96 protein-coding genes and 10 pseudogenes are annotated in these 115,343 nt (G+C 57.9%); 68 read left to right on the top strand and 38 right to left on the bottom strand.

All coding sequences use genetic code 11. The features are described 5' to 3' along the window. Positions 1-285: 285 nt before the first annotated feature. The 5 genes from GA0061101_RS24910 to GA0061101_RS24890 all read right to left on the bottom strand — a co-directional run bounded on the left by GA0061101_RS24910 (position 286) and on the right by GA0061101_RS24890 (position 3,219). Positions 286-1,677, bottom strand: coding sequence for an FAD-binding oxidoreductase (locus tag GA0061101_RS24910; protein WP_037191029.1), 1,392 nt, complete (start codon positions 1,675-1,677; stop codon positions 286-288). 57 nt (positions 1,678-1,734) lie between these two features. Continuing rightward, positions 1,735-1,914 carry a hypothetical protein gene (locus GA0061101_RS24905; protein ID WP_092575355.1) on the bottom strand — a complete coding sequence of 60 codons (180 nt, stop codon included), beginning with the start codon at positions 1,912-1,914 and terminating at the stop codon, positions 1,735-1,737. Positions 1,915-2,239: 325 nt separating this feature from the next. Further along, positions 2,240-2,620 (bottom strand): DUF6481 family protein, encoded by a 381-nt coding sequence (locus tag GA0061101_RS24900; RefSeq protein WP_037191034.1) that lies wholly within the window; start codon positions 2,618-2,620, stop codon positions 2,240-2,242. A 31-nt stretch (positions 2,621-2,651) separates the two neighbouring features. Further along, positions 2,652-2,876 (bottom strand): hypothetical protein, encoded by a 225-nt coding sequence (locus GA0061101_RS24895; protein WP_047555713.1) that lies wholly within the window; start codon positions 2,874-2,876, stop codon positions 2,652-2,654. 133 nt (positions 2,877-3,009) lie between these two features. Then, positions 3,010-3,219, bottom strand: a complete 210-nt coding sequence (locus GA0061101_RS24890; protein WP_037191038.1) for a cold-shock protein — start codon at positions 3,217-3,219, stop codon at positions 3,010-3,012. A gap of 561 nt (positions 3,220-3,780) precedes the next feature. Between GA0061101_RS24890 and serA the strand changes: the two genes are divergently transcribed. The 3 genes and pseudogenes from serA to GA0061101_RS40305 all read left to right on the top strand — a co-directional run. Continuing rightward, a complete protein-coding gene (serA, locus tag GA0061101_RS24885) occupies positions 3,781-5,019 on the top strand; it encodes a phosphoglycerate dehydrogenase (protein ID WP_047555709.1) in 1,239 nt (412 codons plus the stop codon). 406 nt (positions 5,020-5,425) lie between these two features. After that, complete coding sequence (locus GA0061101_RS24880; protein WP_376774294.1) at positions 5,426-5,935, top strand: L,D-transpeptidase; 510 nt, start codon at positions 5,426-5,428, stop codon at positions 5,933-5,935. Positions 5,936-6,130: 195 nt separating this feature from the next. Next, positions 6,131-6,408, top strand: a pseudogene (locus GA0061101_RS40305) (site-specific integrase); the annotation flags it as partial. 1 nt (position 6,409) lies between these two features. Here GA0061101_RS40305 and GA0061101_RS24870 read toward each other — a convergent pair. The 5 genes from GA0061101_RS24870 to GA0061101_RS24850 form a co-directional block, all read right to left on the bottom strand. Further along, the gene (locus GA0061101_RS24870) at positions 6,410-7,096 is read right to left on the bottom strand and encodes a winged helix-turn-helix transcriptional regulator (protein ID WP_047555707.1); all 687 of its coding nucleotides are present in this window, start codon (positions 7,094-7,096) and stop codon (positions 6,410-6,412) included. 20 nt (positions 7,097-7,116) lie between these two features. Then, positions 7,117-7,893 carry a 3-oxoacyl-ACP reductase FabG gene (gene fabG / locus GA0061101_RS24865; protein WP_047555705.1) on the bottom strand — a complete coding sequence of 259 codons (777 nt, stop codon included), beginning with the start codon at positions 7,891-7,893 and terminating at the stop codon, positions 7,117-7,119. Further along, entirely contained in the window at positions 7,890-9,605 is a 1,716-nt protein-coding gene (locus GA0061101_RS24860; RefSeq protein WP_092575352.1) for an acetolactate synthase catalytic subunit, read from the bottom strand. The genes fabG and GA0061101_RS24860 overlap by 4 nt, the downstream gene beginning before the upstream one ends. Beyond that, positions 9,605-10,960 carry an aspartate aminotransferase family protein gene (locus GA0061101_RS24855; protein ID WP_092575350.1) on the bottom strand — a complete coding sequence of 452 codons (1,356 nt, stop codon included), beginning with the start codon at positions 10,958-10,960 and terminating at the stop codon, positions 9,605-9,607. The genes GA0061101_RS24860 and GA0061101_RS24855 overlap by 1 nt, the downstream gene beginning before the upstream one ends. Positions 10,961-11,068: 108 nt before the next feature. Next, positions 11,069-11,758, bottom strand: coding sequence for a GntR family transcriptional regulator (locus tag GA0061101_RS24850; RefSeq protein ID WP_092575347.1), 690 nt, complete (start codon positions 11,756-11,758; stop codon positions 11,069-11,071). Positions 11,759-12,010: 252 nt separating this feature from the next. On the opposite strand from GA0061101_RS24850, the gene GA0061101_RS24845 reads away from it, so the two are divergent. Genes GA0061101_RS24845 through GA0061101_RS24830 form a run of 4 tightly spaced genes read left to right on the top strand, consistent with a single transcriptional unit; the run spans position 12,011 to position 16,017 of the window. Then, positions 12,011-13,129, top strand: a complete 1,119-nt coding sequence (locus GA0061101_RS24845; RefSeq protein ID WP_092575343.1) for an ABC transporter ATP-binding protein — start codon at positions 12,011-12,013, stop codon at positions 13,127-13,129. Next, positions 13,126-14,031, top strand: coding sequence for an ABC transporter permease (locus GA0061101_RS24840; RefSeq protein WP_092575341.1), 906 nt, complete (start codon positions 13,126-13,128; stop codon positions 14,029-14,031). The genes GA0061101_RS24845 and GA0061101_RS24840 overlap by 4 nt, the downstream gene beginning before the upstream one ends. Before the next feature lie 58 nt (positions 14,032-14,089). Beyond that, a complete protein-coding gene (locus GA0061101_RS24835; protein WP_047555902.1) occupies positions 14,090-14,887 on the top strand; it encodes an ABC transporter permease in 798 nt (265 codons plus the stop codon). 44 nt (positions 14,888-14,931) lie between these two features. Then, a complete protein-coding gene (locus GA0061101_RS24830) occupies positions 14,932-16,017 on the top strand; it encodes an extracellular solute-binding protein (protein WP_092575339.1) in 1,086 nt (361 codons plus the stop codon). 32 nt (positions 16,018-16,049) lie between these two features. Here GA0061101_RS24830 and GA0061101_RS24825 read toward each other — a convergent pair whose 3' ends face one another. Both GA0061101_RS24825 and traA read right to left on the bottom strand, forming a co-directional pair. After that, positions 16,050-16,664, bottom strand: a complete 615-nt coding sequence (locus tag GA0061101_RS24825) for a beta-barrel domain-containing protein (RefSeq protein WP_092575335.1) — start codon at positions 16,662-16,664, stop codon at positions 16,050-16,052. A gap of 229 nt (positions 16,665-16,893) precedes the next feature. After that, the gene (gene traA, locus GA0061101_RS24820) at positions 16,894-20,859 is read right to left on the bottom strand and encodes a Ti-type conjugative transfer relaxase TraA (RefSeq protein WP_092575332.1); all 3,966 of its coding nucleotides are present in this window, start codon (positions 20,857-20,859) and stop codon (positions 16,894-16,896) included. A 177-nt stretch (positions 20,860-21,036) separates the two neighbouring features. On the opposite strand from traA, the gene GA0061101_RS24815 reads away from it, so the two are divergent. Together GA0061101_RS24815 and GA0061101_RS24810 are read left to right on the top strand one after the other, a co-directional pair. Continuing rightward, positions 21,037-21,321 carry a TraC family protein gene (locus GA0061101_RS24815; protein ID WP_047555898.1) on the top strand — a complete coding sequence of 95 codons (285 nt, stop codon included), beginning with the start codon at positions 21,037-21,039 and terminating at the stop codon, positions 21,319-21,321. Then, positions 21,311-21,529 (top strand): conjugal transfer protein TraD, encoded by a 219-nt coding sequence (locus GA0061101_RS24810; protein WP_037191065.1) that lies wholly within the window; start codon positions 21,311-21,313, stop codon positions 21,527-21,529. The genes GA0061101_RS24815 and GA0061101_RS24810 overlap by 11 nt, the downstream gene beginning before the upstream one ends. 444 nt (positions 21,530-21,973) lie before the next feature. Here the strand turns inward: GA0061101_RS24810 and GA0061101_RS24800 are convergent. Beyond that, positions 21,974-22,192 (bottom strand): annotated as a pseudogene (locus GA0061101_RS24800) (DDE-type integrase/transposase/recombinase); the annotation flags it as partial. A 348-nt stretch (positions 22,193-22,540) separates the two neighbouring features. Here GA0061101_RS24800 and GA0061101_RS24795 point away from each other — a divergent pair. The 20 genes from GA0061101_RS24795 (at position 22,541) to cysG (ending at position 47,468) form a co-directional block, all read left to right on the top strand. After that, on the top strand, positions 22,541-24,187 hold the full coding sequence (locus tag GA0061101_RS24795) for an ABC transporter ATP-binding protein (RefSeq protein WP_092575329.1): 1,647 nt from the start codon (positions 22,541-22,543) through the stop codon (positions 24,185-24,187). Between the two features lie 277 nt (positions 24,188-24,464). Next, the gene (locus GA0061101_RS24790) at positions 24,465-24,950 is read left to right on the top strand and encodes a MarR family winged helix-turn-helix transcriptional regulator (protein WP_092575326.1); all 486 of its coding nucleotides are present in this window, start codon (positions 24,465-24,467) and stop codon (positions 24,948-24,950) included. Next, positions 24,947-25,672: an SDR family NAD(P)-dependent oxidoreductase gene (locus tag GA0061101_RS24785; protein ID WP_186453528.1), complete on the top strand. Its 726-nt coding sequence runs from the start codon at positions 24,947-24,949 to the stop codon at positions 25,670-25,672. Before GA0061101_RS24790 ends, GA0061101_RS24785 begins: the two co-directional genes overlap by 4 nt. 2 nt (positions 25,673-25,674) lie before the next feature. Next, on the top strand, positions 25,675-27,006 hold the full coding sequence (locus GA0061101_RS24780; RefSeq protein ID WP_092575320.1) for an NAD(P)/FAD-dependent oxidoreductase: 1,332 nt from the start codon (positions 25,675-25,677) through the stop codon (positions 27,004-27,006). Between the two features lie 76 nt (positions 27,007-27,082). Continuing rightward, positions 27,083-28,756, top strand: coding sequence for a peptide ABC transporter substrate-binding protein (locus GA0061101_RS24775; protein ID WP_047555686.1), 1,674 nt, complete (start codon positions 27,083-27,085; stop codon positions 28,754-28,756). A gap of 81 nt (positions 28,757-28,837) precedes the next feature. Then, complete coding sequence (locus GA0061101_RS24770; protein WP_047555684.1) at positions 28,838-29,788, top strand: ABC transporter permease; 951 nt, start codon at positions 28,838-28,840, stop codon at positions 29,786-29,788. A gap of 10 nt (positions 29,789-29,798) precedes the next feature. Continuing rightward, entirely contained in the window at positions 29,799-30,698 is a 900-nt protein-coding gene (locus GA0061101_RS24765; protein WP_047640572.1) for an ABC transporter permease, read from the top strand. Positions 30,699-30,709: 11 nt separating this feature from the next. Further along, positions 30,710-32,032: an NAD(P)/FAD-dependent oxidoreductase gene (locus tag GA0061101_RS24760; RefSeq protein ID WP_092575317.1), complete on the top strand. Its 1,323-nt coding sequence runs from the start codon at positions 30,710-30,712 to the stop codon at positions 32,030-32,032. A gap of 483 nt (positions 32,033-32,515) precedes the next feature. Further along, the gene (locus GA0061101_RS24750) at positions 32,516-33,358 is read left to right on the top strand and encodes a transporter substrate-binding protein (protein ID WP_092575311.1); all 843 of its coding nucleotides are present in this window, start codon (positions 32,516-32,518) and stop codon (positions 33,356-33,358) included. Positions 33,359-33,415: 57 nt separating this feature from the next. After that, a complete protein-coding gene (locus tag GA0061101_RS24745; protein ID WP_092575308.1) occupies positions 33,416-34,078 on the top strand; it encodes an amino acid ABC transporter permease in 663 nt (220 codons plus the stop codon). Positions 34,079-34,084: 6 nt separating this feature from the next. Beyond that, entirely contained in the window at positions 34,085-34,744 is a 660-nt protein-coding gene (locus GA0061101_RS24740) for an amino acid ABC transporter permease (RefSeq protein ID WP_037191089.1), read from the top strand. A 13-nt stretch (positions 34,745-34,757) separates the two neighbouring features. Then, the gene (locus tag GA0061101_RS24735; protein ID WP_047555673.1) at positions 34,758-35,528 is read left to right on the top strand and encodes an amino acid ABC transporter ATP-binding protein; all 771 of its coding nucleotides are present in this window, start codon (positions 34,758-34,760) and stop codon (positions 35,526-35,528) included. 170 nt (positions 35,529-35,698) lie between these two features. After that, on the top strand, positions 35,699-36,508 hold the full coding sequence (locus tag GA0061101_RS24730; RefSeq protein ID WP_037191093.1) for an IclR family transcriptional regulator: 810 nt from the start codon (positions 35,699-35,701) through the stop codon (positions 36,506-36,508). A 400-nt stretch (positions 36,509-36,908) separates the two neighbouring features. Beyond that, positions 36,909-37,511 carry an ANTAR domain-containing response regulator gene (locus GA0061101_RS24725; protein ID WP_047555896.1) on the top strand — a complete coding sequence of 201 codons (603 nt, stop codon included), beginning with the start codon at positions 36,909-36,911 and terminating at the stop codon, positions 37,509-37,511. After that, complete coding sequence (locus GA0061101_RS24720; protein WP_092575305.1) at positions 37,508-38,743, top strand: CmpA/NrtA family ABC transporter substrate-binding protein; 1,236 nt, start codon at positions 37,508-37,510, stop codon at positions 38,741-38,743. Before GA0061101_RS24725 ends, GA0061101_RS24720 begins: the two co-directional genes overlap by 4 nt. Positions 38,744-39,041: 298 nt before the next feature. After that, positions 39,042-40,307 carry an MFS transporter gene (locus GA0061101_RS24715; RefSeq protein ID WP_047555669.1) on the top strand — a complete coding sequence of 422 codons (1,266 nt, stop codon included), beginning with the start codon at positions 39,042-39,044 and terminating at the stop codon, positions 40,305-40,307. A gap of 18 nt (positions 40,308-40,325) precedes the next feature. Continuing rightward, the gene (gene nirB, locus GA0061101_RS24710; RefSeq protein WP_047555667.1) at positions 40,326-42,776 is read left to right on the top strand and encodes a nitrite reductase large subunit NirB; all 2,451 of its coding nucleotides are present in this window, start codon (positions 40,326-40,328) and stop codon (positions 42,774-42,776) included. A gap of 10 nt (positions 42,777-42,786) precedes the next feature. Next, complete coding sequence (gene nirD, locus GA0061101_RS24705) at positions 42,787-43,131, top strand: nitrite reductase small subunit NirD (protein ID WP_376774291.1); 345 nt, start codon at positions 42,787-42,789, stop codon at positions 43,129-43,131. A gap of 232 nt (positions 43,132-43,363) precedes the next feature. After that, on the top strand, positions 43,364-46,018 hold the full coding sequence (locus tag GA0061101_RS24695; RefSeq protein ID WP_092575301.1) for a nitrate reductase: 2,655 nt from the start codon (positions 43,364-43,366) through the stop codon (positions 46,016-46,018). Then, the gene (gene cysG / locus GA0061101_RS24690) at positions 45,990-47,468 is read left to right on the top strand and encodes a siroheme synthase CysG (protein ID WP_092575298.1); all 1,479 of its coding nucleotides are present in this window, start codon (positions 45,990-45,992) and stop codon (positions 47,466-47,468) included. The genes GA0061101_RS24695 and cysG overlap by 29 nt, the downstream gene beginning before the upstream one ends. Positions 47,469-47,756: 288 nt before the next feature. Here the strand turns inward: cysG and GA0061101_RS24685 are convergent, their stop codons facing one another. Continuing rightward, positions 47,757-49,676: a methyl-accepting chemotaxis protein gene (locus GA0061101_RS24685; protein WP_037191109.1), complete on the bottom strand. Its 1,920-nt coding sequence runs from the start codon at positions 49,674-49,676 to the stop codon at positions 47,757-47,759. A gap of 491 nt (positions 49,677-50,167) precedes the next feature. Beyond that, positions 50,168-50,548, bottom strand: a pseudogene (locus GA0061101_RS24680) (IS5 family transposase); the annotation flags it as partial. A gap of 212 nt (positions 50,549-50,760) precedes the next feature. Here GA0061101_RS24680 and GA0061101_RS24675 point away from each other — a divergent pair. After that, positions 50,761-51,477 (top strand): alpha/beta hydrolase, encoded by a 717-nt coding sequence (locus GA0061101_RS24675; RefSeq protein ID WP_037191111.1) that lies wholly within the window; start codon positions 50,761-50,763, stop codon positions 51,475-51,477. Between the two features lie 56 nt (positions 51,478-51,533). Here GA0061101_RS24675 and GA0061101_RS24670 read toward each other — a convergent pair whose 3' ends face one another. The 3 genes and pseudogenes from GA0061101_RS24670 to GA0061101_RS24660 all read right to left on the bottom strand — a co-directional run bounded on the left by GA0061101_RS24670 (position 51,534) and on the right by GA0061101_RS24660 (position 54,928). Further along, positions 51,534-52,862: an efflux transporter outer membrane subunit gene (locus GA0061101_RS24670; protein WP_162693736.1), complete on the bottom strand. Its 1,329-nt coding sequence runs from the start codon at positions 52,860-52,862 to the stop codon at positions 51,534-51,536. Between the two features lie 125 nt (positions 52,863-52,987). Beyond that, positions 52,988-54,253: a HAMP domain-containing sensor histidine kinase gene (locus tag GA0061101_RS24665; RefSeq protein WP_037191115.1), complete on the bottom strand. Its 1,266-nt coding sequence runs from the start codon at positions 54,251-54,253 to the stop codon at positions 52,988-52,990. Continuing rightward, positions 54,253-54,928, bottom strand: a pseudogene (locus GA0061101_RS24660) (response regulator). Before GA0061101_RS24660 ends, GA0061101_RS24665 begins: the two are co-directional and overlap by 1 nt. A gap of 292 nt (positions 54,929-55,220) precedes the next feature. On the opposite strand from GA0061101_RS24660, the gene GA0061101_RS24655 reads away from it, so the two are divergent. From GA0061101_RS24655 to GA0061101_RS24640, 4 genes are all read left to right on the top strand, one after another. Next, positions 55,221-56,684, top strand: a complete 1,464-nt coding sequence (locus GA0061101_RS24655) for an efflux transporter outer membrane subunit (RefSeq protein WP_047555663.1) — start codon at positions 55,221-55,223, stop codon at positions 56,682-56,684. A 95-nt stretch (positions 56,685-56,779) separates the two neighbouring features. After that, entirely contained in the window at positions 56,780-57,817 is a 1,038-nt protein-coding gene (locus tag GA0061101_RS24650; protein WP_092575409.1) for an efflux RND transporter periplasmic adaptor subunit, read from the top strand. After that, entirely contained in the window at positions 57,814-60,951 is a 3,138-nt protein-coding gene (locus GA0061101_RS24645) for an efflux RND transporter permease subunit (RefSeq protein ID WP_092575292.1), read from the top strand. The genes GA0061101_RS24650 and GA0061101_RS24645 overlap by 4 nt, the downstream gene beginning before the upstream one ends. Before the next feature lie 260 nt (positions 60,952-61,211). After that, the gene (locus tag GA0061101_RS24640) at positions 61,212-61,850 is read left to right on the top strand and encodes a glutathione S-transferase family protein (RefSeq protein ID WP_092575290.1); all 639 of its coding nucleotides are present in this window, start codon (positions 61,212-61,214) and stop codon (positions 61,848-61,850) included. A 305-nt stretch (positions 61,851-62,155) separates the two neighbouring features. On the opposite strand, the gene GA0061101_RS24635 is transcribed toward GA0061101_RS24640, so the two are convergent. Further along, a complete protein-coding gene (locus GA0061101_RS24635; protein ID WP_092575407.1) occupies positions 62,156-63,103 on the bottom strand; it encodes an AraC family transcriptional regulator in 948 nt (315 codons plus the stop codon). Between the two features lie 102 nt (positions 63,104-63,205). On the opposite strand from GA0061101_RS24635, the gene GA0061101_RS24630 reads away from it, so the two are divergent. The 6 genes from GA0061101_RS24630 to GA0061101_RS24605 all read left to right on the top strand — a co-directional run bounded on the left by GA0061101_RS24630 (position 63,206) and on the right by GA0061101_RS24605 (position 68,465). After that, entirely contained in the window at positions 63,206-64,201 is a 996-nt protein-coding gene (locus GA0061101_RS24630; RefSeq protein ID WP_092575287.1) for an aldo/keto reductase, read from the top strand. Between the two features lie 28 nt (positions 64,202-64,229). After that, on the top strand, positions 64,230-65,264 hold the full coding sequence (locus tag GA0061101_RS24625) for an SDR family oxidoreductase (protein ID WP_092575285.1): 1,035 nt from the start codon (positions 64,230-64,232) through the stop codon (positions 65,262-65,264). 560 nt (positions 65,265-65,824) lie between these two features. Then, positions 65,825-66,706 (top strand): NmrA family NAD(P)-binding protein, encoded by an 882-nt coding sequence (locus GA0061101_RS24620; RefSeq protein ID WP_092575282.1) that lies wholly within the window; start codon positions 65,825-65,827, stop codon positions 66,704-66,706. Positions 66,707-66,733: 27 nt separating this feature from the next. Further along, positions 66,734-67,108: a hypothetical protein gene (locus tag GA0061101_RS24615; RefSeq protein WP_037191132.1), complete on the top strand. Its 375-nt coding sequence runs from the start codon at positions 66,734-66,736 to the stop codon at positions 67,106-67,108. Between the two features lie 68 nt (positions 67,109-67,176). After that, entirely contained in the window at positions 67,177-67,893 is a 717-nt protein-coding gene (locus tag GA0061101_RS24610; protein ID WP_092575280.1) for an SDR family oxidoreductase, read from the top strand. 110 nt (positions 67,894-68,003) lie between these two features. Then, positions 68,004-68,465, top strand: a complete 462-nt coding sequence (locus GA0061101_RS24605; RefSeq protein ID WP_092575277.1) for a MarR family winged helix-turn-helix transcriptional regulator — start codon at positions 68,004-68,006, stop codon at positions 68,463-68,465. Between the two features lie 143 nt (positions 68,466-68,608). Here the strand turns inward: GA0061101_RS24605 and GA0061101_RS40300 are convergent. After that, a pseudogene (locus GA0061101_RS40300) lies at positions 68,609-68,771 on the bottom strand (histidine/lysine/arginine/ornithine ABC transporter ATP-binding protein); the annotation flags it as partial. 304 nt (positions 68,772-69,075) lie between these two features. Here GA0061101_RS40300 and GA0061101_RS39530 point away from each other — a divergent pair. After that, a complete protein-coding gene (locus GA0061101_RS39530) occupies positions 69,076-69,234 on the top strand; it encodes a hypothetical protein (protein ID WP_162734440.1) in 159 nt (52 codons plus the stop codon). 216 nt (positions 69,235-69,450) lie between these two features. Here GA0061101_RS39530 and GA0061101_RS24590 read toward each other — a convergent pair. The 5 genes and pseudogenes from GA0061101_RS24590 to GA0061101_RS24570 all read right to left on the bottom strand — a co-directional run. After that, a pseudogene (locus tag GA0061101_RS24590) lies at positions 69,451-69,897 on the bottom strand (transposase); the annotation flags it as partial. Between the two features lie 161 nt (positions 69,898-70,058). Beyond that, positions 70,059-71,258, bottom strand: a complete 1,200-nt coding sequence (locus tag GA0061101_RS24585) for a mandelate racemase/muconate lactonizing enzyme family protein (RefSeq protein ID WP_037191140.1) — start codon at positions 71,256-71,258, stop codon at positions 70,059-70,061. A 17-nt stretch (positions 71,259-71,275) separates the two neighbouring features. After that, the gene (locus tag GA0061101_RS24580; protein WP_037191143.1) at positions 71,276-72,637 is read right to left on the bottom strand and encodes a mandelate racemase/muconate lactonizing enzyme family protein; all 1,362 of its coding nucleotides are present in this window, start codon (positions 72,635-72,637) and stop codon (positions 71,276-71,278) included. Between the two features lie 67 nt (positions 72,638-72,704). Then, entirely contained in the window at positions 72,705-73,871 is a 1,167-nt protein-coding gene (locus GA0061101_RS24575; RefSeq protein WP_092575270.1) for a mandelate racemase/muconate lactonizing enzyme family protein, read from the bottom strand. Positions 73,872-73,923: 52 nt separating this feature from the next. Next, entirely contained in the window at positions 73,924-74,634 is a 711-nt protein-coding gene (locus tag GA0061101_RS24570; RefSeq protein WP_037191147.1) for a GntR family transcriptional regulator, read from the bottom strand. 208 nt (positions 74,635-74,842) lie between these two features. Between GA0061101_RS24570 and GA0061101_RS24565 the strand changes: the two genes are divergently transcribed. From GA0061101_RS24565 to GA0061101_RS24535, 7 genes are all read left to right on the top strand, one after another. After that, positions 74,843-76,321 (top strand): ABC transporter substrate-binding protein, encoded by a 1,479-nt coding sequence (locus GA0061101_RS24565; RefSeq protein ID WP_037191149.1) that lies wholly within the window; start codon positions 74,843-74,845, stop codon positions 76,319-76,321. A 74-nt stretch (positions 76,322-76,395) separates the two neighbouring features. Continuing rightward, the gene (locus GA0061101_RS24560) at positions 76,396-77,355 is read left to right on the top strand and encodes a carbohydrate ABC transporter permease (protein ID WP_092575267.1); all 960 of its coding nucleotides are present in this window, start codon (positions 76,396-76,398) and stop codon (positions 77,353-77,355) included. Further along, positions 77,352-78,242 carry a carbohydrate ABC transporter permease gene (locus GA0061101_RS24555; RefSeq protein ID WP_047555648.1) on the top strand — a complete coding sequence of 297 codons (891 nt, stop codon included), beginning with the start codon at positions 77,352-77,354 and terminating at the stop codon, positions 78,240-78,242. Before GA0061101_RS24560 ends, GA0061101_RS24555 begins: the two co-directional genes overlap by 4 nt. An 11-nt stretch (positions 78,243-78,253) precedes the next feature. Next, entirely contained in the window at positions 78,254-79,351 is a 1,098-nt protein-coding gene (locus GA0061101_RS24550) for an ABC transporter ATP-binding protein (protein WP_037191157.1), read from the top strand. 33 nt (positions 79,352-79,384) lie between these two features. Beyond that, positions 79,385-80,548 carry a mandelate racemase/muconate lactonizing enzyme family protein gene (locus GA0061101_RS24545; protein ID WP_037191160.1) on the top strand — a complete coding sequence of 388 codons (1,164 nt, stop codon included), beginning with the start codon at positions 79,385-79,387 and terminating at the stop codon, positions 80,546-80,548. 21 nt (positions 80,549-80,569) lie between these two features. After that, entirely contained in the window at positions 80,570-81,319 is a 750-nt protein-coding gene (locus GA0061101_RS24540) for a ribonuclease activity regulator RraA (protein ID WP_047555642.1), read from the top strand. A 222-nt stretch (positions 81,320-81,541) separates the two neighbouring features. Next, positions 81,542-82,276, top strand: coding sequence for an NYN domain-containing protein (locus GA0061101_RS24535; protein ID WP_037191166.1), 735 nt, complete (start codon positions 81,542-81,544; stop codon positions 82,274-82,276). 334 nt (positions 82,277-82,610) lie between these two features. On the opposite strand, the gene GA0061101_RS24530 is transcribed toward GA0061101_RS24535, so the two are convergent. After that, on the bottom strand, positions 82,611-83,621 hold the full coding sequence (locus GA0061101_RS24530) for a LacI family DNA-binding transcriptional regulator (protein WP_092575264.1): 1,011 nt from the start codon (positions 83,619-83,621) through the stop codon (positions 82,611-82,613). 11 nt (positions 83,622-83,632) lie between these two features. On the opposite strand from GA0061101_RS24530, the gene GA0061101_RS24525 reads away from it, so the two are divergent. The 4 genes from GA0061101_RS24525 to GA0061101_RS24510 all read left to right on the top strand — a co-directional run bounded on the left by GA0061101_RS24525 (position 83,633) and on the right by GA0061101_RS24510 (position 87,640). Next, on the top strand, positions 83,633-83,848 hold the full coding sequence (locus GA0061101_RS24525; protein ID WP_037191172.1) for a hypothetical protein: 216 nt from the start codon (positions 83,633-83,635) through the stop codon (positions 83,846-83,848). A 107-nt stretch (positions 83,849-83,955) separates the two neighbouring features. After that, positions 83,956-84,942 (top strand): sugar ABC transporter substrate-binding protein, encoded by a 987-nt coding sequence (locus tag GA0061101_RS24520; protein WP_037191174.1) that lies wholly within the window; start codon positions 83,956-83,958, stop codon positions 84,940-84,942. Between the two features lie 156 nt (positions 84,943-85,098). Then, entirely contained in the window at positions 85,099-86,634 is a 1,536-nt protein-coding gene (locus GA0061101_RS24515; RefSeq protein ID WP_037191175.1) for a sugar ABC transporter ATP-binding protein, read from the top strand. Continuing rightward, positions 86,618-87,640: an ABC transporter permease gene (locus tag GA0061101_RS24510; RefSeq protein ID WP_037191178.1), complete on the top strand. Its 1,023-nt coding sequence runs from the start codon at positions 86,618-86,620 to the stop codon at positions 87,638-87,640. The genes GA0061101_RS24515 and GA0061101_RS24510 overlap by 17 nt, the downstream gene beginning before the upstream one ends. Positions 87,641-87,810: 170 nt before the next feature. On the opposite strand, the pseudogene GA0061101_RS24505 reads toward GA0061101_RS24510, so the two are convergent. After that, a pseudogene (locus GA0061101_RS24505) lies at positions 87,811-88,076 on the bottom strand (DDE-type integrase/transposase/recombinase); the annotation flags it as partial. Between the two features lie 268 nt (positions 88,077-88,344). Between GA0061101_RS24505 and GA0061101_RS24500 the strand changes: the two are divergent. The 5 genes and pseudogenes from GA0061101_RS24500 to GA0061101_RS24480 all read left to right on the top strand — a co-directional run bounded on the left by GA0061101_RS24500 (position 88,345) and on the right by GA0061101_RS24480 (position 92,506). Next, positions 88,345-89,299: pseudogene (locus GA0061101_RS24500) on the top strand (helix-turn-helix transcriptional regulator). A gap of 105 nt (positions 89,300-89,404) precedes the next feature. Then, positions 89,405-89,845 (top strand): VOC family protein, encoded by a 441-nt coding sequence (locus GA0061101_RS24495; RefSeq protein WP_037191186.1) that lies wholly within the window; start codon positions 89,405-89,407, stop codon positions 89,843-89,845. A 49-nt stretch (positions 89,846-89,894) separates the two neighbouring features. After that, the gene (locus GA0061101_RS24490; protein WP_092575261.1) at positions 89,895-90,941 is read left to right on the top strand and encodes an ABC transporter substrate-binding protein; all 1,047 of its coding nucleotides are present in this window, start codon (positions 89,895-89,897) and stop codon (positions 90,939-90,941) included. A 7-nt stretch (positions 90,942-90,948) separates the two neighbouring features. Beyond that, positions 90,949-91,731 (top strand): ABC transporter ATP-binding protein, encoded by a 783-nt coding sequence (locus GA0061101_RS24485; protein ID WP_037191191.1) that lies wholly within the window; start codon positions 90,949-90,951, stop codon positions 91,729-91,731. A 4-nt stretch (positions 91,732-91,735) separates the two neighbouring features. Further along, the gene (locus GA0061101_RS24480) at positions 91,736-92,506 is read left to right on the top strand and encodes an ABC transporter permease (RefSeq protein ID WP_037191980.1); all 771 of its coding nucleotides are present in this window, start codon (positions 91,736-91,738) and stop codon (positions 92,504-92,506) included. Positions 92,507-92,644: 138 nt separating this feature from the next. Here GA0061101_RS24480 and GA0061101_RS24475 read toward each other — a convergent pair. The 7 genes and pseudogenes from GA0061101_RS24475 to GA0061101_RS24445 all read right to left on the bottom strand — a co-directional run. After that, positions 92,645-93,120, bottom strand: a pseudogene (locus GA0061101_RS24475) (GSU2403 family nucleotidyltransferase fold protein); the annotation flags it as partial. A gap of 120 nt (positions 93,121-93,240) precedes the next feature. Beyond that, positions 93,241-95,163 (bottom strand): bifunctional sugar phosphate isomerase/epimerase/4-hydroxyphenylpyruvate dioxygenase family protein, encoded by a 1,923-nt coding sequence (locus tag GA0061101_RS24470; RefSeq protein ID WP_037191194.1) that lies wholly within the window; start codon positions 95,161-95,163, stop codon positions 93,241-93,243. After that, positions 95,160-95,612, bottom strand: coding sequence for a type II 3-dehydroquinate dehydratase (aroQ, locus tag GA0061101_RS24465; RefSeq protein WP_037191196.1), 453 nt, complete (start codon positions 95,610-95,612; stop codon positions 95,160-95,162). The genes GA0061101_RS24470 and aroQ overlap by 4 nt, the downstream gene beginning before the upstream one ends. Positions 95,613-95,662: 50 nt before the next feature. Beyond that, complete coding sequence (locus GA0061101_RS24460; protein WP_037191198.1) at positions 95,663-96,895, bottom strand: aspartate aminotransferase family protein; 1,233 nt, start codon at positions 96,893-96,895, stop codon at positions 95,663-95,665. 2 nt (positions 96,896-96,897) lie between these two features. Next, positions 96,898-98,184 carry a TRAP transporter large permease gene (locus GA0061101_RS24455; protein WP_037191200.1) on the bottom strand — a complete coding sequence of 429 codons (1,287 nt, stop codon included), beginning with the start codon at positions 98,182-98,184 and terminating at the stop codon, positions 96,898-96,900. Then, positions 98,181-98,690 carry a TRAP transporter small permease gene (locus GA0061101_RS24450; RefSeq protein WP_052224312.1) on the bottom strand — a complete coding sequence of 170 codons (510 nt, stop codon included), beginning with the start codon at positions 98,688-98,690 and terminating at the stop codon, positions 98,181-98,183. The genes GA0061101_RS24455 and GA0061101_RS24450 overlap by 4 nt, the downstream gene beginning before the upstream one ends. A gap of 11 nt (positions 98,691-98,701) precedes the next feature. Continuing rightward, positions 98,702-99,664, bottom strand: coding sequence for a TRAP transporter substrate-binding protein (locus tag GA0061101_RS24445; RefSeq protein ID WP_037191984.1), 963 nt, complete (start codon positions 99,662-99,664; stop codon positions 98,702-98,704). 189 nt (positions 99,665-99,853) lie between these two features. Between GA0061101_RS24445 and GA0061101_RS24440 the strand changes: the two genes are divergently transcribed. From GA0061101_RS24440 to GA0061101_RS24405, 7 genes and pseudogenes are all read left to right on the top strand, one after another. Further along, positions 99,854-100,726: a LysR family transcriptional regulator gene (locus GA0061101_RS24440; protein ID WP_047555620.1), complete on the top strand. Its 873-nt coding sequence runs from the start codon at positions 99,854-99,856 to the stop codon at positions 100,724-100,726. A gap of 1,510 nt (positions 100,727-102,236) precedes the next feature. After that, a pseudogene (locus tag GA0061101_RS24430) lies at positions 102,237-102,394 on the top strand (IS6 family transposase); the annotation flags it as partial. A gap of 191 nt (positions 102,395-102,585) precedes the next feature. Further along, positions 102,586-102,945 (top strand): hypothetical protein, encoded by a 360-nt coding sequence (locus GA0061101_RS24425; RefSeq protein ID WP_037191205.1) that lies wholly within the window; start codon positions 102,586-102,588, stop codon positions 102,943-102,945. A 277-nt stretch (positions 102,946-103,222) separates the two neighbouring features. Beyond that, positions 103,223-103,654, top strand: a complete 432-nt coding sequence (locus GA0061101_RS24420; RefSeq protein ID WP_141694117.1) for a hypothetical protein — start codon at positions 103,223-103,225, stop codon at positions 103,652-103,654. Between the two features lie 188 nt (positions 103,655-103,842). Next, the gene (phbB, locus tag GA0061101_RS24415; protein WP_037191213.1) at positions 103,843-104,565 is read left to right on the top strand and encodes an acetoacetyl-CoA reductase; all 723 of its coding nucleotides are present in this window, start codon (positions 103,843-103,845) and stop codon (positions 104,563-104,565) included. Between the two features lie 216 nt (positions 104,566-104,781). After that, a complete protein-coding gene (locus GA0061101_RS24410; RefSeq protein ID WP_245297566.1) occupies positions 104,782-106,521 on the top strand; it encodes a PHA/PHB synthase family protein in 1,740 nt (579 codons plus the stop codon). A 521-nt stretch (positions 106,522-107,042) separates the two neighbouring features. Further along, entirely contained in the window at positions 107,043-107,834 is a 792-nt protein-coding gene (locus tag GA0061101_RS24405; protein ID WP_037191218.1) for an SDR family NAD(P)-dependent oxidoreductase, read from the top strand. Positions 107,835-108,263: 429 nt separating this feature from the next. Here the strand turns inward: GA0061101_RS24405 and GA0061101_RS24400 are convergent, their stop codons facing one another. Continuing rightward, the gene (locus GA0061101_RS24400; protein WP_047639784.1) at positions 108,264-108,884 is read right to left on the bottom strand and encodes a GAF domain-containing protein; all 621 of its coding nucleotides are present in this window, start codon (positions 108,882-108,884) and stop codon (positions 108,264-108,266) included. A gap of 507 nt (positions 108,885-109,391) precedes the next feature. Here GA0061101_RS24400 and GA0061101_RS24395 point away from each other — a divergent pair. The 4 genes from GA0061101_RS24395 to GA0061101_RS24380 all read left to right on the top strand — a co-directional run bounded on the left by GA0061101_RS24395 (position 109,392) and on the right by GA0061101_RS24380 (position 113,727). After that, positions 109,392-110,648 carry an efflux RND transporter periplasmic adaptor subunit gene (locus GA0061101_RS24395; RefSeq protein WP_245297564.1) on the top strand — a complete coding sequence of 419 codons (1,257 nt, stop codon included), beginning with the start codon at positions 109,392-109,394 and terminating at the stop codon, positions 110,646-110,648. Between the two features lie 13 nt (positions 110,649-110,661). Next, the gene (locus tag GA0061101_RS24390; RefSeq protein WP_092575253.1) at positions 110,662-112,755 is read left to right on the top strand and encodes an ABC transporter permease; all 2,094 of its coding nucleotides are present in this window, start codon (positions 110,662-110,664) and stop codon (positions 112,753-112,755) included. A 171-nt stretch (positions 112,756-112,926) separates the two neighbouring features. Further along, a complete protein-coding gene (locus GA0061101_RS24385; protein ID WP_081999604.1) occupies positions 112,927-113,286 on the top strand; it encodes an SPW repeat protein in 360 nt (119 codons plus the stop codon). A 6-nt stretch (positions 113,287-113,292) separates the two neighbouring features. Then, positions 113,293-113,727, top strand: coding sequence for an MFS transporter (locus tag GA0061101_RS24380; RefSeq protein ID WP_280951441.1), 435 nt, complete (start codon positions 113,293-113,295; stop codon positions 113,725-113,727). A gap of 25 nt (positions 113,728-113,752) precedes the next feature. Here GA0061101_RS24380 and GA0061101_RS24375 read toward each other — a convergent pair whose 3' ends face one another. The 3 genes from GA0061101_RS24375 to GA0061101_RS24365 form a co-directional block, all read right to left on the bottom strand. Further along, a complete protein-coding gene (locus tag GA0061101_RS24375) occupies positions 113,753-114,412 on the bottom strand; it encodes a 4'-phosphopantetheinyl transferase family protein (protein ID WP_092575248.1) in 660 nt (219 codons plus the stop codon). Further along, on the bottom strand, positions 114,409-114,846 hold the full coding sequence (locus GA0061101_RS24370) for a GNAT family N-acetyltransferase (protein WP_092575246.1): 438 nt from the start codon (positions 114,844-114,846) through the stop codon (positions 114,409-114,411). The genes GA0061101_RS24375 and GA0061101_RS24370 overlap by 4 nt, the downstream gene beginning before the upstream one ends. 296 nt (positions 114,847-115,142) lie before the next feature. Beyond that, on the bottom strand, positions 115,143-115,343 hold a 201-nt coding region (locus GA0061101_RS24365), incomplete at its 5' end, for a transposase (protein WP_141694116.1).

Raw genomic sequence — 115,343 nt, 5'->3', positions numbered from 1 at the left:
AAAGCCCACCGCGGAGATTTCAGTATCGAGCGATACAGAGTAAAAAACAAGTTTAAACTTAAAACATATCGCGCCCGATTGGTTCCTCTATGCCTCGCGCACTCGCCATGACAGATTGCCTCTTACGACTTTTCTCCGCCGCCTTCCTGTCGCCCTTGAGGTGATTCATGTAATCTCCAAGGACGCTATCGATGAAAACATGGGGGCCTCGTCCGGTTCGAGCTCAGGAACTCGAAGCTTGCTTCGCCGGTATGTCCACCGAGTTAGCTTCAGAGACGGATCGGCTCAAATCGTCAGCACCTTACCGGTGTTGAGAATATTGTTCGGATCGATAGCGCGCTTGATGCGCTCCATCAGCGCCAACTCTTCCGGCGTGCGGGAGAGCTTGAGATAGGGCTTCTTCAGCAGGCCTATCCCGTGTTCGGCGGAAATCGTGCCGCCCGCCCGGCCGACAGCCGTAAACACAAGCTCGGTGATTTCCTTATGCGGCTGCGACTTGCCAAGCGAGGGGATGTTGCAGACGAAATGCAGGTTGCTATCACCGATATGGCCGTAGCTGAGCGCAATTGCGTCGGGCCAGCGGTTTTTCATCGCCGCTTCAATCTCGCTCACCACGCTGCCGGCAACGCTGGTGGGGAGCCCGACATCGAACGCAGTCTGAGGTCCCATGAGCCGCCCATATTCCGAAACGCTATCGCGAACCGCCCAGAGTTCGCGGGCTTCACGCTCCGAGGACGACAGGACCGCGTCGGACACCCAACCCTCTTCAAGGGCATCAGACAGGATATGTTCGAGCATCGTCCGGTTTTCGTCCGCGTCGCGCCCACCTGCTTCGATCAGCACATAGATACCGTGCGGTTCGGACAATGCCCGGCGCAGCTCGGGTAGATTGCCAGTCATGAAATCATAGAAGCTCGGCCACATGACCTCGAAAGCGATCAGCGCCGAACCCATGCGCAACCGGGCGCTCTTTAGTAACTCCAGCATGGCCGGAAAACCGGAACAGCCGCACAAGGCGCTGGCGAGCGCCGCGGGCTTCGCCTGTAGGCGCAGTACGGCGCGGGTGATGATACCCAGCGTCCCCTCGGAGCCGATGAAAAGCTGCTTTAGGTCATAGCCGGCGTTGTTCTTCAGCATCTTGTTGAGCGAGCGCACGATCGTACCATCGGGCAAGACCACCTCAAGGCCAAGCACGTGTTCGCGCGCCATGCCGAAGCGAATGACGCGATTGCCGCCGGCATTGGTGGAAAGATTTCCGCCGATGACGCAGGAATCGCGCGCGCCAAGATCAAGCCCAAAGAAAAGCCCCGCTTCCTCCGCGGCCCTCTGGATGACACCGAGCGGCGTACCGGCCTGGACTGTCATCGTCGCCATGACAGGGTCGATTTCGTCAATGCCGTTCATGCGGTCGAGCGATAGCGCAACGCCGCCTTCGATCGGGCGGGCGCCGCCAGCAAGACCCGTCAATCCGCCCTGGGGGACGACCGAAATCTTGAAACGATCACAAAGCCTGAGCGTTGCTGATATTTGTTCGGTCGTGCGCGGACGCACCAGGGCCAATGGCGTGACAGGTTCAAGCCCTGCCCAGTCATTGCGGAAACGTGCTGGAATGTCTGCGCCAAAGAGAACGTCGGCGCCAAGCTCCTCGTTGAGCGATTGAATGAAGTCTTCTCTCATCAAACCATGGTCTCGAATTGCCTGAAGTTGAAGTAGTCCCCTTGGGGTGGGCAAGGATCAGGTTGCTGATCTGCTAGACGTGCTAATGCTCGAACTGTTGGTGACCCAAGAAGCAGAACGCTGAATGGAGCCGACGTTTGTGTAGACCTCTTCGACGAAGTAGGGAAGATCTTCGTTGACATCGTCATTGGCTTCGAACGCCAGCGGATACACCGCTTCAACCCCCAGCGTCTTCACGAAGTTTTCCGCCTTGGCGTTGTCATAAAGTTGCCTCGGGCGCCATCGAGCGGATGACCATCCGCAGGATTTCCTGAATAGCGATCTGCCCGGCCGTGTTGATTGCCTGAAGCTCGCCCGTATTTTCTACGATGGAAGCTCCCGTAGGCGACAGACTTTCAGTAGCGATTCATTCGGCGCTGGGTTTGAAGTCGCGACGATGCCGTAGGCGACCGTCATTCAACGCAGCGACATACCTTGCGCAGGATTGGGCCCGATGGGTCGTGCAGCAAGGCCGATTAACAACCGAGGTGGGTCGATTATCGGCCTTAGAGAGACGTCGCCACTAAGCTTGTCGGGCCTTGCGGTTGGCGTACCGCCGATCGCGGTCAGCCTTTCGAGTGGCTTCATCTTCGATCAGGCGAGCCACACGGCCTTTTTCGGCTGTCTCACGCGCTTCGGTTTCGGCGCGGGCCGCAGCAACTACGGCTTCCTGCCGCTCGGTCGCCTCGGCCACCAGCCGCTCTTGCTCCTCAAGCTTTACCCGCTCGCGTTCAAGACGCCGCTCCTCCCGGGCCGCGGCCACGGCCACGCGTTCCGCCTCCCGCGCCAACCTGGTCGGCTGGGCCGCCGTCTGCGCCGTGCGATAGGCAGTCAGGAGAGCCGTCTTTGCTTGCGCGGCTGCCGCGCGGCGATCGGAAAGCTCGGTGTTTCTGGAGTTCTTCAAATGTCTATCCTGGGATTCGGGTTAAAATAGATCAGGGCTTCCTGGCGCGTTTAGCCAGGAGGGAAGCGGTCGCCGCGGTGCGATCCTGCAGTTCCTTAGCAAGACGCGCTTCACGAAGGCGCAGGGTCTTTTCCTCGCGGGAACGGGCAAGGAAGTCGAGTTCATCGACGGCGTTGTTGCGGGCAAAGAATTGCGATTGGACATTGCCGAAAGCGATCTCCGCCTTCTGGCGAGATTTGCTGTAAGTCTGTGTCATGATGTTTCCTTGATTCAGGCCGGGTCAATGCGGCAATAAAAAAGGCCAGGCAATCTGCCTGACCTTGGTTTGGTATCATGCTCTCAACAGTGCCAGTACATCCGTGGTCAAGGGAAAGCCGATACCGGGTGCCTTAGGCAGCCTGGAGATTGCAGGCCGACATTTTGCCCGACTTGACGTCGCGCTCCAGTTCGAAGCCGATCTTCTGGCCTTCGACGAGCTCGCGCATACCAGCGCGTTCGACAGCGGAGATATGGACGAATGCATCGGTGCCGCCATTGTCAGGCTGGATGAAGCCGAAGCCCTTGGTGGAATTAAACCATTTAACTGTGCCAGTGGTCATGATGAACCCTTTCATAGCAATAAAGAAACCACAACACGAAAGCGTTGCGGATGGTGGTAGCGATTTTTGAAAGGAAGGTTCGTTCAGGGCGCGGTGCCAAACGCGCGGTAACCAAAGCTCAGCAAGCAAATATCGACGATCACCGTATAGGCCACCAGTATCGGATTGTCAACTTTTAGTTTTCAGGTAACCGTCTCTCGACATAAGGTTGCACGCTACAATCCTACATCCGGCCACTGATATCGTTGGCTGGCACCAGCCGGAAGCCCGTACGTCCGACATCCGCCGCGTTGCGAGCCTGGCTGTCTTCGTCAATTCAATCGGTCCTGATCAAGTATCGATAGTGATGGCTTTGAGCCTCCAAAGCGACAGCGTCAATGTCGTCTCCTAGCGGATCTTTCGGAGCGATTGGACAGACTGACACCTCCCTATCTGCCGTCGGAGTGGAGTTTGTTGTTGCGTTTTCCGTTGGATGGTCGCTAAAGATTTTGCCATATCTGCGAGCTTTACGGCCGACAAGCAACCCCGGCTTCGTCGAATTCGAAAATCGAAAGCAATTCAATGACCCGACAACTTTCTCTCCCGCGCGAGCGGATTTCCGTCCTTCTGCTTGAGGGCATCAGCCAGAGCGCCGTGGACTATTTTACGTCATCCGGCTACGTCAATGTGACGCATTTGCCGAAGGCCTTGGATGACAAGGATCTCAAGAGCCATATAGCCGAGGCGCACATTATCGGCATTCGTTCGCGCACCCAGCTGACGGAGGAGATTTTCAGCTCCGCAAAAAAACTTATTGCCGTCGGTTGTTTTTCCGTGGGGACAAATCAAGTCGACCTGGATGCGGCCCGCCGACGCGGCATCCCAGTTTTCAACGCTCCCTATTCGAACACCCGCTCGGTTGCCGAGCTTGTGATCGGTGAGATCATAATGCTGACGCGGCGGATTTTCCCGCGTTCTGCTTCTGCGCATGAGGGCGGATGGGACAAATCTGCTGTCGGCAGTCGTGAGGTGCGTGGAAAAACGCTTGGTATCGTGGGCTATGGCAACATCGGTTCGCAGCTTAGCGTTCTTGCGGAAAGCATGGGCATGAACGTGCGCTATTTCGATCCTTCAGACAAGCTTCGCCACGGCAATTCAGAATCGATGGCCACCCTCGGCGAGCTTCTCGAAATCTCGGATTTCGTGACGATGCATGTTCCCGAAACCAGTTCGACGCAAAACATGATAACAGAGACCGAACTGCGCAGAATGAAAAAGGGAGCACTTTTCATCAATAACTCCCGCGGGACCGTAGTGGATCTCGAAGCGCTTGCGAAGGTTTTGAAAGAAGGACATCTCGCGGGGGCAGCCGTGGACGTATTCCCTAAGGAGCCGGCATCAAACAACGAGCGTTTCGAAACGCCGCTCCAGGGTTTGGACAATGTCATACTGACGCCGCATATTGGCGGCTCGACCGAAGAAGCCCAGGAGCGCATCGGAGGAGAGGTCTCCAGGAAGCTTGTGGAATATTCCGACGTCGGCTCGACGCTGGGCGCCGTCAATTTTCCCCAGGTTCAATTGCCGCCACGTCCAAACGGCACGCGTTTCATCCATGTTCATGAAAATCGCCCTGGCATGCTAAACAGTCTGAATGCGATTTTTTCGTCCCGCGCACTTAATATCGTCGGTGAGTTCCTGCAGACGCACGGCGACACCGGCTACGTGGTCATCGAAGCCGAGGGCGTCGGCCAGACAGCCGATGACATACTTGATGCGCTTCGCCAGATCCCGGGAACGATACGAACTCGATTGCTCTACTGACGCCGTCCGCAAATCTTCGTTTTCGATCGCCGCTGCCACAATTATGCCTGTCGCTTCCGAAATTGTCGGCGGCACGCATACCCCGCCGACGCGGGGCGCAGTCCCGTGCGTTGTTCGGTAAGTTGGTTGTGACATGAAGACTTCAAGATTGATCCTTTTGCCCGCTCTGGCTGTGCTGATGACAAGCGTCTCCGTGCATGCCCAGGAATGGCGGTATTTGCCGGATTATGGCGATGACCTGGATGGCGGCTATGCTACTCCGCACTATGGGCGGGAGGCGCCGCCGCGCTATCGCGATGATCGTCGTTTCGACGATGACTATTACTATCGGGGTGACCCCTATGGCTATTATGACGACGAAAACGGCGATTTCCCGTCGCAACCCCGTCCACAACGGCGGGCTTCGATCGATCGGGGCGCGATCTCTCCCCAACTCAATTCTGGCGTCAAAGATGACAGGCGGGCGAGCCTGGCGCGGTCACCCATCCCGCGCACGGTTGTCCCCTTTTCCGGCTACGATCCTGGCACGATCGTGATCTCCACAAAGGAAAAGCGCCTCTATCTCGTGCTCAACGACGGAACTGCCCTCAAATACGGCATCGGTGTCGGCAAGCAGGGCTTCGCCTGGAAGGGCACGGAGACGATCAGCCGCAAAGCAGAGTGGCCGACCTGGACGCCGCCCAAGGAAATGATCGCTCGCCGGCCGGAATTGCCTGACTACATGGATGGCGGTCTCAATAATCCCCTTGGAGCGAGAGCGCTCTATCTTGGTTCCACCCTCTACCGCATCCATGGCACCAACGAGCCCAACTCGATCGGCAAGGCGGTATCCTCTGGCTGCATCCGCATGGCAAATCCGGATGTGATGGATCTCTATGGCCGGGTCGCCGTGGGCACAAAGGTCGTCGTGCTTTGATTGCACCCCAGCACTGGTGGGGTCTGCCGAGATCTGGCCATATGCCGTTTTCTCCTTGAATGGGCCAGATCAAGCGCTGTTCCAAGCCGGCTTAAATCACAGCGCATGTCAGTACCCCCAGGGAACACGACCTTTATGGCGCTCCGGTCATAAATTCCGCTGATATGCTACCGCACTTGCGCTAGGTCGTTGCCCGGCCCAGTTTTCCGCCGTATCGATCAATGGGGGCAAAAGGATCAATCTTGAAGGCACGTTGTAAGCGAGCGGGTCTGGATCCGGAGGTTTTTTTCCACGGGTTTCGATCCAGCGATCTGATCGAGGCGGCGCATCGTGGCGTTCCCCTGCAGGAGCCATGCAACAATCCCTGTATAAATCTGTGACCCAGGGCGGCAAGCTACTACAACAATGGCGAGCAGAAGAACAGGCGCGGGGCGCCTCGTTACTTTGGAGTGGAGCGTTCAGCCGCAGGCTGAACTAGTTGGTCAGCGCATAGCCACGCGTACGAACAGTACGAATGAGATCCGGCCCCAACGTTCGAAGTGCCTTGCGAATGAGACCTATATGAATATCCACCGTCCGTGGCTCAACATCAGCATCCGCTGGCCACGCTGCATCAATCAGCGTCTCACGGCTTTGAACAGCTTCAGGATTTTGCAAGAGATGGCGTAGCAGGCGGAACTGCAAGGCGGTCAATGGGACATCGTGACCACTTCTATGCACCTTGGCGGTAGCTGAATTCATTTCGAGGTCGGCGTAGCGAAGCACATTGGCCTCTGCCGCGACGCCGCTTTTTTCGATCAGAGCATCTGACCTGAGGCAGCGAAGAAATGCGATGAGACGAACCGGATCAAAGGGGCGCGTTAAAACAAGATCGGCACCATCCTTTTCGAACAATGGATCCCTTAATTTGTCGAATTCATTGCAAAGGAGAGCAATTGCGATTTCAGGCCGTGCGACCTTGAGAGATCGCAAGCCCCCAGGGCCCATTTCAGAGGACGCGCCATACATGATGACGACTCGCACGCTATCGTCACGCAGTGCGCGCACCGTTTCGTCCAAAGTGCGCACAAGTGCGACAGGAAACCCGTCAATGGCGAGAAGATGTTGCAGAAGCAGAAACATTTGCACATCGTGCGAATGGACAAGAATTCGAAAATCCATATCTCCTCCTCCGGCTTGTATTATAGCGGAGCAAACTCACCGCCATTCACATCCAGCACGGCACCATTGATGAACCCCGCCTCTTCCGAGACGAGAAAGCAGATGGCGGCCGCAACATCCTCCGGTGTCCCGATCCGTCCGAGTGGAATGCGAGCAAGCGCAGCCCTGTTGGTCTCACCGTCTGGTGCCCCTGCCATTTGCGTCGCAATCCTGCCGGGAGCGACAAGATTGATGGTAATGCGGTGACCGGCAGAGGCAGCCACTAGCGAGCGAGCCAACCCGGCAAGCGCTGACTTCGACGCGGCGTAAGCTGCACCCGATATCTGTGGAATCGTGCGGCCAGCAATCGAACTGATGAACACGATGCGCCCGAAATCACGGTCGATCATGTGCGGTAGGACGGCCTGGCAACACCGCATTGCGCCAGTCAGGTTGACCGCGAGAACCGAGTGCCACTCGTTGGTGGTGATCTGTAGGAATGGTGTTGCACCGTTTTCGCCCTTTGGGGATATACCCGCGTTGCTTATGAGGATATCCGCCGTGGTCCACTCGCGCTCCAGCGCATGGAAGAACCGTTGTATCTGTATCGGCTTGGCCAAGTTCACCGTCCGAGCAAAGACATTCTCAGCGCCGAACCGCGCCGAAAGCATTTGCTCTGCGGCTGCGACATGGTCCCGGCGCTGCCCGAAAATAGCCACTTTGTAGCCATGCGCGAGCAGGCTTGCAGCGGTTGCCAAGCCGATTCCCGAGCTGCCGCCGGTCACGACAGCAAGCTTTTGCCGAGAAGCCGAGGTCATGCTGCACGATCCATCTCAGCGAACAGTGACAGGGGTGGATGTGCCTCTGGATCCGTCATCACTTCGATGAGCAGCGGTTCGTTTCCTTCGATGCCACGTTTCAGAGCTGCTGCGATTGCTGCGGGATCGTTAATGCGGATCGAAGGGCATCCGCAGGCTTTCGCAAGCGCGGCGTGATCGACTTCGGCGAAATGGCACGCGGAGGTATATTGGCCGAACTTCACAGTCTCGGCATCGCGCTGAAAACCCAGAATGCCATTGTTGAGCACGATGATGGTCACCGGCAAACGCATCCGCATCATCGTTTCGAGCTCGGCCCAGCTATGGGCAAAACCGCCGTCGCCGACGACCGCGACCACTGGACGCTGCGGCTCGGCAGCCTTAGCGCCGAGCGCAAGCGGAAAACCCCATCCAAGTCCGGCTAGGCCTCGCGGTGTGATGAAACGCATGCCCGCCCGTGGCGCCCTCAGCTGCCCAAGAATCCACATGGAGGAATAGCTGGCGTCCGCGACGATTGCGATATCGCGCTGCAGCCAGGGCTGCAACTCAGCCATGACCCGCTCCGGACGAATGGGAGAATCGACCGAGGCATACTGGGTATGGCGCGCTTCATCGAAATGTCGCCAGAATGAAGCAATCCGCTCTTCGAGAGGCGCGCGCAAGTTTCGTCTGAGCGCGAGGTCGCAGCTTTCAAGCGACCGGCGCAACGCCGCCAATGTTTCCCTCGCGTCGCCGACAAGTCGGAGAGCCTCATAATTTCGGCCCACCTCCGTTGGATCTATATCGATATGGATCACACTTGCCTTGGCCGGTATCTGTCGCCAATTGTCAGTGCCGTTCTGATTGGTGCGCGTCCCGACAAGGACGACCAGATCCGCTTCTGACATAAGCTCATGGCTGTAGAAGCCAAGGGATCGCGGGCCGACCAGAGAGCCCAGGACACCGGCAGACAGTGGATGGAATTCGCTGACAGCGCCCTTCCCCATATTGGTCGTGAAGACAGGCAGGCCTGCCTCATCCTGCAAACGTGCCAGTTCTTCAGCTGCCCCAGCACAGTGGATACCGCCGCCGGCAAGAACGACGGGCGATCGGGCATTGGCGATCCGTTCGGCGGCTGTTTGCAGATCGTGATCCGATGGTCGGGTTCGATCAAGCGGCCATCGTCCGAGATTGCTGATGCGGGGTGCTCCGGCGACGGGCGTGGGCGAACGTAAGAGGTCAGCCGGCAACAGCAATGCTACTGGGCCGGGGCGACCGGAGGTGGCGGCAGTGAATGCCGCATCGACGTAGTCGTCGACCCGTTCAGCAACTGTGACGCGCCGGACCCATTTGGTGCAGGATTGGAACAGGGCTATCTGATCAAAATCCTGGAAAGCGTTCCTGTCCGTCTGGTCACGCTCAACATCCTGGACCATTGCTACAACCGGAATGCTCGCCTTCAGGCACTCGGCAAATGGCGGCACAAGCAGGGTCGCGGCCGGGCCATTCTGGGCGGCAACAACCCCGACTTTTCCGGAGCTACGGGCATAGCCATCCGCCATGGCTCCCCCCATGTTTTCCTGCCGATAGGCAATCTGGCGAATGCCGCGCGCCTCGGCGGCAAGGATGAGCGCGGACGGCAGGCTCTGGGCGAAAATCATTTCAACACCATGACGTCCGAGCGCTTCTGCGATCCGATCGGCGACCGTACCCATCATTGAGGTTTCTTTCATTACCGTCCCTCCCAATCCGTTCTGCTGTTCTTTTCCAGAAAGTCATCAAATGCTGCGACAATGCTTTCGACATCGGCGTCAGACATCGGTGTCGACAGGCATGCCGCGGCGCCGAAGGGCAGCAAAATCCCGCATGCCAGGAAATGTCGCGAGAGCGCCCGCATGACGTCATTCTCCTCCGATGTCATGGTCGCCATATGGAAACTCGTCGGCGCGATCCTCCTCGGATGGATGCGAAACAAAGACGCCGCTCCGGAAACTGAAAACGGGGCGCTCCGTTTCAGGACTACATCCGCCAACCCCTTGCGCAAACCATCCCCCAATCGCTCTAGACGGTCGAAGGCTTCGAGCGTCATGGCCTCCATTGCAGCCTTTCCGGCAACCATGGACACGGTATTCGCCGAAAACGTACCGCCTTGTGAAAGGAGCGGCGCCTCATCGTCACTACCGAACACAGCCATGACGTCCGTGCGGCCACCAATGGCGCCCACTGGAAAGCCGCCCCCGATGATCTTGCCGACTGTGATCAGATCCGGTTCAAGACCATAGCGGGCCGAAGCACCGGCAAAACCCTGCCTTAGATTGAGAACTTCATCGGCAATGACAAGAATGCCGTATTTGCGGGCGACGGCGGATACTGTAGCGATGAAGTCGGGCGCCGGATGCAGCAGGCCTGCCCTGCTCGGCATCGGATCGATGAGAATGGCAGCGACGTCGTTTGCTCTCGGCGCGATTGAATGCTCTATACCGGCAACATCGTTAAAATTCAGAACAAGGACATTGTCGGCGATCGATTGCGGCGCGCCGGGATAACCGAGCTTAGGCAAATTTCTCCCGGAAGCGTCGTCTACGATCACGCCACCCTGACCGGCCTCGGCCCAGTCATAGGCGCCATGATAGGAACCCGCAAAGCGGACAATTGCTGATCGTCGGGTGAAGGCCCGCGCAGCCTTGATGGCAAACATGACGGCTTCGGTACCACTATTGACGAAACGCACCTGTTCCATCGCCGGTAGGCGCGAGACCAGTAGTTCGCCTAGCGCGATCTCATATTCCGTGGGATTGGCGAAACATGTGCCCATTTTCAAGACTTTTTCGACGGCCTCCATGACGGGCGCGAAACCGTGGCCATGGATCAATGTCGTAAAGTTGTTGTTGAGGTCGAGCAGACGGTTGCCGTCCGCATCCCAGACATAGGCTCCCTCGCCTTTGGCGACGTAGATCGGGATGGGATCCCTCTCGATCGTGGAGCGTGTAACACCAGCCGGAAAAACGCCTTTTCCCCGGCGAAAGAGATGAGCTGATCGGGCTCGAATAGCCGACCAGCCTCGTCCCTGAGCTTTGTCCGTAAACATGATAGGAGGCTTTCTGTTGCAAGTTCAGACGCGTGTCTTTGCACCGCCTTTATATTTTTGTTGCAACAAAATTACTCGCCGTCAAGTCAATGCATCAAAATTTTGGCATCAGGAGCGCAAATTTCTCCTCGCCGCGCGCCGCAGGCTGCGATAGCCATCGCGGATATCGCTCTCAAAGGCGGCCCTCAAAGCAGCGCCATCACGCTCAGCGAGTGCCTCCATTGCCATCTCATGATTGCGCACGCCGTACTTCTCTTCAGCAAACTCCGGATAGAGGTTGTAGAGCGACGGACCGATGCGCAGCCAGAGCCCTTCGATCATTGAGACTAGATAAGGAAGGTCTGCCATGCGATAGACCGAGAAATGAAATTCCTTGTTGTGCCGAAGCGCTGCCGTGTAGTCACCCACCTCCAGAGCCGAATTGATTTCATCCTGAATTTGTCGTAATTTATCAATATCTTGACTATTCCCATGCAAAGCTGCCCGCTCGGCCGCAAGACCCTCCAGAGCAAGTCTGATCGAGGTTATCTCCTTTAAATCCGACTCCCTAAGAACAGGAACAATCACCGTCTTGGGACCGGCGTAAACCAGTGCGCCGTCACCGATCAGGCGATTGATGGCATCGCGAGCAGGCGTCGAACTGATCCCCAGCTCCTCAGCAACGGCGCGTACCGTCATCTTGTAGCCGGGCTCATAGACACCTCGGATCAAGCGCTCCTTCATTTCCCGATATGCGGTATCCCCCAACCCGCTAGCCTGCCTATCCAAACCCGCACCTTCTCCCAGTTCTAATATCATTTTCCGTTCCCGCTGTTGACAGGCCAATATTTTGATGCAACAAAAAGATTATGTGAAGTTTTCGCAAAGCGATTGTCACATCAAAATAGCTTTAGCAGCCCGCTTTGTGACTGTCACCGGGTTGCTGGTTCAATGAATTCTGCATCCAAGCGATCTGCAGGGCTGCCAAAAAGAGGCTAGCACCGTTCGCGGATGGCTAAGGCAGCGCGAAAAAAATGGGGAATTCTCACTCAACAGAAGGAGGGTAATGATTTGATTGGCCGAAGATTGATCCTTTCGGAACTCCAAAAACGCTATGCAGACATCTGGGCTGTCAGATGCACAAATCTGGAGATCGAACCGGGCGAGTTCGTCTCGATCGTCGGTCCGTCTGGATCCGGCAAGACATCGCTGCTGACAATGATTGCCGGCTTCGAGATGCCGACCGCGGGGACGATCCGCATTGGCGACAAAGACGTCACGCCTCTGCCACCCAACCGTCGTGATATCGGCATGGTCTTTCAGAAATATGCGTTGTTTCCGCATCTGACGGTAGGACAGAACATTGCGTTTCCGCTGAAGATGCGCCGCGCGCTTTCGGGAGCGCCGCTTAAATCGCGACTGGAGGAGATACTTCAACTCGTTCAACTGTCCGAATACCGGGATCGCTATCCGAACCAACTATCAGGCGGGCAACAGCAGCGGGTTGCAGTTGCCCGAGCGCTGGTCTTCGATCCGCCGGTCATTCTCATGGACGAGCCGCTTGGCGCACTCGACAAGAAGCTGCGCGAGGCGATGCAATTCGAGCTCAAACGCATACAGCAGCGACTCGGCGCGACCGTTGTCTATGTCACACACGATCAGGATGAAGCTCTGGCGATGTCCGATCGAGTTGCGGTCATGCGGCAAGGCGAATTGCAGCAGATAGGAACGCCTACCGAGCTTTACGGCAAACCCGCCAACGCCTTCGTCGCTGACTTCATAGGCGTGATGAACTTCGTGCCCGGTACTTATGTCGGGACCGAGAGCGGCAAACATGTATTTCAGGTAGCGGAAGACGTCCTGTTGAGGGCTCCAACCGTTTCGGATGGCAGTGCCATCCATTTGGTAAAGGGTTCGCCGCTTCATCTTGCCATCAGGCCCGAACATATAAGTCTGGCACCATCAGGTCAAAATCGCGACAGTACGGGTGCCGGAATCGTAGAGGCATCTGTCTTCTTCGGCTCGACCAACATCCTGCTTGTCCGCCTCACAAGATTGCCCAGCGTTGTCCTGCGGGTGGAGTTGCCCGCCGGACAAGCGACGGCCTTCGAACAAGGAAGCAGTGTCAATCTCCTGATCGATGAAGCGAGGGTGCAAACCTTCCCGATCAAGGAAGGATTTGCCGCATGACCTTGCCAGCTTCCCCTTCGACCGCGACAAACCAGTTACGGCCGGCCACGTGGATGCGGCCCGGTTCTGCACGACACTATGCAGCCATCTCTTCCTGGCTACTTGTCTTGCCGCTTCTGGCGATCTATGCGATCGGCTTCCTTTATCCTTTGACCAAGTTAATCACCCTCAGCTTTATCGGAGGCCTATTCGCCAATTACGGGCGCCTTCTGGATGATCCTCTCTACGCGGCCGTTCTTGCGAATACCGTGGGAATCGCCACTGCTGTCACCGTTAGTTGCGTTTTCATAGGCTACCCCGTCGCCCTTGCCATGGCCCGCCTCAAAGGGAGGCTGGCCTTGGTCATTGCGGCATGCGTCTTCATTCCGTTATGGACCTCGGTTCTCATCCGCTCATATGCCTGGATCGTGCTGCTTCAGCGTCACGGCATCGTCAATTCATTACTCGTCGCGACAAACCTGACGGATGGACCGCTCAAGCTTCTCTACACGCAAGGTGCCGTCGTGCTGGCGATGACGCATGTGCTCCTGCCCTTCGTCATTGTCCCAATCTTTTCCACCTTGCAAATGCTCCCACAGGACTATGCCCGAGCGGCACGCAATCTTGGAGCCGGGGCGATCCGGACCTTCCTCTTCGTGACCTTGCCGCTCAGCCTCCCAGGTGTCTTTGCCGGCGCAACCATGTGTTTCGTTCTTGCGCTGGGCTTTTACATCACGCCGGCTCTGGTCGGAGGCCCGGGTTCGATGCTGATGGCGAACCTAATCGGCCAGCAGACCACTGTTCTACTCGACTGGCCATTTGCCGCCGCCTTGTCGACGGTTCTTCTCGCCATGACGATCGTCTTCATCGTCGTATTTCGCAAGGCGCTTTCCTTCAGCAAAGGATTCAGCAGTGTTCATTGATCAATCTTCCACCTTGCCACCACTTTTCGCTGCGACCGGCAGGCTCAGGCTCGCGGCTTTGCATCCCCTTGGCAGGGCAGCAGCGCTCATCGGTGCTGGCGTGCTCGTCGGAAGCATCCTGTTCTTTCTAATTCTGCCGACGCTGCTCATCATCCCGATGTCGCTGAGCCAAACCGATTACATTCAGTTCCCGCCGCAGGGACTGACCTGGCACTGGTATCAGGTCTATTTCAGTGATCCGGACTGGATGGCGGCGACATGGTTTAGTATCAAGATCGCAATTGCGACAACTGCAAGCGCCACCATCATAGGAACCATGGCGTCGCTTGCCATCGTCCGGGGGGATCTTCCCTTCAAAAACGCGCTTCAGGTCCTGTCGGTTGGGCCAATGATCGTTCCGCATGTCGTCTTCGGCGTTGCCCTATATCTGGTCTTCTCACCGTTGCAGCTTACTGGAAGCTTTATCGGTTTTCTGATCGCACATACCGTGCTTGCCATCCCCTATGTCGTTATTACGGTTACGGCATCGCTCCAGCGCCTCGATCCGACGTTGGAGCTTGCGGGGTTGAGCTGTGGCGCAAACCGGCTGCAGACATTCTTTCGAGTTGTGCTGCCCAATATTGCGCCCGGCATCGCATCTGCCTCCGTCTTCGCCTTCCTTGCATCATTCGACGAGGCGACTGTCGCCTTTTTCATCTCGGACACCGGCGGAAAATCAATCGGGCGTAAGATGTTCGAAGACATCGATTTCAATCTGACGCCGGTGATTGCCGCTGCGTCTGCGGTTTTCGTCGCCGTCTCCTTGCTTCTGATGGGAACGACACACCTGCTGACCGCCCGCAAAGCCGGTCAATGACGCCGAAGCCAACAAATTCAAAACACACACAAAGAGAACATTCCATGTCATCTGAAAGCTGCCCGACACGTAAATTCCAACTCCGGCGATTGGCCTATGCTGCTGCCGGCCTCCTGGGGCTACTTGCTCCTCCACAATCGGCGACAGCTGCAGGACAAGTCATCATCGCCTCAACCGGTGGGGCGTATGACCGGGCCCTTAAGGAGGCGTGGTTCGACCCATTCACCAAGGCCACAGGCATCGAGGTTGTGACGGTTGTCGCCACCAATGCTGAAATGCGCGCCAAAGCCAGTGCAATGGTAAAGACAGGCAACGTCACCTGGGATCTATACCTTGACGGCGAGATACAGGCAGCCTCAAAAGCACATCGTGAGGTCACGGAGGATCTCACCGAGTTCTGCCGCCAATTTATCGACCGCAAGGATCTTGGACCTCACGCCTGTGTGGCCGGCGGCGCTCTTCTTCAGTCGACGGCCACTCTGCTGGCCTATCGGGTTGGCAAGGTCGGCGATCCCCTGCCGGAGACATGGGCGGATATGTGGGATACGAAGAAATTTCCGGGTGGGCGTGCGTTTCCCAACTTTGACGATCCCTGGCGGGTGATGGCAGCTGCCCTTCTGTCCGATGGCGTACCGCGAGACAAGTTGTTTCCTCTCGATGTCGATCGTGCGTTGAAGAGGCTTGATCAAATCCGCCCAGCTGTCTCGATCTGGTGGAAGACTGGCGATCAGAGCGTGCAGGGTTTCCGCAATGGCGATTATTCACTCGGCCAGATCTGGTTAACGCGAGCAAAGGCGATGCAAACTGAGGGTCTGCCCATTGGCTGGTCCTATAAGGCATCCTTTCTGGTTGGCGATCGCATCGCACTGATCAAAGGTGCGCCCCATCACGACAATGCACTGAAACTGATTGCCTTCTGGCTAAACTCTCCCGAAGCTCAGGCACAGGCCTGCACTATTCTGTCCTGCACTCCTCCCAGCATCGAGGCGGCTGCACTGATCCCTGAGGAGGTTAGAAAGACCATGCCAAGCGCTGAGGATGTTCGCGATTACATTGTCGTGCCGGATGCGGACTGGATCAACGCCAACAATGCAATGTTGCTTCAACGCTGGAACAATTGGATTCGCTAGTGAGTGGATTCGATTCACCGTCCCTGCATGGCCTACGACGTGACTTCGACGATCGGCGAGAACAGATATTCGAGGATCCCTCGTCTACCGGTCTTGATCTCTGCCGTCGCGGCCATGCCGGGAGACAGCGTTACCGAATTGCCGTCAACGTTCATGACGCTGCTGTCGAGCTTGATGGTAACGGGGAAGACGAGGTTCTGAACCCGCTGCACATTCGCCGTTGGCACGGTTGCCTGTGGCAGCTTGGTCGGATCGCCCGCGAGCTGGTTGGCATCCGGCTCCGGAATGGCGTCGGTGGCGACAGCCGTCACGCGACCATGGATCACGCCATAGCGCGTGAACGGGAACGCCTCGATCTTGACCACGGCCGGTTGCCCGACCGACACGAAGCCGATGTCGCTGTTCGGAATATAGGCTTGTTGATCGAGGCCGACCGGATGGTGCCATCGATCGGAGTGCTGATCGTCCCAGTTCGTCGGCTTGCCGTGAGCATCTCCCGCCTTCTGAACATTGTCAGCGACAGAGGTACTAACCGTCTTCCCTCCATCGCTCGTGGTGACCGCCAGTGACGCCTTTGGCTCTTCGAGCTGGCCGGTCTCCGCGGCGAGCGTCTCCTCCTTCTGGTCCGTCTCAACAGCGGCGATCATACCGGCCTTTGAACCGGCGTCTTGATCAACCAGCGTCGAGCGGATAACCGAGCATTGATCAAAATGGGCGGCGTTGGCAGTCCAAGTCCTATATGCGCTCAAAACAGTGGGCGAGGCTGGCTTTTAGATCCCCATCGAAGACTCCACTTTGCTCGTGGTTATCGGTTGGCACCATGAGTATTCTTTCCTCGGACTCGATGTTAAGGCATGGTTACCCGTTGCCCCAGGTCTATCTTTCCATGGTCCGCGTTTGACCCGCAACCCGCGCCTTGCGCTCTGAAATAATCCTCTGGTTTTCATCGAGACGAGCGATCTGTTGTAGGATTTTAAAGTTATCTCGCACTGCGGCGAATGTCTTTCGTATTTCAGGAGGCACTAGGCTGACTAGATCGTTGTCGTTGCGCAAGACGGCGCCGCGTCCGAAGCGAGCATCAAGCGCAGTGCTAACCGTGGCAAATTCATCCCGGATTTTCGGATCGAGCCCGGCGATCATCTCCTCCGATAACTGTCTGTTCTGCTTCACCATTGCCATAATTCGCGTCAGTTCGCGTTGGGCTACTTGCGACAGGCTTGGAATGGCGATGCCCATGCGCCGACGCTGGTTTTCGACGGCTTGACGCTCCGTCTCGAACGAGGACGCATAGGTCGAAGCCAATGAGGAGAGGCGCGTCGCGGCGTTTGCAACGGCCTCGCTCGCCTGCCTGCGCTCGCGCCCGGCAGCCAGCAACCGATCCAACATCCTGCCCGAGCCACGCAACGCTCCGTAAGCGGCGGGATCGCTGTCCACGGCAGCGGCAATCCGACCGGGTGCGACACCTCTGACGACGAGATCTTCGATCATCTGCACCGCGCCTGCCGGATCACGCCATATGCGCTCCGCGGCCTGCGTCAAGGCCTTTCGCGCCTGATGATAGTGAGGTTTAGCCAGTGTCCGATCGCGCGCCTCCTCCTCGATCGACGTCCTGAACTCGGTCACCGCGGGAAGTATTGGTGGAGCGGAGGCATCAGTTGAACGCAAGGTTCGCTGCATTGCTGCGGTGGCAACGGTCGACGAATGTCCCAGCTCCCTGCGTGCTAACGCGCTGACTACACCATCCTCCGAGTCGATATCTCGCAAAACGTGCCTTGCGTCGCCATAGATTACACGCCGATCCTTCTCGATAGCGGACGATAGCGCATTGCCCGCCCGTTCCCAGAGAGCAGCAAGCTGCTCCCTCTTTTCCGCGAACCAGGCCAATTGTCTGTGGACGGCATCCTCGATGGCACCGACCTTGTCCGCCAGCCAGACGATCCCGCGCTGGCGGGCGAAATCCCTTGCATATCGCCGGTAGCCGTCTTCCGCCTCATAGTCGAGTGTCGTCGACTTGGCGCCCGAGCGCGAAAGGCGTTCGACGAGCTCGTTGAACAGTTTCGGGCGATGACTCTGCATTTCAATCCGTGACTGTCTCTCCCCAGCTGACTCTACCCGAATTGCCGTCCAGACATTGCGCTCGACCCGCCGCTCCTCGTAGCGCTTCGCGCCCGTCTCTTCGTCGATAACGGGCACTTTGACCGTGACGGGCTCCATTCCGTCTTTTCGCAACGTAACGCTATCACCAATGTTGATGTTGGCTTGCGCAAGGGCTGCCGGTAGGCTAACGCCCCACATTCGATGTCGCTTGCCGTCGTCCGTCCTGAGATCGGCATAGGGCGTCGGATCAACCTCGCTTCCCTCGCGGAACTTTGCTTGACCAGTCTCGATAAGTTCGCCGGTCACGCCGGCACTATGGGCGACGCGTGTCTTTCCGTCCCATCGCCGCCGCGGCGCGAAATCCTCTCGTGCTGCGTAGAGGTCGGCGCGATGACGATGACGGGTCATCGCCACATAGGTCAAATGGCGGTCCATCATGCCGCTCGCCAGCACGAAACTGCGCTCGACCGTCGCTCCTTGCGATTTATGGATTGTCACCGCATAGCCGTGATCGATGTTACGATAATGACGTTCGCCGAATACGACCATATGGCCATTGTCGAGGCGTACCGTGAATAGCGTAGCGCCAAACCGATCCGTCGTCGACATAACCGTGCCTAGCATGCCATTCTTGACCGGCTGCATCGTCGGCTTTGTTCGGCCAGGATCGGGTATGCGAGCATTTTCCAGGAAGATGATACGGTCGCCAGCGGCGAACTCACGCATGCCTCGTTCGGTCCGAAATGAGCGAGGATGGTTCAAAAACCCCTCCTCCTTTATCACCGAACGCAACGCCTCATTTAGGCGCTTCACGCTCTCATTCGTATGGGCAAGCACTAAGAGTTGGTCGCCCCTTAGATGAGGATCTGGATAAGCGCGGCTATCAAGAATAGCTTCCGTCTGGTCCCGAGTAGGGCTCTGTTTGCGATCAATTTTGCGGTCGTCCGGACGCTCCTTCCTTGCCTGCGACCAATCGGCGACGATCCTGTCGATCGCCTCGTCGCGGCATTGCGTCTCGATGATATGACCCTGGGCGGCGTAGGCATCGAGCGCTTGTTCCACCGCGCCTTCGGCAAATTGCCTCGATGCAGCGCGGGCCCATTGCTGTTGCTGCCGACGCACATCGGACAGTTCAGCGAAGCCGATGCGCTCGGCGACGGCGCGGAAGGCGGCCCCTGCCCCGATCGGCTGCAACTGCATGGCATCGCCGACCAGTATCACCTTGGCTCCTGCCTGCTCTCCCGCCCTTAACATCCGCGCCATCTGACGCGATGACACCATGCCGGCCTCATCGATGACGAGCACGTCGCCGGGCCCAAGCAGATCACGGCCCTTGCTCCAGGCAAGCTCCCAAGAAGCCAGTGTGCGTGACTGGATGCCGGAGCTCACCGCCAGACCTTCGGCCGCCTTGCCCGAAAGCGCTGCCCCGACCACCTGCCGACCATCACCTTCCCAAGCAAGTCGGGCAGCCTCCAACAGTGTTGACTTGCCGGCACCGGCAAGGCCGACGACGACCGCAATCCCGCTGTCTCCGGTAACATGATGTACCGCATCCACTTGCTCAGCATCCAACCGGAACAACAGATTGGGATCACGGTGTTCAAGTCGTTCGATTGCGGCACGTACCCGTTTCGCGCCAATCGCGAAGCCGCCGCTTCTTACCAATACCTCTACAGATTTTACCATCTCCCATTCGGTGCGCAACGTCTGGCGCGTTGTATAGACTGCAGGTTCTGTTGACGCGTCACTCTCCCAATATGCCTGATGCGGCTTCAAGAGCACCAGTTCATCCGACATCATCAGCTTAGCGCGGATATTTGCGAAGGCTGCGGGATCGTCGATGTAGCGGTTGAGCGCTCTGGCGATGTCGCGTTCATCGAAGGTGGAATATTGGTTGGAAAGCTGGGTCAGCAACAGCTCGGGATTCCTCAACAACCGGTCGGCCATGGCCTGCCGCCGCGCAAGTTCGGCGGGTGCGAACAACATCTGAGCGCCCTGTCGCTGCGACGCTGCCTTAGCCGGACTGAGATGGTGCCGCGCAAGTCCGCCGATCCCTTGCTCCTCATAAGAGCGGCCATCGAGACGAACATCATGGCCGGCGAGCGCCAAATGCCGGCTCGCCATTTCGGCCCAGGCGAACTTCCACTCCCTCATCGTTTCCTTGTCTCCGGCCCATCTCAGATAGACCTGCTTGCCCTTCTTCGAGGCATCCAACGCCGGCATGCGCACCGGCTGACCGTCATCGTCGATGACCGCCACCTTCTTCAACCCGAATCCATTTTCCGCCAGAGGCCGCAAGGTCATTAGCAGATGGACGTGCGGGTTCCCCGGCTTATCGTGATAAACCCAGTCGGCGACCATGCCGCGCGCTGTCACTTGATCGCGCACGAATTCGCGCATCAGAGTCACGTTCTCCTCGTGTGTGAGTTCCTCCGGCAGTGCGATGATCAACTCGCGCGCCAGCTGGGCATCCACTCTCGTCTCAAACTCTTCAACCGCATTCCAAAGGATCTCGCTGGCGCCGGCCACGGATCGGCCCTCGATCGCGTTGCTTAGCCAGGTCGGCACGTCCGCAGGAAGCGCCAATTCTTCATGCACCAGTTCCGCGGTATCGCCCCGAGAACGGTAGGCTATGCCGGTCTGTTTATCGATCATCCGGCTACGATGGCGATAGGCGGCGGCGGCAATCACGCAACGTCCAGCGCCTCGACTGATCAGTTGTGCCCTAACAAACATGATCGGCAATAGTCGTTTCTCCGTCTAGTTCAGTATGCATCCGTCAAATCGCTCCCGGAACCGCCAACGCGAGGCATTTGTTTCGCCTGACGGGTTCTATCGGATCAAAATAATCTATTTTACTAACTCTTACTAGTCAGTATAATGGCATCTACCTAGCTTCACCGACACGGGGATATGGATAATATGGCTTCAAAATCAACGGTTCTAGATCTCGACACTCAAATTCAGGCGCTGATGGAACGTAAAAGATTATTGATAGTTAAGTCTGCCGAACGATTTGCACGTGCGGCAACAAAGTCGGGCGTGGCCGAGATGGAGATTACCGACACGCAGATCGACGCACTCTTTAACGAGATTGCCGCTCGATTTCGCAGGCAGACAAAAGAGACCTCTCTCACCACCTCTGAAACGTCTCAACCGGCGGATCATAGGTCTGGAACGGCTAAGGAACATCCGCATGTCGGCTGAGCAAACGGCTCAACGGCGTCAGCAGGCTTTGCTAGGTGCAATGGTCGTAAGAGCGGGCCTAGGAGATGCTGATCGAGCATTCTTGCTGGGCGGCCTCGTAACATTGGCGAAGCTGTTTCCCGGCGCTCCCGAATATGAACAACTGCGCAGTATCGGGATTGAAGAATTCAATGCATCCGCGCGATCGGCGGATCGGTCAGTGCGGTAAAGTCACTTCAGTCACTGAACCTTTTGCAAGAAACGCAGCCCGGTCTTACGCATCAATTCTTCAAGGAGGACCTACTGAAGGCCCTTCGCCCGGATAGCAACCCCGCGGAACGCAAAAATCTTTCAGAGGCGTGTCAAGGGCGGAGCAAAACCCTGCCACGCGGCGGAGTAAAAGTCGGCCACGCTTTACGCGCGTATGAGACGGCCGGGAGGGCGTAGCCCGAGCCGGGGGCGTCTTGCGCGCGTAGTGATTTCCCAAAGGATCTTAGCCTGCCTTTCTGGCGCGGCTTTGAGCGAGACGATAGCTTTCGCCGTTCCATCTCGAGGATGTTGACCTGGTGGATGATGAGGTCGTGCGGAGCGCCAGGCGCTCGGACCTCAGTGTTTTCGCCCAATCGTCAAATGGCAAATTTCTCGTGATTAGGGCTGGCTGTCGCAAACTTTTTTAGGCCGCAGAAACAGCTATCGCCGGACGCAATTGTGCAGCGAATTGCTGAAATGCCGATTGGCCACTGGTTGGAAATTGGTGACTGCGGGTCATACGCGCCACAGCGATGCCATCCAGGGTTGCTGACGCAGACTAGAAAGATTTGAAGCCTCTCATCGGGCGGCTCAGCTTCTTGATAAACCGGTGGTCCTGTTCAATGATGTTGAGATACTTGACCAGCATCGGCGCCTTGTGCCCCGGACCTTTGTGAATTGACCTGTCCGACGGAGTGACATCCCCGGGCTCTTCAGCAACACCCACTTGAAGAGACCCGTATTGCACGCCGAGATGGTCGGCGGGCTTTTCCCAATCCTACAAGCCAGCAAGCACTAGGAAATGTCGATAGCGCCTGAACGTCAAAGGACGATTGCGAAAAGCCACAGACGTCGTGAAATTGAATATTCGCTCAAGGAATTTCTCTGCTTGCGTCATGTCCGGTAATGCCGGCATCCTTCTTGCTTCTGTCAATCACGAGTTCTCGCTGAGACGGCGTGTTGTCCCTGGTTCAGAGCAAGGAAGGTTTCCATGACCCCATCCCATATCCAGAATGTCGCTGCCTTCAGCGATCCGGTTCTCTCGGTGCGTGGACTGACTGTGAGCCTTCCCAAGAACATGGAGCGCGCCTATGCGGTCGAGGATATCTCCTTTGATCTGCACAGGGGCGACATTCTCTGCATTATCGGTGAATCCGGTTCCGGCAAATCGGTAACCGCGAACGCCATCATGGGCCTGCTGGCGCCGGTTATCCGGGTCACGAGCGGCAGCATCCGATTCCAGGGCATTGACCTTTTGAGCGCTGATCCGAAAAGACTTCAGGGGCTGCGCGGTCGGGCTGTCTCCATTATCTTCCAGGATCCGCTTTCGGCGCTGAACCCCTTGATGACGATCGGCGATCAGATCCTGGAGGTCCTTGAGACCCATAAGGTCGGCACCCCTTCGAGCCGGCAGGAAAAGGTACAGGAGTTGTTGTCCGAGGTTGGATTGCCCGACCCTGTCATGCTGCAGCATCAATATCCTTTCCGCCTGTCTGGCGGCCAGCGCCAACGGGTGATGATCGCCATGGCGCTGGCGCTTGATCCCGATATCCTGATCGCTGACGAACCGACCACGGCGCTCGATGTCACGACGCAGGCGCAGATTCTCGATCTCATTCGCAAGATTCAGCGGCGCAAGAACATGAGCGTCATGTTCATCACCCACGACTTCGGCGTCGTCGCTGAAATTGCCGACCGGGTTATCGTCATGGAAAAGGGTCGTATGGTCGAGCAGGGGCCCGCATTGCAGATCCTGACGGAGCCGACCCATCCCTATACACAAAGGCTGATCGCCGCCGTTCCTCGAATGACCGGTAGGGATCGGGAGGGGGCCACCGACACGCCTGTCGTGCTGGAGGTGCAAAACCTCAACAAGACCTATCGAAGCGGTGGCGGCTTTTTCTCCAAAGCGCGGGTTGTGCATGCGGTGAACGATGTCAGCTTCTCCATTCGTAAGGGCCGCACGCTCGGAGTCGTCGGTGAATCGGGCTCGGGCAAGTCTTCGCTCGGCCGCGTGCTCCTGAAGCTGATGAACTCGGACGGCGGCAAGATTCTGTTTGATGGTCGCGATATCGCGACCATGTCTGATCAGGCGTTCAGGCCGATGCGACCCTATATCCAGATGATCTTTCAGGATCCGTTTGCATCGCTCAACCCCCGCCATACGATCGGCCGAATTTTGACGGTCGGGCCGATGGCACACGCGATGTCGATGCAGGAGGCCAGGGCCAAGGCGTTGCGGCTGCTCAAACGCGTCGGCCTCGACGAGGGCGCCTATGATCGCTTTCCGCACGAATTTTCCGGAGGCCAACGACAGCGCATCGGTATCGCGCGGGCGTTGATGTTCGACCCAGTGCTGCTCGTAGCCGACGAGGCCGTGTCCGCGCTCGACGTCTCCATTCAGGAGCAGATCCTTCAGCTTCTTGCCGAGATTCAGCAGGATACCAAAGTGGCGATGGTCTTCATTACCCATGACCTGCGCGTCGCAAGCCAGATCTGCGACGAGGTGGCGGTGATGTACAAGGGTGAGATCGTCGAATATGGACCACCATCACAGATTTTCCAGGCGCCAGCTCACGCCTATACGCAACGCCTCGTCGCAGCTATTCCCGGCGGTGACTGGGAAGCAAGTGCTTAAAGGGGATCGCTTGTCCGGGACTCTACTGCTGCGGATGTAAAACGGGATGTTTCTGATCATGTTGCCTTTTTCACGGCGCACCAAGCTTATGAAATAGGCAATGACTTTCCGCGATTAAAATTTGTACCGACGTCGAAAAAAATAGTTGCATTTGTCCACTATCCGACGTTTCATATCGTTGAAAATTCAAACGATCCATTGTCGTTCATCTCAGCGATATCCCCTTTCTTGACGGATTGCGGGCGTGGATTTCTGCTGCCATCGCGAGCCCCGTGCCATGACGACACCGACCAAGAATGGCCCTACCTCTGTTAAGGACATCGACATCGATGTGCTCGAGGATACGCTGAGCTTTTACATCCGCAGCATCAACATCGCGGTGTCCCGCGATCTCGACGAGAAGCTCGAAGGTCTCGATGTCGCCCAGGGTACGGGCAAGATCACCACGCTCTTTCTTGTCGATGGAAATCCCGGCATCCGCCCTTCTACGATCGCCCAGGTGATTTTCAAGGACCGTTCGGCCATGGGGCGGCTTGTCGATCAGATGGAGGGACATGGGCTCCTGCGGCGACAAATCGCACCGGAGGATAGCCGCGCTCAAGCCCTCTACATCACCGACAAAGGTGCCCAGCTTGCAGAGCATGTGCGCAGGCTGGTGACGCTGCAGTCCCGCGAATTCTTTTCGGAGATGACCGATGAAGAGCACGACCTGGTCCTCGACATCTTGCGCCGGACCTATCGGCGTATCTTGGAGCGATCATGACGAACCGAGTATTGGAGAAGGCTGTGAGTGAAGACCGCGTCGCCTTGATATCGGGTGCCAGCCGCGGCATCGGTGCTGCCCTGGCGCAAGAATTGGCCGCCCGCGGTTGGCGCCTTTCGCTCGGCATGCGGCAGCCGGAAATGCCGGCCTGGGCCGACCCTGCTCGCGTCCATATCTTTGCCTATGACGCGTTTGATGCGCAGGCCGGGATACGCTGGAACGATGCGGCAATCGATGCCTTCGGACGCATCGACGCAGTCGTTGCCAATGCCGGCATCATGATCCCCAAGACCGTCATCGAGGCTGATGACAACGACATGGATCAGCTGTTTGAGGTCAATGTCAAAGCCCCGCAGCGTCTGGCAAAAGCCACCTGGGCTGCTTTGTCCGAAAGCGGCCGAGGTCGCGTCATTATCATTGGTTCGCTTTCCGGCAAGCGGGTCAAAAGCGCTAAATCCGGGCTTTATGCCGTATCAAAATTCGCAGCTGTCGCTCTCGCCCATGCGCTTCGCCACGCAGGATTCGATCTCGGCATCCGCGCGACGGCCATATGCCCAGGTTTTGTCGCAACCGACATGGCGCGCGGCATCAGCGGCAGGGCCGATAGCGAGATGACGAGCCCTCAGGATCTCGCCCGCATCGTTTCCATGCTGATCGAGCTGCCGAACGAAGCAAGCGTCGCGGAGTTTGCGATCAACTGCCAGCTAGAGGAGTCTTACTGAGTATGCCCGGCCCCTATGTAGTCCCCGTGCATGGGGATACGGAATTGCCCAAGGAAGTCGACGTCGTCGTCATCGGCGGCGGCATCATCGGCACCTCGACAGCCCTCGAACTGTCTGAGCGCGGTCTGCGTGTCGCGCTTTGTGAAAAGGGGGGAATCGGCCAGGAGCAGTCGAGCCGCAACTGGGGCTGGGTACGCATTTCCAGGCGTGACCCGCGCGAGGTACCGCTGATGGCGGAGGCGCTGCGCATCTGGAGCACGCTCGACAAACGCACCGGCCGCGACACTGGCTACAGGAAAGCGGGCATCGTCTTTACCTGCGCCGACGACAAGCAATATGCTGATCATGAGCGATGGAACCGGAATCTCGAGGGCTATCAGCTCGATAGCCGCATGGTTGGCGCCGCTGAATTCAAGAGCCTTTTTCCGGGCTCCCAATTAGACCTGAAAGGCGCGCTCTTTACAGCGTCAGACGGCCGGGCGGAACCACAACGCGCAGCGCCGGCAATCGCCGAAGCCGCGCGCGACAAGGGTGCGACGATCCTCACTGAATGCGCCGTGCGCGGCATCGAGACGGCCGGCGGCAAAATCTCGGGCGTCATCACCGAGCGCGGCCCGATCGCCTGCAAGGCGGTCGTTCTCGCCGGCGGCGCCTGGTCAAGCCTGTTTGCCGGCATGTTCGGACTCGACCTGCCGCAGTTGAAGGTGATGAACTCCGTACTGCGCACCAAGCCGCTGGAAGGCGGCCCCGAGCAGGCGATCTGGGCCAACGGCTTTGCTTTGCGAAAGCGCCAGGATGGCGGCTACACCATCGCCTCCGGTCACGAGAACATCGTCGACATCGTGCCGAAATCCTTCCGCTATGCCGGCAAGTTCTTGCCGGCGTTCAAAAAGGAATGGCGCTCGCTGAATTTCCGCCTCTCCGGCCGTTTTCTTGACGAGGTCCGCATTCCCGACCGCTGGGCGATGGATGAGGCAAGCCCCTTCGAATATTGCCGCGTTCTCGATCCGAAACCGTCGACCAAGCTTTCGAACACGGCGCTTGCCAATCTCAAGAAAGCCTTCCCGGTTTTCGAAAAGGCCGAGATCGCCCAGCGCTGGGCCGGCTATATCGACGTGACGCCCGATGCCGTGCCGGTGATCGACGCGATCGACAGCATTCCAGGCTTCCATATCGCGACCGGCTTTTCCGGCCACGGCTTCGGCATCGGTCCGGCCGCCGGGCGACTGATGGCCGATATCGTCACCGGCAAGCCGCCGATCGTCGATCCCAAGAACTTCCGTTTCTCCCGCTTCCACGACGGTTCGAAGATCGAACTGATCAGCGGTTTCTGACCTGCTCGCCAATAAAAGACAGCAAAAACAATAAGAGAGAAGAAGCCAACGTCCTACCAACAAAAAGGGGAACAACATGTCCGACGCAAACGACACTATCCTCCTGAAACCCACCCGCCGTCAGGCGCTCACCATGATGGCGCTCGGCGCTTCCGGGCTGATCATGCCCAATATTCTCGGCCGCGGCGAAGCCTTCGCGGCACCGCCCGCCAAGCCGACCGGTCAGCTCGTCATCGGCTTTTCGCAGGAGCCGACCGTCTTCAATCCGCACCTGATACACATCGAAGTCGATGAGGGTATCCATTTCAGCGTCTTCGATCCGCTCTTCAACGTCACCCCGGATGGCAAGTTCTCTCCCGCGCTTGCAGCCGAAGTCCCGACCGTCGAAAACGGCGGCATCTCGGCCGACGGTCTTAAGTGGAAGATCAAACTCCGCGACGGCGTGAAATGGCATGACGGCACTCCGTTCACCGCCGAAGACGTCAAGTTCACTCTCGAACTCATGGTCGATCCGGATTTCCGCAGTTGGCGCAAGACTGGTCACGAGCTGGTGCGCGATCTCACCGTCGTCTCGCCGACGGAAATTACCTGGCGGATGGAAAAGCCGTTTGCGCCCTACCCGTCGATCCTCGCCGCCACCTTCATCGTGCCCAAGCATATCCTTGGCGCGGAGAAGGACAAGAACAGCGCGCCCTTTAACAACGCGCCCATCGGCACAGGCCCGTTCAAATGGGTCGAACGCATCGCCGGCGATCACATCACGCTTGCGGCCAACACCGACTATTACGGGGAGGGTCCCTACCTCGAGACCCTGGTCTACAAATATATTCCCGACCTGACGGTGCTTTATACGCAGTTCAAGACCGGCGATATCGACGTCGTTGGCCTCCAATGGATTACGCCGGATCACTATGACGAGGCCAAGGGGCTGGATGGCAAGGCCGTCGCCGTTGTTCCGGCTGCCACCGTCGAATCCGTCGGCTTCAACATGGAGCGCCCCCAGTTCAAGGACCCGGCGGTACGCGAGGCGCTCTATTGCGCGATCGACAAGCAGACGATTATCGATGCGCTCTATTATGGCCTGCCGACGCCGACCGAAAGTTACATACCGCAGCAGTCCTTCTACTATAATCCAGACCTGCCGAAGCAGGAATTCAGCACCGACAAGGCCAAGAAGATCCTCGACGATGCCGGCTGGAAGCCCGGTGCCGACGGCATTCGCGTGAAGGACGGCGTCAGGCTCGCCTTCACCAACTCCACCACCGCCGGCAACCATATCCGTGAGCAGGTGCAGCAGTTCATGCAGCAGACCTTCAAGGATATCGGCGTGGAGCTCACCATCTCCAACCTGCCGCCGGCGGTCATGTGGGGCGATTATTGGACAATGTCGAAGTTCGATTCCGTCGTCGTCGGCATCAACTTCCAGACCGGCTCCGATCCCGACACGTCGGATTACTTCCGCTCCACCGCAATCACCGCCAAAGGCGGAGCCGGTCAGAACTCCTGGCAATATGCCAATCCGGAAGTCGACAAACTCCTGGCTGAAGGCGGCCAGATCTTCGTGCCGGAGGAGCGCAAGAAGGTCTACCAGAAGATCCAGGAGATCATGCGCCACGACCTACCTTTTCTGCCGCTGTTCCAATATGCGACCGTGCGCGGGCACAAGGTAGGGGTTGAAAACGTCATCCCCAACGTCAACGTGCGCATCGACACATGGAACGTCGGCACTTGGTACTGGGCCAAGGCCTAGCCGTCCCGTTCCAGCCCTTCGATCCGTTGCGGGTCGGAGGGCTGGCCGCTTCCCATCTCATCACCATCGGAGACGAATGCCATGCTTCGCTATCTCCTCAGTCGCCTTTGGCAGAGCCTGATACTGCTGCTGCTCGTATCGATGATCGGCTTTGCCGTTCTCACCCTCGCACCCGGCGGTCCGCTATCCCAATATACGCTGACGCCGGGCATGACCAAGGAGGCTCTCGACCGGATCGCCGCGCAGATGGGCCTCGACCGTCCCCTGCCCATCCAGTATCTCGACTGGCTGAGGCACATGCTGATGGGCGACTGGGGCCATTCCTATCGCGACAACCAGCCGGTGCTATCGATCATTCTCGGCCACCTCTTCGCCACGCTGCTCCTGATGGGCACCTCGATGGCGATCTCGATCGTTCTCGGCACCTGGATCGGCATCAGGGGTGCGACCAAGCGCTATTCGATCTTCGACTATAGCGCCACCATCGGCGCCATGGTGGCACTGTCGATCCCGACCTTCTGGTTCGGCCTTGTCGCCATCTATATCTTCTCGCTGAAGCTGAAGTGGCTGCCGGCCGGCAACATGTACACGGTCGGCAATGGCTCGTTCGGTGATTATGCGATCCACCTGATCATGCCGAGCCTGGTGCTTGCCCTTGTCAACATTGCTGTGTGGAGCCGCTACATGCGCACCGCCACGCTCGATGTCATCAACCAGGATTTCGTCCGCACCGCCAAGGCCAAGGGCCTGTCGCCTCGACGCGTGTTGATGCGGCATGTCGTCGGCAATTCTCTGCTGCCGATGATCACCCTTGCCGGCGTGCAATTACCGACGATCCTCGGGGGCGCGCTGGTGGCCGAAACCGTCTTCACCTGGCCGGGAATGGGGCGGCTCTTTCTCGATAGTCTCGGCTACAGCGACTACCCGGTCGTCATGGGCCTTCTGATGTTCTCGGCAGTCTTTGCGCTGATCGGAAATCTGCTCGCGGATCTGCTGGTCGCCTTCGTCGATCCGCGCGTCCGGCTCGGTTAGGAGAAACGCCATGTCTTCCTCTTCCCCCACCAGTCTCTCCCCGCCCGTATTCGCGCATACGCGCTGGTGGCAGAACCGCACGCTGCGCCGTTTCGCTCGCCACAGGCTCGCCCTCCTCGGCGTCGCCATGATCACGCTCATCATCCTTACCTGCCTGATCGGGCCGTCGCTACTTCCCTATGACGAGCTTTTCATCGATTTGCGCCATCGCTTCGCGCCACCCTTTACGGCCGGCTACCATATTTTCGGGACCGATCCGCTCGGGCGCGACGTTGCCGTGCGCCTTTTCATGGCGGGCCGCATCTCGCTTCTGGTGGGCTTCTTCGCCATGGTACTCAGCACCTTGATCGGCACCACGATCGGTGTCGTCGCCGGCTATTATGGCGGCCGCCTCGGCATGCTTCTGATGCGCTTCGTCGACGCCTTCCTGTCATTCCCCAGCATCTTCTTGCTGCTGGCACTCGCCGCCTTCATCAAGCCGAGCCCTTTCATGATCACCGTCATTATAGCTGTGACGAGCTGGATGGAGGTCGCGCGCATCGTCGAGGCAGAGGTGCGCTCGTTGCGCGAACGCGACTTTGTGCTGGCGGCCCGCATGCTCGGCCTTTCCAACGGCTGGATCATGTTTCGCGAGTTGCTGCCGAACGCAATAGGCCCGATCATCGTAGCGGCGACCCTGACGGTTGCACGCGCCATTCTGCTTGAGGCCTATGTCAGCTTCCTCGGCTACGGCATCCAGCCGCCCTTGCCAAGCTGGGGCAACATGCTGAACGGTGCCCAGCAATATCTGGCCAGTGCCCCGTGGCTGGCGATCGTTCCCGGCGTTGCCATCACCCTTGCCGTCACCAGCTTCAATTTTATCGGCGACGGCTTGCGCGATGCGCTCGACGCCCGCAGCGACCTGAACTGAGGAAAACCGCTATGGCCAAGTTTTCGCCGTTCAAGACGACATTGTGGTACGCGACGGCACCGCCGGCTCCCGAAACCACAGAGTTGGAAGGCACAACCAAGGCAGACGTCTGCATCGTCGGCGGTGGCTATACCGGACTGACGACGGCGCTGGAGCTTGCCAGCGGCGGCATCAGCGTCGTGCTTCTCGAAAAGGAAGAAATCGGTTTCGGCGGCTCCGGCCGCAATGCCGGGCATTGCACGCCGACCTTCACGCACTACAGCCTGCCCGAATTGCGCGCGATGCTGGACGAGCCCTGGGCCGAGCGGCTGATCGCCCGGCAGACCCGCGCGAATGACCGCGTTTCCAGCATGATCCGGCACTATCAGATCCAATGCGAATGGCAGCAGAACGGCTATGTCATGGGCGCTCCCTACCCCGGCGCGATGAAGACGATCCAGGAGAAGGTGCGGACCTACAATGCCGTCGGCGCCAGGACCCGGGCGCTCGACAAGGACGAAGTGGCGGCTATCACCGGCAGCCCGCGCTTTCATGGCGGCTGGCTGCATGAGGAGGCGGGGCATCTGAACCCGCTCGGCTATTCCCGGGGTCTCGCGCGGGCGGTGATCCAAGAGGGCGGCATCATCCACACCAACTCGCCGGTGACCGGATGCGAGCGCCAGGCCGACGGATGGGCGATCAGTACGGCCAAGGGCGAGGTCATCGCTGACAAGGTGATCTTCGCGACCGGCGCCTACACCGTGGGCGGCTGGCCGAAACTTGACCAGACATTCAAAATCCAGAAAGTCTTCGTCGCCGCTACCCAACCGCTTTCCGATGACGAGCGCCAATCGATCCTGCCGCGAAACACCACCATCCACGATGGCCGCGGCGATATCTATGTTTACAAATACAATGCCGAAGGACGGATCGTCGCCTCCATGTTTCCAATGGGTCGACGTGGCCGCGACATGGAATACACGCGGCAAGTCATGAGCGATAGGTTGAAGTGGCTGCATCCGCAGATCAAACAGGAGATCCGCTGGGAATACTTCTGGTTCGGCGAGTTGGACATGCAATATCGCACGGTCCCGCGCCTCTATGACCTGGCAACCGGCGTTGTCGCGCTGACCGGTCTTTCCGGCCGCGGTGTGCCGACAGGCAGCATGCTTGGCGGCATTCTGGCGGAATGGGCTAGGGGCGTGCCCGAGAAGGATCTTTCGCTCAAGCTGGAGCCGCTGACGTCAGCGCCCTTCTACATGAACTATGGGCCTAAGCTCACCCTGCGCTATTATCGCGTTTCGGACTGGATCAAGACAAAACTCGCCGGTGCTCCCCTGCCGCCGCACGCTTAACGGTAACATCACCTTAGCTTTTCCGAACGAGCAAACCTTTGATCCCGCAATTGCTTCAGAATAGTGAAGCACTTCATAGGCCTGTCTCCGCCTGGCAGGGTCGGTGCCAAGCGGAAAGACGGGTCAAATCACGACGGACAGATTGATCATCATCCGGCCTCACACTTTTTATTGCTGAAAATACACTGATCCGAGACCGCCCGAGCTTGCCGGACGGCGGGGTTCGTCTCCGTCGCCGTCAGGTTCGGAAGCATGACATCCTCGAAGCTCTGGACTTCCTGATCAAGCGTTGACGCCCGCGATCCGAAGCAGGTCATCGGAAAGACGGATGCCAACTCGTCCTCACATTCACATCCTTAACGATCGGCAACATCAGCCACTCTTGACAAGTCATCAGCCGTGCTCCTTGATATGCCCATCCAAGAGAACAGACACATGTCCGGTATATTGGATATCCAAAAGCGCTTAACCAAGGGGAACGCTATGACTATTTCCTTCCGCGCCGGCGTGATGTCGCTGGTCGCCGCAACCCTCCTCTCATCCACGCCTGCCTTCGCCGACGGCAGCAAACTCGACGCAGTGCTCGCTCGCGGGCACCTTGTCCTCGGCACCGGCAGCACCAACGCGCCATGGCACTTCAAGAGCGCGGACGACAAGCTTCAGGGCTTCGACGTCGATATGGGCCACATCATCGCCAAGGCACTCTTCGGCGATCCCGATAAAATCGAATATGTAAACCAGTCGTCCGACGCCCGTATCCCGAACATCACGACGGGCAAGGTCGACATTACCTGCCAGTTCATGACCGTTACTGGTGAACGCGCGCAGCAGGTTGCGTTCACTATTCCCTATTATCGTGAAGGCGTTGGGCTGATGCTCAAGGCTGACGGCAAATATGGCGACTATGCCGCGTTGAAGGCGGCCGGCTCTTCGATCACCATTTCGGTTCTCCAGAACGTCTATGCAGAGTCCATGGTCCATGCGGCCCTACCCGACGCTAAGGTCGATCAGTACGAATCCGTCGATCTCATTTATCAAGCGCTGGAATCGGGACGTGCCGATGCGGTGGCCACCGATCAGTCGTCGCTCGCCTGGTACATGACGCAGAATCCCGGCCGCTATAAGGATGCCGGCTTCGGTTGGAACCCGCAGACCTATGCCTGCGCGGTCAAGCGGGGCGATCAGGACTGGCTGAACTTCGTCAACACCGCGCTGCACGAAGCTATGACGGGCGTCGAATTCGATAGCTACGCCAAGTCCTACAAGACCTGGTTCGGCAAGGATCTTACCCCTCCGCAGATCGGCTTCCCGGTCGAGTTCAAGTAACAGCAGAGCGGAGCGGGAACCTCCCCGCTCCGCCAGCCTGAAAAGGGACGGCCCGCCATGGGTTACACGCTGAATTTCGCAGCCGTCTGGCGCAACTTCGACTTTCTCTTGAGCGGTCTGGCGCTCAGCCTCGGCCTCGCCGTAGTCTCGATCCTGATCGGCTCTGCGATCGGTCTCGTCTTGGCCTTCGCGCTGACGTCAAAAAAACGTATCGCAGTCGTGCCGGCGCAGGTCTATGTCACGGTGGTCCGCAACCTGCCGATCCTCGTCCTGGTGCTTTTCGCCTACTTCGCGCTGCCGCAGATGGGCTTCCGCCTCGACAAGCTGCAGAGTTTCGTTCTGGTGCTTGCGCTGTATTCCGGAGCTTATCTGGCGGAAGTATTCCGCGCCGGACTGCTGTCAATTCCGAGGGGCCTGACCGAAGCCGGTCTCTCCATCGGCCTGACATCGATGCAGATCCGCAGCTCCATCATCGCCCCGTTGATGTTGCGCAACGTGCTGCCGTCATTGTCCTCGACGATCATCTCGCTCTTCAAGGACACGTCTCTCGCCGCCGCCATCGCCGTGCCGGAACTCACCTTCGCGGCCCGCAAGATCAATGTCGAGAGTTTCCGCGTCATAGAGACCTGGCTGGTCACGTCAGCTCTCTATGTCGCAACCTGTTTCCTCATCGCTGCCCTGATGCGCTTCGTCGAGCGCCGGCTGGCTCTGCCCAGGTAAGACCGGATGTCCCACACATTTTTCGAACAAATCTGGATCGCCCGCTACGTTATCATGAACGGCGTTGGCGTGACGGTGTCGATCTCTTTGCTGGCCATTCTCGCCGGTTCCTTGCTCGGTGTTTTCGTCGGTCTGGCGCTCGTCTACGGCGGTACCGTTTTACGCCTTACCGTCCGGGCCTATACGGATATCATCCGCGGCACGCCCGTGCTCGTGCTCGTGTTGGCAAGCTATTACGTCTCTTCCGCGGTAGGTCTCAATCTGGGACCGTTTTCTGCTGGTGTCCTTGCCCTTGCAATCTTTTGCTCGTCGCATGTCGGTGAAATCGTGCGCGGCGCGCTTCAGGCCATCCCGAAAGGTCAGACGGAGGCCGCCAAGGCAATCGGCCTTACTTTCAGCCAGACTTTCACCTCGGTTTTATGGCCGCAGGCAATGCGCCAGTGCCTGCCGGCCTGGGTGAATACCGCCGCCGAGATGGTAAAGGCCTCGACGCTGCTATCCGTCATCGGCGTTGCCGAGCTGCTCCTACGCACACAGGAGATCATCTCCCGCAATTTCATGAGCCTCCAGTTCTATTTTCTCGCTGGCGCTCTCTATTTCATCGTCAACTTCGGTATTGAGCGTTTCGGCAAATATGTCGAGCGCAAGACCGCACTGCCGTCCTGAGGAGATCCGACCGATGGCCAAGACAATTCTAGACATCCAGGGCCTGCGCAAAACCTACGGCCAGAATGAGGTCCTCAAGGGCGTCGACTGTAGCGTACAGGAGGGCGAGGTCATTTCCATTATCGGCTCGTCCGGCTCCGGCAAGACGACGATGCTACGCTGCGTCAACATGCTGGAGGAATTTGAGGGGGGTAAGATCAGCCTCGATGGCGAGGAGATCGGCTATCACGTCGACGGTAGCACCCGCCGCCGCAAGAGCGAGAAGGAAATCGCTCGTCAACGCGCGCTGACGGGTATGGCCTTCCAGCAGTTCAATCTTTTTCCGCATATGACCGCAGCCGAAAACGTGATGCTGGGCCTCGTCAAGGTGAAGAAGATGTCGAAGCCGGAAGCTCGCGCCGTCGCCGACACATGGCTCGACCGCGTTGGCCTTGCAACCCGCACCAACCATTATCCCGGCCAGCTCTCCGGTGGCCAACAGCAGCGTGTCGCCATCGCCCGTGCAATCGCCATGGCGCCGCGGCTGATGTTGTTCGATGAAGTGACGTCAGCCCTCGATCCCGAACTGGTGGGCGAGGTTCTTCAGGTCATCAAGGGGCTCGCCGCCGACGGCATGACGATGCTGCTCGTGACGCATGAAATGCGCTTCGCCTATGAGGTTTCATCGCGTGTCATATTCATGAATCAAGGCGTCATTTGTGAGGAAGGAGACCCGAAGGACATGTTTGTGCGTCCGAAAACAGATCGGCTTGCCGAATTCCTCAAGACCTCAAGTTTCAACTGACAGGGATAAGGTGGCGCGGGACAAGCGTTGCGTTAGCACACAGGCGAATGCTATCGCAGCCTCTCCTTGAGGGCCATCGGGCATCAATGCCGAATAATCGGCAAGAACCCACCACCGCACTGCATCCCATTGCGCCGGTTGCGACCGGTTGAGAATATTCGGAGAAGAGCATGGCCGACACACCGAACGATACCGTATCGCGACGCATGCGTGGTCTAGATCGAGCTTTCGAAATCCTTGAATTTCTGCGGATGAAGCGTCAGCCAATGCGTCCGAACGAGATCGCCACGGAAATCGGCGCACCGCGCTCCTCTATCTATGAACTCGTCAATCTTTTGCTCGGCCACGGCATGCTTGACTATCAAGGGGACGATGGCCGGGTGTTTCTCGGCCGTCGCCTTTATTTCCTTGGAACTGCCTATGCCGAACAATTCGATTTAATGCGCGAATGCGATCGCGTGCTGAACGCTCTGGCAGAGGAGACCCGCGAAACCGCGCAGATGTGCCTGCTGGAAGGCAATAAATACACGGTCGCCATGATGCGCGAGGGCATCCGTCCGTTCCGCATCTCCTCGAATGTCGGCGAACTCGTCGCCATTCCCTGGACAGCCTCCGGACGTCTGCTCGTCGCGCATCTTTCGGATCGAGAAATTCTTGATTTCATTCCGCCGGAGGATTTCGTCTTGCCGGATGGTAGACAGCTGGAACCGGCGGATTTCATCGCTCAGGTGCGGCAGGCCTCCGACGACGGATATTTCACCTTCAACAGCGAGGTGGAGAATTTCACTCATTGCTTCGCTGTCCCAATTTATCAGGCCGAGGGCTCGTGCATCGCCACTCTCTGCCTAGTTGCCCCACGTGAGGACGGCCTGCGCAACCGTGCCTCCTATCTAGACAGTCTTCTGAAAGCCGCGCATGAGATGTCCGAAAGGCTCGGCTTCCGTTCGACAAAAAGCCGTTTCTTCGGATCTCAATCATAACGAACAGAATCTTTTTGCCGCCTGTTCCACGTCAGCATCACTGACCAGGGGTTTCATCCCGAAAATGCAGTGCATGATAAGCGCCGACACTCTAATGTGCCAGGATCCTCCGCCTTCAGCCTCCGCTCGCCCACAATGCTATCACCAGACCGATCGCCGCGCTTGCTTCGGTTAGTTCTGACATCTGGTAATATCTTTTACTCCAGATTGCGGTGACCCTACGTTTAATGAGCGAAGACACCCGCTCAATATCTGCCATGTCGCTATTCGTGCAACAATACCCAAGACAGCGCTTGATTTTGAAGCAGACTTCCCGCATGTGCGGAGTCTCTTCGTTTCGGCCGTCACTATTTGCGCGCCTGACATTGAATGAATGCCGATAACCTGTGGCTTCGATCTCATGAAACCTAACAGTCTGAATGTACTGGTGATTGATGAGAACCGCATTCGCGCATCCATCATTGAAGAAGGTTTGCGGGACGCAGGGTACGACAACGTAACAATCATCGCCGATATGACGGGTCTTGCGAGGCGGATCACCGAGATCAATCCTGATGTGATTGTCATCGATCTTGAAAACCCCAACCGGGACGTGTTGGAAAGCATGTTTCAGATATCACGTGCCGTAAATCGGCCCATCGCGATGTTCGTAGACAAGTCCGATGAAGCTTCCATCGAAGCTGCTGTGGACGCTGGGGTTTCAGCATATATCGTCGACGGTCTAAGGCAGGAACGTGTTCGTCCCATCCTTAAGATGGCGATTAGTCGTTTCAATGCGTTTTCGCGACTGAGCCGCGAACTTGAAGAAGCACGCGGCGAGTTGGAAAACCGAAAGCTGATCGAACGCGCCAAGGGATTGCTGATGCGCGCGCGCGGGCTTTCGGAGATGGAGGCCTATGCACTCCTGCGGCGAACGGCGATGGGCCAGAACAGGAAAATTGTCGAGATTGCTCAAAGCCTCGTTACCGCGGCAAGCCTGCTCGATCCGGGAGGGGACACATGAAGACGAGTAGGTACGAAATCACCGCGGGCTTCTTGCCGCTCGTGGATAGTGCCCTCCTGGTCGTTGCCAAAGAGAGGGGCTTTGCCGAAGCGCAGCAGGTGGATCTCACGCTCGTGCGCGAGCGTTCGTGGGCAACGATCAGGGATAGATTAGCTGTCGGGCACTTTGAGGTTGCCCATATCCTCGCGCCGATGCCGATCGCCTGTAACCTTGGACTCACGGCGCCGGCGCCGCGAATGATCGTGCCCATGGCGCTTGGCCTCGGCGGAAATGCCGTCACGGTGTCGGGTGGCTTGTGGCGGGCAATGGTCGAGAATGGTGCGATTGGCAATCTCGATGCCCGCTCAAGCGGCATGGCGCTGCGGCGGGTGATCTCACAGCGAACTGGAGATCAGCTCCGTTTCGGCGTGGTGCATCCCTATTCCGGACATAACTACGAACTTCGATATTGGCTTTCTGCGAGCGGCATCGATCCCGATCGGGAGGTTGAGATCGCAATCCTGCCTCCTGCGGATATGGGAAATGCACTGAAGGCTGGTTTCATCGATGGCTATTGCGCCGGTGAACCGTGGAATACGTTCGGCGTTTTGAAACGAGGTGCGCATCTCGCGACGGTCAAGGCCGCGATCTGGAAATCCAGCCCCGAAAAGGTACTGGGAGTGAATGGCCGTTGGGGCGACAGCCATCCCGAAGCCCTCGCCGCATTGCTCACGGCGCTTTACAATGCGTCACTCTGGTGTGCCGATGTTGCCAACCATGAGGAGCTTGCCATATTGCTTTCCGGACCTGCATACATCGACAAGTCTGTGGAATTTTTGCGGCCCGCAGTGACGGGCGAGCTTAGAATCGGTGGCCAGCACACTCAAACCGTAAAGGACTTTTTCGTCCCAAACGCGAAGGCGGCGACATTTCCGTGGAAGAGCCACGCGCTTTGGTTCTACACACAGATGGTTCGCTGGGGTCAGGTCAAACACACCGCATCTCACCAGCGTATCGCCGGCAACTCTTATCGACCGGATATTTACCGGAACGCTCTGAAGGCGCTGGGTCTCGCGATGCCAGCCGCAAGCTCCAAGGTCGAGGGCGCCTTGCGTATGGAAACGCCCGTTGGCTCAAGTGGCATGCTGACGCTTGGCCCAGACGGGTTTTTCGACGGCGCCCTTTTTGATCCTGATCGCATTGATGAATATGTCGCGGCTCAAAAAAACACGACCGACATGCCTACTTTGTGAGCAATGCCCAAATATTGGGAGCGCGCACTGCTGATTTAATCGCTTCATGGCCTGCCCGGCGGAAGCTTTTTTGCTTAGAACGCCGTAACTGGGGGCCAATTTTGAATTGGCACGGTCCTTGCTTCTAAACTAGCAAGCCGAAAGGCCGCATTTTAGCGTCCAATGACGGACGCCTCAGGCAAAGCCGCCGATCAGGATATTCCGTGTACTTTCGTACGCGCGCCCTGAGGTGCGGCTTTTTGTGTTTCTGACCCTCAATGATGGATTGGCACGACCTTGTCGAGCCCCGGGAGAAGCCATGTCTGTTCTTAAGAAAACACAGCCCATGTCCGCCGGCGAACCGGCGAAAGCATTGTGGATTTCCACATTCGCCTTCACGATCTGTTTCGCCGTCTGGACGATCTTTGCGATCATAGGCATTCGCATCAAGCAGGAACTCGGCCTGAGCGAGACCGAATTCGGCTTGCTGGTCGGCACACCCGTGCTCACCGGATCAGTCGTTCGTATCCTGCTCGGGATATGGACAGAGCGTTACGGCGGCCGCCTGGTCTACACGCTCACAATGCTGGCAGCTGCGGTGGCAACCTTCCTCCTGTCCTATGCAACCACTTACATGCAAATGCTGATTGCCGGCCTGGGCGTCGGCCTCGCCGGCGGCTCCTTTGCGGTAGGCGTCGCCTATGTTTCCCCGTTCTTTCCACCAGAGAAGCAGGGAACGGCACTCGGCATCTTCGGCGCCGGCAATGTCGGAGCGGCGGTCACCAAGTTTGCCGCTCCCTTCGTGCTGATCGCGTGGGGATGGCAGGCGGTTGCGGAAATCTGGGCGCTGGTACTCGCGGCCATGGCGATCGTTTTCTGGTTCACCACCACCGACGATCCGGCCTTCCGCGCTCGTCGCGATCGCGGGGTTGCATCCAGGAGTTTGCTTCAGGAATTCGCACCGCTGAAAAACGTTCAGGTATGGCGCTTCTCGCTCTACTATTTCTTCGCCTTTGGAGGTTTTGTCGCCCTCTCGCTTTGGCTGCCACGCTATCTGGTCGGCGCCTATGGCTTCAATCTTGAGGTTGCCGGCATGGTTGCGGCTGCCTATTCCATTCCTGGCAGCGTCTTTCGCGCCTTCGGCGGCGTACTCTCCGACAAGAAGGGGGCACGCAGCGTGATGTATGCAATGCTTGCGGTGTCGGCCGTCGCTACCCTAGTCCTTTCCCTGCCCGCTGTCACACCAACGAGCTCGGCATTTGGAATTACCCCGGCCGTCTTCATCGTCGTCATCTTCGTCCTCGGCTTCTTCATGAGCCTCGGCAAGGCGGCCGTATTCAAGCACATCCCCGCCTACTACCCTGAGAGCATCGGCGCGGTCGGCGGCATTGTCGGCATGATGGGAGGCCTTGGCGGATTTATCCTGCCGATCGTCTTTGGCCTGCTCAAGGACATCACCGGCCTTTGGTCCAGTTGTTTCCTGCTGCTTTTCGCGATTGTGGCGATTTCGCTCGTCTGGATGCATCTCTCCGTAAGGCAACTCGAGCGCCGTGGGTCCTCTGCCCCCGTTGTAGCCGCCACCTAATCTCAAGGACTTGGAACTATGACCCAGAAACTTGTCATCGTCGGCAATGGCATGGCGCCGGGCCGCATGCTGGAGCACCTCCTCGAACAGGCACCCGGTCGCTACAGCGTCACGATCTTCAACGCCGAGCCGCGCGTCAATTACGACCGTATCATGCTGTCGCCGGTCCTGTCCGGGGAGAAGGACTACGAGCAGATCATCATCCACGGCGACGGCTGGTACATCAAGAACAACATCACCCTTTACAAAGGCCACAAGATCGTCGCCATCGACCGGGTGGCCAAGACCGTCACCTCGGATCACGGCGTCGTCGAGAGCTACGACAAACTTGTCATTGCGACCGGCTCCGTGCCCTTCATCATTCCCGTGCCGGGCAAGGATCTGCCCGGCGTCATCACCTATCGCGACCTCGATGACGTGCAGGCGATGCTGCTTGCCGCCCAGTCACGCGAGAAGGCGATCGTCATCGGCGGCGGCCTGCTTGGTCTCGAAGCGGCTGCCGGCCTTGCCTCGCGCGGCATGGATGTCACCGTTCTGCATGTTATGGCAACGCTGATGGAGCGCCAGCTCGATCCCGCCGCCGGCTATCTGCTGCAGAAGGCCGTCGAAGAGCGCGGCATCAAGGTCATCACCAAGGCCAATACCAAGGCGATCATCGGCAACGGCAAGGTCGAGGGCATCGAGCTTGATGACGGCCGCATCATTCCCGCGACGCTGGTGGTGATGGCCGTCGGCATTCGTCCCAATATCGGTCTTGCCAAGGACGCCGGTATCGCCGTCAACCGCGGCATCGTCGTCGATGACGGCATGCAGACCTCGGATGGCAGCATCATGGCGCTTGGCGAATGCGCCGAAGTCGGCGGCCAGGTCTATGGCCTGGTGGCGCCGCTCTATGAAATGGCGCGTGTCGCCGCATCGCATCTGTCGGGCGACCGCTCCGCCGCCTTCGTGCATTCGGACACGCCAACGAAGCTCAAAGTCACCGGCATCAACCTGTTTTCCCTTGGCGACTTCGCCGATGGCGACGATCGCGAGGAAATCGTGCTGCGCGATGCGGCCGGCGGCGTCTACAAGCGGCTGGTGCTGAAGGACAACCGCATCATCGGCACCGTGCTCTATGGCGAGACGGCCGACGGCGCATGGTTCAACGACCTGAAGAAGAAGGCGACCGACATCTCCGGGATGCGCGAGACGCTGATCTTCGGTCAGGCCTATCAGGGAGGGTCGCCGCTGGACCCTATGGCGGCCGTTGCAGCCTTGCCGGATGACGCGGAAATCTGCGGCTGCAACGGCGTCTGCAAGGGCAAGATCACCTCGACCATCACCGCCAAGGGCCTGGCCTCGCTCGACGATGTGCGCGCCCACACCAAGGCGTCCGCCTCGTGCGGCTCCTGCACCGGCCTTGTCGAGCAACTGATGTCGATCACGCTTGGCGATGCCTATAATCCGAAGGCGGTACAGCCGATGTGCAATTGCACGGAGCTTGGCCATGACGACGTGCGCCGCCTGATCAAGGCCAAGGGTTTGAAGACCATCCCCGCCGTCATGCAGGAACTGGAATGGAAAACCTCCTGCGGATGCGCCAAATGCCGGCCGGCACTCAACTACTACCTCGTCTGCGACTGGCCGGACGAATATGCCGACGACTACCAGTCCCGCTTCATCAATGAGCGCGTCCACGCCAATATCCAGAAGGATGGCACCTATTCGGTCGTGCCGCGCATGTGGGGCGGTGTCACCAATTCCGGTGAACTGCGCGCCATCGCCGATGTCGTCGACAAGTTCGAGATCCCGATGGTGAAGGTGACCGGCGGCCAGCGCATCGACCTGCTCGGCATCCAGAAGGAGGACCTGCCCGCCGTCTGGGCCGATCTCGGCAAGGCCGGGTTCATCTCCGGCCAGGCCTATGCCAAGGGCCTGCGCACGGTGAAGACCTGCGTCGGCTCCGACTGGTGCCGCTTCGGCACGCAGGATTCCACCGGGCTCGGCATCCGCATCGAGAGATTCATGTGGGGGTCGTGGACGCCGGCAAAGCTCAAGATGGCGGTGTCCGGCTGTCCGAGAAACTGCGCCGAGGCCACCTGCAAGGACATCGGCGTCATCTGCGTCGATAGTGGCTTCGAGATCCACTTCGCCGGTGCTGCCGGCCTCGACATCAAGGGTACGGAAGTACTCGGCCTCGTCAAGACCGAGGACGAGGCACTGGAGCATATCGTCGCGCTGACACAGATGTACCGCGAGCAGGGCCGCTATCTCGAGCGCATCTACAAATGGGCCAAGCGCATCGGCCTCGACGAGATCCGCCGCCAGATCATGACGGATGCCGACAAGCGTAGGGCCTATTACGAGCGCTTCGTCTTCAGCCAGAAATTCGCGCAGGTCGATCCCTGGTCGGAGCGTGTTTCCGGCAAGGACAAGCACGAATTCCGGCCGATGGCGACGGTCGGCTTCCATCAGGCTGCGGAGTAAGGAGATGGACATGAACTGGCCAAAAGACACCTGGCATCCGATCGGCGACATCTCTGACATCCCGCTGCGCGGCGCACGCTGCGTGAAAACCCCGCAGGGCAAGATCGCCGTGTTCCGCACGGCCGAAAACGAGGTCTTCGCCATCGAGGATCATTGCCCGCACAAAGGCGGCCCGCTCTCCCAGGGCATCGTCCACGGCGCTGCCGTCACCTGCCCCCTGCACAACTGGGTCATCTCGCTCGAAACCGGGCAAGCTCTCGGCGCGGACAAGGGCTCGGTCAGGACCATTCCTGTGCGCAATGAGAACGGCATGCTGTCGATCGCTCTCGACAGCATGATGATGGCGGCGGAATAGATCATGTCCGTGTGCGCGGTGGTACCCTCCTCTGTTCGTTCCAGACATCTTCCCCTCGAGACGGAAGATCGGTTTGAGTTTGCTGCTGCCCGTTTGAACAAGAAAAGCATGTATCGCTCTTGTTCAGTGGGTGGAGACCAGTGGCACGGCGAGCTCCTGATCCTTCCCCTTGAGGGGGAGATGTCAGAGGAGGGTGTAAACCATCGGCGACTAAGCATCGGGGAGACCAAGCGTGCCTACTGAAACGAAGACTACGTGTCCCTACTGCGGTGTCGGATGTGGCGTTATTGCGACGGTCGACGATTACGGAAAGGCTTCCGTTAAAGGGGATCCGGGGCACCCGGCCAATTTCGGCCGGCTCTGTTCCAAGGGCTCGGCGCTGGCCGAAACGATCGATCTCGACGGCCGTGTCCTCTACCCGGAAATCGACGGTCAACGTGCAAACTGGAACGACGCGCTCGATCTCGTAGCCTCGAAATTTTGTGAAGCCATCGCCGAGCATGGGCCGGATTCGGTCGCATTCTATGTCTCAGGTCAATGCCTGACGGAAGACTATTATGTCGCCAACAAGCTGATGAAAGGCTTTATCGGTTCGGCCAATATCGACACGAATTCACGACTTTGCATGGCCTCCTCCGTCGCTGGTCATCGACGCGCCTTCGGTTCGGACACGGTGCCGGGCACTTACGAGGATCTCGAACTCGCCGATCTGATCGTACTCGTTGGTTCGAACCTCGCATGGTGCCATCCGGTGCTCAACCAACGGATCCAAGCGGCAAAACAAAGCCGACCGGATATGAAAATTGTCACGATCGATCCGCGACGCTCGGTTAGCGCCGATCTTGCGGACATGCACTTGATGATCAAAAGCGACGGGGATGTTGCCCTCTTCAATGGGTTGCTTGCCCATCTCGCAGGATCGTCGGCTTTCGACCAGGACTATGTATCGGCGCATACGATCGGCTTTAACGATGCGCTGGAAGCCGCGCAAACCAGGAGCATGCTGGATGTTTCGGAGGAAACAGGCTTAGCGGTCGGTGAACTGCGGGCCTTTTATCGTCTGTTTGAAACAACCGAAAAGGTGGTGACCTGCTATAGCCAGGGCATCAACCAGTCCTCGATCGGCACCGACAAGGTTAACGCGATCATCAATTGCCATTTGGCCACTGGGCGCATCGGCAAACCAGGCATGGGACCCTTCTCGCTGACCGGCCAGCCGAATGCGATGGGTGGCCGCGAGGTGGGTGGTCTTGCCAACATGCTGGCAGCGCATATGAATATTGAGGACGAAGCCGCGCGCGATCGTGTGCAACGCTTCTGGAATTCGCCAACCATGGCTGCAAGGCCCGGTCTCAAGGCCGTCGAAATGTTCGAAGCCGTGGCGGACGGGCGCATCAAAGCCCTGTGGATTATGGCGACGAATCCGGTCGTTTCGATGCCGGATGCCGACCGGGTGCGCGAAGCAATTAGCAACTGCCCCTTCGTCGTCGTTTCCGATATTCAAAAGAACACCGACACCGCCGCACTCGCCCATGTGCTATTGCCAGCCGCCGGCTGGGGCGAAAAGGACGGAACCGTCACCAACTCCGAGCGGCGCATTTCCCGCCAGCGCAATTTCTTGGATCTGCCCGGCGACGCAAAGCCCGACTGGTGGCATATGGCCGAAGTTGCCAAGCGGATGGGCTTCGACGGCTTTGACTACGACAATCCCGCCACAATCTTCGCCGAACACGCGGCCCTTTCTGGATTCGAAAATGGCGGCACACGCGACTTCGACATAGGCGCGAAAGCTGATATCTCTCCTGGTATCTTCGAGGCTATGTCACCGTTCCAATGGCCGCATCGCAAAGGTGCTCCCGAAGGCGTCACGCGATTTTTCGCCGATGGCCAGTTCTACACGCCGGATCGCAAGGCCAGGTTCATCTCCGTAAAATCTGAGCGCGATGACCGCACAAGCAAGGATGCCCCCTTTATTCTCAATACCGGCCGCATCCGCGACCAGTGGCACACGATGACGCGCACGGGCAAGGCGGCGCGGCTCTCGTCGCATCTCGCCGAACCTTTCGCCGAAATCAACCCGGCGGACGCCGCTGAACTCGGCATCGACAAGGCGGGGTTGGTACGGGTGGAAAATTCCTTCGGTTCAGTCGTGCTACGAGCCTTGCTCACAGAGCGGCAGCCACGCGGCGGCGTCTTCGTGCCGATGCACTGGAACGATGAGTATTCTGCAAATGCGCGCGTGGCCGCTCTGCTGGCGCCACACACTGACCCCATCTCCGGCCAGCCCGCGCTCAAGAATATCGGCGTCAAGGTACGGCCAGCCGAAATGGCATATCATGGTTTTGCAGTTGTCGCCTTCCGCCCTGAGCGGCTAGAGGCGCCCTATTGGGCGGTCGCGAAGACAGAAGCCGGATGGCGCGTGGAATTCGGCTTCGACAAGGCACTTGACGATATCGAAGCCTGGTGTCGCGATACGTTCGGCCTTTTTGATCGTGGCGAGCATCTCGCCTATGTCGACAACCCGACGCGACAGCAACGTCATGGCTTCTTTGACGGAGAACGGCTGTTGCTCGCCTTTTATGCCGCGCCCGAACCTGTCGCCGTATCGCGTGACTGGGCCGTCAAGCAACTCAGCACACCACTGGAGACTGCGCGCGCGCGCTTTGCGGTGCTCGCCGGCCGGCCAGGTACCGATCAGATGGACCCTGGCGCAACCGTCTGCTCCTGCTTCTCGGTCGGCATCAACCAGATCGTAGGCGCCGTCGCAGGCGGCTGCCACACGGTCGAGGCTATCGGCAGACAGCTCAATGCCGGAACCAATTGTGGCTCTTGCCGCATTGAAATTAAGGGGATTATCGATGGCTGCCTTCGTCAAGCCGCGGAATGATAGACTGGAGCGGATCGCTCCACTCACCTCGCTGCCGGTATTTTTCGATCTCAAGGGGAAATCCGTGCTGATCGCCGGCGGCAGCGACGGGGCGGCGTGGAAGGCCGAACTTCTGGCAGCAGCGGGCGCGGAGGTGCATGTCTTCTGCCCCATGGACGAGCTTTCCGAGGGCTTTCGGAAGCAACTTGACCAGTTTGTCCACCACGATGCATTTTGGCAGGCGGCATGCTTCAAGAGCTTTGCTTTGGCGGTAGGCGACTGCAAAACCGACGAGGAAGCATGCTGCTTTCACGATCACGCTGTCGCTGCCGGTGTTCCCGTCAACGTCATCGACAAGCCGGCATTCTGTCAGTTCAAGTTCGGCTCGATCGTTAACCGCTCGCCCGTGGTGATTGGCATCTCGACCGACGGCGCTGCTCCGATCCTCGGCCAAGCTATCCGCCGGCGCATCGAAACACTCCTCCCGCGGTCGGTCAAATCCTGGGCTCAGCTTGCGCAGGCTATCCGCGCCCATGTGACAGACGCCCTCACCTCAGTTCAACGACGAAACTTCTGGGAACGTTTCGTCGATCGCGCCTTCGCGGGCGAGGAGCCCGACGCAGATGCGGTACCAGGCCTGATCGCGGATGCAGACCGAATTCGTAGCAATGCTAACCCTGCCGGTCACGTGACGCTCGTGGGCGCCGGCCCGGGCGACGCCGAACTGTTGACTCTGAAGGCGGTCCGCGCCCTCCAAGCCGCCGATGTCATCCTGTTCGATGATCTTGTTTCCGGGGAGGTGCTGGAACTTGCCCGCCGTGAGGCCAAACGCATGCTGGTAGGCAAACGTGGTGGCCGCCAAAGCTGCAGGCAGGAGGACATCAACGCAACGATGTTGGCGCTCGCCAAGGCCGGCAAGCGAGTCGTTCGCCTCAAGTCGGGCGACCCGATGATTTTCGGCCGTGCCGGCGAAGAGATCGATCATCTTCGTCGCGAGAACATCCCCGTCGACGTTATTCCCGGCATCACGGCAGCAAGCGCCATGGCCTCTTGCCTTGGCATGCCGCTCACCCACCGGGACCACGCCCAGTCCGTGCGCTTCGTCACGGGCCACTCTCGGCATGGCGGACTGCCGGAAGACGTTGACTGGGCATGCGTCGCAGATCCCCATACGACAACCGTGTTCTACATGGGAGGCAGGACAGCACCGCTCATTGCCGATCGGCTGATCACCAACGGCCTGCCGCCTTCCACCGCTGCCGTAATCATGGCCGACGTCAGCCGCGCTACCCAGCGGGAATGGCACGGCAGCCTCAAAAACCTTGCCAAGGGCATGGAGAAGATCGGCTACGAAAATCCCGTGCTGATCGCCGTGGGTGGCGCTGTTTCAGCCTGCGGGACTGCGAGCGCGGACGCCGATAATCTTCGAGAAACTCCCGTCAAGGCCGTGGGTTTCGTTGCTGTAGCTTGATCTGATTTGGCGTCACGCAACAAGTAGGCGAGATATCGTGTCGGAGAACATTGTGAAACAGGTTGGCGACCGGAAACTCACTCCTGAAAGATGTGGTGCTGATGTCAAAGGCAGATGCCATAGAACCGTCATCGATAGTGTTTGCGGCCCCACTTTCTTTTTCAAATTATTTTCAAAGATCGGCACTTTGCGCTCCGCCCGAGCGGCGCGCTCTCCGCGCCGTTTGACACTCCAAACGTTGACGGATCAACCCCGATTATCGTCAAAACTCTTCCCGACTGCCAGCACTCACGCTGTCTTTCCGCCGAAGGCTGCGGCTACGGTGTTAGCCATTTTGCGTGCCGGAGAAATGGCCGGCTTGTGGAGAGCGGTGACGGCAACCGGCGAGGCGGGAGGTTTGCGGCGCGGCGCATCCTGCGACGCTCTTGTCACGCCGAGTTGGAACTGGTTGAGCAGCTCTCGCAGCCTGGTTGCTTCGCCGGCGAGCGTTGCGCTTGCCGCGTTTGTTTGTTCGACCATTGCGGCATTCTGTTGCGTTACCTGATCCATCTGGTTAACAGCAATGTTAACTTCGGAAAGACCTACGGATTGCTCCTTCGCTGAGGTTGCTATCGCGCCCATATGCTGGTTGACCGTAATAATATAGCCTTCGATGGTCTTCAGCGCCTCCCCAGTCTCGCTAACAAGCTTGACACCGCTCTGCACTTCTACGCTCGAACTGCGTATGAGATCCTTGATCTCCTTTGCTGCCTGTGCGGAACGCTGGGCAAGCTCACGCACCTCTTGCGCGACAACAGCAAAGCCCTTGCCCGCCTCCCCTGCTCGGGCGGCCTCCACACCCGCGTTGAGCGCCAGGAGGTTTGTCTGGAACGCAATCTCGTCAATGACACCGATGATGTTCGCGATCTGGTTGGATGACTGCTCAATCCTCTGCATTGCGTTTACAGCATTTGACACGACAACGCCCGAATGTGCCGCGCCCGCATTTGCCTGCGCGGCTACAGCTCGGGCCTCATCGGCTCTCTTTGAGGAGTTCGATACATTGACGGTAATTTCATCGAGGGCCGCGGCAGTTTCCTCAAGCGACGCCGCCTGCTGTTCAGTTCGCTTCGATAGATCCTGCGCGCCCTGGCTGATTTCGCTCGTCCCGACGTCGATGGCGCCGGTTGCATCGGCAACCGCTCGCAGCGTTTCCGCGAGCTGGGCCGTAGCGCTGTTGAAATCCGCCCTTAGGCTCTCGAGTTCCGCGACGAATGGTTCCGTGATTCGGCCGGTCAGGTCCCCATGAGACAGCTGCTTCAGGCCCCTCCCGAGTTGCGCCGTTGCGTAGGCCATAGCTTCGGCCCGCACCTCTTCGAGCTGAGCAATGCGGTCGCGCTCCCGCTCGGAGAGCGTTCGCTGGGCAGCAACCTCTTGTTCCAATCTTTGATTGGCAAGTGCACTTTCGCGGAAGACTTCCAGCGCAGCTGCAATGTTCCCGATTTCGTCGGCACGCGACCGATAAGGGATTTCTCGATCAAGGGCGCCTTCTGCCAACTCCTTCATGGAGCCGGTAATCCGGGTCAGCGGTAGCGAAACGATCCTGACCGCATAGTAGATGCCAAAGCCGCTCAGCCCGAGAATAACGACGATGGTCGCGATGGAGATTCCCATTGCCGACGAGAATGCCTTTGCCGCGCTGCCGACGGCTTGGTTGGCAACGTCCAGGTTGACGTCCTTGAGTTGATTGAGCAGCTCACCGTTTTTGATCGCTTGATTCCGCATCGCCCCATTGAGGATGGCGGCTGCCTCCTCGTTTTTGTTTTGGCGCGACAGTTCGATCATTGGCGCTGCGAGAGTGTCGTAAGTCGCGACACCGGCTTCAATCTGGTCAATCAGCTTCCGCTCGACATCCGACGCGGCGAGAGCACGGTAGGCGGTAATTTGCTGGGCGGCTTTTTGCTTCACGTCATTGATGCGCTGCTCCGCCTTGGCTATGGTCTCTGGCGTTAACGATAGGATGTGCTGTGCATAGGCCAAGCGTTTATCAGTAAGGGCGGCCTCCAGGTCGCCGATGGTCCGAACGCTCGGCAGCATATTCTTGCCGAGTGAGATGGTGGATGCGTTTGTTTCGTTCAATCCCACCAACGACACAAGCGCGTTGCCGCAGAAGGCGAGCGCAAGCACGACAAGGAGTGATGTCAGTCCTGTCCTGATAGACATTTCCATTTTTAGCCCCTCCCCATGGTAAATTTTCAATAAACTAGCCGATAAAGATAGCGAATTGCTTAACTGGGCTACTCGTCATCTAAGCTGGTGCACCTCGCCGGCAAAGGGCGGCTGCCTTGACGTGGGAATCGGCATCTTCCATCAACAGGTCGCGGGATACGATCGAAAGGTGCCAATTAACGACGCTCCCAGCGCATGAAACAATGCGCGGGCGAAGGAAATGGAAATATCTGCCTGACCGCCGACTGTGGCCTCATCACCTTCGTGAATAGCCACTGTCCCTCCAATGTCATTCTGTCGCTGTCTTGGCTCCCGACTGCTTGCCCAAGTAAGGGCGGCGCTCCAGCTCCGCGGATTTCAGTGCGCTTCTAAGGCGCAGCAGATCCCTGCGGGCAATTAACTATCCGAGCGAAATGGTCCCGATCAATCAGTGTCGGAGATGGCATTAGCTTGACAGCGGGCGCCTGGCTGGATCCATTTCCTCTGGGACACTAGGCGGCGTGGACAAATTTAAGCCAGTATCTGGCGGTGGCGAGATAGACCATGCCGAGGAAGCTGTTGGCTAGTTGATCGTAGCGGGTAGCGATGGCACGATTGACCTTTAGGTGGCCGAAAATGCGCTCGATGCGGTTGCGCTGCCTGTAGAGCGCCCGGTCATGTTCGATCTTCACGCGGCGGTTTGACGTGCCGGGGATGACCGTTTCGATTTTCCGTTCGGCGAGGTCGGCACGGATGGTCTCAGCATCATAGCCTTTGTCTGCCAGCAAGGCGCCCGGCGAGCGTTCGGGCAAGCTAATTAGGGCATCATATGCTTTGCAATCGGCCGCTTCGCCGCCTGTCAGAATGAAGGCGAGCGGTCGTCCGAGGGCGTCGAGCGGTTCTTCTTGGACCGTCTGCCTCGACCCCGGTTCTTCGGTTCGATTGGCAACAGACCCTCCAGAATGCGCCATTCTGTTTCAGTGAGATCGCCCCGGCTCAATGCTGCCACCAAAAAGCAGCCTTGAATCAGTGACTGGTCGGGACGTCAATGATTGAGATACTTTGAGCTTCGTTTGTCGCGGAAGACGATGCTAAACCTATTGTGATGATTGAGGAAAATATGGGAATTGAGTCCGATACCAACATCGTATCAAACGAGTTGGAAGCCTTTACCATTACTCGGATCGAGGCCGAGCAGCCAAAGTGCATTGCTTTGTTCGCAGTCGGTCGTGGTGGTAACCCGGCACGCCACCATCATTTGCTGCAGACCATGGCTAACAGGAGTTGCACGGTCATTGCGCCACACTTCGAAATGCTGGCCTCAAGTGTCCCGACCAAAGCCGAGTTGGACATGCGCATCCACAGGCTCGAAGCATCTATAGACAGTTGCGCCTACAGCAACCTCCCCATCGTTGGCATCGGGCATTCCATTGGAGCTACAGCTCTGCTCGCCCTTCAAGGCGCCGAGGGCGAAACCCTTGATGGGCAGCAACTGATTACAGGCGCGACTCCACGCCTTGAGCGATTGGCCCTCTTGGCTCCGCCAACGGACTTCTTCCGCCGTCCAGGCGCGCTTCACCGTATAAAGATGCCGATGAAAATCTGGGTGGGAGCCAAGGATACTATCACGCCGCCGGCTCAATCTCGCTTTCTCATGGATGTGCTCGCCGCTCAGGCATCTGTGGCGGTCCAAGTTGATCCCGATGCCGGCCATTTCACCTACATGGACGAATTGCCGCCAAATGTGCCGGAACCTCATCCGGATCGGAACACTTTTCTCGCTGGCTTGGCCGATGAAATAACCGCGTTCTTAGTCGCATAGCGGCTAACGCGGCTAGCCGATACCGATCATGCAGCCACCGCCGGACAAGTATGACATCACTTGTAACCCAAGCGGTAGGTCGGCGGACTGTCAGCGATTTGTCCACGCGCCCTAGTACCTTGCGTGACTGGTGCGGCAGCCTTGCAGAGCGCTATGTAGTGCAGTGCCTGATCGCGGATGGCTTGTGCTCTCGACTGCTGGGCCTCGAGGTAGTCGCGCTCAGCATCGAGAATATTGAAGAATTCACTCGCACCTAGCTGGAAACTCACCCTACCAAGTCGCAATGTCTCTTCTGACGTCGAGGCAAGTTTTTCTTGCGCGGCAATATTGCGTCCATCTCTATTATAAGCCGCAAGCGCTTTTTCGACTTCGGCGATGCCATTCAGAACCGCGGATTGCCAAGCGGCTTGTGCTTGTTGCAATTGTGCTTTCGCGGAAGCGAGATTTGCCTTGTTCTTTCCCCCATCAAAAATGGGTGCGGTTAGATTGGCAGCCATTTGCCAGATGTCGACATGGCCGGTGTGTACGACTGCTGTCGGCGTAATATAGCCGCTGAGCTCCAAGGAAGGATAAAAGGCCGCCTTTGCAACTCCAACGCTTTCGGCGGCGGCGATGAAGTTCTTTTCCGCTCGCCGCACATCCGGTCTATTGCGGATGACATCGGTAGGGATGCCAACTCCGATTTTGTATCGCGGGCGCGGTTGAGCCGCTTTATCATGAAGTTCAGCACGCAGCTCTGCATCCGGCACCCCGGTCAGGCTCGCGAGAGTGGCGATAGAACTCTCAAGCTGGATCTCGAGTGACGGAAGCTCTGCATCGGCTTTCGCCACGAGCTGTTCGGCTTGAACGATCTGCAGTCCACTGCTTTGTCCAACGCCCTGACTGTCCCGCATCAAGGATAGATTGCGCTTTCTGTTTTCAACGGTCTGGCGTGCCAGCGCAATTCGCTCTTGGTAGTAGCGTAGGTCCACATAGGTTGACCCAATTGACGAAAGTACGTTTAGGCTCGTTTCGGCGGCGTCAAACACCGCAGCATCAAAGCGCGCCTCCGCCGCACGCTTTTGTGCCCGCGCGCCACCAAAAATATCCACAAGCCAGCTTCCCGAAGCGGTACCATAACTATTTGTCGATGTGCCAAATCCGTATTTGTCACCCCGCGCTTTGCCGACCCCGCCGGAGACCGTCGGCAGCAAGTTTGCCGATGCAAGATCGACGTTCGCACGAGCCTGCCCAACACGGCCTTGAGCCTCCAATATCTCGGGATTTTTCGCGCTCCCAAGCTCAATGAGTTTATTGAGTTCAGGATCAGCAAAAGCGCGCCACCAATCCTGGCTGATCGGTGAGGCTCTTGTTAGTCTTGTCGCGCCAACGAATGTCTTTGGCATGTCTGCCGCCGGTGCACTTACGGATGTATCGACGCAGCTGCTGAGGGTTCCGATTGCAAGAATCATGGGAATGCAAAAAGCATGCGAGTGGAACATGGCCTGCACTTTCGCAAAATTATGGGTGGTTAAACAGGAAGAATCATACGCATGAGCAGTCCGCCTTCCGCTGGAAGCTCGGCCTGTACTTCGCCGCCATGGCGTGCGAAGGCGTGTTTTGTTATCGCTAATCCGAGGCCAAAACCGACGGCGCCAGGGGGAAGATCACTTCCACGCCGAAACGGTTGAAAGATTGCCTCGAGAACATCTTTGGGGATGCCCGGACCTTGATCCACCACGGTAATCGCGAAGGCCTGATCTTCCCTCTTGGTTCGAATGAGGACCTGTGTATTTGATGGGGAATATTTGACAGCGTTTCGCACCACGTTTTCTATCGCTCTGTAAATGAGCTCACCATTAACGGATGTCACGCAGGATCCTACTCCCTCGTAAAGCAGAGTGATGTTGCGCGAAGCGCCTTCAAACGCGCAATCGTCGGCAATCTCGCGAAGCAGGTCGACTAGATCAACGGTCTGTCGCTCCAGTGGTTCAATCTCGGTGGTGGTGAGTCTGGCGAGAGTCAGAATCTCGCCAACGAGATCATCCATTCTTGCGATTTCTCGTTCGACACGCTCGGTCATTGCATGCAATCGACTGGGATTCTTGTTCAGAAGGCCAATTGCTGCCTGCAGCCTAGACAGAGGTGATCGAAGTTCATGAGATATATCGTGAAAGAGACGCTGTTGGATATTCTGGAACTCCTGCAGACGCGCCGCGGTGATATCAAAATCATGAGCAAGCGCTGCAATCTCATCCCTCTTTCGATCGATCTTATTGCCGATTCGTATATCGAATTGGCCGAGCGCCAAGGCGCGCAATCCACCCCTTAATTGTTCCACGGGCCGCGTTAGATATTGCGCCAGCCAATAGGCAGCGAGTGCAGCAGCAAACATGGCTGAAGCCCAAGGGACGAGCCTCGGCAGATTGCGTGATAGAAAGCCGACTTCCGTCGCCTCGGCGCTCAGTTGAAAGCAATGGTCTGCATTGACGACACGTCTTTCAAATTTATCCGTAACCTTGATGGTGCATTCCATTGGTCCGCCGATGACCGTCAGTTTCAGATGGACTGGCGACGGCGTCTGCGCAACGGCGGACAGGAATTGTTGTGATACGTCAACCCCGCCTGTCGCCAATAACCTAGCGGCTGTATCGAGCGCGAAAGATGTCCGTTGGTCGCGGAGTTCTTGCGCGGGAGGTACCAGTCCAAAGACAGAACCGATCGCAAACAGTATCGCGATTGATAGAGCCATTGTAAGCCAAACAATTGCGAAAATCCTCCAAAATAACTTTCGCATCAGTACTCCTGCACCAGTTGATATCCCTGGCCGCGGATGGAGCGAATCCAGGACGTGCCGTCATCACGGGTGCCGAGCTTTTGGCGTACGCTGCTGATATGAACGTCGATGCGACGGTCAAATGGCGTAAGAGGTCGGCCGAATGCGCGCCGAGAGATTTCCTGCTTTGGTACCAATTGCCCGGCATTGCGTGCCAACACTTCGAGTATGTTGAATTCCGCACCCGTTAATTCCAGCGGCTTGCCTTGCCATTGGGCGGTTCGACTGGCCGGATGTAAGGCGAGGTCACCGACCTGAAGAATATTTTCATCACCGGGCCTGCTTCCTGCTCGCCTAAGAATAGCGCGAATGCGAGCGACCAGTTCACCGGGAGAGCACGGCTTTGCGACATAATCATCCGCGCCAAGATTGAGACCGGAAATTCGATCGATGTCATCTCCCTTTGCCGTCAGCATCAAAACGGGTACATCGCCTAGGCGACGGATGCGTTGCAAAGCGTCTATGCCGTTCATCCGCGGCATCATCACGTCGAGAACGATGATGTCGGTCGGCGGCACTAGCTATGCCAACACGGGCATCTTCCGACGTCTCAACCTGAAACCCTTCCTCTACAAGATATTCGCTGAGAAGGGTCGTCAGCTCACTGTCGTCATCGATCAAAAGTACTTTCGCCATATCAGGTTCCGTGTGCATTTCCTCGGCACGAATACACCCAACAACGCCGATCGGAAGAAGTTTTACACAACTTTACACTTCCTTAACGTCGCTTAACATCACAGTCGCTATCAGAGGGCCGTCGGCAATTTGCCCCTGGAGCCTCGTATTGACTGAGACAACTGAATCCCATTGGCAGTCTTATCCCGTGCCATTAGAGGGGGCGGGACTGGATACCGATAGCGGAGCTCGCAGGAGCAAGCTGGCGCCTACAACACAGGGCTGGTGTCGAAGCTCAGCCCGATGGCTGAATATGCACCAGTTTAGCACTCTGCTTCTTTTGGCTGGTGCGCTCAGCGGCTGTGTCGTCGGCCCAGACTACCAGAAGCCGGGGCTTTCCATGCCCAAGAGCTGGAACACCAGAGCGCACGATAATCCGGACAAGCCACCAGCACTTGCGGAGTGGTGGAAGCAAATGAAGGATCCGATCCTCGATGACCTTATTGCTCAAGCCGTCGCGGCCAATCTCGATGTCGCTACGGCGAAAGCAAAGATAAGGGAAGCTCGCGCGACCTATCGCGAACAGGTTGGCGCACTGCTCCCGACGATCGAGGGCACGGCCTCCGCGACACGCAACCGCACGGCCGCGTCTGGTGGCACGCCGGCTACCGCCTACAATGATTATCAGCCCGGTTTCGATGCCAGCTGGGAGCTTGATTTATTTGGGGGCAATAAGCGTACGGCGGAGGCTGCGAAATATGGCGTCGACGCCGCGGAAGAAGACCTGCGCGATACGCTCGTCACCCTGATTGGGGATGTCGCGACCTATTATCTTCAGGCACGCGAATATCAGCAGCTGGCGGAACTCGCTCAAGATTCTTCAAAATCTCAGGCCCAAACGGCCGCGCTGACGCGCACACAATATAGTGCGGGTGGTACGTCGTTGGTCGATGTTACCAAGGCCGAAGCTCAAGCGGCGTCCACCCATGCCGATGTTCCATCCTATGAAATCTCCTATGCCAAGTCAGTCAATCGGTTGGGGGTCTTGCTCGGCAAGTCGCCATTGCTGCTTGAGAGCCTCCTGGGCAAGAGGTCAAGGCTTCCCGTTCCTCCCGCGAAGATCTCCGTCGGAATACCTGCCGACATATTGAATACCCGCCCAGACGTGCGCAAGGCAGAACGTGAACTGGCCCAAGCGACAGCAAAGATTGGCGAGGCCGAGGCTAATCGATACCCGTCGCTGAGCCTTACCGGATCCATTGATTCTTCCGCCACGAGCATTTCTGATCTGGGTAAGAAATCTACCATCGGATGGTCGTTTGGCCCTTCGCTTACGATTCCGATCTTCAAGGGTGGCCAGTTGAGGGCGGCGGTTGATGTCGCCAAGGCACAACGTGATCAGTACCTCTTCTCCTACCAGTCAGCCGTCCTCACCGCTCTAGAGGATGTTCAGAACGCCATAATTTCTCTCAATCGATCGAGGGCGCGCTCGGTGGATCTGGCGAAGTCGGTCGAAGGCTATCGGGCGGCTGCGAAGCTTTCAAAGCAGCTGCAAATCGCCGGCGAAGGGGATCTGTTCGACGTGTTGGACGCCGACCGGTCTTTGTACTCGGCCCAAAAAAGTCTCATCGAGACCAAAGCCGATATCGCGACATATTATATCTCGCTTAACAAAGCGCTCGGAGGCGGATGGACCGGTCCGATCGACATTTCACAGCCGGCCGTTCGCGACGTGAACGAGGCTCCGCACCTTCAGGCAAAGCAATCCGCTCAATGACTATTTCACATAAGACTTATCTGGGAAATCCCCATCTCCGCGACGACCTAAAGCGCGTTATTTGTGGGGCTTTTTTTGCCGTCATATCGACGTGCATGGTTGGAACACGCCCTGTCGCGGCAGAAGAACAGGGACAAACCAAGGGGGCCGCGGTACTGACTGTCGCGACGGTTAAACCTTCGCTCCAAGACTGGCCTCAAACAATCCCGGCGAGTGGATGGCTGAAGCCTTGGCATGAAGCCGTGATTGAATCTGAAACGAGCGGTTTGCGTATCACAGAGGTCCTTGCCGACGTCGGATCCATCGTCAAGAAGGGCGATCCTCTTGTCCGGCTGAATCAGGAAGCCGTGCTGGCCGATCTGCGCAAAGAGGAGGCGGCTGTCGCTACAAAAGAGGCAGATCTAGCAAAGGCGAAGGTCGACGCGGATCGAGCGCGCACGATCGGAGGATCGGGCGCGTTGTCCGACCAGAAGAGAGTGGAATACCTGACCACGGAGCAGACCGCGAAGGCAGATCTTGATTCTGAACGGGCCACGCTTGAGAGCCAGCAAATTAAACTTGAGCAAACCACTATCACCGCCGTCGACGACGGCATCATCACCTCGCGATCAGCCTCGCTAGGTGCAGTCGTGTCCACCGGCACGGAGCTTTTTCGTCTTATTCGCCAGCAGCGCGTCGAATGGCAGGCTGAAGTGTCAGCTCAATATCTTCCGCAGGTCGAGATAGGGTTGCCCGCGGAAGTCACGGAGCCGGGCGGAAAGGCGTTTCAGGGTAAGGTCAGACTTATCGCACCAACCGTCAGCAGCGATACAGGCCGTTCGATTGTTTATGTGGAGTTGCCTAAAGAGCCTCAACCCCGTGTTGGTCTCTATGTATCTGGTAACATCGATATTGGTACGAAAAGAGCATTGACCGTGCCGGAAACCAGTTTGGTTTTCAGAGACGGTATCAATTACGTCTTTGCCATTGATCAAGTACGCCGAGTACACCGGATCCGCGTTGATGTCGGTCGCCGAAGAGAGAACCGCGTCGAGATTACAGCTGGCTTGGCGGGCGATGAGATGCTTGTGCGATCTGGCGGGGCTTTCCTCTCGGAAGGCGCGCTTGTTAATGTTGAAGGGGCGGCAAAATGAACATTTCCGCCTGGTCAATTCGCAACCCCGTGCCCTCTGTATTACTGTTTGTGTTGTTGACAGTTTGCGGCTTGCTCGCCTTTTCGAAGCTCCAGGTCCAGAATTTTCCCGACATGGATCTGCCGACCATCAAAATTTCCGCATCGCTTGAAGGTGCTGCGCCAACCCAGCTTGAAACTGAGGTTGCACGTAAGATTGAGGACAAGCTCGCCTCTCTCAGCCTTCTTGATCATATTACAACGACGATCACCGACGGATCGGTATCGATCAGCGTCTCGTTCAAGCTCGAAAAGAACAGCGAAACCGCACTTAACGAAGTACGCAACGCTGTTGATAGCGCCAAGAGCGATTTGCCGTCCGAAATGGAATCGCCGACGGTTTCCAAGGTGACGGTGCAATCTTCCGTTCTCGTAACCTACGCGGTGCGCTCCAAAGACCTCGACGAGACGGAGCTTTCCTGGTTTGTCGACAACGACATGACCAAGGCATTGCTATCGGTGGGGGGCGTAGGAGAAGTCGATCGATTGGGCGGCGTGGACCGCGAGGTCCACATCGATCTCGATCCCAACCTCATGACATCCTTCGGTATCACCGCCTCGGATATTTCCTCCCGCGTGAAGTCTGTTCAATCAGACAAATCCGGTGGTCGTGGCGAAATCGGCTCTGCCCGTCAAACCATACGGACCCTCGGTGCTCTTCCCTCCATTGAAGATCTATCAAAGTTGGCAATTCCGCTGTCCAACGGAAAAAGCGTCCGGCTCGATGAAATAGGCAGCGTCACTGACAGCTTCGCTGACCGTTCTTCTCTTGCCTATTTCGATGGAGAGCGCGTGATAGCCGTCGAGATCAAGCGATCAAAGGGCTTTTCCGATACGGCGGTTGCTGATGACGTCCAGAAGAAAATGAAGGAATTCGCATCTGCGCATCCGGAGGTCGAGCTTGTTGAAGCCTATACAACGGTAAATCCCGTCATCGAGAACTATGATGGCTCGATGCACATGCTTTATGAAGGTGCCATTCTCGCCATCGTCGTTGTCTGGATATTTCTGCGCGACTTTCGCGCGACCTGCCTCTCAGCGCTTGCTCTCCCACTCTCCATCATACCGACGTTCCTGGTCATGTATTTGACTGACTACAGCCTCAATACGGTTACGCTTCTCGCGCTATCGCTTGTTGTCGGCATTCTCGTGGACGACGCAATTGTCGAGGTGGAAAATATCACTCGTCATATTCAGATGGGCAAGACACCCATGAATGCGGCGCTGGAGGCGGCTGGCGAAATCGGGCTGGCGGTGATCGCAACAACGTTCACCTTGGTTGCAGTGTTTCTCCCAACTGCATTCATGAGCGGGATTCCCGGCCTCATCTTCCGGCAATTCGGCATAACGGCTTCCGTGGCGGTGTTGTCCTCTCTTCTGGTTGCGCGCTTTCTGACCCCAATGATGGCCGCATATTTGATGAAACCTCATCATGTGGAGAAGGAGGACGGTCTGGTCATGCGAGGATACATTGCGATGGTCAAAGCTTGCCTCAACCACCGCAAATTGACCTTGCTTGCCACGAGCACTCTACTCGTCTTGTCTTTGGCAACTATTCCATTTCTGAGGACTGGATTCTTTCCTGCCTCTGACGATGCTCAGACGCAGGTTAGTCTGACACTTCAACCGGGCAGCGCCCTGGATCAGACGGATGCCATATCGAAGCGCGCAAGCGACATTATTTCCAAACTCCCCGATGTCACGCAGGTCTTCAGCGCCGTCGGAACCTCTTCAAGCGGTAGCGGACTCGATTCAACGACAACGACGGATGTGACAAAGGCCACTCTTGTCGTCGACCTGAAAGACATTAATAAGCGCAGCCGTAAACAGTCTGCGATCGAAGACGATATCCGTCACGCTCTTTCCGTGCTGCCCGGCGTACGCGTGGAGGTCGGGACCGGAGGCAATGGCACCAAACTGGAGCTCACTCTCGCAAGTGACGATTCCAATGTCTTGGAACAGGCCGCAAGCGCGCTTGAAAACCAGTTGCGAACACTCAAAGGTGTTGGAGCGGTCACGTCCAGCGCTTCGCTACAAGCCCCTGAGATCCAGATAAGGCCGGATTTCACTAAGGCCGCAGCACTTGGTATCACGTCTGAATCGATCGCCGAGGCGGTGCGGGTTTCGACGAATGGAGACTATTCCAGCGAGCTGTCGAAACTGAATCTGCCACAGAGACAGATTTCCATTCGGGTGCGATTTGACCCCCGTTCTCGCAGGGACATCGATGCCATATCGCAGCTGCAGGTCGCAGGTACAAATGGCAAGGTGTCGCTTGGAAGCGTAGCAACGATCACGATTGGAGGCAGCCCGTCCGAAATCGATCGGATCGATCGTGCCCGAAATATCACGCTGTCGGTAGAACTCAATGGACGCGTTCTTGGGGATGTGAATAAGGAAGCTCAAGCCCTTTCCGCACTGCGCCAACTACCACAAGGTGTATATCAGGTAGAACAGGGGGAGCTGCAACGCAGTTCGGAGTTATTTCAGAGCTTTGGAACGGCGATGGCTATAGGGGTCTTTTGTATTTATGCCGTCCTCGTACTCCTGTTTCATGATTTTTTCCAACCTGCCACGATCCTGATGGCGCTTCCGCTTGCACTTGGCGGGGCATTGCTTCCCTTGGCCATCACAGGCACCAGCTTTTCGATGCCAGCCATTATTGGACTGATATTGCTTATGGGAGTGGTGTCGAAAAATTCCATTCTCCTGGTCGAATACGCGATTATGTCCCGGCGACAGGGTCTCTCGCGCTTTGACGCGTTGGTGGATGCCTGCCATAAGCGGGCCCGGCCGATCGTCATGACAACAATCGCGATGGGCGCAGGTATGTTGCCGGTCGCTTTGAGCCTGAGTGGTGGCGATTCCAGTTTTCGCCAACCGATGGCGATCGTCGTCATTGGCGGTTTGCTCACCTCGACATTCTTGAGCTTGCTTGTCATACCGACGATCTTCACATTCGTAGATGACTTGGTGAGCTTCCTGAGGCGGCTCTTCGGCCACAATCAAGGACAGCATGGGGAGCCCCCACGCGTGGAAGCTGGCATCATCAAAGAAAATGAGCGCCGCCGACCGTCACATGGATCCGCTTCATGACAAATGCTGGCTGGTCTGCTGGTAGGGTTTGCCGGCATTGCGACGATTGCACAGGCTTTAGACCTCCCTGTAGTCGTCATCAAGCGTCCATCGGCTGAGCGCCCATTGGAGATTGTTTGAATTGAGTAAGGCGTCACTCATCTGGCGCGCGAAGAGTTCGACCTTCGGCGAGAGCCTCGGGAAAGATTTTTGATCCGCGATTGTCGAAAGGATGAGCCTTCGTTCGTCTTCTACGACGAGGACACCGGAGGCAAAACCGAATGAAGTTGTATTTCAGCAGAAACCCCAATCCACGCCTTGCAGTTGCCGTTGCGCGGTTCTTGAAAACAGATATCTCGTTCGAGTTCGCCGCACCGATGGCTCCGGGGCAATCGGAGCGATATCTGCCGCTCAACCCAAACCTTCTTTTGCCGATTTTGCAGCACTCCGGTCGAACGCTTTGGGAGAGCGATGCGATTGCCTGCTGGCTGTCCAGGCACGCCGGCTCGAACTTCTGGAGAACCGATGACGAAGAACCGGACATGATCCGCTGGATCAGTTGGGCGAAGGAGAACTTCATGAAGGCATGTGATATCGTTCATTGGGAGCGCGGCACGAAGCTGCGTTACGGTATTGGGCCGTGTGACGACACGATGGTTGCAGAGGGTCTAAGTCAATTCCACAAAGCAGCGGTCATTCTCGAAAGTGAATTGTCCGGTCGACCGTGGATCCTTGGCGAGACAATCTCGTTCGCCGATTTTCGCATGGCGACGTTCTTGCCGTTCAACGACGCTGCGCGCCTTCCGATAGAGGACTATCCCGCCATAAGACACTGGTCTGATCGCCTGGATCAGATCGAAGCCTGGCGCGATCCGTTTCGCGGATTGGACGCGCCGTGTCCGCCACCGCTTCCCAACTGAAATAGGCCTGCTCTGCTGGGCGATGGTGATGCTAAAGGTGCAGGGCTCTAGGATATCTGTCGGAGTGAAAGGCCGCCGTTCCATTTCGAGGGGTAGAGCGCCGAAGGTTTTGTGCTTGAATGCGGCAAATGCCATCGAGCCTGGCTTCCCGCTTGATTGTCACGCTCGACCCGGCGGTCTTGAAAGAATGTGAGCCTGAACCAGGATCGATTGATCCTACGCCGCTACGGGCCGTCAAAACATTGGCATATGAATTTCCGGTCTTTTCAGGATCAAGCACATGGTTGGAACAAATCCGAGCCGCATCAGACATCCTCCAGCTGTGTCAAACTGCGTTTGTGCATATTATTATTTCGATAAGATTTTGGCGACTTACCGGTTTCCCGCTTAAATGCATTGCTAAAGGCGCTTTCGGATGCGTAGCCGACGGAGTGCGCGATCAACGCCACCGATTTTCCATCCTCATTCCGGAGCGCCTGCTCGGCCAGTCGCATGCGCCACTCAGTGAGGTAGGCCAGCGGCGCGATGCCAGCGACGCTGCGGAACCGCTCGGCGAAGGTCGTCCGCGACATGGCGCAGGCGGCAGCGAAATCTTCAAGACGCCATGCCCGCGCCGGATCCTGGTGCATCAAACGCAGGGCCGGCGCGATGCGTGGATCGCTGAGCGCCCTTAGCCAGCCTCCGCTTTCGTCCTGCGCTCCGGCCAGGTGAGCCCGCAGGATCTGGATGAAGAGCAACTGCGCCAGTTGAGCGGATGCGAGTTCGGCGCCAGGCAGATCGGAAGCACGCTCCTCGACGAGCCGATCGAGCAGCCAGCGGAACGTCGCGGCCGCGGGCAAGTTCGCCCGCACGTGGATCCAGGGCGGCAGCACATCCGCCAACAGGCGGCCGCTGGCCGGATCAAGCAGGACGTGCCCACCGATATGCGCGAAGTCGCCACCGTCGCCGAGTTGGGCCGTCGTTCGCCCAACTCCTGAGAACAGCGTCATCGCGTCGACGGGAGTGACATCCGGATCACTGGCGAGCACGAAGGCTCGCGGCGCCGAGAGCAGCCCTACATCACCCGTTGCAAACCGGATGGGCGCCTCGCCGTCAAGCGCCACCCAGCAACTCCCCTTCACGACGGCGAAAAACTTGATCGTCTTCGGGGCCGGGAATCGGATCGCCCAAGGGCCTCCAGCCGTGAAGCCACCCGTGACCAGCGTTTCGGCACGCACGAGTCTGAGAATTTGCGAGAAGGGATCGGTGATCATTTTCGTATTATCGCGCAAGTATTGCGTATTCTCAAGCATTCAACGTCCGAACTGCCGCATCTATGTTCAGGGCCACCATGCGAACACAAGAGGATGAGGCCCATGATATTGAGCAAGCGGAAGTTGGGTACCCAAGGCCCGCAGGTCGGCGCAATTGGCCTGGGCTGTATGGGCATGAGCCAGTCTTATGGTCCGGCGGACGAGGCGGAGTCGATCGCCACCCTTCATCGAGCCATCGAGCTCGGCTGCGACTTCTTCGATACGGCGGAAGGCTATGGACCATACACCAATGAGGAGCTGCTCGGCCGCGCCTTCCGCGACCGCCGGGAGAAAGTGATCCTCGCCACCAAGTTCGGCTTCCGATTCGTGGATGGACGCCAGCTCGGCGCCGAGACCGACAGCAGCCCCGCCGCGATCCGCCAGGCGATCGAGGGCTCGCTTCGGCGACTGCAAACCGACCACATCGACCTGCTCTACCAGCACCGCATCGATCGCAAAGTGCCGATCGAAGATGTGGCCGGCACGGTCGGCGAGTTGGTGAAGGAAGGCAAGGTGCGCTTCTTCGGCCTGTCTGAGGTGGGGGCTGCCACGCTGCGCCGCGCGCATGCCACCCATCCAGTCTCGGCGCTGCAGAGCGAATATTCGCTTTGGGAACGCAATCTCGAAACCGACGTGATCCCCGTCTTGCGCGAGCTGGGCATCGGTCTTGTGCCGTTCTGTCCGCTCGGACGCGGCTTTTTGGCCGGCGGGGTGAAGCGCGCGGAAGATTATCCCGAGGGCGATACCCGCCGCATCGACGAGCGGTATCAGAGTGAGAACTACGACGCAAACGTGCGTGCCGCACAGGCGGTGTTCGACATCGCTGAAGCCCATGGTGCAAAGCCTGCGCAGATCGCGCTCGCCTGGCTGCTGCACAAGGGCGATTTTATCGTGCCGATCCCCGGCACCAAGCGTCGCGCCTACCTCGAGCAGAATGTGGCGGCAGACGCTGTCCGGCTGACGCCTGCCGACATGCAGATACTCGACAAGGCTTTGGCGACCGGCACCGTCTCCGGCAATCGCTATCCCGCCTGGATCATGGCAGGGATCGACCGCTGATGCGCGACAAACAACACTGGAGATCATTATGAGTGAAGAGCTGGTACTCGTAACCGGCGGAAGCGGGTTCATCGCGCAGCACTGCATTCTGGCGCTGCTGGAGGCGGGCTATCGCGTGCGGACTACGCTCAGGTCACTGTCGCGAGAGGCAGAGGTTCTCAGCAACCTCAGGAGTGGGGGTGCCGAGCCGGGCGATCGCCTTTCATTTGTCGCCGCCGACCTCACAGCCGATGACGGCTGGGTGGAGGCTACCGCAGACTGCGCCTATATCATCCACGGTGCTTCACCGACGCCGTCCGGCGATCAGGTGCGCGAAGAGGATTGGATCCGGCCTGCGGTCGATGGAAACCTGCGGGTGCTGCGTGCGGCACGCGATGCCGGTGTAAGGCGGGTGGTGCTCACCTCGGCCTTCGGTGCGATCGGCGTCGGCCACAAGCCGCGAAGCCGTCCCTTCGACGAAACCGACTGGAGCGACCTGAACGGCAACGTCGCGCCCTATCAGCGATCGAAGACACTGGCCGAGCGAGCCTCATGGGACTTCATCGCGCGTGAAGGCAGCGGGCTGGAACTGGCCACCGTCAACCCAACGACCGTTCTCGGACCGGCGCTGGGATCCGATTACTCGCACTCGATCCGGCTCATCAAGAACCTGCTAGATGGTCAGCCGGGCTGTCCCAAGATCAACACCTGCGTTGTCGACGTGCGCGACGTCGCCGACCTGCATCTGCGCGCAATGACCGATCCGGCCGCCAACGGCGAGCGCTTCCTCGCCGCATCGGGTGAGAGCCTGTGGATGGTCGAGATCGCCAGGCTGCTGAATCAACGTCTCGGGAAAGGCGCAAAAAAGGTCTCCACCCGCGTGCTACCCAACTGGTTCATCCGCGTCGTCGCGCTTTTCAATCCGGCGATGAAGGGGATCGTGCCGCATCTCGGCGTCAACATGAATGCCAGTGGAGACAAAGCCAAGCGCCTGCTTGGTTGGGCGCCACGCTCACGTGAAGATGCAATCGTCGCCGCGGCCGAAAGCCTCATAAGGCTGGGGTTGGTCAACACGACAGAATAGAGACTGGCGACTGCCACATCGTACTTTATATGCCGATCAGTCCGGCGAGATCGACTATGATGGCCATATCTCGCGACGAGGCGCCAGTCAGGCTACCGGGGTTACTTTACGAGGCGGCGGCCGCCCTCCTCACGAGACACTGGGCGTCCCTGCTGTAGACGTGGGTCGGGTCATTCCGTCGAATCCGTCGCAGCTCGATCGAGATTGCGCCTTGAACACAGGAATATCCACCCCGCGAAAACCCATCATGCAGCGACCACGTGTCGACCGCGTAGACAACCCTGCGCCGGGCAATGGACGAACTTGTAGAAGCAACCATGCAGAGCTCCTCCTCAATCAAAGAAAAATGTCGCGCTGCATGGTCTGCGACACGCCAATGACGCAGAGTGTCCAAAATTAGCTTAACTGCCGGACATTCGGCGGCCTCGGTGCCGGTTCACAGTCGATCCAAAAACGAGCCTCCCAAAAAATGCAAATGCCTCCTATTGACGATAAAAGCATATGCTCCTATTTTTGTCCGTATAGGAGCATATGCTCTCACAAACGAAAGAAGCGAGATCATGAGTGAGGCTGAGATACTTGTAAGCGGAGCAACCGGACGGACCGGGGGTGCGGCGATCGATGAGTTACTGAAGATGGGCAAGTCGGTGCGCGCCTACGTGCGCTCAGATGACGAGCGGGCGACGGCCCTTAGGCAGCGGGGAGTTGATATCGCTGTCGGGGACTTCACCGACATCGATGACATCCGCGCCGCCATGGAAGGCATTCGGTCGGCCTATTTCCTGCATCCGATCGCGCCAGGCATTATCGGTGCTGCGGCCTATTTCGCACAGGCCGCAAAAGAAGCAGGCGTCACGGCAATCGTCAACATGTCGCAGATCTCCGCGCGTCGTGAATCGGCGAGCCGCGCTGCGCAGGACCATTGGGTTTCCGAGCGAGTCTTCGACTGGTCCGGTGTTCCGACTACGCATCTGCGCCCGACCTTCTTTGCCGACTGGCTCGTCTATCCGCATTTTGCCAATGAGATATGGGCCACGAAAAAGATCGAGTTCCCCTTTGCCGAAGGGCGTCATGCACCGATCGCGACGGATGATCAAGGACGGGTGATCGCGCATCTTCTTGCCGATCCGCTGGGACATGAAGGCAAGGTTTATCCCCTCCATGGACCACTCGAGATGAACCACACCGAGATCGCCGCCGCCACGAGCGAAGTGCTTGGCGCGAAGATCGACTACGCGCCAACCTCGATCGAGGTATTCAAGGACAAGATGGAAAATCTCTACAAGTTTCCGCCTTTCCTCGTGCAGCACCTGGTCGAAGTCGCTCAGAACTATCGTGATGGAGTCTTCGCGGGCACGAACGATGCCGTCGAGAAAATCACCGGAACGCCGGCCCTCTCGGTCCAGCAATTCATCGCCAACAATCGTGCCGCCTTTGCGTGAAAGCCGTCGAGGCAAGGAGTTTGAACAATGTCGAATACTCAAGGCGAACGTCACCCATTTTTAGACGACCTGTCCGTCGACGCGGAACTGACCAGCTCCGTGCTGCGAGGCGCGGTCATCGGACGGGACGAGATCAAGCTGGCCGTCAACACAGTCGGGACCTTCTACGCTTCGCAGAATCCCACGTTTCTCCAGACTGTCGGCTCGCGCCTCTTTCTCGAATACGAGGCGGTCCTGACAAGCGGGGAGAGCCTGAACGCCGTCGTAGTTGTCGACCGCAACCCCGATGGTTCGGTGCCACGCGTCAGCGTGCGGATGAGCCCGCTTGGTGCTGTGTTGTCTCTCGCCACCAATCTTCGCGAGGCACTGTCCGGCCAGTTGCCGGAAGACCTTTTTCTTTAAACCCAACGCCCGCAGGCGGGTATCGATATTGGATGCCCTGATCTGTGGCTTTAGAGAGGTAATTTGTCATGGATGTCACCAACACCACCGTCTTTATCACCGGTGCCAATCGTGGCCTGGGCCTAGCGTTTGCGCGCGAGGCCCATCGTCGCGGAGCGAAGAAGGTCTATGCCGGCATGCGCAATACGAACGGCTTCGACGAACCGGGCATCATCCCCGTCCGGATCGATGTCACGGACAAAGCATCGATCGCCGCAGCAGCGGAACTGGCGGCGGATACTGATCTGCTGATCAACAACGCGGGCATCGCTGCTCTTATCGACGGACCTCTGGCAACCGATGTCGAAGAGCAGTCGCAGCGTCTGTTCGACACCAACTATTATGGCGTCGTCCGCGTCACGCAGGCCTTCGAGCAGATCCTGTCGGCCAAGCCGCGTGCTGCCATCATCAACGTGCTATCCGACATCGTGTGGCTTCCGCGGCCCATTTTGACACCCTATGCTGCATCAAAGGCGGCGGCATGGAGCTTCACGAACCAGCTTCGCTTTCACCTTCAAGATCGTGGCATCCAGGTTCTCGGTCTGCATGTTGGTTTCGTGGATACCGACCTGACCAATGGCATCGATGTGCCAAAAGCCAGCCCGCAGGATGTGGTGCGCCAAACCTATGACGCGCTCGCCGCCGGCAAGAGCGAGATCATGGCCGACCAGGGAACGACACTGCTGAAGAGCACGCTTTCAGCCGAGGTGCCCGGTTATATCACGCCGCCGCCAGGATTGTTCTAAGCGCTAAGATGGTGGAGAAACAGCCAAGCCGCAGGCTGTGTGATGCGGAGGCCTTGGACTTTGCGCCATATAGCCTGCGGACGATAAGTAGGATTCGAAAGGAAAACGAGATGTTGTCGGCGAACCAACCGCTGGGGATCGATCAATGCAATTGCTCTGCCATGAGAAAGGCGAGCCGTCAGATCACGCGGTTCTACGATGCCCATCTTGAGCCCGTCGGGCTTCGTATCACGCAGTTCCTGACCCTGGCGGCGCTCGACGAAGCCGACGGTGCCGCTGTCAACGCTCTCGCGGAACGGCTCGATATCGAGCGGACGGCGATGGGAAAGATGGTTGGCTTTCTGGAACGCGACGGCTTCGTCACGATCAAGCCATCACCCGTGGACGGCCGAGTTCGTATCATTGAACTCACGGACGAAGGCCGACGCTTGCATGAGAGAGCGGCTCCTCTCTGGCAGGATGCGCAGCGAGAATTCGAGCGGCTGAACGGTAGCACCAACGTCGCAACGCTCCGGCACAGCCTGAGAGAGATCGTCGTTGGCGACTTGCCGGTCGTCTCGCCCGGAGACTGAGCCTTCGAAAAGCCGTCCGGTTTGAGCGAGTAAGGTCAGTCACAACGTTCCCGCGTCAGTTCTGTGAGCGAAAAATTTCTCGCAAGCGCCTTGTTTGGTTCGCTGAGTTTCGGCTGCATTTTCGATAAGTGTACATGCGGTGGCCGCAGCAGCGTTGATTTTCCGGAGCTGTATCCACCAAGGAGTGAGACGACGTCACCTTGACGAGCCTCTAGCGAGATGCCGCGCAGTGAACTCATGACTGCCGAAGCTCTTGCGAACATTATGAACGGAAAGTCGCGGTACGCCGGTTGATGAACCGTGCAGCTTTGGACGAGCGGCTCGCTTTCAACATCGATACTGAACCTCCCGACGAGGAGTAGGCCTTCCATCGCGTCAAATTGCATGCCCGACGATCATTCATCCCCCATTCAGTCTTTAGGTTTCAGGATGAGGAAGATATCAGGGAGGTTCACTATGAAAGTCTTCAAAACGCTACTTGCTGGAATCCTAGGTGTCGGCTTGCTTATCGGAGCTGGCGCTGCATCGGCCGCGCCGATGATGAATATGACAAAGCCGGAAGTTCAATCGTCCGTTCAGACGGTCCACTATCGTCATCACCGCCATTGGCATGGTCCACGGCATCATCGGCATCATTGGAAACCGCATCGCAGCTATCGGAGCCACTACTGGCGTGGTTATCACCGGGGTTGGTACGACCATCACCGGCACCGTCCCCATTATCGGCACCATCGTTATTATTGAGCCCGAAACGGGATTTGCTGTATAAGTTGATCTCAGGACAAAATGGCAGCGCTCCAGCGAGCGCTGCACGAAGGACGCTACCGTACGGCGCAGCGCGAACCGCTTTTTGATGAGCTAGCGCGACGCGACCCTCGCAACGGCATACCTAAAAAGTACGCGTCCGACATTTGCGGGAGCACTACACGGCCCGTGCGTCGCGATAGGCGTTCGCTATGCGCTGCTTATCCCGGGCACTGCTTTCGACACCGATCGCAGCCTCTGTCTGTTGAGCAAGGAATGAGCGAGCACGCATACGCGGTCCAATGACGCCTTTGCATCGACCCATTGCCGTTTCGATCAGTTTGCCACAGCCGATGCACGTCTGCCATTTCAGCCGGCCATCTGACTGCATGGTTTCTATGTGGACATCTCTCTGGCAGGACTTTTGGGCGTTAGGCCGTCCAACCGCGTTCGCGGGCGGTGGAATGACGACCCTTGCGTCCATGGTATGACGGAAAATTGCACCGTAGGTTGGATGGCCATCATAGGCTCCATCGGCAGTGAACTGGTCGATCTCATCATTGATCTGATCAAGCAACGGCGCCAGTTGCGAGACACCGCCGGTTTCCAGATTTGTCAGGCTATGTGCGATGATCTCGCCACTGCCGGCATCAACAGCCAGATGCTGCTTTCGCCAGCCGCACCGGGAGGTCGCTAAACGAAGGACGCTTGAATTCGGGTTGCGGACTGCTCGATCAGAGAAGCGCTATACAGGCGTCGGTTTATCTTCCTATGCCCAGAATGCGGACGATACGTCAGGCCGCACACTATTGCCTGGCGCCTGACAAGATGGGCAGGGAGGTGGAGGGTTCAGTCGAAAAAGCCCGCATCCTCTTCCCTGAGATATCTTCTGGCTCCTTCGGCGTCGATATCGAGGCCAAGCCCCGGCGCTTCCAGTAGGTCCACCATGCTGTCCTTCACGATCTGCGGCGGCAGGCCGATTACCAGATCCTCCCACCAGGGGTCGGAGGCGGTTGGATATTCGAACGCGATGTAATTTGCCGGCAATGTGGCGCAGACGTTAATCAACGCGCCGAGCCCCAGCAGGCCGTTAGCGGTGCCGTGCGGTGCCATCAGGATCGAGTGCATGTAGGCGTGCTCGGCAACCCATTTGAGCTCGGCGATGCCGCCAACGTCGGCTGGATCGGGGCCGATGACGCGTACCGCCTGCGTCTCGATCAGTTCCTTGAAGTTGTGCCGCAGGTAGATCTGCTCGCCAGTGTGGATTGGCGTCGAGGTGGAGGTTGTCAATTCCCGATAGGCTTGCGGATTGACCCACGGCACGTAGTCGCCGGTGAGCATGTCCTCGAGCCACATCAGATTGTACTTCTCGACCGCCCGAGCGAACTTGATTGCATCGGGCAGCATCCAGCCCGGGCCGCAGTCGAGCGCCAGGCTGACTTTGTCGCCCAGCACTTCCTTCATCGCGATCACGCAATCGAGCATGTGATTGAAACCGCGCTCGCTGATCACGCCCTGATCCATGGCACCGTGATAGCCGGCCTTCTTCTGCGTCACGCCGTAGTGGAAGTCGTCGATAGTGTCCTTCATGTTGGAGTGGAACGAGATTCCTTGCTTGACCATGAAGAAGTTCTGCGGCTGCTCCATCATCCATTTGACGTCAGCGGCGTAATCCTCCGGCCGGTCGCCCATGCGTTTTTGGCGAATCGAGCCGTTGTAGACGCGAACCTTGTCCCGCACCTTGCCGCCGAGCAGTTTATAGACGGGCACGCCCGCGGCCTTGCCAGCAATATCCCACAGCGCATGCTCAATAGCGCTCACCGCCGCGCCGTACGGCTTGAAAGAACCACGTTGACGGATCTTCAGCATCACTCTCTCGACGTCGGTCGGGTCTTCGCCGATCAGCGCCTCGCGGAAATGCAGCACAAAGGGTTTGAGGTAGGGCTTAGTGAATTCGACTTCACCCAAGCCATAGAGGCCCTCGTCCGTAACGATGCGAACGATCGGGTGTTTACCGATAACGGCGCAGCGGAGATCGGCGATCTTCATCTTCGTTCCTTTTCGTCTCAGCTCCAGGTGCGGTCCCAGGAATACTCATCGTCCCAGCGATCCGTAGGCTGCCAAATGCCGGTGACACCCGGCTGCAGATGCCCCGAAATCACCTCGTCCACGACATCGTCAATCCCCAGACCCGGCTTGTCGGGAACAGTGATGAAGCCGTTCTTCACCAGCGGCTTGGGAAGGCCCGTGACAATATCGTCCCACCAGTCAACATCGGCGGAATGGTATTCGAGCGCCATGAAATTTTCGGTCGCGGTCGCGACATGTGCCGCGGCCATTGCGGCGATCGGACTTTCTGCCATATGGATGGCCATGGCGACGCCACGGTCCTGCGCCATGTCGCCGATCTTCTTGGTCTCGAGGATGCCTCCGCTGGTGAGCAGGTCCGGGTGGATAACGGAGACGCCGCCACTATTGAGCAGAGGCTCGAAGCCCTCCTTGAGGTATATATCCTCGCCCGTGCAAATCGGCACCGTGGTGGCGTGCTGCAGTTGTCGGTATTGCTCGGTATACTGCCATGGGATCACATCCTCGAGCCAGGCTGGCACGTATTTTTCAATTCGCCTGGCAAGGCGAATGCCGTTCTGCACAGAGATATGGCCAACATGGTCGATCGCAAGCGGCACATCCATGCCGATGACCTCACGAACCTCCGCGATATATTGCTCAAGCAGGTCGAGGCCCTTCTCGGAAAAGTGCAGGCCGGTAAACGGGTGCGGGACGTTATGCAAATCGTACGCGGCATTGCGGACACGCCGCTCCTCAATGGTCTTCAGCGGCCCGCGACGGGGACCGTCGCGGTATCCTTCTAGTGAGCCGGCAGGAAACACGACCGCACCGGGCACATCCGCGATCTGCATCAATCCCAAATCCATCTTGAGGAAGGTGAATCCGAGCTCCATGCGCTGCTTGAGGCGCTTGCCGGTCTCGGTACCGCTCGGCACGGTGGCGTCGGTATCACAGTAGACGCGCACTTTCTCCCGAAACCGGCCGCCGAGCATCTGGTAGATAGGGACGCCATAGGCCTTGCCGGCAAGATCCCACAACGCGATTTCAACCGCCGATACGCCGCCGCCTTGCCGGCCGTGCCCGCCAAACTGCTTGATCCGGCGAAACAGGCGATCGATGTCGCAAGGGTTCTCGCCAAGCAACCGGCTCTTGAGCATCAGTGCGTAGGTGGCGCTGGCGCCGTCGCGCACCTCGCCAAGCCCGACGATACCCTGGTTGGTGTAAATCTTGAGTAGCGTTGAGGTAAACGGCGCGCCGACAATTTCGGCTACCCGCATGTCGGTGATGCGAAGGTCGGACGGCTTGGAATGCGTGTTCACCCGATTGAGCGCCTGGTCGGCTCCATTTGCCTCTGCCATGATTTATCCTCGTTCTGGTCGGCGGGCTCGTCGTCGCGCACGCTGAGGCGGCGCAGAGTGTTGCTGGCTAGGCCAACTCTATCTCGTGGTTTTGAAGGTAGTCGCGGTTCATTTCAACGCCGAGGCCAGGCTTGGGCGTAAGCTTGAGGCTGCCGTTCGAAACATCGAGTGGCCTGTCGATGAGATGATCGTATTTGCCCAAGTTCCACTCTGACGTTTCAAGTTTGTAGAAATTAGGAACGGTCATCATCACCTGCGCTCCCGCGACCACGTTGATCGGCCCTGCTGCGTCATGCGGCGAAACCGGGATGTAATAGGCTTCGCATAGGGCAGAAATCTTCTTGAGTTCGGTAATGCCGCCGGTCCAGGTGACGTCCGGCATGATGTAGTCGGCGAGCTTGTTTTCGAGCACCGGCACGAAATCCCACTTCGTGTGGCCGCGCTCGCCCCAGGAGATAGCGGTACTGACCTTCTCACGGACCTGTTTGAGCGCGTTGAGGCTCTCAGGCGGACAGGGCTCCTCAAACCAGTCGATCTTAGCAGCTTCCTCAAGGCTCCGACAAAGGCGAATGGCGGTGGGAACGTCGAACCGGCCATGCGCATCGATGAGGATATCAACATCAGAGCCCGCCGTTTCTCGGATCAGAGCCGTGAGTTCGGCGGCTTCACGCTCATCCTTGCGGGTCATGCCACCATCGAGGTAGCCGTCGCGCTGTTCGCGAGGCTGTCCATCGACGGCGCGGCCTTGATGGGGGAAAGGATCGAACTTGAGCGCAGTGTGGCCGGACTCGACAATGTCTCGAATTTCCCGGACCACAGCTTCATTACTGGTAAACTTGGCCTGGTTGGGATGGGTGTAGAGCGCGATTTCGTCGCGTACCGGTCCACCCAACAGCTCGTAAATCGGCTTGCCAAGAACTTTGCCTCGGATGTCCCAAAGAGCTATGTCAATGGCGCTTACGCATTCGACTGCCGCGCCGCGACTGCCCATGTAGGTGAAGCTGCGGAATATCTTGTGCCACAGATACTCGATACGCGCCGGGTCCTCGCCTGTCAAAGCGACCCCGATTTGCCGCAAGATCGTGCAGAGGGCGCGATTGGCGAGCCTTGTCGTGGTGGTGATCTCTCCCCAGCCGCTGACCCCCTCATCGGTGGTCACTTCGACGAACAGATACTCTCCCCAATAGGACGCATCGGATCTGATGAGCCACGGCCGGACGCTGGTGATTTTCATCTCAAATGCCTTTGCTGAAGTGGTCGGTATAAAGATATTCAGACTATGTATTCTATCCCGCCCGGGCGGCGTTACGGGCACGCATATGTTCCAGGATGTGGCGGCCGGAGCCCTCGACATGGCGTGCAATGAGTTCGGCTGCCTCGTTCGCATTTCCCGCTTTCACATGCGTGATAAGCTCGCGATGCTCGCCAAGGACCGCGGCACGCCGGGCGAGCGTGAAGTTGAAACGCCGGCTCACGGCTCGAAGCACTTCGCGATGCTTCCACCAGAGCTCGGCCGCATGGCGGTTGTAGTGCTTTTGATACATCACGGTATGAAAGGCGGTGTCCAACTCGCTGTGCCTGAACGTGTCGGCGAAGTTGTTCTCTTCAATTAGGCTTTGGATGCGTTCGAGTTCAGCAATGTCCTCGACGGTCGCCATATTCACGAACCATCGCGTCAGTGCCGGCTCGATCAAGACTCCGATCTCGTAGATGTCCCGAACAAAATCCTGATCTATGGGCCGCACGCGCGCTCCGCGATTGGGAATGAGGGTGACAAAGCCCTCCCCGCGCAACAGTTGCAGAGCCTCGCGCACGGGGTTGGTTGAGGTGCCGTGGCGCCGGGCGAGGTCGGTAACCACAAGCCGCTCGTTGGCAGCGAGCCGCCCTTCGATAATGTCGTCCCTGATCAGTCGATAAACCGAGGCGCCCTCGCTGGAGGCTCCGATAGCGTCGATCCCTTCGGGTGGCTTTGCTCTAAAATCGCTCGTTTCGGCCAAGACTTTCCCCACTTAATACACACACTGCTCCAATATCACGCAAATTTTCCGTAAACAATGTACGATTTCTTCAATTGACAGGCAATCTACAATCTGAAAACGTATAATCTGGTCGAAGGGATACATTGGGTGGAAAGTCCCGTGGCCGGGGAGCAAAAACCGTTCGCCTCGATGCAGAGCGGCTTGGGAGAGAACCTGGAGGATACCTATGACGAGGATTTCACTCGGCGGTGCCGTCGTGCGCGGAACTTTATCCACCGCTTTGACGCTATCTTTGATGTCAGCGTCTGCGCTGGGTGCGCCGGTCGACTTGAGCAAGTGGTCGCCGGAATATGTGCGCTCCATTGCCGGCACACAGGAATTTGACACGGCGGGCGATTGCGCAAAGGTCACCCCTCTCGACTATAAGGGGCGACTGACTTTCTGGTATCAGGGGGTCTTCGAGGGTGACCCCGACCTCCTGCGCCAGTATTATAAGGAGTTCTTCGAGACCTTCCGCAAAACCTATCCAAACATCCAGCTTGAGGAACAAGCCCTCACCTATAATGACCTTCTGGATAAGTTTCGGACCGCACTTCTGGGCAATGCAGCGCCCATGGCGGTGCGCCTGCAAATCCTGGGGGGCACCGAGTTCGCCGCAAAGGGCTATCTGCAGCCGCTCAAACCTGAGGATGTAGGGTATTCGACCGAGGATTTCTGGCCCGGTGCAATGAAGGCCGTAACCTGGGAAGGGGTGACCTACGGCGTTCCAACCAACAACGAGACGATGGCGTTCATCTGGAACGCCGACATCTTCAAGCGTGCAGGCCTCGATCCAGACAAGGCTCCGGCGACCTGGGACGACGTCGTCAAATATTCCAAGCAGATCCACGACAAGCTCGGTATTGCCGGTTATGGCCTCGTGGCGCGCAAGAACGCTGGCAATACGCCCTATCGCTTCATGCCACAGCTGTGGGCCTATGGCGGCGGCGTCTTCGACGAAGCTACCGCGAGCCCGACCTATAAGCAGGTCGAGCTGGATAGCCCGCAGAGCAAGGCGGCATTGCAAGCCTCGTACGATATGTATGTTCGCGACAAGTCGGTTCCGGTTTCGGCACTCACCAATCAGCAGGCGGATAACCAGCCCCTCTTCCTCGCTGGCCAGCTCGCCATGATGGTATCGCACCCTTCCGACTATAACGTCATGCTCGACCTGCAGAAGAAGACGACGGGCAGCGACAAGGACAAAGCGCAGACCGTCATCGACAACATGCGCTACGGTCTGATACCGACTGGTCCCGACGGCAAGCGTGCCGTGGTGTTTGGCGGCTCCAACATTCACATCCTGAAGCCCGAATATGTCGAGGGCGGCAAGGTCGATGAGCCGGCTGCAAAGGCTCTGGGATGCATGTGGGCAAGCCCCGAATGGTCGCTGAAGATGGCCTACGCTGGCTCGAACCCCGGAAACCTTAACGGCTTCAAGACCAAATGGATGAAGGAACGCCTGGACAGTATCAAGTTCCTTGATGTCACGACCTCGATGCTGCCATACGGCATCCCGTTCCCGGCGCTGCCACAATCGCCCGAGATCATGAACATCATCGTTCCCGATATGCTGCAGAATGCCCTGACAGGAGCCATGACCGTCGATCAAGCAGCAGACGACGCAGCCAAGAGGGTAAAAGAGCTGATGGGTGGCGGACTCTAGTCCGAGCCTGCCGATCTGACCGGCTGCGCCTCGATAGCAGCCGGTTTTCCTCCAAAGAATAAGGGCAGGGCACAGTGACGATCTTGACTGGCAAGGCCGAGGCGCGCCGAAGACTGCAGACCGACAGGTCCGGCGTGCTGCGAAAGATTTGGGAGCATCGCGCTGACTACGCATACGTGCTTCCTGCGATCGCCGTGATGCTCATCGTCATTGCCTATCCCATCTACTACACGATCGAGCTGTCGTTCTTTAACACACCGCCTGGCCTGCAACTCCGGGACAAGATTTTCGTCGGCCTCGACAACTACATCGCCATCCTCACAAGTCCGGTGTTCTGGACGGTCACCTCGAACACTCTTATCTGGACACTGGGATCCACTCTCATCTCATTTGTCCTGGGGTTTGCCTGCGCCCTGGCGCTCCATCGCGACTTTATCGGCCGCGGCATCCTGCGGGCCATCCTGATCATTCCCTGGGTCATCAGCGCGGTCGCCGCGTCCTATATCTGGAAGTGGATCTACCATTCGGACTTTGGGATCATCGGCGCGGTGCTGGTCGGCCTTGGGTTGGCCGACCGGCCGCCGAATTTCATCGACAGCGTCAACACAGTGTTGCCCTCGCTGATCGTCGTCAATATTTGGCGAGAGTTTCCGTTTGCCATGATCATGATGATGGCCGGCCTGCAGACGGTTCCCGATCAGTTGCTGCGCGCCGCAAAAGTCGACGGAGCCAATGCATGGCAGCGGTTCTGGCACGTCACCTTTCCGCACCTGAGAAACGTCTCGACGGTGACGATCCTCCTGCTGGCAGTGGCCAACTTCAATTCTTTCATCATCCCCTGGATCATGACTGGCGGCGGGCCGTCGAACGCCTCGCACATCTGGATCACCCACATTTATGAACTTGCCTTCGGTCGCCAGCGCTGGGGGGTGGCATCGGCCTATTCGGTGCTGCTGTTCCTGATCCTTATGTCGTTCGGCTACTTTTACGTCCGGGCGCTGAGCGGCAACGAACAGAAGGATGGAAGCGAATGAGCGCGATCGCCGAAACTGCTCATCGAGGCCGGGCGCGTCGCCGCATGCGCATCGATGGCTGGCGGTGGGGCGGACGCGTCTTCCTTGTTTTCATGCTGCTTTACACCGCTTTGCCGATGATCTGGATGCTGATCACCTCGATCAAGTCCGGCTTCGCGGCCATGCAGTTCCCGCCACAGTGGTGGCCGGACCATCCCACTCTCGCCAGCTACCAGAAGCTGCTCGATCCGCAAAACAGCGTCGGCCGGGACTTCCTGCGCTTCTTCTGGAACAGCCTTTTCGTCTCCACCGCCACGACCATCCTTTCGGTAATCGTGGCTGTTCCTGCGGCCTACGCGTTTTCACGCTTCACCTTCCCGGGCCGGAACTTTCTGTTCTTCGCCGTCTTGCTTCGCAACATGTTCCCGGCAGTGATCTTTCTCGTGCCGCTCTTTATCCTGATGCGCGCGATCGGGCTGGTGAACACACATGGGTCACTCATCCTCACCTACCTCACATTCGGGCTGCCGCTGGCAATCTGGCTCCTCAAGGGCTTCTACGACAACATCCCGGTGCAACTCGAGCAGGCGGCGCGCATCGACGGGGCAACGCGGTTCCAGGCCTTTGTCCTGATCGTGATGCCGCTCTCGGCGCCGGGAATCATCGCCACGGCGATCTATTCCTTCATTGGCGCATGGAATGAGTACATCTACGCCTACACCTTCCTCTCCAAGAACGAGCAATTGACACTGCCGGTCGGCATCCAGCGCTTCTTCTCGGAAAATACAACGGACTTTCCGGGCCTGATGGCGGCCAGCTTCATGATGAGCGTGCCTGTCGTGGTCCTGTTCCTCGTACTGCAACGATACTTCGTACGCGCCCTTACGGAAGGCGCAGTCAAGCACTAGGGGAGTTGCCGGTGGCCCACGTGGTCCTCAAAGATCTGGTCAAGACCTATGGCAGCTTCAAAGCTGTCAACAACGTTTCGCTGACGGTCAACGACGGCGAATTTGTTGCGCTCGTCGGCCCTTCGGGCTGCGGCAAGACAACCACACTCAACCTTGTGGCAGGGCTCATCCCCATCACATCTGGCGACATCGTCATCGGCGACAGGATGGTCAACGACCTCGACCCCAAGGACCGGGACATCGCAATGGTGTTCCAGAACTACGCGCTCTATCCGCAGAAATCGGTCTACAAAAATCTGGCGTTCCCCCTGCAGATGCGCAAACTGCCAAGGGACGAGATCGACAGGAAGGTCAAGGAAGCAGCGCGAGTGCTCGACATGACGCAACTGCTCGAGCGCAAGCCACGCGAACTTTCGGGCGGGCAACAGCAGCGCGTGGCGCTGGGCCGTGCCCTCGTTCGCGATCCGGCGGTATTCCTGATGGATGAACCGCTCTCCAACCTCGACGCAAAGCTGCGCGTGCAGATGCGGTCGGAGATCAAGCGTTTCCACCAGGACCTCAAGGCGACGATCATCTATGTGACGCACGACCAGCTCGAAGCGGTAACCATGGCCGACAGAATGGCGGTGATGAACGGCGGCTACCTGCAGCAATACGATTCACCAGCGCAGGTTTTTGCCCATCCGGTGAACATGTTCGTCGCCAGCTTCGTCGGCAGCCCGGCGATGAGCCTTGTTCCGCTGGAGGCGTCAACGGCAAGCGGCAACATAGTGTTGACCAGCGCGGAGGGCTGGCGCCTCGAGCTCTCGTCAGAAAACGCCCGGAAGGTCGCGCGGGCAACCACCAAGAAAATCGTGCTCGGCGCACGTCACTCGACGATCAAACTGCACAAGAGTGCGGTGCCAGGAAGCGTCCCTGCAAAGGCCTACACCGTGGAGCCGACCGGAGACGTCACTTTCGTACAGGCGTTCCTGTCCGGCGCCATCGTCAATGTCAGCGTCCCGCCGACCATTGCCGTCGCGCCCGACGAGCCAATTTGGCTCGAATTCGATCAGGAGCGGATGCATCTGTTCGATGGCGAAACAGAAATGGCCCTCAAGGCCAACTGAGACAGAGCGGATGCGTGTGAAACGAGGGTGTGGATGACTGCGAAGCTTAAAATCACCGCTATCAAACCCTATCCGGTATGGGTAGGGACGCGCAACCAGATGCTGGTCAAGGTCGAGACCGACGACGGCATCTTTGGCTGGGGCGAGAGCGGCTTGAGCGGTCGCGAGAAGGCCGTGGCCGGCGCGATCGAGCACTATCGCGAGTTTCTCATCGGCCGCGACCCGATGCAGATTGGTCGGATCTGGCAAGAAGTTTATCGCAGCCAATACTTCGAAGGCGGGCGCGTTTTGCAGGCGGCGATTTCCGCCATCGACATTGCCCTTCACGACATCAAGGGGAAGGCGCTGGGGGTGCCGGCCTATGAACTGCTGGGAGGCAAGCAGCGTGACCGAATTCCCACCTTCGCCTCGACCGGCGACGAGGCCGAGGGCGATGTTGCCATCGAACGAGCCCGCGAACTACGCGCACAGGGGTGGCAGGCGATCCGCTTCTTCCCCGTCGGGCAAAACAGCAAGGACATCTTTGAGCCGCGGGAGTCGATTGGTGCCACCGCAACTATGCTGAACAAGGCGCGCGCGGCGCTGGGCGACGACGTCGTACTCGGTATCGACTATCATCACCGGCTGTCGGTGGCAGAGGCGGCAAGCTTCTGTAACAAGCTCGGTCGTGGCGTACTCGACTTCCTCGAGGAGCCGATACGAGACGAGACGCCGGAGGCCTACGAATCCCTGCGCACGATGACCGACATCCCGTTCGCCATCGGTGAGGAATTTTCCAGCAAGTGGCAATTCCTGCCCTACATCGAGCGTGGCATCCATCAGTTCAACCGGCTCGATATCTGCAATGTTGGCGGGTTCACCGAAGCGATGAAGGTCGCTGGTTGGAGCGAGGCGCACTATGTAGACCTGATGCCGCATAATCCCCTCGGCCCGGTCTGCACGGCCGCGACCATCCATCTCGCCGCTGCGGTACCGAATTTCGCTTGGCTCGAGACCAGGGCGCCCGAAACAAAGCTGGGCTTTGACAATGCCGACTTTTTCCCAGTGCAACCGCGGCTCGACGGCCCCCACTATCCGGTGAGCGATCTGCCGGGGCTCGGCGTCGAGGTCAACGAAGAGGTGGTCAAGGCGGAGAGTTTTCGTTTCTGGGAAGCACCTCACCTGAAGCGCCGCGACGGTTCTGTTACGAACTGGTAGTTCCATCCACCGGAGGCTAAAATGACGCATACTCCCGATATTACCCGACCGCCTAAAGACCTGATCGACGCACTGCAGGAAATCGGCGCCGCGACGGTTGCCGGCACGCTTGGCCACATGGGCTTCCGCAATCCGCACATGGTCGGTCCCGTGCCGCAGAACCGCGGGAAGTCGATCGTCGGGCCGGCGCTGACCCTCCAGTTCATGCCGCAGCGGCCCGACCTCTTCACCGAGGGAGAATATGCCGATCCGGAGACGCAGTTGCACCGGCACGTGCTCTATCACGCGCAGGAAGGCGATGTGGTCGTGGTCGACGCGCGCGGCGACATGAGCTCGGGTGTCTTTGGCGATATGATGTCGACGTATTTCAAAGGCAGAGGCGGCGCTGGTATCGTAATCGACGGGTGCATGCGCGATCGGCCCAATGTTGAAAAGCTGGATCTCCCCCTATGGCTGCGCGGCTGGACGCCCAACTATCATGTGCAGACCAGCATCTATCCCAATGCCGTCAACGTTCCGATTGCCTGCGGCGGTGTCACGGTAATCCCCGGCGACATCATCGTCGCCGACGACGACGGGGTGGTGGTGCTTCCAGTCGCAATGGCTTCTAAGGTAATCGAAGAGTCGCAAAAGCATCACGATTGGGAGGAGTTTTCGCGAGTGAAGCTTATGGAGGGTGGGTCGTTGCAGCGATATTATCCGCTGCATGACGATGCCCGTGGAGAGTACGAAGATTGGCGCAAAACAAACCACCTGGTGAACCGAAGTTAGCCTATATTGCAGCAACTATGGAAGCAGGTGGAGCAGCAGCAACAAATTGTAGGCTTACGTCCAACGGACGCGAGACACGAGCGTCTCGCCATCTATGCCAATGGTCCTGCCGCCGAAGAGAGAGCACGAAATACGGCCAATTCTGGTGACAGCGGCTGACGCGTCGGTTTCGAACGAGTACCCTGTGTGAGGTTCGGGTCCGTTTCACCTATGAGGAGCGAAATGCCATCTGAAACACGTTCGCCGCGCCTCGCCGTGCTGATCGACGCCGACAACACATCGGCCAAGATCGCCGACGGCTTGTTTGAAGAAGTCGCCAAGATCGGCGAGGCGAGCGTCCGCCGGATCTATGGCGACTTTTCCGGTACGCGCTCGAAAGGGTGGGCTGATGTGCTGGCAAAGCACGCTATTATTCCGCAGCAACAATTTGCCTATACGACAGGAAAGAATGCCTCGGATATTACTTTGGTCATCGATGCGATGGACTTGCTGCACAGCGGCCGTTTCGATGGGTTCTGCCTCGTGTCATCGGACAGCGATTTCACCCGGCTTGCCGCTCGTATCCGCGAACAGGGCGTGGATGTATTCGGTTTCGGCGAACAGAAGACACCGGAGAGTTTTCGTCAAGCTTGCAGGCGGTTCATCTATACCGAAAACCTGCTGCCCGGCGGGGCCAAGGACGGCCAGGCCATCGCGTCTGCCGACAAACCGCTGCAGCCGGCGAGCACCGCCGTCCCACTGATCAAGAGAGTCCTATTGCAGGAGGACAGCGAGGACGGCTGGGTCAATCTGGGCACAGTTGGCAAGCAGCTCCTGAATCTCGCGCCGGATTTCGACCCACGCACATTCGGCTTTCGAAAACTCAGCGACCTTGTTCGCAAGACCAATCAGTTCGAGCTCAGTCAGGATGAGGGCGGTCCAATCAGTATCCGTTTGAAACGAAGAGACAAAAAGTAATTCTACCGAACCGCGGCTGACAAAGGGCAATGTCCGCGGCTTGGGTAACGACGTCAGCGTTGACTATTTCGCAAGCTGGGCAAGCGCTCCCTACCCCGCAATCAAGTTGTTCCATTTGAGGAACTTAGAAAAGCCTGAGCTGACCGGTCCTTTCCACCCCAAGGGACGGTAGCCTTGGTGCTGCAGGTTGCGCGGTCGCTTTGCATTTGAACGGGGGCTTCCTCACTTTGTGTTGTGGTGGAATTTGCCGTGGGCGAAACGCTCGACGCCCTGCCCGCGAGCGTCAGAAATCGCGCTCCTTGCGATAAAGCGGCCGCGCGACTATGCCAAAATCTTAGTCTGGTTGAGGAGCCGCAGTTGTTTCGCCCTCAGAAAGCTCGCAGGCGAATAAGATCGGATGGTCGACGCTTGGTGCGGGCCGCTCATTCAACAGGACCGCCACGGCTGCTGCCGCGATTTTTTGGATCGGCTGCTTCATTGTCGTCAGGCGTGGGATTGTCATGCTTGACAGCGGGATGCCGTCAAAGCCTACGATGGAAAGGGCTGCGGGTATCGGGATACCCAAATCATATGCCGCCCGCATGCAACCGATCGCCTGCTGGTCCGAGCTCGCGAATATGGCTGTCGGGCGCTCGCTACGCGCACGCGCGAGGAGATAGTTTCCCGCCGCTCGCCCGCTCTCGTAGTCGAATGCCGCCTCGGCAATCAGCGACGGTTCGGCATTTTGCACTTTGCCGCCGTTCTGCTCCATCGCATCCCGATAACCCTTTAAACGATCACTGGCGGGGACCGAATGTTTTGGGCCTGAAATGAAGCCGATACGACGATGGCCGAGTTTCAAAAGGTATTCGACACCCAGTCGAACGCCGCTGCGGTGGTCGGAGCCGATGCCCGAATATCCGGGCATAAGACGGTCGACCACGACGATCGGCAGCCCTTTCGGCAGCTTGATCGTATGGAAATCGTTGCTCGGAACGAGAATGATGCCGTCCACCTTTCGGCTTGTCAGTTGCCCGATGCGGTCTGCTTCCTTTGCCGCATGATCGAAAGACGTCATGACGATGATGTTATAGCCGTGTCTTGCGGCGGCCTGCTCGGCTGATTGGACGAGTTCCGAGAAGAAGGGATTGGTCAGATCAGGGATGACGATGCCGATCAGGCGGCTAACCTTGCTGCGCATGCTTCTTGCGGACGGATCGGGCATATAGCCGAGTTCTTCTATGATGCCGCTGACGCGCGCCCTCAAATCCCGTGTGACCGAGGGATGATTGTTCAGAACTCTCGAAACGGTCCCGGTGGAAACTCCCGCGAGCTTGGCAACGTCTCGAATTCCGACCTTTGGCATAACAGAAACGTATGTCCTTCATCTTCGCCGTCAGCGGCCAAAAGTCGCGTGATCCGGGGCTTCAGCAAGTGCTCTCTACCGTCTTAATCGAAGCGACGCATCCAAATTCGACTGCCGGCGACGTCATGCAGTGGAAAGCGCATCTGCCTGATGGAAACGGTTCACCGCATATACTGCAGCATATGGAGAAAATTGCAATCCACGCCGACTTTAGCTCTAATTTGTGACGTCTTGACAATTGTTGAGAGCATGCTACCCAATTGTATCTGGAAACGGTTCATTGTCGTTGACAACTCAGGTGGAGCTGAGCCCAGGACCGTTCGGGAGGAGAGAAATGTCCAATTCCAAAAAGCATGAATCCGTCTTGATCAGCGCGCCGCGCCGTGCGGCGTTGAAGCTTGGCCTTGCAGGCACGTTGATGCTTGCGCTGTCTTGTGGCGTGTCGCCCGCCTTCGCGGCTAGCAAGCCCAAGGTCGGTCTCATCATGAAGTCCTTGTCCAATGAGTTCTTCAAGCAGATGAAGGAAGGCGCCGACAAGTATGCGGCTGAGAACAAGGAAAAGTTCGACTTCAAGGCCGTCGGCATGAAGGACGAGCGTGATTTCGCCTCACAGGTCGATGCCGTCGAAAACTTCGTGACGCAGAAATACGACATCATCGTCGTTGCGCCGGCCGACTCGAAGGCGATGGTCACTCCGCTTGCAAAGGCAGTGAAGGCCGGCGTCAAGGTCATCAACATCGACGTGCCCCTGGATGCGGACGCGAAGAAGGCAGCCGGGGTCGATCTTGCTTTCTTCGGGCCGGACAACACTGAGGGCGCCAAGCTTTCGGGCGATGCTCTTGCCAAGGAGCTGGGGCCGGGCGCGAAGGTCGTAATCCTGGAAGGCAATCCTGAGGCCGACAACGCCAAGGAGCGCAAGGTGGGCTTCATGGACTCCATCAAGAACGGCAAGCTCGAACTTCTCGACAGCAAGACGGCCCATTGGGAGACGGAAGAAGCCAACACCGTCATGACGAATTTCCTGACCAAGTATAAGGATATTCAGGGCGTCATGGCCGCAAATGACTCCATGGCGCTCGGCGTCGTCAAGGCTCTCGATGCGTCCGGCCAGAGCGGCAAAATCAAGGTCGTCGGCTTCGACAATATTCCATCTGTCAAGCCGTTGATCAAGGACGGAAAAATGCTTGCCACTGTTGAGCAATACGGTGCCGAGATGGCGGCCTTGGGTATCAAGTATGGTCTTCGCGAATACGCCGGCGAAAAATTCAGCGGCTGGGTCAAGACGGACGTCACGCTCATTACCGCCAAGGACATCAAGTAGTCCGAGCCATTGGCTTAGTGGCTAAACAAAGCGCCGGCTGCTCGGCCGGCGCTATCCGCTGCCGGATCGCTTTCCCGTGGAATGCCGGGTAAAGCTGGTTTTCGAGCCGCCTTGGCGTAGTAACGGGCGGGCGGCCATTTCCCATTTCAATAGACCATGCATGAGGTGGACGTGTCAGACGCGGCAGATGACTACATCTTGAAGCTGGAAGGGATAGGCAAGCGATTCCCGGGCGTCGTGGCGCTCAGGGATGTTTCGATACGCATCGGTCGCGGCAAGGGACATGTTCTTCTGGGTGAAAACGGCGCGGGCAAGTCCACCCTTATCAACCTGCTCGGCGGTGTCTTCAGGCCTGATGACGGTCAAATCCTATTTGACGGCGAGCGCTATGATCCAGCCTCTCCGTTGGAGGCATTCAAGGCAGGCATCCGCGTCATTCACCAGGAACTGCATCCTCTTTCCAATCTTAGCGTTGCCGAAAACCTGCTCTTTGAACATCTGCCTCGCCGATACGGCCTGGTGAACTACACGCAAATGAACACCAGGGCGGCGGAACTCCTGGCAGAAGTCGGTCTCGACGTAGCCCCGACGACGCCTGCCAGTCGCTTGAGCATCGCGCAGTTGCAGTTGCTCGAGATAGCCAAGGCGCTCTGCTACGAAAGCAAGCTTCTGGTTCTTGACGAACCGACGGCGACCTTGACCTCCAAGGAGGTCGATCGCCTGTTCGAAATTCTGAAGCGGTTGAAAGCGCGGGGTGTCACGACGCTTTACATCTCCCATAGGCTCGAGGAGATTTTCGAGGTGGGTGACGATGTCACTATCCTGCGCGACGGCCAGCATGTGATTACACGGTCACTCGCAGGACTAGCCATTCCGCAGATCGTTGAACTTATGGTCGGACGAACGCTCTCGCATCATAGTGCTTTTCGCGGCGACAGCGTCGTATCGGGCGAAGCGCTCGGTGTCTCCGGCTTGAAGGTGACACGAAACGGCCCGAGACTGTCATTTTCCGTCGCCAAGGGTGAAATCGTCGGCATTGCGGGGCTGGTGGGCAGTGGTCGAACGGAGGCAGTTCGCGCCATATTCGGAGCCGATGTGAAAGCGGCCGGGGAAATTCGCATAGATGGCGAGCCGGTCCAGATCAATTCGCCTAAGGATGCGGTTGCGGCAGGGCTGTGCCTGGCAACCGAAGACCGCAAGATGCAGGGCTTGATGCTCGACATGAGCTGTGCCGAAAACACCACCATCACGGATATTGGCAAAGTTTCTCGCAGAGGCTTGATCAGTCGAACGATCGAGGACGAGCATTCGCAACGCCTCGTGCGGGAACTGCATATAAAAACGCCGTCCGTTCATCAGGTAGTCCGGACGTTTTCCGGCGGCAATCAGCAAAAGGTGGTTATTGCCAAATGGCTGTTCCGCGGCCCAAAGGTGCTGATCTTCGATGAGCCTACCCGGGGGATCGACGTGGGCGCAAAGGCTGAGATCTACGATCTTCTGTGGAAATTTGCCGCTGAAGGAAAGGGCGTCTTGGTCGTTTCCTCCGACCTTCCCGAGCTCATCAGCATTTGTCATCGCATCATCGTTTTCTCGGACGGCAAGATAGCCGGCGAGATCGCCCGGGACCAATTCGAAGAGAGCAGGATCCTCTCACTCGCCTACAAGGAGTACAGTCGTGTCCGGCAACATTGAAAACAAGGCCGAGGCGAAAGAGAACACCGTCTGGGACAAGCTCATCCGGATTTCGATGAAGGAAGCGGGCGTTGCCATCGCTCTCGTTCTGATCCTGATATTCTTCTCGGTGACGGCGCCATATTTCGCAACGCCGGAGAACTTTCTGAAGATCTTCGTGCAGATCGCCATCAATACGGTGCTTGCCTCCGGCATGACCTTCGTCATTCTCGTTGGAGGCATCGATCTCTCGGTCGGCTCGCTGCTTGCCCTTTGTACCGTCATCGGTGCGACGATCATGGTCGATCCTAGATTTTCCCCCTGGCAGGCGATCGTGCTGGCGTCGCTAGCTTCGATGGGCACAGGTGCCGTCCTTGGAGCGGTCAACGGGTGGGTATGCGAGAAATGGAAGCTTCCCTCCTTCATCGTCACGCTCGGCATGCTAAATGTTGCAAGCGGCCTGGCGCGCGTCGTCAGCGATAACTCCACCATCACTGGCCTGCCGCAGCCTTTCGTCGATTTCGGCAACCTTATCTTCTGGGACATACTCCCATCGATCTTCCTGATTGCGATCGTCGTTGTCCTCATCGGCTGGTTTGTCCTGCGCTACACGGTGTTCGGCCGATTTGTTTTCGCGGTCGGCACCAATGAGGAGGCGGTCCGGCTGTCGGGGCATGAGCCAAAAAAGATCAAAATCGCGGTCTTCACGATTTCCGGGCTGACGGCGGGTATCGCAGCCATGGTTTATCTGCTTCGGCTCAATGTCGGCAGCCCGGTTGCAGGCGTTGGCTATGAGCTTAATGCCATCGCAGCGGTCATTATCGGCGGCACCAGCCTTTCGGGCGGCAAGGGCTCGATTGTCGGAACGCTGGTGGGAGCCTGTATCCTGCAGGTGCTGTCGACGGGCTTGCAGCTGTTGGGTGCCGACGACAACATCAAGCCGATCGTCATTGGCGCCGTCATCGTGCTGGCCGTTATCCTCGACAGCTATCGAGGCCGCTTAATGCGGATGCTCGAGACGCGGTGATTGGCGACGTCGCGTCAACGCCATATCAAGCCATTGCCGAACTACTGGCTGGCTCTATGGTTGTCGCTGATAGTAGCGGGCGAATCTTCTGAGCCGATTTGCACCTTAAGCGGATTTGAACATTCGGCCCGGCATCGTAAAGTTGACGGACCTCGGGTGAGATGTCTTGCCTGCCGCGCTCGCCGTCGTGTGGGTTGATGGGAATTCGCCGCACGGTTATTTAGTTCTTTGTACGAGCGATGCTCGACGCCGGGCGTAATGTCGCGCTTTGCCGCACCGTAGCATGGCAGCTTATCGGTAATCATCACACGCGGCGAGTGGCCCTGCCTTTGATAAGCTTTCGCATCAGACGCTTGGCGGCCTTGGTATTGCGGCGGCTTTGCACCGGCACGTGGAGAACGAAGCCACCCTGATCGACAGCCAGCCAGACGGCGTGGCCAATCACTTCAGCCGGGAAACGGTGGCGGCGATAAAGGCGATCACGAGAGCGTCGGTGCATGCCACAAAATCGCACGGGCCAATCGCCGACAGGTTAACGTTGCGATGCCTAACGATTTATCAAACTCCCGCCAACCTTCGCTCCGCCAAGAGTTAGTCTCGCTAACTTGTATGCGCTGCAGTGGCATCGAAAATAAGCCTACGCCATCGCTCCGATATTCCAACGTTGAATTCTGCGCCAACACTCGCTTGGCTAGGCAAACCACATCGCGCCCGTAGTACTGTCCCATCAGCCTGACATAGCCGAGCTGGAAGTTTGGCGCGAAATTTGCTTCTCTCCTCGATGGAGAACACAGAATGCTCGACATCGATCCGCAGATATTTTCGATAAGCCGGCCGTCGCTTGAGAACTATCGGGCGTTCATTCAGCACAACATGATCGTCGAGACCTATCGCAGCTCAGCGGGTCAGATGATTTCAAGAGGTTCGCTCCACCGCATCTCCATCAACCGCACAGCCCACGGGAGATATGCCTATCGCCTTGGCACAGGAAGCTTCCACAGGATCGCTAGGGCACCTTTTACCTTGGGCTTTCAGCCCGCAACCATTTCTCTTGAAGTTGACGGCGACGAAGCCGACTATATCTCCATCTTTCAATCGCCGAAGCTCTATAGCAGTCTCGTCAACGGAGATTTCGATCCCGAGCATATGGACGGCGACGCACTTAGCGCGACGACGGACCCAACGACATTGCAGGTCGCGCTATCCCTCGCCCTCGCCATCGAGCAGAGAGACCGCAGCGATCCGTTGCTGATAGAACATCTCGGCATGGCGCTCGCCTGCTGCGTCGTGAAGCTTTTGGGGGCGGCGTCTCCGCCGAGCGATCGTCCAATGACCTCGCAAAATCTCAGACACGTGATCGATTACATCGAGAGCCTGCTGGGCCGAGCCGATCTCAGCGTCGAAGAACTCGCCGGTGTGGCAAATATGAGCCCCTTCCACTTCAGCAGGGAGTTCAAGAAGGCTGCCAGTATGGCCCCCCATCGTTTCATCCTTGAGCGCAGAATCGAGCGGGCCCGGCTCTATCTCGCCGATGGAAAGGAAACGCTTTCCGGAATAGCCTACGCGACCGGCTTTTCCAGCCAAGCACATTTTTCCAACGTTTTCCGCCGCTTGATGGGAATGACACCAAAAGAATATCGGCGCTCGGTCCGCCCTTGATCCAATGAGCGAAACAAACTTAGCAGTTTTGCGTAAGAGCATCGCAAGAATTTGAAATCTCTGGCGGCGGCGGCCTGCAACACTCTTCGCATCAGGAGAGTTCATATGGCTGCTTTTGCGCAAATCAATCCGATTACGGACATCTGCTTTCTGGTCGAGGATGTCGAAAGAGCCTCTGCCTTCTATGTCGATCGCCTCGGTTTCAAACCGCGCCGTCGCGCTCCGGGCTTCGCCGATTTCAAAGGAGCGGGCATCACGCTGGCGCTTTGGGAGATCGGCCATATTGCCGAGAATACAGGCATCTCCGGTCGCAAAGCACCGCCCGGTGTGCACAAGGCTTGTGCAGCTATTGAAGTCCCCTCCCCGGAAAAGGTCGACGCCGCCTACGCGGAGCTCAAGGCCGCCGGCGTGATCTTCCAGGCACCGCCGCAGAACTACAACTGGAACGCACGCTGCTGTTATTTTGCCGACCTGGACGACAATCTCTGGGAAATCTACGCATGGGCCGATGGCGGCCCGGTCGGAGACATCGACCAGAGCGACTGACATGCCATGCCGTCAAACCATCCGAACATAAGAGGAGAAAGGCAAAGCCATGACAGAACATGGAAAGCGAACGATCCTGGACAGACGCTCGGTCCTGAAGGGAGGCGCTTTTGCCCTTGCTGCAGCAACAGCAGGCATTAGCATCTTCACCCCACGTATTTCAAAGGCAGATCCGGCCAAGGTCGTCATCAAATATGATTGGCTAATGAGCAACGGACAAATCGGCGACATCGTCGCCGTCAAGCAGGGACTGTTCCAAGCGGAAGACCTGGAAGTGGAATTTTCTCCCGGCGGCCCCAATTCGGCGACAGTACCGCCGGTTGTGACTGGCCAGGCGCAGCTCGGCCAGTTCTCGGACTCGGCTCAACTCCTGCTCGCCCGTGCATCTGGCGTTCCAATCAAGATTTTCGCCTGCGGCTTCCGTATGGCGCCTTTTGCCTTCTACTCCCTTCCCAAGTCCCCCATCCGTACAGTCCAAGACCTTGTGGGCAAGCGTATCGGCATTCAGCCAACCGCGCGCTATGTTCTGGATGCCATTCTTCTCAAGAACAACATCGACCCTGCGAGCCTGACCATTACGAACATTGGCTTCGATATGACGCCTTTGACCACCGGTCAGGTCGATGCCGTAACCGGCTGGATCACCAACACGCAGGCTCTTTCGGTGATCGGACCAGATAGGATCGATCTCATGATGAAAGATACGGGATTGCCCTCCTACGCCAACGTATATTTTGCGACCGACGACGCCCTGGAAAACCATGCCGATACGTTGGCAAAAGTGCTACGAGCGATTGCCAGGGGTTGGGCATGGACGCATCAACATCCCGACGAGGCAGTCAAGCTCGCGGTGGAGGCCTATCCGCAGCTCGATCTCGCCGTCGAACTGAAGACGGTGTCGCGCATACTATCGCTCAGCTTCGACGCCGCGACCGGCAGGGATGGCTGGGGTGACTTCCATCCGGCAGCAATTGCCGAACAGATCACCGTCTACGACAAAATCGGTCAATTCAAGTCTGGCGCTCCGAAGCTAGAGGACTGTTATTCAACCAAGATTCTCGAGATGACGGCCGCGGACCGTCCGAAGATTGCGTGAGGACAGGTTGGGGGACACGATAGCTATCGAAGCGGAGGGATTGCATCTGGGATATGCAGGATCGACCGAGACAGTCCGCGTTCTCTCCGGCGTCGACCTGGTTGTCCGCAAGGGCGAATTCCTGACAATTCTCGGCCCATCCGGTTGCGGCAAGTCGACCTTCCTGCGTGCAGTGGCGGACCTGCTCCCACCTGTTGGCGGTCGGCTGACGGTGCTTGGCAAGACGGCATCGGATGCGCGCCGGCGCAGGGAAGTCGCCTTCGTTTTCCAGGAAGCGACCCTGCTACCTTGGCGCACGGTCAGACAAAACGTCGAACTGCCGCTTCAGGTCGGAAAGAAAAGCATTTCACGATCGGTGGATTCGAAGCCAAGCCACTGGCTCGACCTCGTCGGCCTCTCGGATCTTGGCAGCCGTTATCCGCACCAGCTCTCCGGAGGCCAGCGCCAGCGGGTTGCCATCGCGCGGGCGCTGCAGTGCGAGCCGGACATCCTGCTTATGGATGAACCCTTTGGCGCACTCGACGAGATCACGCGCGACCGCCTGAACGATGAGTTGCTGGCGATCTGGCACCGCACCGGAACAACCATCCTCTTCGTGACACACAGCATTACCGAAGCCATCTATCTTGGCGGGCGGGTGCTCGTGCTTGCTGCCAATCCCGGACGCGTCCAGGCATTGATCGATCTGATGCCGATGAAGGACGATAATGGGTTCTGTCGCCGTGAAAGCCCCGAGGTTCAGGAAACGGCAACCCATCTGCGCCAGTTGTTGCGGGATGGAGGAGCTTGACCGGATGATAAAGCACCGTCTCTCTATCGTCGAAATGACCGGCCTTCCTGCTATCGGTGCCGGTTCGCTATTGGCTGCTTGGCAATGGCTAATCCCAGCGCTTGGTGTTCCAGCCTACATCCTGCCGACGCCGGCTGCGGTAGTGCGTACCTTCGCAACGGAATGGCGTTTTCTGTTGTTGAACGCGGTTCCGACTTGGTACGAAGCGCTGCTTGGCTTCCTGCTCGGCAATATCCTCGCTGTGCTTTTGGCCATTGTTTTCGTTTACAATCCTCGCCTTCGGACGGCGTATTTCCCGGTCGTGTTGTTGTTCAACACGATCCCGGTGCTTGCGCTTGCGCCGATCATCATCCTCGTCTTCGGTCTCGGAATTCTCCCCAAGGTTATTATCGCGGCTCTGCTCTGCTTCTTCCCCACATTGGTAAACACAACGCGGGGCCTCAATTTGGCAACTGCCAACGAACTCGAGCTGATGCATGTGCTTTCGGCTAGTGATTGGGAGACGTTCTGGCGCCTGCGTGCGCCCCGCGCAACCCCTCTCCTCTTTGCTTCGCTGCGCATCTCCGCGACGACATGCGTCATTGGCGCGATCGTCGGGGAATGGATCGGCTCGAACGAAGGGCTTGGCGCCGTCATCATCCAGTCGACATTCAACTATCAGGCGGAGAGGCTCTTCGCTGCGGTGCTCCTTGCGTCGTTATCGGGTATCGTATTCTTCACAGCTGTCGCCCAGATCGAGCGAATTTTCCATCGACAACAGCGACAGAGTGGTTGAACCGACTGCTGAATGTGGCGACAGCCGATTACGCCTTTGGCGACCATCGTCGCTCAATCAGTCCCAAACTTTGCGTAGCAGGTTGCCAAGTCCGCAGCGTCGGATGATCGTTGAGCTTATGAGGTATAGGCCGTTCCCAAAGAGCAGCGCAGCTTGACGAACGTCCTTCTCTCGCTTCGCTGGCCCCTGCCCGTCAGTGTTTCGGCGGCTGGCGACGATGAGCTTGCGGACCGCATACCGGGATGGGTCAGGGACGACGACTGGGACACCGCCTCGGTGGAGCAGCATTGTCCTGACCGGGCTCCCTTATGAGGAAGTCGAGAAAGCGTAGCGGATCCGCGCCATGGGAAGGCGGACGCCAAGTAGTCCCGAATAGCACTGAAAGGCCACCGTCCCGATGAGAACACCCCGGAGTCGAAAGAGACCGCCATCGGCAAGAGCCTGCGAGCGCGTAGGTCATCCTTGTCCCGCTTATGATCAGCTACGCGCTGCGCGATAACCGGATCTTCAGCAGGACCGACGTAACGACGTTTCGTATCGCCGTGTCCGTCCGGGATGTCGAAGTACCAATATTTGCACCCTTTGATGTTCGCCGGGGTGAACCGACCCTCCGGGTTAATTTCCATCTGGCTTGCTGTCACGTAACGCATCCCTGAGTTCGATCCGGGCTGCGCAAATCAGCTGCTCCATCGCCAGGCGGCATCCGGTCGTCGCATGCGGGTACCGGAAGACTCTTACCCGCGCATTTTTCCCACTCCCACCTTTGGCACACCATCCGGTCGAGATAGACGGCGTTGTGCCGCAATGCGAAACGGCGCGTTCATAGCGCCGTAGCCGGCGTATCCGACCCTTCTCTCAACGATCTCAAAGAAGAAGCCCTGGCCCAAAGTACGGCTGTAAATTTGAAAGTACTCGCCGGCCTCGTCACGGTCATAGAGGATGCTGTGCGCTCGAAGCCTGTCGGAGAACTCTGGCGACAACCCGAAACGTGCTTCGAGGTCGTCGTAATAATTGCGAGAGATCGGCAGCGGCTGAAATCCGCGCGCCTGCAATGCAGCTGCCGTTGCGAATATATCCTGAGTCGCAAATGCAATGTGCTGAATGCTCGTTCCGAAGCCTTCGGCCAGGAACTTGCCGGCGAACGTCTTGCGATTGTCGACACCGTTCATAGTCAGTCGGAAGCCCGGCTGGGTCAGGCTCTCGATTGCCTGGCTCCTGACAAGGCCGCCTGGATCGATCACGTCGATCATCGGCGCTCGTCTGGTCTCGAAGATCGACGTATAGAACAAGAGCCACGTCAGCATCTCGTCATAGTGAGTGGTCTGGGCAATATGATCGACCCGCGTGAGGCGGGCATCGTCTGCCGGATCAGCAACGGGTACCCGAACAAACTCCCGATCCCAGATGGTTTTCAGATCGTCGGAATCGTCCAGGAAATAAATTACACTATTGCCGACCCCTTGGATCGCCGGCACTGCGACTTCTCCCCCAAATCGCGGTTCTGAGAACGTAGCGGCGCCCAGGCTTCGGGCGCGGTCGCCGGCCACTCGCGCATCATCGACTTTCATTCCATACGCATAGGCATTGGTACCATGCACCGCGTATGACGAACTTGCGAAAGTATCCCCTTTCGTGTCCGTATTGACTACGATCCGGATATCGGCTTGCGTAAAAAGGTCGACCGAGCGATTGATGTGCTTTCCGGTTTTTGCAAATCCAAGCGTCGACAGCAGTGCTTCGAGCTCAAGTTTCTGCTCTTCGTCCGTCGTGAATTCAAGAAACTCGACGCCTGCGGCACGAACCCGATTGGGCATAGCGGGGACGTCAGTGCTCAGATCTGGTTCTAGCCTCGCAACGCAATCCATCAGATAGATCAGCGAACGATGGCCGTCCTCTGCGATCGCTCGCGGAGAGCCGCCTCGGAATTGATCGTTGAAGATTTCCAGAGACAACGGACCGTCGTATCCGGTTGCCGCCACGGCGCGCATGAAGTCGACAACAGGGAGATCGCCTTCGCCTGGCATGTTTCTGAAGTGACGGCTCCAGTACAAAAGATCCATATCGATCAACGGCGCATCGGCAAGCTGGACGATGAAGATCTTGTCGCCTGGTATCGATCTAATCGTGTTGGGGTCGATCTTGCGGGCAAGCGTATGAAAGCTGTCGAGGATCAAGCCGACGTTTACATGATCCACCCGTCGAACAATTTCCCAAGCGTCGCGATGGTCGTTGACATGCCGTCCCCAGGCGAGCGCCTCAAAGCCAACCCTGACCGCGTGTGCCGCAGCGAGTTCTCCCAACTGTTGAAAATCCGAAGCAGCACGGTCAATTCCGCCGAGCGCGAACGGAGACACGTTCGAGCAGATCAGCATCAGATCGGTGCCAAGTTCGCCCATGATGTCGAATTTCCGCTTGGCGCGCTCGAAGCCGCGTGCGCGCATCGGCTCAGGCATGCCTTCGAAGTCGCGAAACGGCTGGAACAGTGTGACCTCAAGCCCATGATCACGGACCAGGGCTGCGACCTGACGCGGCGATGCGTCATAGGTTAGAAAATCGTTCTCAAAGATTTCGACGCCCGTGAAGCCCGCCTTGGCGATCGCCGCGAGCTTCTCCGGAAACTCGCCGCTGATCGAGACTGTTGCGATCGACGTCTTCATTTCTTGCTACGCTGCGCATTCAGTCTTGAAATCGCGCCGCGCAAAGCCAGCAGGTAGCCATCGGTCCCCATTCCGACGATGATGCCGTCGGCGCGCAGCGACACGAACGAATGATGTCGGAAGCTCTCGCGTTGGTGCACATTCGAAATATGTATCTCGATGACTGGCCCCTCAAAGGCGTTAAGGGCGTCGAGAATTGCGACCGAAGTATGCGTGAATGCGGCCGGATTGATCACGACCGCGGCCCCGTCCTCCCGGGCCTCGTGGATCCAGTCGATTATCTCATATTCCCGGTTGCTCTGATGAAAGCGAATATCGAATCCGAGCTCGCTTGCAAGGCCGCGAACTTCGGTTTCGACGTCGGCCAGGGTCTTGCCGCCATAGATGTGTGGCTGCCTCTTTCCGAGAAGGTTGAGGTTTGGTCCGTTGAGGACATAGATCACAGGCATTCTCTCTCCCTTAAAGCAAAAGACGGCCGGAACTGCTCCGGCCGACAACTTCAGACTGCAAGTTGCTGGGCGGCGGAGGCGAAACCTTCCGCCAGCTGCTGCATGACAGGTGCGCTATTTCGTGCAGAGATGTAGTGCCTGCCATAGGTGCCGAACATCGACATCACCCCGGCGCGGCGAAGTGCGATATGCATGTTGGCGGAAAACGACGGGTCGGCCTTCTGGACCGCCTCCCGATAGTCGATTGGGGCGCTGCGCGAGCTCCAGAGGGTGAAGACAGTGCCGTATCCGCTGGTAACAACATCTGCGCCGTTTTCTTCAAACGACACGCGGATGGTCTCTCGCAAGGCGTCGCCGGCCTGTCGCAAGGCAGCGTAATCGATCGTATCGACGACCTTCATCGATGCGTTTACGGCAGCGCAGGCTACCGGATTGCCGTTGTAGGTCCCGGCGCGCACGACGCGCTTGTCCTCGAAGGCGGACATGATGTCCGGATGGCCAACCAAGGCTGCGACTGCGTAGCCGTTACCGATCGCTTTGCCGACAGTTGCAAGATCAGGAGAAATGCCAAGATGGTGCGAGGCTAGGCCCGGATGGAGACGGAAGCCCATGAGCACTTCGTCCATGATGACCAACGCACCGCGCTTGCGCGCAAGCGATACGACGTGTTCGAGGTAGCCGGGCTTGGCCACGACGCACCCGGCATTCGCCATCATGGGCTCCAGAACAATGGCTGCAACGTCGTTGCATTCAGAAAAGAGAAGCTCCGCATCCGCAACGTCGTTGAAGCGGAGCAGAAGTGTGTCTCCGTTGCTCGGTCGGACGTTGGATCCCATCAGAGCTTCTTGTGATCCGGCGTTGCCGAACGCAACATCGTCGAACCAGCCGTCGTATCCAGCCGCCATCTTGACGATCTTGCGCCGCCCCGTGACTGCACGGGCGGTACGACAGGCGAGATGAACCGCTTCGCTGCCGGAATTTAGAAAGATCACCTTACTGAGGTCTTTCGTATGAGCGGCAAGACTAGAGGCGGCTTCTTCCTCGAGAGCGTGAGCGTAGGCCGGCATCGAGCCACGTTCCATGGCAACCCGCACGGCCTCGGTCACGTCCGGATCGGTATGACCTAAGAACGTCGCGCCGAAACCGAGAGCCGTATCTGCGTACCTTCGGCCCTTCTGGTCCCAGACGTAGGGACCCTGAGCTTTTTCGACCAGAAACGGCTCTCCATCCACATCGGGCACGACCCGACCCGCGCTGGATATCCCACAGACGAGATGTTGCATTTTTAAACTCCAAAAAGCTTCGGGAGCCATTCTGTCAATGACGGGAACGCGACGAGACCCGCCACGCAGACGATGCTTGCGATCCAATAGGGGACGAGCCAAACAGAAACCGACCACATGTCGAGCTTGGCCACGTTGCAGACCACGAAGATGTTTGTGCCGATCGGCGGCGTGAAAAGGCCAATGCCGAGCGTCATGGTGAAGACGATCCCCGTCTGGTAGGGCGTCATGCCAGCGGCCAGCGCAATCGGAACCAGGATCGGCGCGAGAATGATCAGGGCCGGCCCGAGGTCGAGCCAGAAGCCAACGACCTTTAGGAGGACCAGAACGAGAATGATCGTTACAATCGGTCCCGTATGGAGCCCTGTGATCCAGGCCGCGGCGTTGGCCGGAACCTGTTCAACGGTCAAAATCCAACCGAATGGGGTTGCCAACGCCATGATCATCATAATGACGCCGGTTGTTGCGACTGCCGCGGATGCCGCAGCGTAGAGGGAACGAAGCGGTAGCTCGCGATAGACGAGGATACCGACCAGGAAGGAATAGACCACCGCCAATGCAGAGGCTTCCGTCGCGGTAGCAATGCCGCCGATGATCGAACCGAGCACGAGCACCGGCATCAGAAGTGCCGGCAGGGCGCCAATAACGTCACGCCCGATCTCGCCCCAGACCGCAGGGGCCTCGTTTCTCGGAAAATTGTGGCGTCGCGCCACGATGTAGGACGTGATCATGAAAGTTGCGGCGATGAAAGCGCCGGGAATGAGAGCCGCCACCAGCAGACCGCCGATCGAGGTGTTGGTCAGGACTCCGTAAAGGATCAGAATCACACTCTGCGGGCCGATGATGCCGAGGGTACCGGAGGCGGCCGTCACTGCAGCCGCAAAGGCCTTAGGGTAGCCACGCTGCGCCATCGCGGGGATCATGATCGATCCTACCGCGCCGGTGTCGGCCGTCGCCGAACCGCTGATGCCGCCATAGACGAGAGCGGTTGCGACATTGACGAGACCGAGGCCTCCGGTGATGCGGCCGAAAATATGCTCGGCGACCCTCATGATGCGTGTCGTCAACCCTCCACGGTTCATCAACTCACCGGCAAAGAGGAAGAGCGGGATTGCGGCAAGCGTGATCGCGTCAGCGCCACGCAGCGTCTGCTGTGCGAACCATGCAGTCGGAAGATGCAGACCGCCGACATAGATTGTGATGAGACTTGCGATGCCCATGCACCAGGCGATCGGAACGCCGATCAGGAGCAAAAAGGAAAAGCTGATGATGAGAACAGCGACGGTCATACCGGCTCCTCCTGCCGTTGCTTGAAACCAGTGAGGACAAGCAGGCGTCTAATGCCAATCACCAGCGCACCGAGGCCGAGGATCAGCACCGTTGCTGTGATGACACCCGTCGGCATGCGCAGAACGGCAGTTGGAACCATCGCGGAACGCTGCCAGACGGCCCAGCCACTGATCAGGAATGCACCGCCCATGGTCACAAGGGCAAGGATCGAGATCAGGTCGAATACCCGCTTCAAAGCGGGAGGCGCCGACTGATTGAGCGCTTCAAATGCGACGTTTTCTCCCCGCAGTTCTGCATTGAGCAGTCCGATGAAGGTGATCCAGATGAAGGCGATGCCTGCCACCTCGAACGACCACTCGACGCCGCCGAATTCGAAGAAACGCGCAATCACGCCCAGCAAGGTCGAAAAGAACATCACGACGAACGCGATAACGCCCAGAAGCTCCAGTGCGCGCGTCAACGGACCCCGCCGCAGCGGCGAGGCAGAATTGTGAACTCGTTCCATTGGCTTAGACCTCAGTTCGAGGCCGCGGACTTTTCGACCGCGGAAACGAGATCGGCGCCCCATTCTTTAGCGAACTGGGCATAAACCGGCTTGACCATCTCGGCGAATGGAGCTGTGTCGACCTTCGTTACCGTCACGCCTTTGGATTCGAGAGATGCCTGGGTGTCGGCGTAAGCTTTGTCGAGTTCGCTTCGGTACCAGGCAACTGTATCGGTCGCCGACTTCTTAACGGCCGCCTGCTCATCAGGTGTCAGAGCGTCGAAGCGGTCCTTGTTCATGAACCACCAATTCGCGGTCCAGATATAGTTGGATATGGTCAGATGCTTTGCGACTTCATACCACTTGGAATCGTAGTAATCGCGCATCTCGGGCTCCACCGCGGCAACGACATGCGACTGCAGGGCGGTGTAGACCTGACCGAAGGGAATGGACTCGGCAAGAGCACCGAACTGCTTCATGGTTGCGAGAATGACCGGGTTCGGGGGAGTGCGGATCTTGACGCCCGAAAGGTCTGCGGGCTTTTCGATGGCTTTGCTGGTGGCAAACTGGCGGAAGCCTGAATCCAGTGCGCCGAGCATGAGATAGCCGCGTTTTTCACCGAAATGCTGCACTGCCTGCCCCTGTTCGCTATCCAGGAACTTGTGCACATTCGCGGCGTCCTTGAAGAGGAACGGCAGCGAGAGCACGTTGAGACGCGGATCGATCGCGTCGATCGATCCACCCAGGCCGATGTCGATCGCGCCGGCGCCGACGCCGTCCGCGATCGGGCCTTCGTCGCCAAGCTGGCCGTTCGGGAAGATCTGGATCACGACTGATCCCTTGCTCTCCTCCTTCACCTCCGCCGCAAATTTTTCAACCGCCTTGTTGATCAGGCTGTCCGGCGACGATGCATGCGCGAGCCGCAATGTAGTTTCCGCTGCGGCCGGAAAGGCAAAGGCGCATGAAAGTACAGCGCCAGACAGGAGTGCCGAGATGAGCGTGGCATGGAATTTGTGTTTCACGTTGTTCCCCTTTTTCTTAGGATTGGTAAGCACGGGATGAAACCATAATCGCGCCAGCCGGAGGCGAAAGCAGAGATTTCTTATTGATCCATAAGCGTCACTGATCTTTCACAAAGGCTGCATCAGGCGTATAGAAACGCTATCAAACTGGTGCGATAGATCATGAGAAACCTCGATAGCGATGCCTTGGCTGCGTTTCTTGCCGTAGCGGAAACCGGGAGCTTCACTGCCGCAGCCGAGAGGCTTGGCCGCACGCAGGCTGCCGTCAGCATGGCCGTCGCGAAGTGGGAGGAGCGGCTCGATCTGCGCCTCTTTGAGCGCGCGCATCGACGCGTTTCACTAACCCCGACGGGACAGCGGCTCTTAGGCTATGCGCGCAGGATCCGCGCGATCGAGGACGAGGCGCTTGCGATGCTTCTCGAAGGACGAAACGAAAGCCGGGTTCGGCTCGGCATGCCGGACGACTACCTCACCCTTTTCGGCACCGCCCTTTTGGATCGTTTCGTGCCTCGCCATCCGAATGTCAGCCTCGATCTTCGGCACGATTTTTCGCATCGGCTGGAACAGATGGTGGAATCGCGCGACCTAGATGTCGCGATCGTGACGCAGAGCGTTTCCGAGCCCAAGGGGGAGATCATTCGCGAGGAGCGCCAGGTCTGGTGTTGCGGCCCAAACCGGTCGCCGGAGACGGCCACCAATCTTCACCTTGCACTTTTTCCCGATGGCTGCCGCGCGCGACCCCAGATACTTGCGGCATTGGACCAGCAGGCCCGAAACTGGCGTATCGTTTACTCCTCGTCGGACATCGCAGGCATTCGCTTGGCAGTTGCTTCGGGAGATGTTCTGACAGTGCTGCCGGAAAGCGCGGTTCCGGTCGATTGGCGCCGCCTCGGCGAAGGAGACGGCCTGCCCACACTCCCTCTGCTGCGCCTTGCCATGATTCTGCCGATGCAACCGCGTCTTCCTGTTCGCCAGCTTGCATCATTCCTAAGGTCGGAATTTCAACTCACTGCTGAACGGCTCCAGGCATCTTAGGCTGGCAGCCCCGAAGTGACGGCGTGATCGGCTGTCCTGCTTCCATTAAGAGCGTTATTTTGGATTTTTCGCCGGAAAGCGCGTCGTTCGATAGGAATGAACGTAACGGTGGGCACAGACGAAAGGTGGTCGTCTGTGCTAGCGTGATGCATTACAAGTACAATTGCCGTAATTGGCCAATCGCATGGTGTGGTCTGCAGGGTCGAAGACGATGGTTGTCTGAGGAAGGTCGTCGCGACACTAGAGATTATCCAATGGGCCAAATAGCTCGCCCAGCCTGATTGCGACATTTTTCAGCGCCCTGGCAATGATCGTCGACATGCCAACAGCTCAAGTGAACTGCTGCACAAATTCCTCGACCGGAACGACGGCCGGCTGTCGCAGAGAGCACGCACGAAGGAGTTCGCTGCATTGGACGACGTCGAGGTCGAACGGATCGAGGCGCTCTATGCCGACGCATTCGAGCGAGGCCGGGCCTGACCACCGCTTTTGCGTCTTTGTCCCCCAACCAAAAGAGATCTAGTTGCCCCATCCTCTGCTTTAAAGCAGTCCGCCATACGACAACGATGTTCGCTACATATGTCCCCATGCCGCGCGAGCTTGTTTGCAGTCGAGCCTACGATGGCGGCAATTGCGGCTTCTTGATCCGGATTCCATAGCCATCGGCGTCTTCCAGAATGAATTCTATACCAGCATCTTCGATGCACCTGCCTTATGCCGTCCAGAGTGCCATTTCGTAATTGGTCTCCTCGTTCCAACCGACTTATTGTCTGGGTTGAAACATTTGCTGCCTGCGCAAGTTTCGACCCTCACATCACGACGAAAAATCCCGATCGTCGACAGAAAGCCTCGATCTCACGCTCGAAGCGATCAATCGCATCGCAGGCCCACGGCTCGTATGATCCAGCAACGGCGCGAGTATCGAGCCGGCTGCGCAATCTGATCATTTCCATGTGCCACCAGCTTAAAAATCCCATCGCATTGCTTTCGAACCAAGACCGGACCCTGCGACTTCATATCAGCGCTAACCTCTCCCGTTGTCCATCTATAAGAACTTCGAAATTTAGCGGACATAGTCGGTGTTGCAAAATTGCCAACCTCGGGGGTTGAACATGCATTGCTGTACAGGACAGGGACGACCGAAGTCATCGATTCGACTCGGGACGTTTCCATCATGCAGTCCCAAGCGATTTTCATCAGACCAGAGGACGAAGGCGCTGACATTGCAAGATGTCGCGCAAGGACGCCATTCGCGAAACGACCGCCACGATTGAAGTCAAAGAAAAGCCCCACCGGAGTGAGGCTAAATTGATGCTGCTCCGGGAAATATTAGAGCTGCGACGCGTGTTTAATGCAGATGAGCGAAAGCCGGAAGATCACATTCTTTCGAACCGGTACGCTTGCGGAAAGTTTCACCCGCCGGAACCTGGGGCACCTGCGTCTGCTCTCTCGCAAACCGCACGGCAACGTTGGCTGGAGCATAGGCTCTTCCATTTCAGGGAGCTCGTCGATGTTCAATGGCCGTCACTTCGACCGATCTGTAATCCTGCTGTGCGCACGTTGGTGTCTGGCTTACAATCTTAGCCTGCGTGATCTGGAAGAGATGATGGCCGAGCGCGGATTCACGTCGACCACTCCACGGTTCATCGCTGGATCGTCCGCCGATCCATGGCTATTACGCTCATCTCCGCGAGAGACAAACCTTTCCACCGATGTGAGCTGCCGGAAATCCTCTATCCAATATCGTGCGACCGTGGTTCCGGCTTCCGATGACACCGAAGATCCGTTCTTGACTTCGATCAAAGTGGCTTCCTTCTCGGCGCGGTAGGCTTCTGCGTGTTCAATGGAGAAAACGTGTCATGCAGAAACAAGTTCTAAAGTCTGCTTTCGAGCTTCCGATGGCGTCATTCCTGGCCTTGAGCGATGACAACAACCCGACTGGGTCCGCATTGAAGATACCGACAACGATAGCGAAAACATTGCTTCGCTATCAGGTCGAAGGCCTATCATTCCTTCAACACCGTTTTCAGCGCGACATCAAGCTGATGGATGACGTCATAGCTGCGGAAAAAACCAATGATACCCTGGATGTCATCGGCGACTATTGGCGCGATGCGGTTTCGGACTATGCGAAAGAAATCAGCAAAACCCTGGCGATCAACGCGCGATTTGCGTCCGATACCGCCGGCATCGTGCGAGAAGAGGCCAAAAACGCTTAACACTGCAACCGTGAGCGCGGTCACGCGCCAGGGAGTGCCCTCGCCTCCTTAACCACCGGTAATTCCGCAATCTTCTTGCCCGCTGATGGCTAGAAAATAGCAGCGGGATGCCAATGGAAAGTACCCGACGTTTGGTCGATCACGAAATTGGCGGGCGGCACGCTCAACTCAGCATCCATCGATGGCTCCGAGATTGTCGCGCTTCTCGAGGCCGGTTTTGCGCCCACGCCGGTTTTCTTGATTTCCAAAATTTCTATCTCAAAGAAGGAACGTTCGCATGTCACGCTTGTCAACTACTTGTCTGATGACCATCGCACTTCTGGCGTCACCGGCTGTCAGCTTCGCTCAAGAAGCGCCATCGGCTACGATTGCATTCTCTGGTGGCAGTGTCGCCGCTGGCGTTGGATATACGTGGGGCAACGGAACTCTGTTGTTCAAAGGCAAGCCCTATCCCTTCACCGTTTCGGGACTGAGCGTTGTTGACATCGGCATTGATCGCATTGATGGCGCCGGAACAGTCTACAATCTGAAGAATCCCGCCGACGCCGCGGGCACTTATTTCGCCGCTGGCGCCGGCGCGACGATCGCCGGCGGTGGCTCGGTGGCGGTGCTCGAAAACCAAAACGGGGTCATCGTCCATTTTCATTCAAAAACGTCGGGCCTGAAGCTCAACCTTGCCGCAAGCGGCATTGTTGTAACGCTGAAATAAACAACCTCCTGGATTGCATTTTCTCGCGCCACGCACGCAAGGAAGCTGGACGAAACCGGTGCTCGTGGTCGGATTCCAATGGTGTCTGATCCGCAGCCGGATTGATGCTGGTCCAGAGCAAACAAGCAAAGGCGACGTGAGCGCTTGATATTTGCGGCCCGGCTGGTTCAACAAGATTAGAGGGATCCATGAATCGTATCGCACTTGTCACGGGGGGTGTCACAGGAATAGGTGCCGCCACAAGCCTGGCGCTGAAGGCGGCCGGCTATCGGGTTTGTGTCAACTATCTCGGCAATGAAGCAGGGGCCGAGGCCTTCGGTCGGTCAAACGGAATTCCGACATTCGCCTGGGATGTCGCCGATTTCGATGCCTGCGCACACGGCGTTGCTGAGGTTGCCGCCAAGCTGGGTCCGGTCGAAATACTCGTCAACAATGCGGGAATTACGCGAGATTCCATGCTGCACAAGATGACTAAGGAGCAATGGCGTTCTGTCATCGATATCGATCTGGGTGGATGCTTCAACATGTGCCGAGCCGTGATCGAGAGCATGCGCGAGCGAAATTTTGGACGTATTGTGAACATCAGTTCGGTCAACGGCCTCATGGGCCAGGCGGGGCAGACCAATTACGCAGCGGCCAAAGCAGGAATGATCGGCTTCACCAAAGCACTGGCGCTTGAGAGTGCCCCGCGCGGTATCACGGTCAACGCGATTGCACCGGGCTACACGAAGACCGACATGGTCGCGACCGTGCGACCCGATATCCTGAAGATGATCGTCGATGCGGTTCCAGCCAGACGGCTGGCTCTACCCGAGGAAATCGCGCGCGGCGCCATTTTTCTCGTCTCGGACAAGGCCGGCTTCATTACCGGCGAAACACTGTCAATCAACGGCGGTAGATATATGTCGTAGCGTAACGCGGGAAATCTCATCTCCCAGGATTGCCCGATTACTCGCCCCTTTCCGGGAGGTAACAGACTCAGATTCGGAAAGCTGCCCCACACTTTGCGACGAAACCGCGTGAGAACGAAGGAAGATGGTTCATTCGCCGCGAAAGGAAATGTTGCTATGAACACACTCCCAATGAAAGCCACAGAAGCTCAGTTCCTCGCGCCGTCGGAACCCGACATGAGCAATCCGTTTCTGGGTGAAAGCTTCCGCGCAATCGATCTTATGACAAGTGCGTCGATCGCCCGCGCGACATTTGGGTTTTCACCGACCGCTTTCTGGCTCGCCTTCGCCGATTGGGGGGCGCATCTCGCCGCAGCGCCGGGTAAGCGAACGGAACTCGCCGTAAAGGCGGACCAGAAGTCGATGCGTCTCCTCACTCACATGCTACAGTCCATCCTAGATCCCGACACACCCTGGTGCATCGAGCCACTCCCGGGCGACGAGCGTTTTCAGGATGAAGCCTGGCAGCGTTGGCCCCATCGCTTCTGGGCGCAGGCGTTCCTTTTGACCCAGCAATGGTGGCACAACGCCACGCACGATGTCACGGGCGTCTCCCAGCATCATGAGGACGTCGTGTCGTTTGCGATACGGCAATGGCTCGACATGGCATCGCCGGCCAATATGCTGTGGGCCAATCCCGAAACGATCCAGCGCACAATGGAGACCGGCGGTCTAAATCTATTGTTTGGCGCACGAAACTTGGCCGAAGATTGTCACCGCCTCCTGATGGGACAGCCTCCAGTCGGGACGGAAGATTTCGTGGTCGGGCGGAACGTCGCGGTGACACGTGGAAAAATCGTCTTCCGCAACCATCTGATCGAATTAATACAATATTCAGCAGCGACAAACGCCGTTCAAGCCGAGCCAGTACTCATCGTGCCGGCCTGGATCATGAAATATTACATCCTCGATCTTTCGCCGGCCAACTCCCTGGTCCGCTTCCTCGTGGAACGCGGCCACACCGTTTTTTGCATTTCCTGGCGCAATGTGACGGCGGAAGATCGCGATCTCTCGCTCGATGATTATCGCAGGTTCGGGGTGATGGCGGCACTCGACGCAGTCGCGGCTATCGTTCCCGATCGTAAGATTCACGCAGCCGGCTACTGTTTGGGCGGAACGATACTGACCTTAGCGGCAGCGGCCATGGCGCAGGACGGCGACCATCGTCTTGCCTCGGTGACGCTCTTTGCCGCACAGACCGACTTCACCGAGCCGGGTGAACTGCAACTTTTCATCGACGACAGTCAAATCGCCTTTATAGAGGCCATGATGTGGCAGCATGGCACACTCGAGGCCTCGCAAATGTCTAGCGCTTTCCAGATGCTCCGGTCCAACGACCTGATCTGGTCCCGCATGATCCACGAATATCTGATGGGTGAACGCGAGCCGCTGAATGATCTGATGGCGTGGAATGCCGATGCCACCCGCATGCCGTACCAAATGCAGTCCGACTATCTGCGCAACCTTTTTCTTCATAACGACCTTGCTTCCGGCCGCTATATGGTTGATGGCCAACCTGCCGTCATCCAGAACATTCGTGTTCCAATCTTCGCCGTGGGCACGGAACGTGACCATGTCGCCCCTTGGCGCTCGGTCCATAAGATCCACTATCTCACCGATACCGACGTCACCTTCGTTTTGACGAGCGGTGGTCACAACGCGGGTATTGTCAGCGAGCCAGGCCATCGCGGCCGGCATTTCCGAATGCTGGAGAAAAAGCCAGACGACCCCTGCCTTAGCGCGGATGAATGGTACTCGGTTGCGCCGGTTTGCGACGGATCTTGGTGGCCTGCCTGGGAGGCGTGGCTGTCGGCGCAGACAAATAGCGAACCCGTCGCGCCGCCCACCATGGGCGCTCCGATCAAGGGCTACCCTCCGCTTTGCGATGCGCCTGGTAGCTACGTGATGCAGCGTTGAGCCGGCCCATGACCGATTTCCTCCCATATAACCGTTACGAACACTTCATCGCCAGGGGCCGGGCCGCGCCTGCGCTGCGGACGGCCGTCGTGCACTCCTGTAGCCCGGAGGCGATCCTGGCGGTGTGGAGGTGCGCGACGAGGGCCTGATCTCCCGCTGCTGATAGGACCAAATGCAAAGATTCGCGCCGCGGCGACCAACGCCGGCATATCGCTCGACGGGGTCGAGATCGAGACGACGGCACACAGCCATGCCGCTGCCGCGCGAGCAGTCGAACTTGCAGCGCAAGGTAAGGTCGATGCGCGGATGAAAGGTCGTCTACACAGCAATGAACTCCGATGATGCGCTGGCAGTCGCGTCTCGCGAGCCCTGTGGATCGACCATCGTTACCAAGGAAGGCAAACTGGTCTACCAACCGGATCTGCCGTAGGGTGGCAAAGCTCAATGCGACGCCGCCTCCTCTCGGGTAACGCGCTTTTCATGCTCAATCGATCTGTTGTGTCTTTCATCGGAGAATTCTCATGAACCTCGAACTCAACGGTAAACTGGCTCTCGTTACCGGCAGCACCGCCGGCATCGGTCATGCAATCGCGGCAACTCTTGTTCGTGAGGGCGCCCATGTCATCGTCAATGGACGAACCCAAGATGCCGTCGATCGCACGGTCGCCGAACTTGTCGCGATTGGAAGCGGTCGCGTTGACGGATTTGCCGGCGATCTCGGAACTGAAGCAGCCGCCGATGCGATTACGAAACTCTTTCCAAATGTCGAGATCCTGATCAACAATCTCGGCATCTTCGAACCCAAGCCGTTCGAAGAGATCCCGGATGCTGACTGGCGGCATTTCTTCGATGTCAACGTGCTTTCAGGTGTTCGTCTCGCCCGTCTTTATCTGCCCGCGATGCGCCAGCGTAACTGGGGCCGCATCATCTTTATATCGAGCGAAAGCGGCGTGCATATTCCTGCCGAGATGGTGCACTACGGCGTGACCAAGGCGGCCCAGATCGCAGCGGCGCGCGGTATCGCCGAATCCGTTGCTGGCACCGCGATCACGGTCAACAGCGTGTTGCCAGGTCCAACGAAGTCGCGCGGCGTCATCGATTTTGTCGCCGCGTTGCCCGGATCCGAAGGGAAGACTTTCGCGCAATTCGAGACCGAGTTCTTCGAGAAAATCCGACCAACTTCACTGATCAAACGCTTCACGACGCCTGAGGAAATCGCAACCATGGTTGCCTATGTGGCAAGCCCGCTATCCTCGGCCACCAATGGCGCGGCACTGCGGGTCGATGGCGGCGTTGTGAAGAGCGCGTTCTGATTGTCACGGGAGAGAACGCCGTCCACTCGCGTAAATTCGGGGGGCGGCAACAAAGCTGTTCCTGAGGTTAATTAAAAGACGGCACGATCATCTTTGCCGATCGACGTCCGGGTGAGGAGAGGCTCCGGCCGGCACATGTCGACGGTTTCCCGCCCCTTGCATCCGAAGCCTTGACTCTATCCGCGCCATGCCTGCGTGACTATAAACGCAGGTGAGGCTCTTGTTGGGATTTTAACCGGCGATCACTCCGTTGCCTCAGAAGAACAAACTGCGGATGAGCAGCGCTGAGTGCGTTCAATTTCTAGGAATCCTTCAGAAAATGGAAGTCGCACCACCAGAACGGATCTCCAAAAACAGCCATTTTGGCCACGTCAGCCAACAGCTATTTGTCGCTCTCATCGGCATCGGAAACTAATGCCGGTTCGCAACCTATGTTCGTCCCATGTCAGCGAACAAGCGTCTAAACTGTTCAGAACTGACAGAATTCATTTCCCTTTCCTCGCTCGAAAAGGAACGTGGACTCGCATAGTGCGTGGAAAACGCGCCAATGAACTTTCCGGAATGGCCGAATATCGGTGTTGTCTGGATCGCTCGAATACCGATCCTGCGAGTCCAGTCTCTTAAAGAAGCAAACCCATCGGCACTCTCGATATCTTCAACGAAGACGGATGCTTGTAAAATGCGAGCGGCATCGCAGGTCGTCGCCTCTCCGTTCCGCACCCTTGCAAACTGTTCGACGGAAGAGCGATCAAAATTGTGGTGGGCAATAAGGCAGAGATGAGCCGTGTCGATATCCAACAGCTGCAAACTTCCAAAGTTGGCGCCCCGGGCCATGACAACGCGATCGAGACATCTTTCGGCGTTAGCCCCGGCGGAATCCGAAATACCGAGATGCGGACAGGTTTGTGACCAAATATTCTCCAGCCAGTATAATTCATTGCGCGCTTGAGCGAGCAGTTGCTCAAACATCGAGCGCTCATGATCGTCCAAGCCTTCGCTAAGCAGGCGCTCGAAGCGCTCGATATTCTGCCGAACGATGAAGCGTCGCATCCGCCCCTCACATAGTCTTTGCAGAAGGCTAAATTAGCTTAACCTCCAAATCTTCGCATGTACAGCTGAGAACAGCTTTTGATTTCGGAATCATTGGAGGTATTTCTACTTTTGCTTGTTTCAGCAAGAGGAATGTAAATACCAAGATCTAGCGCTTATGCGTCTGGATATCGTCGTAATGATCGATCGATGGCTGGATGGCCGTATCAATCGATATCGGATACGCCATCGCTTCCGGATTGGCCGACCGGAGGCTCTCACGCCACATAATCGTGGCCCGCCTGCGCGGAGTTACTGCGGCGCAGCGGAGCACAGCCATTCTGGCACAGCCTTCGTAACCGTGGATACCCAGCCGGCGTGCCGTAGATGCATCGCTCTTGGAGATGAGATCGATCTCACGACGTTTTGGAGGCGATAGCCGCCACGTCCACTCTATGACCTTTGCGCCAGATCAATGTCCAGACTGTCTCGCGATGGCAGAGTTGGAGCACAGAAGGAGTATGGTGCATGGATGGCTCAATCGAAGCGCGACCGCTACTGCGTGAGGTATCCGCTCCGGCGACAACGCCGAAGGCGCGGAAACGCCGGGTGCTTTGGCCTTGGTTGCTGGCAAGCATGACGGTCGTGTCGGCGTTTGCATTCATCGTTGTCTGGCAGCGCATCGGAAAACCTATAACTCAGTCCTTCGAGATCGCCCTCGTGACTAAAGGTGACGTGGTACGGCAGGTGACAGCAACCGGAACAGTCAATCCGGAACTCACCATCATCGTCGGCAGCTATGTATCCGGCCCGATCACGGAGATCCGCTGCGACTACAATACCGTGGTCAAGGCGGGACAGGTGTGTGCGACTATCGACCCCCGCCCCTACCAGACCACAGTCAATCAGGACTCTGCAAATCTGTCGGTCGCCAATGCTCAGATGAGCAAAGATAAGGCCAATTTGGATTATGCGCAATTGAACTATGAAAGGAGCCGCCGTCTCATAGAGCCTCAAGCAGTCTCTCAGGACACCGTCGATATCGCCAAAAACCTTGCCGAGCAGGCCGAAGCGCAGGTGGCCCTTGACCAGGCGGTAATCGAGCAGCGCAAAGCCGAGCTTGCCGCCGCGCAGATCAATCTCGACTATACGAACATACGCTCACCCGTTAATGGCGTCGTAGTTTCCCGCAATGTGAGCCAGGGCCAAACTGTGGCCGCGAGCTTCCAGACCCCCACACTTTTCCTCATCGCCACCGATCTAACCAGAATGCAGGTGGATACCAACATCAGCGAAAGCGATATCGGGGCTATCCGAGAGGGCGAGCCGGTCACTTTCAGTGTCGATGCCTTTCCGGCGCGAGCCTTTGAAGGTAAAGTCAAACAAGTTCGGCAATCGCCGCAAACCGTTCAAAATATCGTCACTTTCGATGCGGTCGTCGGCGTCGACAACGCGGATCTTGCCCTGAAACCGGGTATGACCGCGTCGCTGAGCATTGTTACCGATCATCAGACGAGCGTCCTTCGCGTTCCCAACCAGGCTCTGCGGTTCCAGCCAAGAGAGGGCTCGATTCCATCCACAACACCCTACCCCGCAGATATGAAGGCGGCACATGTATGGGTGCAGCGCAGCGGTGTGCTGACCCTGGTGCCCGTAAGAACAGGTATAAGCGACCAGTCCTTCACCGCGATCGAGGCGGGCGACCTGTCCGTCGGTGACAAGGTCATCGTCGGACAAAGTACATCATCGAATTCGTCGGCTCTCTCCCGCCTCCTCAGATTGTAAAGGCGGTTCTGCCATGACATTTCAGGAAACTCAGCCCGTTATAGAATTGAAGGATGTCACAAGAACTTTTGTGGTCGGCGGCACGGAGGTCAAGGCGATCCGCGGGGTCAATATCAAGGTCGAGCGGGGCGAATTCATTGCGATCGTAGGGTCGTCAGGTTCAGGAAAATCCACATTGATATCGATTCTCGGCTGTCTCGATCGCCCAAGCAGCGGTAGCTATCTTTTTGAGGGCGTCGATGTCGCGAAACTTACAGAACCGGCTCTCGCCGCTATTCGAAGCGAACGACTCGGTTTCGTCTTTCAGAGCTTCAACCTGTTGCCGCGTACGAGTGCCCTCGAAAATGTTCGCCTGCCGCTCTACTATGCCAAAGCTGGCACGGTCGACGGTGCCGGTGCGGTAGAACACGCGCGCGCTTCGCTTGCTCGCTTGGGGCTTGGAGATCGCGAACGCAACACGCCCGGTCAGCTATCCGGCGGCCAGCAGCAGCGGGTCGCCATAGCGCGCGCTTTGATCAACTCTCCTCATCTGCTTCTGGCGGACGAACCAACGGGAAACCTCGACACGAAGACCTCGCATGAGATCATGGAAGTCCTTGTCGCTCTCAATCGCCACCAAGGCGTAACCATAGTGCTGATCACGCACGAAGCGGACATCGCCGCCTATGCCGATCGTATCGTAACCATGCGCGACGGCCAGATCGTTGCGGATGAACGAAAGATCGAACGTAACCGGGCCAATGTGTCTCCAGTGGCGAGCGCCGACAATGATGGCAGAGTGCGATCGGAATCCAGTGGCGGCCTCGCCTTCGGGCTTATGGCGCTCGGTGCAGCGGGGCAGGCTATCCGTCGCAACAAGATGCGATCGATACTGACGATGCTGGGCGTCTTCATCGGCGTGGCGGCGCTTATCGTGATGGTGGCAGTCGGACAAGGTGCAAACAACGCCGTTGCGAGACAAATCGAGAGCCTTGGAACGAATGTCGTGGTGGTTCTGCCAGGAGCGCTCACAAGCGGTGGCGCGCGGATAGGATATGGCAGCGCAAGCACGCTGACCGTTGCGGATGCCAGGGCGATCGGAGAGGATACAGCTGTCGCGAATATCGGCTATCTCATCCGCCAGCAGGGCCAGGCCGAATATGGCAGCAAAAATTGGACAACGAATATTCAGGGGGTCAGCGAAGCCTATCCGGCCATCACCAATTGGCATATCGCCGCCGGCGCGCCGATAAGCGGCGAAGACGAACGCAATGGCGATCTGGTCGCCGTCATCGGTCAGACGGTTTATCGTCAGCTGTTCGCTACGACCGAAAATCCGATCGGAGCGACGATCAGAATTCGGAATGTTCCGATGCGAGTCGTTGGCCTGCTGGCGGGCAAAGGCCAGTCGGCAATGGGACAAGATCAAGACGATGTTGTCATGATCCCGTTTACGACCGCCGAACGACGCGTACTGGGTGTTGCAGCACCGAGCCAGGTGCAAACGCCCAACAACTGGGTCTATTTGCCGGCACCGAATCCCTACAATCTGCAACCCCGCCTGACGGGATTTGCCAATATGCTGTTCGTTCAGGCAAAGAGCGCCGACCAGGTACCCGAGGCGGTCAAAGACATTAACGATATTCTGACGCGACGCCACAACATCAAGGCGACCCAAAACAAGGATTTCGATGTCCGTAACCTCAGCCAATTCGCGGAGGCGGCTAAAAGCAGCAGCCGGATTATGGCCCTCCTGCTTGCGGTCGTCGCATCGATCTCTCTTCTTGTCGGCGGAATCGGCATTATGAATATTCTGCTGGTATCGGTGACGGAACGAACTCGGGAGATTGGTCTGCGCATGGCGATCGGTGCCCGGCGCCTACATGTTCTATTGCAGTTTCTGGCCGAAGCGATCTTTCTCAGCGTCAGTGGCGGCATTGCCGGAATTGTCATGGGCATTGCTGTTTCCCTGGTGATTTCACAGGTCTTCAACTGGCCGGCGCCACTTTCGGTGGCCGCAATGACAGGAGGTTTTCTGTTCTCGGCAATGGTCGGAGTCTTCTTTGGTTATTATCCGGCCCATAAGGCAGCCAATCTCGATCCCATCGAGGCGCTCCGGTACGAATGAGCGTGTTGCGAGCAGGGGGCATCGTTCGTCACGCTATCTCGCAGCTTATGGCATCTGTTCCGTACGCAGCCGGCTTATCGCTGAAGCAGACACCGATTGGATTTGACCAAACGCAATGATTGGCTCCTGAAGACACGATAAGTTTTATTTGTTGCATGAAGGAGAAGCGATATGAAGCAGCGTCGCTGGCAGGACCATATTGTGTTCATCATTGGCATGTGGCTAATTGCCTCGCCATGGGTATTCGGGAGCTACGGCCCCGATTCCTTTCCAATTGGCGCGCCCGCTTGGAATTTTCTTGTCTGCGGCCTCGTCGTCGCAGCTCTGGGAGGAGCGGCCTACGCGTCATACCATCTTTGGGAGGATCGAGCCGATATCCTGCTTGGCGGCTGGCTTATCGTCTCACCCTGGGCTCTTCGATATACTGAGAATCCCCTCTTTACATGGAATGCTCTTATCTCAGGCCTGCTGCTCATCATACTTGCGGCATGGGTATTGCTCGGCAGGCACTCCCCAACTCCATTACCATAATCTCGCATTTCTGATCCTCGAAACGCAGGCCGCAGGTGCCTCGATCGAGGCCAGTTCGATCTCGTCGCTGCCCTAGTCTCCTATCCCATGGGCTTTTTGTCTGATCGGATCAGCCGCCGTGATGTTCTGCTCGCGGCGTTCGCCGTGTTCTTTGTCGCTTATGCGGGGTTTGCGCTCACGGTCAATGTCGTCATCGTGGCCGTAGTGTTCGTCTGCTATGGCGCCTATCGGGGTACCTTCCGTGCCGCTGGAAAGGCGCTCGCTTCTAGCCTCGTACCCCGGGAACTGCGCGCCGGCGGCATCGGTTGGTACAATTCCCTGGTTGGGCTCACTCAACTCATTGCCAGGTCATCGCCGGTCTGCTTTGGGATCACCTTGGCCGTCAGGCCGTGTTCATCTATGGAGCAGTTTTCGCAGTGGTCGGCATCATTGCGCTCCTGATACTTGTGCCCGCAGAATGCCGGAACTAATTCCCGCGAACAAACGCCACAACGACCACGCGTGGAGCAACACAGTATAAGAGCTTGACCCGATGGCCTGTCGTCGTCACTGCAAGACCTGCGTTGAGGTCCACCGCGATATCCTCATAGCCCAATATCTCGCGATCAAGCGGATACACCGCCTTATAGACTGCTTCCTTGGCTGAAAAGAGAATACGACCGGTAAGGTCTTGATTTAGTGCTTCTGTCGTATCTGCAGGGGTTGTAACTAACGCGAAAATGTCGTGTGGGAGGGGCTGGGCGGGCTCGACATCGATACCGAGAGAGCCGATGTGGGAAACAGGCGCCACCGCCGCTACTGCCATTTCGTTGTCGTGAGCCAACGAACCCGTCATCCCGTCGGGCCAGACCGGCGCGCCTGATGACGTACGCAGGACAGCGAAGTCGTTTAAGCCAATGTCCCACAGCAGACCGTGTGCGATCCACCGGGCCGCGCCGCTGGCCCGCCGGATGGCCGGGTGGCGTGCCGGGATGGCCCGTGCTTCCTCCGGCAGCAAGTGGGCCTCATCCTCATCGCGTATCTTCCGGCATCCAATCCGAACGCCTTTCGGTGCAATGGCAGCCATCGCCTCCAAAAGTGCTATTTCCTCGGGCAGGGTTGGCGGAGCGTAGGGCGGGCGTGTCATGGATTGTCCGCCCGTGCAGATAGGACCAGGTCGGCGATCATTTCCCCGTCCTCGTCGAGTCCCTCTTCAACGAAGCCGGCAGCGCGATAGAGGTGTCGCGCGCCTTTATTCTCAGGGCCATAGCAGATCGAAACGTGCCTGATGTGGCCGAGCCTTCCGATTTCCGCCAGCACTTCGCGCAACGCGGCCTTGCCGTAACCTCTACCCTGGTAGGCGCGGTCGATCATGAAGCGGTAGATTCGCGCCTCGCAATCGTCCGCCGGCGCCTCGTACATCAGAAACCCGACAATACGATCCCCCAACATGATAGCGCGCGGCTGCGCGTCCACATCGTCATTGGCTTCTTCCAGAGAGTCCGAATTGCTCGCGACGAAATCCACCTGCTCTTGAGCAAGCTCCAAGGACGTCACCAACGCCCGGTTTGCCTCGGTCATCGGAGCGAGACGGATTTCTGCCGTCTGCGGGGATCGATCAGTCAAGGCGTTACCTCCTGGGCAATCTTCAAGATGCAGCTGTCTCCACTGCGTCCTCGGGCTCGACACACCGGATGGCAGCGGGATATTCAGGCGGATTTCCTGGCGCCGTCCCTTAGCAAGGTGCGGAAATAGCGTTAATTTTTCAGCCGATCCTCGCTAGATGGCTCGAAGACGAGCCTTGACGATGCTTTTTCAGCGGCCCTTTCGGCGTGCTTGATAGTAATCCACCGTCTTTGGGCGGATTACGGGCGCGATCATGCCGTCGCCAGCAGCTTTGGTAGCCTCACCAAATTATAAGCGGTGGCCGTCAGGGTGAACATCCAGCCGACGCGATCCTTTCCGCGGTGGCGGGTCTTGCGCATTCCGCCGCTGGTCTTGGCCCAGCCGAACACTTCTTCGATACGCTTGCGAATGCGCTGACTAACGGCATAGCCGGAGTGATGGGTGGTGCGACC

The sequence above is a fragment of the Martinezella lusitana genome (assembly GCF_900094565.1).
GTDB lineage: Bacteria > Pseudomonadota > Alphaproteobacteria > Rhizobiales > Rhizobiaceae > Rhizobium > Rhizobium lusitanum.
The sequence above is the reverse complement of the archived record's forward strand: the minus strand, read 5'-3'. Positions and strand labels throughout refer to the sequence as shown.

What these genes read in the sequence shown, in the direction of transcription:
- GA0061101_RS24675 (WP_037191111.1), top strand. Translation starts at nt 50,761, where the DNA reads ATGATTGAGGAAAATATGGGAATTGAGTCCGATACCAACATCGTATCA.
- GA0061101_RS24440 (WP_047555620.1), top strand. Translation starts at nt 99,854, where the DNA reads ATGAGAAACCTCGATAGCGATGCCTTGGCTGCGTTTCTTGCCGTAGCG.
- GA0061101_RS24780 (WP_092575320.1), top strand. Translation starts at nt 25,675, where the DNA reads ATGCCCGGCCCCTATGTAGTCCCCGTGCATGGGGATACGGAATTGCCC.
- GA0061101_RS24855 (WP_092575350.1), bottom strand. Translation starts at nt 10,960, where the DNA reads ATGTTTACGGACAAAGCTCAGGGACGAGGCTGGTCGGCTATTCGAGCC.
- GA0061101_RS24565 (WP_037191149.1), top strand. Translation starts at nt 74,843, where the DNA reads ATGACGAGGATTTCACTCGGCGGTGCCGTCGTGCGCGGAACTTTATCC.
- GA0061101_RS24775 (WP_047555686.1), top strand. Translation starts at nt 27,083, where the DNA reads ATGTCCGACGCAAACGACACTATCCTCCTGAAACCCACCCGCCGTCAG.
- GA0061101_RS24460 (WP_037191198.1), bottom strand. Translation starts at nt 96,895, where the DNA reads ATGCAACATCTCGTCTGTGGGATATCCAGCGCGGGTCGGGTCGTGCCC.
- GA0061101_RS24385 (WP_081999604.1), top strand. Translation starts at nt 112,927, where the DNA reads ATGAAGCAGCGTCGCTGGCAGGACCATATTGTGTTCATCATTGGCATG.
- GA0061101_RS24625 (WP_092575285.1), top strand. Translation starts at nt 64,230, where the DNA reads ATGAGTGAAGAGCTGGTACTCGTAACCGGCGGAAGCGGGTTCATCGCG.
- GA0061101_RS24400 (WP_047639784.1), bottom strand. Translation starts at nt 108,884, where the DNA reads ATGCGACGCTTCATCGTTCGGCAGAATATCGAGCGCTTCGAGCGCCTG.
- GA0061101_RS24530 (WP_092575264.1), bottom strand. Translation starts at nt 83,621, where the DNA reads ATGCCAAAGGTCGGAATTCGAGACGTTGCCAAGCTCGCGGGAGTTTCC.
- GA0061101_RS24375 (WP_092575248.1), bottom strand. Translation starts at nt 114,412, where the DNA reads ATGACACGCCCGCCCTACGCTCCGCCAACCCTGCCCGAGGAAATAGCA.
- GA0061101_RS24725 (WP_047555896.1), top strand. Translation starts at nt 36,909, where the DNA reads ATGAAACCTAACAGTCTGAATGTACTGGTGATTGATGAGAACCGCATT.
- GA0061101_RS24640 (WP_092575290.1), top strand. Translation starts at nt 61,212, where the DNA reads ATGAAGTTGTATTTCAGCAGAAACCCCAATCCACGCCTTGCAGTTGCC.
- serA (WP_047555709.1), top strand. Translation starts at nt 3,781, where the DNA reads ATGACCCGACAACTTTCTCTCCCGCGCGAGCGGATTTCCGTCCTTCTG.
- GA0061101_RS24715 (WP_047555669.1), top strand. Translation starts at nt 39,042, where the DNA reads ATGTCTGTTCTTAAGAAAACACAGCCCATGTCCGCCGGCGAACCGGCG.
- GA0061101_RS24405 (WP_037191218.1), top strand. Translation starts at nt 107,043, where the DNA reads ATGAACCTCGAACTCAACGGTAAACTGGCTCTCGTTACCGGCAGCACC.
- GA0061101_RS24860 (WP_092575352.1), bottom strand. Translation starts at nt 9,605, where the DNA reads ATGAAAGAAACCTCAATGATGGGTACGGTCGCCGATCGGATCGCAGAA.
- GA0061101_RS24850 (WP_092575347.1), bottom strand. Translation starts at nt 11,758, where the DNA reads ATGATATTAGAACTGGGAGAAGGTGCGGGTTTGGATAGGCAGGCTAGC.
- GA0061101_RS24765 (WP_047640572.1), top strand. Translation starts at nt 29,799, where the DNA reads ATGTCTTCCTCTTCCCCCACCAGTCTCTCCCCGCCCGTATTCGCGCAT.
- GA0061101_RS24490 (WP_092575261.1), top strand. Translation starts at nt 89,895, where the DNA reads ATGACAGAACATGGAAAGCGAACGATCCTGGACAGACGCTCGGTCCTG.
- GA0061101_RS24585 (WP_037191140.1), bottom strand. Translation starts at nt 71,258, where the DNA reads ATGAAGATCGCCGATCTCCGCTGCGCCGTTATCGGTAAACACCCGATC.
- GA0061101_RS24655 (WP_047555663.1), top strand. Translation starts at nt 55,221, where the DNA reads ATGCACCAGTTTAGCACTCTGCTTCTTTTGGCTGGTGCGCTCAGCGGC.
- aroQ (WP_037191196.1), bottom strand. Translation starts at nt 95,612, where the DNA reads ATGCCTGTGATCTATGTCCTCAACGGACCAAACCTCAACCTTCTCGGA.
- GA0061101_RS24615 (WP_037191132.1), top strand. Translation starts at nt 66,734, where the DNA reads ATGTCGAATACTCAAGGCGAACGTCACCCATTTTTAGACGACCTGTCC.
- GA0061101_RS24735 (WP_047555673.1), top strand. Translation starts at nt 34,758, where the DNA reads ATGGCCAAGACAATTCTAGACATCCAGGGCCTGCGCAAAACCTACGGC.
- GA0061101_RS24830 (WP_092575339.1), top strand. Translation starts at nt 14,932, where the DNA reads ATGTCATCTGAAAGCTGCCCGACACGTAAATTCCAACTCCGGCGATTG.
- GA0061101_RS24760 (WP_092575317.1), top strand. Translation starts at nt 30,710, where the DNA reads ATGGCCAAGTTTTCGCCGTTCAAGACGACATTGTGGTACGCGACGGCA.
- GA0061101_RS24720 (WP_092575305.1), top strand. Translation starts at nt 37,508, where the DNA reads ATGAAGACGAGTAGGTACGAAATCACCGCGGGCTTCTTGCCGCTCGTG.
- GA0061101_RS24790 (WP_092575326.1), top strand. Translation starts at nt 24,465, where the DNA reads ATGACGACACCGACCAAGAATGGCCCTACCTCTGTTAAGGACATCGAC.
- nirB (WP_047555667.1), top strand. Translation starts at nt 40,326, where the DNA reads ATGACCCAGAAACTTGTCATCGTCGGCAATGGCATGGCGCCGGGCCGC.
- GA0061101_RS24650 (WP_092575409.1), top strand. Translation starts at nt 56,780, where the DNA reads ATGGTTGGAACACGCCCTGTCGCGGCAGAAGAACAGGGACAAACCAAG.
- GA0061101_RS24410 (WP_245297566.1), top strand. Translation starts at nt 104,782, where the DNA reads ATGAGCAATCCGTTTCTGGGTGAAAGCTTCCGCGCAATCGATCTTATG.
- GA0061101_RS24785 (WP_186453528.1), top strand. Translation starts at nt 24,947, where the DNA reads ATGACGAACCGAGTATTGGAGAAGGCTGTGAGTGAAGACCGCGTCGCC.
- GA0061101_RS24750 (WP_092575311.1), top strand. Translation starts at nt 32,516, where the DNA reads ATGACTATTTCCTTCCGCGCCGGCGTGATGTCGCTGGTCGCCGCAACC.
- GA0061101_RS24425 (WP_037191205.1), top strand. Translation starts at nt 102,586, where the DNA reads ATGCAGAAACAAGTTCTAAAGTCTGCTTTCGAGCTTCCGATGGCGTCA.
- GA0061101_RS24455 (WP_037191200.1), bottom strand. Translation starts at nt 98,184, where the DNA reads ATGACCGTCGCTGTTCTCATCATCAGCTTTTCCTTTTTGCTCCTGATC.
- GA0061101_RS24390 (WP_092575253.1), top strand. Translation starts at nt 110,662, where the DNA reads ATGACATTTCAGGAAACTCAGCCCGTTATAGAATTGAAGGATGTCACA.
- GA0061101_RS24580 (WP_037191143.1), bottom strand. Translation starts at nt 72,637, where the DNA reads ATGGCAGAGGCAAATGGAGCCGACCAGGCGCTCAATCGGGTGAACACG.
- GA0061101_RS24620 (WP_092575282.1), top strand. Translation starts at nt 65,825, where the DNA reads ATGAGTGAGGCTGAGATACTTGTAAGCGGAGCAACCGGACGGACCGGG.
- GA0061101_RS24635 (WP_092575407.1), bottom strand. Translation starts at nt 63,103, where the DNA reads ATGATCACCGATCCCTTCTCGCAAATTCTCAGACTCGTGCGTGCCGAA.
- GA0061101_RS24740 (WP_037191089.1), top strand. Translation starts at nt 34,085, where the DNA reads ATGTCCCACACATTTTTCGAACAAATCTGGATCGCCCGCTACGTTATC.
- GA0061101_RS24525 (WP_037191172.1), top strand. Translation starts at nt 83,633, where the DNA reads ATGTCCTTCATCTTCGCCGTCAGCGGCCAAAAGTCGCGTGATCCGGGG.
- GA0061101_RS24555 (WP_047555648.1), top strand. Translation starts at nt 77,352, where the DNA reads ATGAGCGCGATCGCCGAAACTGCTCATCGAGGCCGGGCGCGTCGCCGC.
- GA0061101_RS24645 (WP_092575292.1), top strand. Translation starts at nt 57,814, where the DNA reads ATGAACATTTCCGCCTGGTCAATTCGCAACCCCGTGCCCTCTGTATTA.
- phbB (WP_037191213.1), top strand. Translation starts at nt 103,843, where the DNA reads ATGAATCGTATCGCACTTGTCACGGGGGGTGTCACAGGAATAGGTGCC.
- GA0061101_RS24545 (WP_037191160.1), top strand. Translation starts at nt 79,385, where the DNA reads ATGACTGCGAAGCTTAAAATCACCGCTATCAAACCCTATCCGGTATGG.
- GA0061101_RS24685 (WP_037191109.1), bottom strand. Translation starts at nt 49,676, where the DNA reads ATGGAAATGTCTATCAGGACAGGACTGACATCACTCCTTGTCGTGCTT.
- GA0061101_RS24515 (WP_037191175.1), top strand. Translation starts at nt 85,099, where the DNA reads ATGCATGAGGTGGACGTGTCAGACGCGGCAGATGACTACATCTTGAAG.
- GA0061101_RS24450 (WP_052224312.1), bottom strand. Translation starts at nt 98,690, where the DNA reads ATGGAACGAGTTCACAATTCTGCCTCGCCGCTGCGGCGGGGTCCGTTG.
- fabG (WP_047555705.1), bottom strand. Translation starts at nt 7,893, where the DNA reads ATGACCTCGGCTTCTCGGCAAAAGCTTGCTGTCGTGACCGGCGGCAGC.
- GA0061101_RS24770 (WP_047555684.1), top strand. Translation starts at nt 28,838, where the DNA reads ATGCTTCGCTATCTCCTCAGTCGCCTTTGGCAGAGCCTGATACTGCTG.
- GA0061101_RS24745 (WP_092575308.1), top strand. Translation starts at nt 33,416, where the DNA reads ATGGGTTACACGCTGAATTTCGCAGCCGTCTGGCGCAACTTCGACTTT.
- GA0061101_RS24825 (WP_092575335.1), bottom strand. Translation starts at nt 16,664, where the DNA reads ATGATCGCCGCTGTTGAGACGGACCAGAAGGAGGAGACGCTCGCCGCG.
- GA0061101_RS24910 (WP_037191029.1), bottom strand. Translation starts at nt 1,677, where the DNA reads ATGAGAGAAGACTTCATTCAATCGCTCAACGAGGAGCTTGGCGCCGAC.
- GA0061101_RS24535 (WP_037191166.1), top strand. Translation starts at nt 81,542, where the DNA reads ATGCCATCTGAAACACGTTCGCCGCGCCTCGCCGTGCTGATCGACGCC.
- nirD (WP_376774291.1), top strand. Translation starts at nt 42,787, where the DNA reads ATGAACTGGCCAAAAGACACCTGGCATCCGATCGGCGACATCTCTGAC.
- GA0061101_RS24730 (WP_037191093.1), top strand. Translation starts at nt 35,699, where the DNA reads ATGGCCGACACACCGAACGATACCGTATCGCGACGCATGCGTGGTCTA.
- GA0061101_RS24540 (WP_047555642.1), top strand. Translation starts at nt 80,570, where the DNA reads ATGACGCATACTCCCGATATTACCCGACCGCCTAAAGACCTGATCGAC.
- GA0061101_RS24480 (WP_037191980.1), top strand. Translation starts at nt 91,736, where the DNA reads ATGATAAAGCACCGTCTCTCTATCGTCGAAATGACCGGCCTTCCTGCT.
- GA0061101_RS24890 (WP_037191038.1), bottom strand. Translation starts at nt 3,219, where the DNA reads ATGACCACTGGCACAGTTAAATGGTTTAATTCCACCAAGGGCTTCGGC.
- GA0061101_RS24870 (WP_047555707.1), bottom strand. Translation starts at nt 7,096, where the DNA reads ATGGATTTTCGAATTCTTGTCCATTCGCACGATGTGCAAATGTTTCTG.
- GA0061101_RS24520 (WP_037191174.1), top strand. Translation starts at nt 83,956, where the DNA reads ATGTCCAATTCCAAAAAGCATGAATCCGTCTTGATCAGCGCGCCGCGC.
- GA0061101_RS24495 (WP_037191186.1), top strand. Translation starts at nt 89,405, where the DNA reads ATGGCTGCTTTTGCGCAAATCAATCCGATTACGGACATCTGCTTTCTG.
- GA0061101_RS24795 (WP_092575329.1), top strand. Translation starts at nt 22,541, where the DNA reads ATGACCCCATCCCATATCCAGAATGTCGCTGCCTTCAGCGATCCGGTT.
- GA0061101_RS24575 (WP_092575270.1), bottom strand. Translation starts at nt 73,871, where the DNA reads ATGAAAATCACCAGCGTCCGGCCGTGGCTCATCAGATCCGATGCGTCC.
- GA0061101_RS24895 (WP_047555713.1), bottom strand. Translation starts at nt 2,876, where the DNA reads ATGACACAGACTTACAGCAAATCTCGCCAGAAGGCGGAGATCGCTTTC.
- cysG (WP_092575298.1), top strand. Translation starts at nt 45,990, where the DNA reads ATGGCTGCCTTCGTCAAGCCGCGGAATGATAGACTGGAGCGGATCGCT.
- GA0061101_RS24630 (WP_092575287.1), top strand. Translation starts at nt 63,206, where the DNA reads ATGATATTGAGCAAGCGGAAGTTGGGTACCCAAGGCCCGCAGGTCGGC.
- GA0061101_RS24670 (WP_162693736.1), bottom strand. Translation starts at nt 52,862, where the DNA reads ATGCCAAAGACATTCGTTGGCGCGACAAGACTAACAAGAGCCTCACCG.
- GA0061101_RS24840 (WP_092575341.1), top strand. Translation starts at nt 13,126, where the DNA reads ATGACCTTGCCAGCTTCCCCTTCGACCGCGACAAACCAGTTACGGCCG.
- GA0061101_RS24610 (WP_092575280.1), top strand. Translation starts at nt 67,177, where the DNA reads ATGGATGTCACCAACACCACCGTCTTTATCACCGGTGCCAATCGTGGC.
- GA0061101_RS24605 (WP_092575277.1), top strand. Translation starts at nt 68,004, where the DNA reads ATGTTGTCGGCGAACCAACCGCTGGGGATCGATCAATGCAATTGCTCT.
- GA0061101_RS24420 (WP_141694117.1), top strand. Translation starts at nt 103,223, where the DNA reads ATGTCACGCTTGTCAACTACTTGTCTGATGACCATCGCACTTCTGGCG.
- GA0061101_RS24815 (WP_047555898.1), top strand. Translation starts at nt 21,037, where the DNA reads ATGGCTTCAAAATCAACGGTTCTAGATCTCGACACTCAAATTCAGGCG.
- GA0061101_RS24470 (WP_037191194.1), bottom strand. Translation starts at nt 95,163, where the DNA reads ATGAAGACGTCGATCGCAACAGTCTCGATCAGCGGCGAGTTTCCGGAG.
- GA0061101_RS24665 (WP_037191115.1), bottom strand. Translation starts at nt 54,253, where the DNA reads ATGCGAAAGTTATTTTGGAGGATTTTCGCAATTGTTTGGCTTACAATG.
- GA0061101_RS24810 (WP_037191065.1), top strand. Translation starts at nt 21,311, where the DNA reads ATGTCGGCTGAGCAAACGGCTCAACGGCGTCAGCAGGCTTTGCTAGGT.
- GA0061101_RS39530 (WP_162734440.1), top strand. Translation starts at nt 69,076, where the DNA reads ATGGTCCACGGCATCATCGGCATCATTGGAAACCGCATCGCAGCTATC.
- GA0061101_RS24370 (WP_092575246.1), bottom strand. Translation starts at nt 114,846, where the DNA reads ATGACCGAGGCAAACCGGGCGTTGGTGACGTCCTTGGAGCTTGCTCAA.
- GA0061101_RS24395 (WP_245297564.1), top strand. Translation starts at nt 109,392, where the DNA reads ATGGATGGCTCAATCGAAGCGCGACCGCTACTGCGTGAGGTATCCGCT.